This is a genomic window from Brevibacterium linens (genome assembly GCF_003999335.1).
In the GTDB taxonomy this organism is placed as follows: Bacteria; Actinomycetota; Actinomycetes; order Actinomycetales; family Brevibacteriaceae; genus Brevibacterium; species Brevibacterium linens.
In genome coordinates this window covers 3,330,979-3,446,321 of the sequence record NZ_CP026734.1, presented here as the reverse complement: position 1 = coordinate 3,446,321, position 115,343 = coordinate 3,330,979, and the positions used below count along the sequence as shown (strand labels likewise).

Below are 115,343 nucleotides of genomic sequence, written 5' to 3'. Positions count from 1 at the left end.
TGCTGGGGCAACCCCGCCTGATGCATCGGCGGTCGATGCAATGGTGCCGCCGAGAGCGGCCAAGAGCAGGTGAGGGGCGGTGCGGGGTGTGGTCTCAGGCATGATTCGAGTCTATCGTCAGTTCGTGCGGAGAAGCCGTCGTCGGTTCTGCGTCAGTGCCGTTTGCTAATCTCCACGCATGGATCCCGATACCGTGCTCCGCCTGGCCCACGAGCAGGCCATGCAGTACCCGTCTGTCGAGATCGACTATCCCTTCGGTCCTGACAACGCCGTCTACAAGGTACGCGGGAAGATGTTCATGATGGCCTATGAGCTGCGCGGAGTCCCGAGCCTCAACCTCAAGATCGATCCCCTCGACGGTGAGGTGCTGACAGACGCCTATGCGGAGATCTCACCCGGATATCACATGAATAAGAAGCACTGGATCACCGTGGCCGGGGAAGGAGACAGTGCTGGCGGCGACCGGCTCGATGCCGAACTGCTTCACGATCTTGTCCTCGAGTCCTACTGTCTTGTCGTGACCAAGATGTCCAAGCGGGACCGCCCTGTTGACCCGGACGTCTTCGGCGGGCGCGGCGATGACTGAGAACGTACGGGAGGCGGCTGCGATGCAACCGCCATTGCGCCGCCACCAAGACGAAGCGCTCGCGACTCTGCGCGACGGATCCGCTGCCGATGAGCGCCGATCCTGGATCGTCCTGCCTCCCGGTGCGGGAAAGACCCGCGTCGGCATCGACTACGCGACCCACCTGCTCGACCGGAAGCTCGTCGAGCGGGTCGTGGCATTCGGCCCGAATACGGCGATCCAAGGTCAATGGGCCAAGGAATGGAACCGCCTCGGCGAGGGGCGTCCTCCCGCCGGAGGCACACGCGAACTCACCCAGACCTTCACCGCTCTGACCTACCAGTCCCTGGCCGTCTTCGACACGGAACGGGAGACCGTCGACCGTGAGGACGACACTCGCACCACGGACCGCGACCTCGAGGACCGCGTAACCGATTCCCCCGCCTCTGGACCAGGTGGCGACCTGCTCGACTCCCTGGCCACTGGTGGCCGGGCCCTTGTCGATAACCTCGTCTCCGGGGGACGGACGCTGCTCATCCTCGACGAATGCCATCACCTGCTCGAAGTCTGGGGTCGGCTCCTGGCCGACCTGATGGCCCTGCTGCCCGACGTATGGGTGCTCGGACTCACTGCCACCCCACCGGCGACGATGTCGACCCGACACCGGGAACTCGTCGCCGACCTCTTCTCCTCCGTCCGCTACTCCGCGTCCATCCCCGCCCTCGTCAGAGAAGGCGACCTCGTGCCCTTTGCGGACCTCGTCTGGGTCACCGAACCCACCCGGGAGGAACAGGACTGGCTGTCGGCCCAGGCCGAACGGCACACCGAGTTCATCACCGGCATCCTCGACCCCGGCCAGGGCACGATCGGGCTGCTCGAATGGGTGGACCGACGATTCCTCGGCGACCGTGCCGAATCGGTGGACTGGCAGACGATGAGCCGGCAGCGACCCGAACTCTGCGATGCGGCCCTGCGCCTCCACCACGCCGCTCTGCTGCGTCTGCCGCCCGGAGCCCGACTCGGCGAACAGCACCGCCGCGACCCCGACACCGATGACTGGGCCCGGCTCATCGAAGACTGGATGCAACACCTCCTGCTCGTCTCCGACTCCGCGTCCGACCAGGACCTCGCCGAGGAGATTCGCCGTCGGCTGCCCGCGATCGGCTGCCGCTGGACGCGCCACGGAATCGCCGCCGGGCGGTCTCCGACCGATCGGGTCCTGTCCCATTCGGCGTCGAAGCCGCGCGCCTGTGTCGACATCGCCGCAGTTGAAGCGGCGACCCTCGGCGACCACCTGCGGATGCTCGTCCTCTGCGACTTCGAGTCCGCCACCGCGACTTTGGCCGCAGACGTCCGCGCGGTCCTCGACGAACGGTCCGGATCCGCACTCCTGACCCTTGAGAGTCTGGCCGCCGACTCTCAGACGGCACATCTGAACCCGCTGCTCGTCTCCGGGCGCATTGTCGCGGGACCACCGGACGTGCTGCGCGCGCTCATCGACTTCATCGCCGGCGACGACGCCGAACTCGCAGCCCGGCTCAGCGTCACCGATCCCGTCGCCGGTGTCAGCCGCATCGACGGGCGTTGGACGAGCCGCGACTGGGCGCCGTACGTGACCTCGTTCTTCACTTCCGGGTCAGCGCAGGTGCTCGTCGGCACCCGGGCGCTGCTCGGCGAAGGTTGGGATGCACCGGCCGTGACCGGACTCATCGACCTCACCACCGCGACCACCCCGACCGCCGTGACGCAGACCCGCGGCCGGGCGCTGCGCGAAGATCCGAACTGGGCACAGAAGGTCGCACTCAACTGGACCGTTGTGTGCATCAGCCCCGACCACCCGCGCGGAGGACAGGACTGGGGCCGACTCGTGCGCAAGCACGACGGCTTCTTCGGCACCGACTCCAGCGGCGAGATCGTCGACGGCGTCGCCCATATCGACCCCGCGTTCTCGCCGTTCCACCCGCCCAAGGACGATATCGACGCCATCAATGCGCGGATGATCACGCGTGCGCAAGCCCGCACCGAGGTGGCGCAACGGTGGAACGTCGGCGCAGACTACCGCGACGAGGAGCTGCGGACGGTGCGCATCGTCGCCGATCATCCCCGGCCCGAGATTGCACCGACGGAAATCACCTCCGACGGCGCTCGTGCCACGGCTGATGCCGCTGCTGGTGCTGAAGGCATCATCCCGAAGCCGCGGCACCGCGACGGCGACCCCGGAAAGATCCTCCCCGTCACTCTTCGCATGCCGATCTTCATCGTCTGGGCAACGGTGGGTCTCGTCATGGCGGCGACAGCGGTGCTGAGCAGCAGAGCCGCGGCGTGGATCCTCGGCATCATCGCCGTCGGACTGTTGCTGAGCCTGCCCTGCGTCCTCACCATTGCCGGCGGTCGCAGGCACCGCATCTACGGGGTCACCCCGACAGTCGCGCAGATCGCCGGTGCCGTTGCCGAGGCGCTTCATTCCCTCGAGCTGAGCAGTTCAGGAGCCGACGCGGTGCGGATGAGGATCGATGCACGCGGTGACCTGCGGTGTCACCTCGACGCGGATCCCGCCTCGGCGGAGGCCTTCGCTCTCGCGCTCGACGAAGCGGTGTCACCGATCGGTGACCCGCGGTACCTGCTTCCGTGCTGGCAGTTGCCGAGGCGCGCCCATGGGCTGCGTGGCTGGTGGACGCAGCTGAGGTGGGGGACCGGCACCGCCCAGAAGGCCGACCCGATCTGGGTGGGCGTGCCCGCCGTGCTGGGGACGAAGAAGGAACGCGCCGTGGCCTTCGCCGCCGCCTGGGACACCTGGATCGGAGGAGGTGAACCGATCTACACCCGCAGTCCCGGCGGGGCCGGCATCCTTGCAGCCGTGCGCGGAGGCGATCCTTGGTCGATGGCCTCGGTGCTGCGCATGCGCTGGCGCTGAGCCGCGAATTGGCGCGGACCCGCCGGTGCATCGAGAATAGTTGCTATGTCCGCCCTGTCCTCCGCGCTCGCCTACCGGCGTCTGCTCGAATCGAATGCCACCCTGCGCATGCTCCGGGCCGACAACCTCGCCGTCATGGCCGGAACCCTCGACGCCCACCTCGGCAGGCCCGGCACGAGGATGAACACCGAGGATCTGCACGAAAGCATCGATGCCGACCTCGAAGAGCTCCGCGACCACTTCGACCTCTCGCTGCGGACCGCGAAGGCCTACTGTGATGACTGGCGACGCGCGGAGATCCTCGTCCGCCGGCCCGCCACCGGGGCCAGAGGCGAGACCTACGAGCTCTCCGCCGCCGGCTTCGACGCCATCCGCATGCTCGAACAGCTGCGCACACCTCCGCAGACCGCCACCGAATCCCGGTTGGTCAGCCTCGCCCAGTCCGTGCGTCAGCTGGCCATCGACACCGACCCGGACAGCTCCCGTCGACTGGCTGCTCTCCGCGCCGAACGCGACCGCATCGATGCCGAGATCGCCCGCGTCCGTCGCGGCGACCCGCGTTCGGTCGTCCTCGACCGCAGGCGCGCAAACGAACGCGTGGGCGACATCCTCCAACAGGCACAGGGTCTGCCCGCCGACTTCGCCCGCGTGCGTGCCCGCTTCGAAGAGCTCAACCAGGAACTGCGGATCTCGATACTGGCCGCCGAGGACTCCCAATCACAAGTACTGGACGAAGTCTTCCGCGGCGTCGACCTCATCGAGTCCTCTGACGAGGGCCGCACGTTCTCGGCGTTCTCCGCACTCGTCCGTGACCCCGAACAGTCCGCGTCCTTCGACGACGACATCGCGGCCATCCTCGACCGGGACTTCTCCGCCACCCTCTCCCTTGCCACCCGTCGCTCCCTGCGCACCTTGATGCGCCAGATGAAGGACGGCTCCCACGAGGTCTCGGACATCCTCACCGAATTCGCCCGGGGCCTGCGTCGTTACGTCCACTCCCACGAATTCCAACGCGACCGCGTCATGCGCACCCTGCTCCAGGAGGGCCTCGCTGCGGCCGCGCCCGTGTCGCAGGAGCTCAAGCCCTACGATGAGATCGGCATCGACCTCGAACTCTCAAGCGTGTCGCTGGGCAGCGTCGGTGAGGTCATCCTCCACGACCCCGAGGAGTTCGATGCCGGAGCGGAACTCGGCGAGGCCACTGACTCGGAGATCGACTTCGCCGAACTCATCGCCGTCGCTCGCGAATCGGAGATCGACTTCGCCGAGCTCACCGAAAACATCAACTCCTCACTCACCTCCACCCATGAAGCCTCCGTCGCCGAGGTGCTCGAGACCCACCCCGCGACCCAGGGCCTGGCCAGCGTCGTCGGGTTATTGTCCCTGGCCAGCACCTATGGCCACGTCGATGTCGGCAACCGCGAAATCCTCACGTGGACCGGCGTCGACGGCATCGCCCGCACCGCCGCGATCCGCCGCCACTACTTCACCGAAGGCATCACCCTATGAGCCCCACCGACCACGACAACGACACAGCCCCCGCCGAGGTGGAAGCCCGCAATGGTGCCCACCGGACTTCATCGGCAGATGAGCGCACATTCGGCGCCGAGGTGGGAGCCGCCTCGGCGAGGGAATCCACCGATTCTGTCGCCGAGTCGACCACGACATCCGCGGACGGTTTCGACCACAACCCCAGTGGACTGTGGTCCGGAGACACAGGAACGCTGGGAGAGCGCACCCGCCGAGTGCTGCTCGAACTGCTCAAGGGACCATACGTGTCCGGCACCCAGGCCCCGCAGCTGTGGGCCGCGCTCGTCGCCGACGAAGGCCTCGTCCGCTCACGCCTGCATGACCTGTTCCTCGACCTCGTCATCGACCGCGTCGACGAATTCGCGTTCACCCGCAAAATCGTCACCGACGAAATCGACGCCCCCGCCGCAGTGCGCAGCGAACGCCTGACCTTCCTCGACACGGCCATGCTGCTCGTGCTCCGACAGCTGCTGCTGGCCGCGCCGGGGGAGAAGCGCGTCATCGTCGACCGCGAAGAGGTCTACGAGCGCCTCGCGATCTACCGCACCGGCGACGAATCGACGTTCCAGCGCAACCTCAACGGCGCGTGGTCGCGGATGAGCAACCGGCTGCGGGTGCTCCACAAGGCCGGCGAGGACCGCTTCGAGATCTCCCCGATGGTGAAGTTCCTCATCGACGAGGATCGCGTGCGCGAGCTCATCGCCGTCTACGAACGCATCGCCGCAGGTGAGGCCGACACCGGGGAGGATCCCGAAATCGATGCCGGCGCCGAGGCGGGGGTGGAGTCCGATGACGGTTCCGTCGCCGCCACCGAAGCCGATGCAGACACCGTCAGCGAGGAGGACGACGCGTGACCGAGGCACTCTTCCCGCTCGACGCGGCCTTCGTCGCCGATCAGGCGCGCGCCCGCGGAGCGAACCGACCCGACGTCGGCAGCCAGTGGCGGCTGAGCGAGATTCAGATCGCGAACTGGGGCACCTTCGACTCGGATATCCACCGGATCCCCGTCTCCCACAAGGGCCACCTCATCACCGGTCCTTCCGGTTCCGGCAAATCATCGCTGCTCGACGGCATCGCCGCCGTCCTCACCCCGGACAAGTGGCTGCGCTTCAACGTCGCCGCTCAGACCGCGGGTGCCCGCCTCGACCAGCGCAGCCTCGTCAGCTACGTCCGCGGAGCCTGGACCCGGACCGCCGACTCCGAAGAAGACCGCGTCGTCAGCAAGTATCTGCGCCCGCGCGCCACCTGGAGCGGAATCATCCTCCGCTACGACAACGGCAGCGACAGACCTCTGTCCTTGGCCCGGCTCTTCTTCATCAAGGGGTCGGCCACGAAGTCGACCGACCTCTCCGACGCCTGCGTCCTCGAGCGTGCCGACCTCGACCTCTCCGACCTGCAGCACTATGCCCGGTCCGGCCTCGAGACCCGCAAACTCAAGGCCGACCATCCTGATGCCGTCATCACCTCGAACGGATCCCACGGGAAGTTCTATGCACGGATGCGCAAGACCTTCGGCATGGCCGACGAGTCCGCCCTGCAGCTGCTGCACAAGACCCAGTCGGCGAAGAGCCTCGACAGCCTCGACCGGCTCTTCCGGGACCATATGCTCGAAACCCCGGTGACGTTCGACCTCGCAGACACTGCCGTCGCCCAGTTCGGTGACCTCAAGGACGCTCACGACCATGTCGTGCAGCTGCGCAAACAGCGCGACCACCTGCTCCAGCTGCGTGAAGCCGCCTCCCGCTTCGAGACCGCCAATGACATCGCCGCGAAGTCGATCGCTCTGAGCGAAGCCCTGCTGCCGTACCAGAAGCGGCGCGAGCTCGATATCCTGCGTGCCGACCTGTCCGCGCTGACGCGGCAGATCGTCGAACTCGAAGTCACCGCCGACCGCGCGAAACGCGACTGCGATGCCGCCGTCGACGAATACGACTTGGCCAGGCGAGCCACTCTCGAACTCGGCGGTTCCGAGGCCGAACACCTGCAGCAGCGCATCGACACAGCCGAGACCGAACGCCGCGCCATCGCCGAACGCTGGGCGTCACTGGCTCGGCAACTCGAGCAGGCCGGCATCGAGCACGCCCCGACCACGGCCGCCGAGTTCGCCGAACTCCAGGCTCAGATCGCCTCCAGCCTCGACGACGACACGCAGGTCGCCGGGCCCAGCCACGCCGACCATGACCGGTTCTCCCAAGCGAGGGCCAAGGTGCGCGAACTCGAAGGTGAGATCGAATCGCTGCGCCGGTCCGGATCGACTGTGCCGAACAACCTCCTGGCGATCCGCTCCGAACTCGCCGCCGGCACCGGTCTGAGCGAGAAGGCGCTGCCGTTCGCCGCCGAACTCATCGAAGTCGACCCCGACGAGGCCCGGTGGACCGGCGCGATCGAACGAGTGCTGCGCCCCATGGCACTGACCGTCCTCGTCCGGGCGGAGAACCTCTCGGCAGTGCGCACCTGGGTCGACGCCCACCGCATCCGCGGCCGACTCGTCTTCGAGGAGATCCCGCACTCGGTGCCGAGCCCTCGCCCCGTCGGCAGTGAGAAGTCGCTGGTGAACAAGGTGCGTGTCTCCGACACCGGCTTCGGCGACTGGGTCCGGGCCACCCTGTCCGAACGCTTCGACTTCGCCTGCGTCGATTACCCCGACGAACTCGACGACCACCCGCGCGCCGTCACCGTCAAGGGGCAGATCAAGACCTCACGCACCCGCTACGAAAAAGACGACCGGCGGGCCATCGACGATCGCAGCCAATGGGTCCTCGGCGACCGCGAAGCGAAACTCGAAGCCCTCGTCGAATCCCTCAAAGAGGCTCAGTCGGAACTGGCCGCCGCCGAACACGTGGTCGCGGCAGCCGACGCCGAAACCGCCCAGGCCCACCGCCGCCGCGGCATCCTCGCCGGCATTCGCGAACAGTCCTGGCGCGACGTCGACCGCGACGGCGCGGCCGAGAGAGTCACGACTCTCGAACGGCAGCTGGCCGAACTCGAAGACGCCGACGGCGACCTGCAGCAGGCGATCGGTGCCGAACGTGAGGCGAAGGCGGTCAAGGACACGGCCGAGAAAGCGAAGAACGACGCTGACTATGCCCTGCGCCGAGCGAACGAAGATTCGACGGGTCTGCGCTCGAACATCACCCGGATCGAAGACGACGTCAACTCCGGTCGGGTAGCGGAGGTGGAGGGCCACCTCGGCGAACAGCTCGACGAACGCTTCCGCAAGATCCAACGCAGCATCAAGCGGGAGAACCTCGCCGAGGTGGGCCAGCAGGTCTCGCAGGTGCTGCAGGAGGAGAAGGACCGGGCCCAGGCCGAAGCAAGCCGGTCGGGGCAGTCCGTGACGCGGCTGGCCGCCGAGTTCAAGGCCGCATGGCCGTCGGTATCGTCCCAGCTGACAGCCGAAGTCGATGATCGTCGAGCCTATCTGGCGATGCTCGATGAGATCGAAGCGCACGGCCTGCCCGATCATGAGAACCGTTTCCGGGATCTGCTGCAGCAGCGCTCCCGTGACCTCATCGGCGAACTCCTCAACGAGATCCACGCCGCTCCGCGCGAGATCGAGGATCGGGTGGCCCCGATCAATTCGTCCCTGCTGCGCTCGCAGTTCGACGAGGACCGGTACCTGCGGCTCAAGGTCAAGACCCGCCGCTCCGAGACCGTCAACGCCTTCATCGCCGATCTTCGACTCGTCGCCAGCGGCAGCTGGGGCGAGGACGATATGGAGACCGCGGAGAAGAAGTACGACACCCTCGCCGAGGTGATGCGCCGATTCGCCTCCAGCGAGCACGTCGACAAGGTGTGGAAGACCCAATGCCTGGACACCCGTCTGCACGTGAGCTTCCTCGCCGAGGAGATCGACGATCACGGGCGCGCGCACGCCACCTACGATTCGGGTGCTGCGATGTCCGGTGGCCAGCAGCAGAAGCTCGTGATCTTCTGCCTGGCGGCAGCGCTGCGGTATCAGCTGGCCGACCCGGACGAGGCGATCTCGAAATACGGCACGATCATCCTCGACGAGGCCTTCGACAAGGCCGACACCCGCTACACCCGGATGGCTCTCGACATCTTCATCGAGTTCGGGTTCCACATGGTGCTGGCCACCCCGCAGAAGCTGCTGCAGACGATCGAACCGTATGTGGGGGCGGCGACCTCGATCGAGAATCCGAGCCGGCAGAAGACCCTGACCTCGACGATGGTGTGGGACGAGTCCGTGCGCGGGGAGGCTACAGGAACGGAGTCGGGCTCGAATTCGGATTCGGCTGATGGCGCGGGCGAGGAGCCGGTCGGCGCTGGTGGGACAGGTGGTTCCACGGGTGCGGACAGCTCCGAGAGCGTCCGTGTAGCCGGTGAAGTCGAGCTCGATTTCGAGGAGTCGGACGCCCAATGACGATGCTCTCCGTCGCCGAGGCCCGAGCGAAGGCGCGCAAGCGCCTGAGTTCGTCCATGGCCTCGTGGGCGGCGGAGCAGGTCGAGGAGGTGCGAATCGAGGTCGCCCTCAAACCCCCGACGGAGAAGCAGGTGCTCTCCGATCAGGCTGCCGCCGCGAACTGGGCCGGCAGTTGGCGGGCGGTCCGGGAGCGTGCGGGGGCGGCTGCCGCGGGCGCTCCTGCTGAGCTCGAGATCGATTGGGAAGAACGCAGTTGGGTCCGCGTCGGCAGGCAACGTGTTCCGGTCCGACTGCGATTGTTGACCCCTGATGCAGTGGCCGCTTTCGTCGGCGGCGACACTGCTCGAGACTGGCGGAGGCTGCGAGACCGTGCCGTCAGCATCCGGCAGCGACTCGGGTCCGTATCGAACGGCCTCGCGGCGACTCGCGACGCGGACGCGGAGGCCAGCTCGGACGGGGACTCCCTTGCCGCGGCGATACGTTCCCAGTCGAAACGGATCCTCTCCTTGTCCGACGCCGCATTCGTTACTGTCATCGACGTCGTCGACTGGCTGTGCACCCATCCGCTCGGATCGCTGCGACCCAGACAGCTGCCCATCCGCGGGGTGGACTCGAAGTGGTTCGAGACCCACCGCAGCCTCGTCACCGCCCTGCTCGGAGGGATCGGCCACGCCGATGCGGTGACCGTCCTCGACGCCGAACCGCGACTGCGGCTGCGTATCCTCGACGGGGCCCTGATCGGCGCCGTGGATCATGAGGTCACCGTCGATCGCACCTCGGTCAGAGCAGCCGCCGCGTCCCTCGACGATGTGACCGCTCCGATCTCCCGACTCGGTCGACTGCCCGTATCGCCGAGGCTGGTCTTCGTCTTCGAGAACCTCGAATCAGTGCTCGCCATGCCGGATTGGCCGGGTGCCGTGGCCGTACACGGCTCTGGCTATGCCGTCGACGGGGTCGCTCGATTGGACTGGATCGACGGTGCGCGTGTGATCTATTGGGGCGACCTCGACTCCCATGGTTTCGCGATCCTCAACCGCCTGCGCAGCCATCTGCCGGAGGTCGAATCCGTGCTCATGGACGAAGCAACTCTGCTCGCACACCAGGATCTCTGGGTACCGGAACCGAAGCCGAGCACCGGCACTTTCGCGCATCTGACCGGCACCGAGGCACGTGCCCTCGAACGACTACATGCTGAAGGAGGCGTCCGGCTCGAACAGGAACGCATCCCGTGGGATACGGCTCTGAACCGGCTGCGGACCGCGGCCGAGGTGGAGACCTCGGGTCACCTCGGCGCAGGAACAGGTCGTGGCGTGGGAACGGAGCGCCGCTTCGGCGAGGGCCTTGACGACGAACGATAAGCCGCGCGGGGGACTGACCGCCAGTCCTCAACCGCACCTGGACCGACGAGGCGGCCGACCGCACCGAACGCCCGAGCCGGGCCGAACTGCTCCACGTCACCCGTCACCCGCGCTTCATCACCCTCCAGATCGTGATCGCGACCTTCACCCTCTTCGCGGTGACGATCAACACCATCCCGCTCATCATCGAACGCGGTGCCGACTACGGTCTGGCGGCCATCTCCCTCGGCCTCGTCGGCTTCGGTCAGGTGGCCGGCCGATTCAGGTACCCGAGCCTTGAACAGCACTCGTCGACACGGTCGCGGACGGTCGTCCTCTCCGCCTCGGGCCCGTCGGCCTGTGGCTGATCGCCCTGGTTCTCGGCCCGATCTGGCGGCTCATCGGCATCGCCATGCTCGACGGTGGTGTGCGCGGATGTATGACCCTGCTGTCTGCGCAGACGTGAATGCCGCCTCGGCGAGGCCGTTCCCAGACCGATACGGGAGATATTCCCGCATTCGTGGGTGAGGAATCGGACAGCCGCCCTGCTGGACTTCGGGGCTAGACTGAAAGTGCTGTCAAGGCCTCGATCACGGGGCCGCCCCTGCCGGGGCTGTGAATGCACCCCCGGTGCCATGGTTCAACGGAAGGAAGTCAATGCCCACCGTCGCCAGAAACATCGTCGATACCCTTGTCGCCAGCGGAGTCAAGCGCGTCTACGGCATCCCGGGAGATTCGCTCAACGGATTCACCGATGCCCTCCGCGTCAACCCGCAGCTCGAATGGGTCCATGTCCGTCACGAGGAAGCCGCCTCCTTCGCCGCCAGCGGCGAGGCCGCACTGACCGGGGAACTCGCGGTCTGCGCCGGCAGCTGCGGACCCGGCAACCTCCACCTCATCAACGGGCTCTTCGATGCCCAGCGTTCACGGGTTCCCGTGCTGGCCATCGCCGCCCAGATCCCCAGCGACGAGATCGGCTCGAACTATTTCCAGGAGACCCGCCCGACCGAACTGTTCCGCGATTGCAGCGTCTACGTCGAAAACGTCTCCTCGGCCGAGCAGATGCCTCGACTGCTGCGCATCGCCATGCGTGAGGCCATCGAGAAGCGCGGCGTGGCCGTCCTCGTCATCCCCGGCGATATCGGCTTGGCCGACATCGATGCCGCCGCCGAGGTGGTCAAGGCCTACCCGTCGCACATGATCCCCGCAGCCTCCCAGGTCGAAGCCGCGGCCAAGGCGCTCAACAAGAGCAAGAAGACGACGATCCTCGCCGGTGCCGGCACCGAGGGCGCCCACGACGAACTGCTCGCCATCGCCGAAAAGCTTCAGGCCCCGATCGTCCATACGATGCGCGGCAAGGAATTCGTCGAACCCGACAACCCCTACGACGTGGGCATGACCGGTCTGCTCGGATTCTCCTCCGGCTACGCCGCACTCAAGGACTGCGACACCCTGCTCATGCTCGGCACCGACCTGCCCTACCAGCAGTTCTACCCCGAGGACGCCACCGTCATCCAAGTCGATGTGCGCGGATCCCAGATCGGGCGGCGCACGAAGGTCGACATTCCGCTCGTCGGAACGGTCGCCGACACCGTCGAGGCGCTGCTGCCGCAGATCAAAGCCAACCGCAGCAGCACTCATCTCAAGTCCCTGACCAAGCACTACCAGAAGACCCGGAAGGACCTCGACGAACTGGCCACTCCGTCAAAGCGGACGATCCACCCGCAGTATCTGACCCGCCTCCTCGACGAGATGGCCGATGACGACGCGGTTTTCATCCCCGACGTCGGCTCACCCGTGGTGTGGGCGGCCCGGTATCTGAGCATGAACGGCAAGCGCCGCCTCATCGGCTCCTTCAGCCACGGGTCGATGGCCAACGCCCTGTCCCAGAGCGTCGGCGTGCAGTCGGCGTTCGACGACCGTCAGACCATCGCGCTCGCCGGCGACGGCGGACTGTCGATGCTGCTCGGTGAGCTCATCACGCTGACGCAGAACAAACTGCCGGTGAAGACGGTCGTGTACAACAACTCCTCGCTCAACTTCGTCGAGCTCGAGATGAAGGCGGCCGGTTTCGTCACCTTCGGAACGGACCTCGACAATCCCGACTTCTCGACCATCGCCGAGGCGGTCGGGATCAAGGGCTTCCGCGTCGAGAAGTCCAAGGACCTGCCGAAGGTGGTCAAGGAATTCCTCGCCTACCCGGGGCCGGCTGTCCTCGATGTCGTCACCGAACGCCAGGAGCTGTCGATGCCGCCGTCGATCACCGCCGAACAGGCCAAGGGCTTCGCGCTCTACGCGATCCGCACGGTGCTCTCGGGCAAGGGGGACGAACTCATCGACCTCGCACGCACGAACATCCGCCAGCTCTTCTGACGAGCACACGCCGAGAAACGGGTTGAGCGTCGAAACACGGGTGTACACACCCGTTTCTCGGCGCTCAGCCCGTTTCTCGATGAAGATGAGCGCAACTCAGCCCTGCGTGTAAGGCGCCAGGGCCTGGGCGGTGACGAGGGCGGCGGTCATCGCCTCATGCCCCTTGTCCTCGACCGACCCCTCGAGTCCGGCGCGGTCGAGTCCCTGCTGTTCGGTGTCGCAGGTGAGCACGCCGAAGCCGACCGGCTTGCCCGAGTCGATGGCGACCCGATTGAGGCCGTCGGTGGCCGCTTGGCAGACATAGTCGAAGTGCGGAGTGCCGCCGCGGATGACGACGCCGAGGGCGACGACAGCGTCGAAGTGCGGTGCCAGGCGCGCGGCGGCGACGGGCAGTTCGAAGCTGCCGGGCACGCGGATGAGCGTGGCCTCGGCTCCGGCCTCGGCGGCGGCGCGCTGGGCTCCGTCGACGAGTCCGTCCATGATCTGGGTGTGCCAGGAGGCGGCGACGATGGCGACGCGCAGGTCAGCGGCGTCGACGGTGAGTTCTGGTGCTCCGGAATGAGCCATGAGTGTGTCCTTTGTTCGAAGGCTCCGAAGAGCTTGGTTCGTGTTCAGAGTGGGTGCGCGGGTTTCAGCTGGCGACGGCCCCGGCGGCACCTGCACCGTTGCCCACGCCCATGCCGACGGTACCCGCGCCCGTGCCGGCAGTGCCCGTGACCTCCGGCAGCGTGAGCACATGGTGCATGCGTTCGCGCTTCGTGGCCAGGTAGTGCGTGTTCTCCGGCCGCGCCGCGACCTCGAGCGGAACCACAGCTTCGACCGTGATGCCCAGCTCTTCGAGGGCCGAGGTCTTCGCCGGGTTGTTCGTGAGCAGGCGGATGCGAGTCAGCCCGAGCGAGTGCAGGATCGTCGCCGCGGCACGGTAGTCGCGAGCATCGTCGTTGAACCCGAGGTCCCGGTTCGCATCCACGGTGTCCCGCCCCTGATCCTGCAGAGCGTAGGCGCGCAGTTTGTTGCTCAGCCCGATTCCGCGGCCCTCGTGCCCGGTGAGGTAGAGAACCGCACCGCCGTGTTCGGCGATGATGCCGAGCGCCAGGTCGAGCTGTTCACCGCAGTCGCAACGGTGCGAACCGAAGACGTCCCCGGTCAGGCACTCCGAATGCAGCCGCACGAGAGGCGCCGAACCCGCTGCGTCGGAATCCGGGGATCCCGCAAACACGCCGAGGTGGTCATGCCCGTTGATCGTGAACGCGCGGGCCCGCAGGCTGCCGTGCTCCGACGGCAGAGCCACCTCCGCGGTCGCCTCCACCGATCCGGTCCCACCAGGGACACCGGCGATGTGCGCCGAGGCGGCCGCCGGGGAGTCGACCGACGCACCCGTATCACGCAGCTCGAGGTAGGCGATGAGCTGTTCGATCGAGACCATGACGAGGTCGTGGGCGTCGGCGAAGTCACGCACCGCGTCGAAGCGCATCATCGACCCGTCGTCGTGGACCACCTCGGCGATCATTGCCACCGGCTGCGCGCCGGCCAAACGCGCGAACTCGACCCCGGCCTCGGTGTGGCCGGGGCGCTCCCGGACACCGCCGTCCTTCGCGATGAGCGGGAAGACATGGCCGGGCCGCGAGATCGCCGCCGGATCAGGGTGGGCGGCGGCGAGGACCCGACCGGTCTCGGCGCGTTCGGCGGCGCTGATGCCCGTGGTCACCCCGACCGCATCGCAGCTGACCGTGTAGGCCGTGCCCTTCGGGTCCTCGTTGTCGGTGACCATCGGCGGCAGACGCAGGGCGGCGGCTCGGTCGGCGGTCATGGGTGCGCAGATGACGCCCGAGGTGTGCCGGACAAAGAAGCCCATCGCTGTGGGATCGGCGAACTCGGCGGCCATGATGAGGTCACCCTCGTTCTCCCGGTCCTCATCATCGACGACGAGGATGGGCCGGCCGGCGGCGACGGCTGCGATGGCCGCATCGATGGGATCGAGGCGGCTGGCGTGGGCGATGGGATCAGTCATGATCGACTCCTTGCTGGATGGTGGTGCGGAACGACAGGAGGCGTGCGGTGTACTTCGCGAGCACATCGACCTCGACGTTCACGGCCGCGCCCACCGGCAGCTCGCCGAACGTCGTGTGGGTCAGGGTGGCCGGAATGAGGCCGACCTCCACCCACGCCGAGGATGCGCTCGGCTCGGACACGGCCGTCAGCGTCAGGGAGACCCCGTTGAGGGCGATCGACCCCTTGACCGCGGTCAGCGGGGCGAGTTCGGCAGGGAGCCCGATGCGCAGTGTCGACCAGTCGGGACGGTCGATGCGGTCGAGGAGTTCACCGCGTCCGTCGACATGTCCTTGGACGACATGGCCGTCGAAGCGCACCGAGGCGGGCGTGCAGCGTTCGAGGTTGACTCGGTCGCCCGTGCCCAGGGTGCCGAGTCCGGTCAGGCGCAGGGTCTCGCCCATGACCTCGGCGGTGAAGAGGCCGGGGCGCTGTTCGGTGGGCCGCCTCGTCGAGGTCAGGCACACACCGTTGACGGCCAGCGAGCCGCCGAGTTCGAGGTCGGCGACGAGGGGCCCGGCGTCGATGGTGATCGCGGCCGAATCGTTTGTGCGCTCGATGGACTCGACGGTGCCGAGTCCTTCGATGATTCCGGTGAACATGTGACTCCAGATTCCTACGTGTTGGTCGGTGATGGCTGGGGGTCTGCGGCGGCTGCGTGCGTGATCCGCCGGGAGCCGGGTTCGGCTGGCTCCTGATCTGTCGTTGCGAAGTGCAGCAGGAAATCCGGGCCGAGCCGCGAGACCGCCGGAGTCTCCGTATCGTCGGGAACCAGTCGCAGCGCATCGGACAGGGTGCCGATGTCCAAACCGTCGACACTGCTGCGGCCGGGGCCGATGAGCAGCGGAGCCTGATAGCAGAAGACTTCGTCGACGACCCCGGCGGCGAAGAACGCGCCGAGCACCGTTGGTCCTCCTTCGACGAGAAGATGACGCACCCCGGCGGCGTGCAGCTGGTCCAGGGCGTCCCGGACATCATGGGTGCGCAGATGCAGCGTGTTCGGGTTGAGGGCGAGAAACGAGGTGACCGGCAGCTCGGAGGTTCCGAGCACGACGGGCCGCGGCTGATCGTCGAGCGCGATTCCGTCATGACCGCGGGCATTGAGACGCGGATCGTCGGCCACTGCGGTGCCGGTGCCGACGAGGATGGCGTCGACTCGGGCCCGGACCTCGTGAGCGTGTGCGCGCGACCCCGCCGAGGTGATCCATCGGCTGGTTCCGTCATCGGCGGCGACGGCCCCGTCGAGGCTCTGCGCGATCTTCGCCGTGACGAACGGGCGGTCCTCGGCCGTCGACCGGACCCAGCGGGCATTGAGAGCGCGGGAGTCGGCTTCGTACAGTCCCGAACGGACCGTCAGCCCCGCCTCGGCGAGGGTGTGTCCACCGCCCGCGGCAAGGGGGTTCGGGTCGGGGGAGGCGAAGACGACGGAGGGGATTTGAGCGTTGATGATCGCCTCGGTGCAGGGGCCGGTCCGGCCGTGGTGGGCGCAGGGCTCGAGCGTGACGAACAGCGTCGAGGTGGTCAGATCGATGTCGAGGTCGTGGGCGGTGGTGATCGCGTCCACCTCGGCGTGGGGCGTTCCGGCACCTCCGTGGTGACCGGTGACGATCTGGCCGTCGGCTGTCAGGATTGCCGCGCCCACCAGCGGATTCGCTCCGCGAACTCCTTCGCGGGCCGCATTGAGAGCGGCGGCCATCGCCGCGGATTCGAGGTCCGTGAATTCCGCGGCCTCGTCTGGCTGCGTGCCCATGAAAAACCTCCCGAGCCTTCGCCGGGAGGGAGGATATTGCGGGTGCAACCATCAGGGCGTCTCAGTCGCGTGCGACGGTGCGGTCGAATGCACCGAACACAGCGGCCGAGGCCACCATGCTCCTCCCATCCAGACTCTGACTGTCGGTTTCGGAATTTCACCGAATCAACCGCCTGCACGAATGCGAGCGGGTCGCGGACTGTGACCGCCGGTACGGAATTTCACCGTCCCCGGAACATGTGAGGCCAGGTTAGCACGACCGTCACCGAGGCGGCCGTGAGGTCCGACACATGGTGACATTCGGGTGGGGCTGACTTGCCGAAATGCATAACCCGGGTATATAAATAAGTTATGGATGATGTGGATTCGGCCGAACTCGTATCTCGGCTCGTTGTCGTCTCGTCGCGCCTGACCAGAGCGTTTCGACGAGTGATCGGCAACGAGAACTCACTGGCGGCGCTGCGTGCGCTCGCCGTCGTCGAGCAGTATCAACCTGTCCGCGTCGGTCATTTTGCGCAAGGGTATCTCAGTTCTCAGCCTGCGGCGACGAAGCTCCTCGCCAAACTCGAGGAAGCCGGGCTCGTCGTGCGCGAGCCCAGCCCCACGGATGGTCGCGCTTCGCAGTTCTCGCTCACCGATGCCGGTCGGGCGCGGCTGGCGGAGAACCGGGCGATCATGATCGAGCAGATTCAGCCGTACTTCGAGTCGCTGAGCGTCGAGGAGCGGCAGAGCGTCGATCGTGCGCTGGGACTGGTATCGGACTTCCTCAAGGACCGCCACCCGGTCGACGGCGTCGACGAGCAGATCGAGGGCCCGGATTCGGACTCGGACGCGGGCTAGCCGCCGAACACATCGCAGTTTTCAACCACGCTTCCACGCTTCCGGAACTGATTTCGAAGCGAATGCACCACAGGAAAGGGGACGCGACCAGCAGATGAGAGCGTCAGCAGACAACGAAACAACAGGGGACGAAACGCCCGGCGATCCCGGGGCGGGAACGTCGATCCTTCGCCAGCCACGTGCCGTGTGGGCGGTCGCGTTCGCCGCGGTCATCGCCTTCATGGGCATCGGCTTGGTCGATCCGATCCTGCCGGCCATCTCGGCCGAGCTCGACGCCAGCCCTGCCCAATCGATGCTGCTGTTCACCAGCTACCTGTTCATCACCGGCGGAATGATGTTCTTCACGAGCTTCCTGTCTTCGCGCATCGGTGCGAAGACCACGCTGCTCATCGGTCTTGTGCTCATCGTCGCGTTCGCGGCTCTGGCCGGATTCTCCGGTTCCGTCGACCAGATCATCGGGTTCCGTGCCGGTTGGGGTCTGGGCAACGCGCTGTTCATCTCCACAGCGCTGTCGACGATCGTCGGCGCCGCGTCCGGCGGTGCGGAGAAGGCGATCATCCTCTACGAGGCGGCTCTCGGCGTCGGCATCGCCACCGGCCCGCTGCTCGGAGGACTCCTCGGGGGCATCTCCTGGCGCGGACCGTTCTTCGGCACCGCAGTGCTCATGGCCATCGGCTTCATCGCGATCATCGTGCTGCTTCCGGGCGGCATGAGCTCGACCGGGGCTGCGGCGGAGCCGATCAGGCTCAGCGCCACGTTCCGAGCGCTCGCTCGTCCGGGGGTGGCCATCCTCGGCGTCTCCGCTCTGCTGTACAACTTCGGCTTCTTCATTCTGCTGGCCTACAGTCCGTTCCCCGTCGAGGCGGCCGCCGCGAAGCTGGGGATGGAGGACTTCGGTGCCATGGGCCTCGGCTACGTCTTCTTCGGTTGGGGCATCTGCGTGGCGATCACCTCGGTGTTCGGCGCTCCCGTGCTGACCAAGCGGATGGGGCGCCGTCGCAGCCTCATCGTCACCCTCGTCGCGCTCGCTGTGCTGCTGGGTGTCATGTCCTTCCTCGTCGAATCGCTGACCGGGATCGTCGTCTGCATCATCGTGGCCGGCATGCTTCTGGGTGTGCTCAACACGGTGTTCACCGAATCGGCGATGGAGGTCAGCGACCTGCCCCGGCCGGTCGCCTCGGGCACCTATTCGGGTGTGCGCTTCATCGGCGGTGCCGTGGCACCGATCGTTGCCGGAGCGGTGTCGGAATCCATCAGTGCGGGATCTCCGTACCTCTTCGGCGCCGGGGCAGTGCTGCTGTCGGTCGTCGTCATCTCGCTCGGTTGGCAGGCGCTGCGTCGCGTCGACGGGCACATCGACGAGACGCCGGTCGACGAGGCCTATGCACTCACCGGCGGCGACGCCTGAGGTGGCAGCGAATCGCTGATCACGGCGCCCGAGGAGGCAATCCTCGGGCGCCGTTTCCGTGTCCGGACCATGACAAATGGGTGAATCATGAGCTGTGTTGCAGATCTGAAACCGGTTCGACACATGATCGATGGAAAGCCTGGTGCAGAATAGATTTTGCGCTTCCTGAAGATCGGCTGAGAAATCACGGCTCTTCGATGGCGGAACGCGATCAGAATCGTCACCTACAAGCGAAGGTCATCATGTCCTACGACGCGAATGCAGCATACAACTCCGGCACCCCCGGTCAAGGGGCGCCGGGAGCCGGAGTGCCGGCCGGCCAGGGCTATGGGGGGCAGGGCTTCGGTGGAGCGCCACGCGGTGCCGCCAGCCCCGATGACCTCTCGCTGCCGCTCTACGGCGCATCCTTCGGCCAGGCCGTCAAGCGCTTCTTCAAGAACTACGTCAACTTCAAGGGACGCGCCTCGCGCAGCGAGTACTGGTTTGCTGCACTCTTCGTCTTCCTGCTGCTGCTCATCCCGGGGATCTTGTCGGGCATCGGTGCTGCGCAGACGTTGTCGGCTGCCGCCGGCTCGATCGATCCGGCCACCGGGCAGATGAACAGTGTGGCTGCCGGTGGTGGCTCGGTGCTGTCGATGATCGGTGGCACTCTCTCGACACTCATCGGATTGGCGCTCTTCATTCCACAGTTGGCGATCTCGTGGCGCCGTCTCCATGACGCAAATCTCGCTGGACCGTTCTGGTTCCTCGGTCTCATTCCGTTCGTCGGAGGAATCATCTTGATCGTCCTGATGGTCTTGCCGTCCAAGCCCGAGGGGCAGCGCTTCGACGTCTGACTCTCACGGCCTGTGACTCGCTGATGGTCGGCCGGCATTTTCATCAACATCGACACCGATGAGATGATCGGCTGGCCGACCATTCTTGTACGCGATCACTATTTGAGAGTCACCATGTCCTACGACGCGAACGCAGCATACAACTCCGACCCCGACGTGCCCGGCCCAGGAATGTCGGACCCCGGAATGCCTGGCGGACACGGCTACGATGGGCTCGGATATGGCGGAGCGCCTCGCGGTGTTGCCAGTCCTGATGACCTCTCGCTTCCGCTCTACGGCGCGACCTTCGGCCAGGCCGTCAAACGCTTCTTCAAGAACTACGCGAAGTTCTCCGGGCGGGCTTCGCGCAGTGAGTACTGGTTCGCATACCTCTTCACCGCCCTCGTGGGAATCATTCCCATGATTCTGGGGTTTGCCGGGTCGGCGATCGCCGGAATCTCGGCGTCGGGCGACTCATACAATGCCACCCCTCCCGCCGGTGCGACAGCACTCATGGCGACTGCCGGAATCCTGATGCTGGTCGCCTTTTTGGCCACGATCGTTCCGTCCATCGCGGTCTCCTGGCGACGCCTGCACGATGCGAATCTTGCGGGGCCCTTCTACTTTCTCTCGCTGATTCCCTTCGTCGGTGGGATCATCCTCATCGTGCTGATGGTCATGGAATCGAAGCCCGAAGGGCAGCGCTTCGACCGCTGAGCCAGGCACCGGTCTCGGCGCAGATATCTGTGTGAGCATCACGCCCCGCTGCTGACACGTCCTACAGCTGCGCGACCATCACGCCCCGTCAGTGGCATCTTGCACCGTTGCACAGGTGCGAGATGCCGCCGGCGGGGCGTTGTGCTGCCACGAGGACGTATTGCGAGGGCCGACCGATCAGGGTCGGCGGACGGTCCTGATGAATGACGTAACCATGGCGACGAAGACGATTGCCCATACCGCGAGGCTGACCCAGAACCAGTGCTGCCCGATCCACTCGATCGCCGGCACGTGATCCGACCGACCCAGGTAGATGCTCGCCACCGCGTACATGCCCACAGGGAAGACCATGCTCCACAACCCGGCCGCATAGGTCATCGGCACCCGGTGGACGGCATGCCTCCAGATACCCGCGGCGACGAGCGCCGGGACGAGCCACGTGGCGATCGCCCACAGCAGCGCCGAGGATGCTCCGACCAGTACACGTGTCGCCTCGAGCAGGGGAGTCCCGCCGAGATCGAGGATCCGCGAACCCGCCACGATCGCGATCGCCAGTGCGCCCATCGTCACCCAATACGGGGCATCGAGGTCCTCGGGCCCGAACCGATGTCGAAGCACGCGCACAATGATCGCAATCACGCAGACAATGTAGAGCGACAGGCCCACGGCCGACATGACCACCGCTGTGAGCACGAGGAATATGACCAGGCCGGGCGCGGAATCTGAGGTGTTCGGAAGTTCGATCCCCAGGCTCGCGGCGACCACCGCCACTGATTGAGCGGCCACTGCCCACACGAGCCACGTGCCATTCACCCCTGCCGGCACCGGCCGCGTGTGTGACCCGAGGATCGCGGTGAAGGGAATCCCGTACCCGAGCACCAGCCACAGCAGGCCGCCGAGAATGAAGAGGCTGAGCGCAGGCGGAATCATCCCCAGACCGACGAAGCCCGTCCCCAGGATGTTCGTGCCGGCCACCGCGGTGAAGAAACCGAACGCCCGGGAGGGATCATGCAGGTCGGCGCGAACAGCATCGGGATATCGGAGGACCCGCACCACGGTGAGTACGGTGAAGAACACGTACAGGGCGACGGCGAGCCAGAGCAGGCCCACGGACAGCAGATGCCACCCTGCGAGCTCGGCACCGATCGACACGATCCCGGTGGCCATCACCGAGGCGAAGCATCCGGGTGCCAGTGTCGACGGGCTCAGTCCCCACCGTCTGTGCAGTCCGGTGAGGTTGCGATCGACCGTGCTCATTCGCTCCTCATTCTCGTCGCCGTGCGTCGAGGGATATCGACGTGTTCGATACTACGACCCCGCCCTCTGTCATCGCGTTACGGCTCCCGCCTTGCGGAGCCGTGCTGCGATCCCCGCCGAGCAGCCACCCGTGCGGCCGCCCGAGGAGTCCGCTCGAGGGCCTCTGCGCGGATAACCGATGTGCAATTCGCGACATCTGAGCGTTCTCGGCTCACGCTCCCATCATTTTCATGAGAGAATTCATTGGAGTTACCAATGGGTAACTTCGCGTGGAGTCGCCCGCTCCACGCTCCCGCGCGCCGGTAGTGGCGTATTCTGCAGTTACCTGCGCGGTGCAGAGATCTCCGGTACAGACCGGTTCGACAAGGGCACAGACGACTGGGAGCGATGGCTATGGAGAGCACAACGGGCACTCTCGCCGAGGACGCCGACATCGACGCGCCAGCGGTCTCGCTGAGCGGTTGGTCCCTGTCCGGAAAACAGGGCGATGTGTTCACCGATATCGACCTCGAGGTGCCGACCGGCGCCATCGCCGTCGTCCGCGGGCCCGCCGGCAGCGGGAAGACCTCCTTCCTGCTGTCCTTGGCTGCCAGGATGCGGGTCTCGGACGGGGAGGGCCGCCTCGGCGATATCGATATCCGCAAGCAGGCCCGCACCGTGCGCGGGCAGGTTGCGGTCGGACATATCGCCGGGCTGACGGACCTTGAGGACGACTTCACGGTCGCTCAACACGTCGCCGAACGACAGATCATGCTGCAGCCCTGGTATAAGCCGTGGGCGTCGAAATCGACATTGCGCGAGGTCATCGGCCTCATCCGGGACACTTTCACCACGGCCGGTGAGATGATCGACGAACTCCCGCCGGGGACGTTCTCGAAGCAGGACGCCCAGCGCGCGGACTTCCTCATCGACGATGGCGGAGAGGTATTCGTCTCCGAGCTGAGCGAGCTGCAGAAATTCTTCCTCGAATTCGGGCTGGCAAGCCTCAGCCGCCCACCTGTCGTCGTCATCGACAACATCGACTACCTGCGCGAATCCGCCGACCGAGCCCGCGCTTGGGCCGGGATCCTCATCTACCAGCAGCTGCGCAGATCACGGGATCCCGAGGACCTGCTCACGGTCATCGTCTCCTGCGAGGACTCGAGCGAACTCGACATCGCCACCAGGTCGCTCGGCTCCCGCGCGGAGCCGTCGATTGTCGACCTCGAACTGCCGCCCCACCCTCCCGCTCATCGCGGGTCCAAACACTGAACTTCCTGCCCCACGTACACGAATCCGAGGAGATTCCCGAATGTTCTCCCTGCCCTGGTTAGAACTCTCACGATTCAAACGCCACACGATCACGCGCTTGGCGATGATCGTCATCATCGTCATCCCGTCGATCTACGGCGGGCTGTACCTGGCCTCGAACTGGGACCCGGCCGGGCACCTCGACAAGCTGCAGGCAGCGATCGTCAACGAGGACACCGGTGCCGAGAAGCCCGACTCGGACGGAGAGAAGCTCGACGCCGGTCAGGAACTCGTCGACGAGATCACGCCGAAGGGCGAAGGCGGATTCGACTGGGAGGAGACCAGCCAGGAAGAGGCCGACGAGGGGCTGGCCGAAGGGAAGTACTTCGCGGTCCTCGAGATCCCCTCGGACTTCTCCGAGAAGCTCGTGTCGACCGGCGGTGACGATCCGGAGCAAGCAGGGCTGCGGCTGCGCACCGACGACGCCCATAACTTCATCGTCGGGCAGATGGCCGGGACCATCCTCTCCGAGATCAAGGACGGACTGAGTAAGACGACGACCGCCGAGTACGTCAACCAGGTGTATCTCGGATTCAACGATATCCACTCCGAGACGGAGAAGGCTGCAGACGGTGCGGCCGAACTGCACGACGGAGCAGGCCAGCTCCACGACGGCACCGGAGAGCTCGTGGACGGGACGACGAAGCTCGACAAAGGAATCGGAACGCTGCAGACAGGACTCATCGACCTCGACGACGGTGCGGGAGAGCTGAAGAAAGGCAGCGGCGACCTCGCCGACGGAGCCGATACCCTGGCGAAATCCACCACCGAGGCGAAGAACGGCTCGAAGAAACTCGCCGACGGTGCCGGGCAGGTCGCCGACGGCACCTCCGAGCTGCGTGATACCGCCGATGAAGCCACGAAGAAGGCCGAGGACGTCAAACGCAAGGCTGATGACGTCGTCGACGGGGCGCGGCCGAAGCTCGAGCGCGCCGAGGGTGACTTCGACGATGCCCGGACCACCGTGCGCGGGGACATGGACGAGCGGATCAAGCAGCTGCAGGAGGACTATCCGGACGACCCGAACGTGCAGAAACTCGCCGAGGATGCCGACAGCCTCGGCGAGGACCTCGATTCCGCGCACAAGCGCGCCTCGGATGCCAAGGAAGAAGCCAAGAGCCTCGAGGACAAGCTGACCGACGCGGTCGACGGGGTGATGGACAAGATCCGCACGGCCGATAAGAAGATCGGTCAGCTCGACGACGGAGCGCAGAAGGTCGCGACCGGTGCCGACGACCTCCACTCCGGGCTGATCAAGCTCGACGCAGGTGCGGGAAAGCTCGCCAAGGGAGCCGGTGACCTCCATGACGGTGCCGTCCAGCTCAAGGACGGCACGGCGAAGGCTAAGGACGGAGCCGGTGATCTCAAGGACGGTTCGGAACAGCTCGTTGACGGGTCGACCGAACTCGACAAGGGCGCGGACAAACTCGATGACGGCTCCGGCGAACTCGCCGATGGTCTGCAGAAGGGACTCGAGCAGATCCCGACCTATGACAAGAAGGACCGGGAGAACCGTTCGGATGTCGTGGCTGTTCCCGTCGATGCAGACAAGGTCAAGGACAACGCGGTCGACGCCTACGGCGAGGGACTGTCCGCGTTCTTCGTCTCCTTGGCTCTGTGGATCGGCGGAATGATCACCTATATGGTCATCAACGCCATTCCATATCGGGCGCTGTTCTCATCGGCGACTTCGTCGCGCATCGCCTGGGCCGGCTACGTTCCCGGGCTACTCTTCGGTATCGCTCAAGTCGCAGTCCTCTACGCGATCCTCGCATTCACCTTGGACTTCTCGGCCGGAGCGTGGCTGTGGACGCTGCTGTTCTCGATGCTCGCGGCGGCGTGTTTCCACTCCGTGCACCAGTTGTGTGTCGCGGCCTTGGGCGGTGTCGGCAGACTCGTCGCTCTGGTCCTGCTGATGCTGCAGATCGCTTCGGCGGGCGGGACCTATCCGGTGGAGACGGCACCGAAGATCTTCCAGATCATCTCGCCGTTCCTGCCGATGACGCACGCGGTCAGCGGTCTGCGCACACTCGTTGCCGGTGGTGACATGTTCATCGCAGCCCAGGCGGCCGTGGTCCTGCTGCTGATGACCGCGCTCTCCCTGGTCGCCACAACCGTGGTCTGCAGTCGCAAGCGTATGGTCACGCTCACTCAGCTGCACCCGAGCCTGAGCCTGTAGGCCTGGCCGGTTGCAGGGTCGTGCCTTGGGGTGCGGGCTGCAGAGTTGTTGCAGGGCACAGGGCTGCTACGGACGACAGGCCTGATCGCAGCGCGGGCGTGGCAGCGCGAGCGTGGCCCGTTGCGGGTGCCAGACACTGTCGGCGCATTGTTTGGTCGATCCACGGTGTTTTCGCTGGGCGAAACAACGTGGATCGACCAAACAATCCAGCGAAATCCAGTTGGGAGGTGATCAAGCAACCATCGCCGAGGTGTTTGGGGGTCTCCCGGGTGCAGACTGCGCGTGTCAGCAGAGTAAGGAGTGGGTCGCCTCTGGCGTTGCGGGCGTAGGCGGCGGCTCAGTCGTCGAGGTAGCGCAGGTATCGCTGCGGGTCGTGGAGGAAACGGCGCCAGTGATCGACCATGTCGAGGTCCTCCCACGCGGATTCGCGCAAGCCCCACTCGCCAACCTCGAAGATCTTTGCGTTGTCGGCCCGGGCGAGGATGGGGGAGTGGGTGGCCATGACGGTCTGCAGGCCCTTCCGCTGGCGTTCGCGGATGAGCTGCAGAAGAGTCAGCGAGGCCGTGAACGACAGCGCGCTCTCCGGCTCGTCGAGGATCCACAATCCCAGCTCCATGAAACGGCCCGTGAGCATGTCGACGAACATCTCGCCGTGCGATCGCCGGGCATAATGATGGCCGCGCATCGAGCCGACGCCCATGAGATAGGCCATGTTCTCGTGCATCGTTTCGGCGCGAAGGAAGAATCCGCTGCGATTCGTCGTCGCTCCGCGCACGATCTGCAGGTGTTCACTCAGCTCGGGGGGCGCCTCGACGTGATCGCGCACCTCCCAATCTGAGCCGCCGCCGTGCGGGAGGTCAAGAGCCGTGGCGATGGCTTCGATGATGGTCGACTTGCCTGAGCCGTTCTCGCCGACGAAGACGGTCGTCCGATCGAATTCGAAGCCGGACAGTACGTCGCGAACGGCCGGCAGATCACGCAGCCAAGGGCTCAGCTCCGGAGGGGACAGGGCATGCTCGGCCACAGAACGCAGTGGCAGGTCGACGCGGGGATCCATGTCTGGGACGGTATCGCTCGGCTCCGACACGATCGCGGAGCCTCCGCCTGCATGCCGACCCGAGTGCCAGCTCCCACCGGGGCGACTTCCCGCTACCCCAGTGCCAGCCGCACGGCCAGCAGCACGAGCACGACGGCGATGATGACGTCGAGGACCTGCCAGACCCTCGGTCGCCCCAAGTAACGGGAGAGCCCACGGGCGCCGTAGCCGATGACGAGGAACCAACTGATCGAGCCGAGCATAGCCCCGAGAGTGAACGGCCACACTCCGTCGCGGCCCTGCTGGTTGGCGAGGTTGCCGAGCATGACGACGGTGTCGATGTAGACGCCGGGGTTGAGGAACGTCAGCGCCAGAGTGGTGAGGATGATGGACTTGAGGGTCCGCTGGTGGGTATCGGCTTTCAGCCCGGTGGCGTCGCGCGCCGATTTCAGGCTCGTCCATGCGAACCACAGCAGGTAGGCCACGCCCAGCCAGCGCAGGACTTCGAGCGCCCACGGCGCCAACAGCACGATCGCCCCGATCCCCACCGTGCCCGCCGCGATGAGCAGCACGTCGGCGACGATGCAGATGGTGACGACGATGCCGAGGTGCTCGCGCCGGATCCCCTGCCGCAGCAGGAGCGCGTTCTGCGGGCCGACGGCGATGATGAGCGACCAGCCGGTGAGGAGTCCGGTGACGAGATGAGTGAGCACGGGCTCAACATTAGAGAACGACTGATCAGAAGAAAAACAACAGAATATGCATCTGATGCACAATTGCTTCATGAATATCGATCACGTCAAAGCGCTCGCCGCCGCTGTCGACGAAGGCACCGTCGAGGGTGCGGCCTTCGTCCTCGGCATCACTGCCTCGGCGGCGAGTCAGCGCATCCGCACACTCGAGTCCCGCCTCGGGCAGGTGCTCATCCGACGAACGAATCCGATCACCGTCACCGAGGCGGGGCAGGCGATCCTCCGCTACGCCCGGCAGGTCGAGCTGCTCGAATCCGAGGCGCTCGACCGGCTGCACGGCATCGATGCCGACTCCCTCGGGGCGGGCGGATCCGGCGACCGGGGTCGTGAGCCCACGGTGCTCCGGGTGGGGGTGAATGCCGATTCGATGGCGACGTGGTTCCGCCCGATCTTCGCCGAGGCGGCCGGCTGGGACGACGTCGTCCTCCGCATCGAGATGGTCGACCAGGACAAAGCGCTGCCGCTCTTGGCATCGGGGGAGGTGCTCGGCACGATCACCTCGACGTCGATCGGCGGATACGGGACGACGGTCGCCGAGCTCGGGGCGATGCGCTACACCGCCGTGGCCGAACGTTCCCTGTTCGATCGGCATTCCACCGGGACCGAGGCGGATCTGTCCAGGCTGCCGATGGTGAACTTCGGGCAGGACGATGACCTGCAGTTCGAGTTCCTCCGCCGGTGCGGAGTCGATGGGCGGCCGCCGATGTCGGTCGTGCCGGGATCGGCGGAGTTCGTGGCCGCAGTGGAGGCGGGCCTCGGCTGGGGGATGGTGCCGGTCATGCAGTTCGAGGGTCTCGACGCCGACCTTGTCGAGATCGGCACCGAACCGCATATCGACGTCCCGCTGTACTGGCACCACTGGACGTTGGCCTCTGACAAGCTCTCCCGACTGACCGAGGCGCTGCGCCGAGCGGCCGCCGACATGCGGTGAGCGGGCGAGGCCGGATTGCGGTGATTCTATCCTGGGCAGATCAGGAGCTGAGGAGCTTGTCGATCGTCCATTTGACCTGTTCATGTGCGGCGTCGACTGTCATGGTCTCGGGCGAGATGATCGAATGCAGCGCGATGCCGTCGATGGTGGTGAAGAGCGCTGTCGCGGTTGGCTCCACCTCGGCGGGGTCGATGTGCCCCTCCTCGGCGAGCAAGTTCAGCCAGCGATGCAGACTGTCATAGGTGACTCGATGGCCGTGTTCGAGGAGGCGCCGGGACACTGCCCGCTTCTCGGCGCCGAGAGCGTGCAGGTGCATGGAGAACCAGGTTTCGAGCTGCACGTCCCGATGCTCATGAGTCGGCAGGAATTGGGCGCAGCACTCATAGAGACGATCGGCTGGCGCACGGCTCGAATCGGCGATGGAGAAGTCATTGATGACGGTGTCGATGGAGCGCAGCGCGACCGCCTCGTGGAGGTCTGCCTGGGTGGGGAAGTAGTGGCGCAGCGTCGACGGTCCGACCCCTGCTTCCTTGGCCACAGCGCGCACGCTGAGGTTCGCCTCGCCGGGCCCCGACCGTTCCGCCAGTCGGATGGCCGCGGTGATGATGTCGTCTCGCTTCGACAACCGAGCTCCTTGCGTCATTGACATCGGTGCTTTGCTTCAGTGTATAGTACATTGTACTAGTACGGTGTACTAAAGCGTTGAAGCGACGCGGCAGGAACAGTGTGCTGACCCGACCAGAGGACCCCAACGGAAGAAGAGAGAGCCCTCATGATCGACAGTCTGCAGGAATTCGCCGGAAGTTTCCCCGACTGGCTGCAGTGGGCGGGCGTTCTGCTCGTCTCAGCCATTCCCTTCGTCGAGTCGTACTTCGGCTCCGTGATCGGCGTGGCAATCGGCTTGCATCCCGTCGTCGCAATACTGGCGGCCGTCATCGGCAACGTCATTTCAATGCTCGCCTTCGTCTACGGAGCCGGTGCGATCAGGGACAGGGCGACGAAGAACAAAGAGGTCGAGGAGAAGCCGAAGCGTCAGCGGCTCAAGCGCATGTTCGACAGATTCGGCGTGCCGGGAGTCTCGTTGCTGGGCCAGACTCTCCTGCCCTCGCAGATCACCTCATCGGCAATGGTCGGATTCGGTGCGAATCGCAATGTCGTGGCCATCTGGCAGATCATCTCGATCATCCTCTGGGGCATCCTCTTCGGTGTGCTCGCCACCCTGGGCGTCGAATACGCACTGCGCTGAGCCCAAGGCGGTCCTGACCGAGCCCCGTCTCGATGTGCTGACCACATTGTGATGCGGCGCGGGGAGCGGCCCGCGATGTCAGTGCCTCCACCTAGACTGACCCCATGACGGAATCCACCCCGACATCCCCACCCGCTGCCGGCTCTTCCGGCACGCCTGACGACTTCGCGATCGAGGCGCAGCGCATCCTCGCCGAGCTCACCGCGAACCCGACCGCGCGGTTCCGCGATGGCCAGCTCGAGTCCATCCGCGACCTCGTGCAGGGCAAGAAACGCGTCCTCGTCGTCCAGCGCACCGGCTGGGGCAAGTCGGCCGTGTACTTCGTCGCCACCCGTATGCTCCGGGCCTCGGGCACCGGGCCGAGCCTCATCATCTCCCCGCTGCTGGCGCTCATGCGCGACCAGATCTCCGCAGCCGAACGCGCCGGGGTCCGCGCCGCCAGCCTCAACTCATCGAACGTCACCGAATGGGACTCCGTGCTCGAGGACCTCAAAGCCGGCAGCCTCGACGTCCTCCTCGTCTCCCCGGAGCGGCTGAACAATCCGCAGTTCCGCGACGAAGTGCTGCCGCAGCTGCTGGCCTTCCTCGGCCTCATCGTCGTCGACGAAGCCCACTGCATCTCCGATTGGGGCCACGATTTCCGCCCCGACTACCGCCGCATCGGCAGGATCCTGTCCGAACTGCCTCGCGATACCCCGGTGCTCGCGACGACGGCAACCGCAAACTCCCGCGTCGTCGCCGACGTTGCCGAACAGCTCGGCGATGACACCACCGTCGTCCGCGGCGAACTCGCCCGCGATTCCCTGCGTCTCGGAGTCCTCAGCGGGCTCGACGCCAGTGCCCGCATCGCCTGGCTGGCCTCGCACCTGAACGACTTCACCGGGTCCGGCATCGTCTACACGCTCACCGTCTCTGCCGCCGAGGACATCACCCGAATGCTGCGCGAACAAGGCCACGAGGTCCGCGCCTATACGGGCCGGACCGATGCCGAAGAGCGCGCCGAACTCGAACAGCAGCTCAAGGACAACCGCCTCAAGGCACTGGTGGCCACCTCGGCGCTGGGCATGGGATTCGACAAGCCCGACCTCGGATTCGTCATCCACATCGGCGCGCCCTCCTCGGCCGTGGCCTACTACCAGCAGGTCGGTCGCGCCGGCCGCGCCACGGACTCCGCCGACGTGCTCCTGCTGCCGGGCGCGGACGATGAGCAGATCTGGGAGTACTTCGCGACCGCGTCGATGCCGAACCAGGATGACGCGAATGCCGTGCTCGCAGCCCTCGCTGAGGCGGACGGGCCCCTGTCCGTGGCTCGCTTGGAGACCTTGGTCGGAACCAAACGCTCCCGACTCAACCTGCTGCTCAAGACCCTCGAGGTCGAAGACGCCGTGACGAAGGTCAAGGGCGGGTACGTTTCGACCGGGCTGGGGTGGACCTATGACCGGGACCGGTATGAGAAAGTCGCGGCCGTCCGAGCCGAAGAGGCCCAGGCCATGCTCGACTATGAGGCGACCGGGCAGTGCCGGATGGAGTTCCTCATCCGTCAGCTCGACGATCCCGATCCGCAGCCCTGCGGTCGCTGCGACAACTGCGCGGGAGTGTGGTTCTCCGCCGAGATCTCTGACGAACAGCGTCAGGCAGCGGCCGGAAACCTGCACAAGATCGGCCTGCCCATCGAGCCGCGCAGCACCTGGCCCAGCGGGCTGGCCAATATCGGCGTCCCGTTCAAGGGCCGGATCCCGGCCGAGGAACTCGCCGAGGAGGGGCGCGCGATCGCGCGGCTGTCCGACCTCGGGCAGGGGCAGACCCTCCGGGCGTTCCTTGCTCCGGATGCTCCCGACGCCGAGGTGCCCGGTCAGATCGGCAAGTGGTGCCTCGAAGTCCTGGCGCAGTGGGATTGGAAAACTCGGCCCGAGGTGGTCGTATCGATCCCGAGCAATCGCCGTCCCGTGACGGTGCGGTCTCTGGCCGCGAACCTTGCGGCGGCCGGCCGTCTCATCGACGGTGGCGAACTGCTGCAGGTCGGCGACCACGGCACCCCCGACGTCAACAGTGCCTTCCGCGTCAAAGACCTCTACGAGGCGTTCGTTGTTCCTCCGGAAGTCGAGGAGGCAGTGGCCGGGAATTCCGTGCTGCTCGTCGACGACGAGGTCGTCTCGCGGTGGACGATGACGGTGTGTGCACGATTGCTGCGCAAGGCGGGAGCCACCTCGGTGCTGCCGTTCGCGCTCGCTCTGCGGGCCTGAGGTGGCTGGGCGCGACGTCGAAAATCGCTGCGGCGACGACTCCTCAGCTTGCGGCTTGAGGAGATCGCCGCCACAGCGGTGCGACACGATCGGTGTCAGTCACGGTCGGTTCAGCGACGGACGGACTGCGACCGTGCGCAACTGAGCCGGGCCGCCTCGGTAATGGTCACAGATTCTGCTGCAGCTGGAACGTCGCACCCTCCGGGGCGGTGACCGTGACGATGCGACCGTACGGGGAGTCTTCGGGACCGGCGAGCACTGTGCCGCCGAGCTCGGTCACCTTCGCGGCAGAGGCATCGGCGTCTTCGACGTTGAAGTAGGTGCGCCAGTAGGAGTTCTGTGCCCACTGACTGGCATCACAGATTCCGGCCACAGCCTCGTCGCCGTCGCCGTGTGTCGAGTACGGGAAGCCCTTTATCGGGGTGATGTCGAATGAGAAGACCTTGGCATAGAAATCATTGGCCGCCTGATAGTTCGTCGTCATGAGTTCGAACCACACGGGAGTTCCCGGAGTGAGCGGAGTATCGAAGCCGGAGAACTCACCGGGCTGCCACATGCCGATGGGTGATCCCGTCGGATCGACGACGACAGCCATCTGACCGAGCGGGCCGACGGGCATGGGGCCGACGACTTCGGCCGCTCCGGCGCCCAGCGCAGCCTGATAGGTTCCGGCGATGTCGCCAGTGTGCAGGTAGGTCGACCAGGCTGTGGGCATCTCCGGACTAGGGGTGCCGTCCATGTTCATGGCTCGCATGGCGCCGCCGACGTTGCCTCCGTCCTTCGTGATCATGTTGTAGTGGCCGAAGTCCTCACCCATGTCGGTGAATTCCCAGCCGAAGAGCTGAGTGTAGAAGTTCTGGGCGGCCTCGAAGTCCTGGCAGACATAGTCGATCCAGATCGGCTGGCCTTCGCGGGGGTTGGCAGGCATTGCGTCTCCTCGTGTGATGGGTGGAGGTGAGTTGCAGTGAATGATGCCGACGGCAGGGGGATGACCCTACCGCCAAGCGCGCGTGAAATCCGCGAAGCAGTCGGTCAGCGCCGCCTGCAGAAGCGGACCGAAGGTCACGCGCCCGACCCCGAGTTCAGCGAGCTGAGAGAGGTCGAGTTCTTCGGGCACCGCGCCCTTGATCGGGTGCGCGGTGACATTGAGCGGCAGAGTGATCTGCGCGAGGATCGACGTGAGCGTGCCCACATCGGGCAGCCGGACGGGATAGACGGAGTCCGCGCCGGCTTCCGTGCACAGACGAAGGCGGCGGACCACCTCGGCGGTGGGGTCGTCGAAGTCGCCCGGATACTTGAACACATCGGTGCGGGCATTGATGACCACATGGACCCGCTGCGCTTCCGCGGCTTGGCGCAGGCTCCAGATGTATTCGGCGTGCTCTTCGGGACTGCGCATGCTGCCGCGACTGTGGACCGTGTCCTCGATGTTCACACCGACGGCTCCGGCATCGAGGAGACCGGCGATGAGTTCGGGGGCGGGGGTGTCGTACCCGGATTCGAGATCCGCGGTGACAGGAACATCCACCGCCGAGGTGATCCGGGAGATTCCCTCGAGAGCCTGCTCGAGCGTCATCTGCTCACCGTCGCCGTGGCCGAGCGAATCGGCGAGCGGATGGGATCCGATGCTCAGCGCATTGAAACCGACGTCGACCATCGCGCGAGCCGACCAGGCATCCCAGATGGTCGGCAGCACGAGGGGTTCGTCCTGGTGATGTCCCTGCAAGAGGGTGAAAGCGCGTTCGGCGAGAATCGTGTAGTCGACCATGGTCAATACTTTTCCACTGTTGTGCCTCGACACGCCAGGGGTCGGACCGGTTCACCAGAAGGTTTCAGGCGGGCGCAGTGATAGCGTGACCACCATCCGATGTCGCCGTACGGAGGAGCACAGGTGGCCGGTTCGGGCACCATCCGCGTTTCGCCCAAACCCGAGCGGGTGTGGGCACTTCTCGCCGTGCTCGCCGCCATCGCCACGATCCTCATCGAGATTCCCGCAGCTTTGCTGTCCGAAGGCGGCTACTCTTTCGCCCAGCAGCCCATCAGCCACCTGGGAATGACCGGATGCGGGGATTGGGGAGACGCGGAAACCCCGATCGAGGTCTGCTCACCTGCCCATCCCTTCGTCAACGGCGTCTCCATCATCGCCGGATCGATGCTCGCGATCATCGCCTTCATCTGGCACGACTGGATCGCCCCGAGTCGTTGGGGCAGGTGCGGGTCCTTCCTGCTCGCCGCCGGCGGAATGCTGTTGGCCGGAACCGGGATGGTCCCCGCCGATATCGATCCGAGGCTGCACGCCGTCTTCGGAATCGGCGGATCCGCAATCCAGAATCTCGGTCTGCTCTCCGCAGGCATTGCCTTGATCCGGTGGACCGAGAAACGTTGGATCGGTCCCGTCGAATTCGGCGGGCTCACTCTCGGACTGGGCGTTTTCGGTCTCGCCGGAGCACTGTTCCTGGCCGCTCCCGAGACCTGGAACCTGCCCGTCGGCATCGTCGAGAGAGCCGCGTCCTACCCGTTCCTCATCTGGTTCATCCTCGCCGGATGGATGCAGCTGCGCGACGCCTCCAGGCGAAAACGCGATCTCGCCTCCGGACCGTGAAGTCGGCGAGCGAGTGAGCCGGCGCAGCTGCCGCGTGTCTACAGCCTCGGAGTCCGCGGCGGCACCTGCCGGCGCTCACCCGTGGCTTCGAAGGCCGCGGCGATCTCGATGAGTGCGGAATCGTCCCAGCCGCGACCGGCGATCGTCAGTCCCACGGGGATACCGGTGTCGGCCATGGTTCCCATCGGCACCGTCACCGACGGGATGCCGAGGTGACGGGGTACGAGGTTGCCGTTGGCCACCCACGTGCCGTTGCGCCATCCCAGGTCCGCCGACGCTTCGTCGACGTCCATGTCCGCCGGTCCCACATCGGCCATCGCCGGGAAGACCACCGCATCGAGGCCGTGCTCATCCATCCACTCCTCGAGGTCGACCCGGCGGGTCTCCTCGAGCCCGCGCAGACCGGATGCGAGCTCGGGGATCTCCGTGACCGAGGCGTATCGATTCGTGCGCACCTGTTCCGGGTAGGTCGCGATGTCATCGTCGAAGCCGACGTATCGATCGGGAAGCGCACCGGGTGGGTGGGGGAAGATCATGGCTCCGTCCACCTCGGCGAGGGTGGAAAGGTTCGGGTCGCCGTTCGCGGCGAGGAAATCGTCCCACCCCCACGACGAGAGGTCGTTGATCTCCCGATCGAGGTAGTCGGCGGTGACGAACCCGCGCGTCGCGATCGTCGGGGCACCGGGCCGGTCGCCCTCGTAGTTGCTCACGACCGGGAAGTCGGTCTCGACCACCTCGGCGCCTGCGGATTCGAGATCGGCTCGCGCCGCCTGCCAGGCCTCCATCACCGAGGCGCGCGTCTCGACTCGGTCTCCCGTGGGCCCGCCGATCCCGCCGTCCGGGTTCGTGCCGGCGTCGTCATCGGCGTTGATGTACATCCGCGGCACGCCGAGGCGCTTGCCGGCCAACACCGTCTGTGCGGCCGCGAGCGATTCCGGCAGCAGCGCAGCATAGGAGTCAGGACGGACCGCGCTCGCCTTCGGGATCTCCACCCAGGGTTGGACGCGCCAGAAGTCCCCGCGAGTCTGCTCGTCGTCGGCGACGATGACGTCGAGGACCTCGGCCAGGTCGGCCATCGTGCGAGTGTGGGGGACGACGACGTCCATGGTCGGCACGAGCGGCCAGTTCCCGCGCACGCTGATGACCCCGCGCGAGGGGGTGTAGGCGATGAGTGCATTGTGCGATGCCGGTGCACGACCCGAGGACCACGTCTCCTCGCCGAGGCCGAAGGCGGCGAAGCTCGCCGTGGTGGCCGTTCCGGAGCCGTTCGAGGACCCCGAGGCGAAGGCGCTGGTCAGCCAGTCGGCGTTGTACGGGCTTTCGGCGCGGCCGTAGAGTCCGCGCTGCATGCCGCCGTTGGCCATCGGCGGCATGTTCGTCAGACCTAGGCAGATGGCGCCGCCGGCGCGCAGCCGTTCGATCGTGAACGCATCTTTCTGCGCGATGAGGTCGGCGAAGGCCGGCGATCCGGAGGCCACGGTGAGGCCCGCGACCATATAGCTGTCCTTCGCGGTGTACGGAATCCCGTCGAGGGGACCGAGCGTCAGACCGGCTGCGCGCCGTTCGTCGGAGGCGGCCGCCTCGGCGAGGGCCTGCGGATTCTTCACGATCACGGAGTTGAGCTTCGTGTCGGTGTCGGGGCCGTCGAACGCGGCGATCCGGTCCTGGTAGGCCTCGACGAGCTCCACCGAGGTGGTGCGGCCGTCGGCGAGGGCGGCTCGCAGATCGGCGATGGACGCTTCGACTACGTCGAACTTCGACATGATCTTCCTCCGGGCACTTGACGGTGCGCGGCGCACTCGACGGTGCGTGCGCGATGTGGGGGTGTTCCTGCCCAGAGTAGCGCCGATTCGAGACTGATGGGCTGCGGATTTCGTCGTCCGCGGGGTGCTGAACGCCGAGTTCGCGGTGGGTACGATCGAGGTATGACGGTCAACGCGATCATTCTCACCGGCGGTCGTTCGCGACGTTTCGGAGGTGAGCACAAACCCGGCGTCGAGGTGGCAGGACGGTCGACGATCTCCCGAATCCTGGCGAGCATCCGCGGTGCGGCAGCCGACGCCCAGGTGTGGGTGGCCGGACCCGCAGACGGACTCTCGGGTGCGGAGCAGAAAGGCGTCCGCGTGGTCCGGGAAGAACCCGAGTTCGCGGGCCCGTTGGCCGGGATCGCGGCCGCAGCGGACGCGATGCCGACGGAGGCGGCATTCCAGCCCGAGACGGCATTTCAGGCCGAGACGGCCGACGTCACCCTCGTCCTGGCCGGGGACATGCCGATGGTCACGGCGGGCCACCTCGGTGAGCTCATCTCCACGTGTCGGGCCACCGGACGCCCGGCCGTGGGCACCGACGATCGAGGGAGGACGCAGTTCCTCTGCGCGGCCTGGCCGACCGGGCTCCTGCGTGCTCGTCTCACTGAGATCGGCGACCCCACGGATGGCGCGGTGAAGCTGCTGCTCACGGGACTCGAACCGGCTGTGGTCTCCGTCGCCCCGGAGGTGGTGAGCGATTTCGATACGGCAGCCGAGCTCGAAGCGATTCGCGCCCGACTCAGCCCTGACGGGCCTTGAACCGGGGATTCTTCTTGTTGATGACGTAGACGCGGCCGCGGCGGCGGACCACCTGCGAACCGGGCTGGCACTTCAGTGATCGCAGAGAACGGCGAACCTTCATGAGCGTGACTCCTTAGTGAGAATGAGTATCATTAGACTCAATACTATGTTCTCGATCGAAGGGAAGCGAATGCAGGGATCAGCCGAAGGTGATCGGAGACCCATTGTCGACGGAATCGAAGCGATCGCCGTCGTCGGACTCTGCGCGGCCGAGCGCAGGCACTATGCGATGGCTCTGGCCAGAGATCGCGGCTATGTCTTCGTGCCTGCGGAGCAGACGGAACAGGGCATCGAGGCGATCGACCGCCTCGTCGAACTGGTCGGCATGACCTCCGGGGTGCACGGGTTCGTCCTCGAATACGGGGACGATGCGGACTGCGCGGAGATCATCGGAGCGCTGAGCGCCCCCGAAACGCGAGCCGTGCTCACCGACCTCGTCTGCGTGCTCGACCTTGCCTGCCTGCACAGCGATCTCGATTCGGAAGTTCGCGCAGGAGCCCTCGTTGCGCATATCGAGTTCGCCTCGACTCTGGCGCTGCTGGCGCCCGAGCCTTCCGATTCGGATGTGGTCGAGGCAGCGAGCGGGCTGATCGCGCATCTGGCGCCCGAGGCCAGGCGCTTCCTGCTGCGCGACGGCGCGGTGCACGAGCCCGTGTGCTGGCAGTTCGGGCACCGGCCTCCTGCCGCGGGGTGGACGGCGATACTCAACTCGGAGTTTCGGCCCCCGGCCCGATCGGGAGGTGTCCGCGCCTGCCGCTTCGAACAGGTGCGGCCCTTTCACCCGCAGCGCCTGCAGGCGGTTCTGAGTGCGGCGCTCGGCGAAGGCTGCTGGGGTCGCATCGTCCGCTCTGCCGGTTTCGCGAAGCTCGCCTCCCGGCCCTATTTGACCGCGCACTGGGACCAGACGGGCACTCTGCTCACGCTCTCACCGCTGTCCGTCGATCCGCTTCCCGGCGGGGGTGCGGAGCTGCTGGCGCTCGGTCAGGATCTCGCATTCATCGGCTTCGACCTCGACGAGGTGGGGCTGTGCGACGCGCTCGACCGGGCCGTCCTCACCGATGCCGAGCTGCTGGCAGGTCCGATGGCCTGGCTGGAGTTTCACGACGAGTTCCCCGCATGGGACTCCGCGCGTCGAGGCTGAGGCCTCAACAGCTCGGCGCGAATGCCGGCTTGGTGAACCAGCCGCAGCTCGGCCCCTGCGCCAAGCTGATGCGGTTTCACCAGGCTGACAGCCGAGGCGGTGCTCCGGCTGCGCTCAGTCGCCCGCCCGGCAGTCGGCGCACAGGCCGAAGATCTCGAAGACGTGATGCGTGATCTCGAAGCCGTTCGATGCCGCGATCTGGCGCATCCAGTCCTCACTCGGCGGATCGATCTCGACGGCGGTGCCGCAGCGTTCGCAGACGAGATGGTGGTGATGCTCGGTCTGTGCGCAGGCGCGGAAGAGCTGGGTCTCGGCGATGGTGATCGTATCGGCGTCGCCGCTGCGCGCAAGCGCATTGAGCTGCCTGTAGACGGTGGCCAGGCCCACGCTGGCCCCGTCGTCCTCGAGGCGGCGGTGGAGCTGCTTGGCGGAGACGAAGCGGGTCTCGGATTCCAGGGCAGAGCCGATGAGCGCCTTCTGCGCGGTGCTGCGCGTCTTCTTCTGCGGAGCTGCCATGGGTATCCTCCCGGGTCGTGCCTTTCGCACCTATTGTCTCTGTCGAACCTATCGATTCTGTCGTGGTCGCATATGCGTCAGCGTGCATATGCGAGAGAAATAATGAAACACGTTACCATTAACGGGCGGTTCACCCCACCCCGACGACAGACCCAGTACCGAGAACGGGGCTTGCACACACCGCGGAACCCATTCTGTCGAACCACCGAGCACGAACACCGAGGAGGCGCAATGAGCGGACCCCAACGCAGACCGGCGATCCCGGTCATTCTCCTCACCGGCTACCTCGGTGCCGGAAAGACGAGCCTGCTCAACCACCTCCTGCGCCACCCCGACGCCCGCATCGGAGTCATCGTCAACGACTTCGGCGACCTCAACATCGACGCCGGACTCGTCGTCGGCCAGGTCGACGAACCGCTGTCGATCTCGGGCGGCTGCGTGTGCTGTCTGACCGATGATTCCGAGCTCGAGGACGCGCTCGTGGCGATGACGAACCCCCAGCTGCGCCTCGACGCGATCATCGTCGAAGCCAGCGGATTCGCCGAACCCCTGACCCTGGCTCGCATGATCACCCGCATGGGCCACCACCGATTCCACCTCGGCGGGGTCATCGACGTCGTCGACGCCACCATGTACTTCGACACCGTCGACACCTCGAATCTGCCGCCTCTGCGGTTTGCCGCGACGACATTGGTGCTGGTCAACAAGCTCGACCAAGTGCCGGCCGCCGACCGCGACAGCACAGTCGAAGCCGTGCGTGCCCGCGTCCACGCACGCAATCCGCGCGTCATCGTCATCGGCACCCACCACGCTCGCCTCGACCCCACTCTGATCTTCGATCCAGGCGTTGGAGCGCGGGACCCTCGCCGAGGCGGCTCCGACGTCGGCGAGGACCCGGTCCAGCCCGAATTGCCGATTCGGGAACTGCTGCGGCAGGCCTATGCCGAGGCGGCCGCCGACGAGCTCGGCGACGGCGAGGTCGACGAAGGATCCATGCCCCACCGCCATGCCCAGTCGGTGACCGTCAACGGAAGCGGTCCTGTCGATCCGGATGCGGTGATGGATTTCGTCGAAGACCTCCCGCCCGGGGTGTATCGCGTAAAGGGCACCGTGCTCGCGGCTGTGGGGTCCGGCCGACGCAGCTTCGATGTGCAGGCCGTCGGCCCGAACGTCTACGTCGCCGAGGCGGCCCGCCCCGCCCCGAAGGTTCCGTCCTCGAGGGCGGGGGACGGCGATCGGCTGGACGCGGACAGCGTCCTCGTCGTCATCGGTGAGGACTTCGACACCGAGGCGGCCGAGGCCGCTCTGACCGCCGCACTCAACAGCGACGCCGCTGCGGGCCAAGAGGTCACGGCATCAGGCGGTGACCGCTCCGAACGCTTCCTCCACCACGTCCGCCTCCACACCTGACCCCTATTGCTACCCGACGGCGGCCCAGCAACCTCGCGCGAGGTTGCTGGGCCGCCGTCGGGTAGTAAGGGGAAGGGGGTTGTCAGTCGGGGGAGAGGCCGGGGAGTTGGGAGGCGGCGAAGCGGATGTGTTCCTCGGTCAGTGCTGCAGCCTCCTCGGCGCGACCGGCGGTGATGGCGTCCATGATCCCGTGGTGTTGGGCTTGCAGCTTCGCCATCAGCGCCTGCTGGTCGTCGACGCGGCTGAATGAGGAGAAGATCGACTTCCGCAGAGAGGTGCGGATGGCCCCGGTGAGGTCGGAGAACAGCTGATTTCCAGCCGCCTGAGCGATGGCGACGTGGAACGCGGTGTCCGCGTCGTTGAAGGTCTCCAGGCTGATCCCGGGAGTGTCCATCATCGCCAGCTGTGCATTCACCTCTGCCAGTGCGTCCTTATCGGCTCGGGTCGCCGCGAGGATCGCGCTCGAGCGTTCGAGCTGGATGCGCGTCTCCGTCACGTCATCGATGCTGAAGTTCGTGAGCGCCACATGAAGGCGGAGGAACCGGGTGAGTGCAGCTGAGGGCATCGCGGCGATGAACGTGCCAGCGCCGCGGCCGGACCCGCCCGAGGAGCGGACGACGCCGAGGCTGTCGAGCACGCGCAGCGCCTCGCGCACACTGGCGCGACTGACACCGAGCTTCGTCGCCAGGTCGCGTTCGGCAGGGAGAGGATCTCCGACGCCCAGCGAGCCGGTCATGATCTGCTCTTCGACGGCATCGATGACGAGCTCATAGGTGTTCGCCCGGTTCACGGGTTTCCATTCGGGACCGTCGGCCGCCTCGGCGCTGACTGTCTGTTCCGGGCGGACCTCGTTCGTGTCATCGTTCATGGTCGTCTCCACCGCGCCATCATGTCATGCCTCTCTGCGCACTGCTCGTGGGCGTGACCGGAGCCGCTGCCGGATGGACAGTTGACGCAGATCACACCGTCGTCCTATGCTCAGATTAATGGTCTGACCTCATCAAGGCCATACTGAAAATTCTGATCGTTCGAGTTCGGAGCGCGTTCACAGGGGAACGGACCCGATGTGGGCAGGCCCGGCCGATTTGGAGAAGCCATGTACACACCTGAAATCGCACCGGTGGCCGACAGCCTGCTGTGGTCGTCCCTGCTGGCGATCCTGCCGCTGCTGACGATCTTCGTCACCCTCGGCGCACTCAAATGGAAGGCCCATTGGGCCGGACTGACCGCCGTCGGCGTCGCTCTCATCGTCGCGATCGCCGCCTACGGAATGCCCGTCGGACTCGCCGCGCTCTCGGCGACACAGGGGTTCGCCTTCGGACTGTTCCCGATCATGTGGATCGTCATCACCGCGATCTGGCTCTACGAACTCACCGTGCGCTCGGGCCACTTCGAGGACTTGAGGCTGGTCATCAACGTCATCTCCGATGACCCGCGCATCCAGGCCATCATCGTCGCCTTCTGCTTCGGCGGCCTCCTCGAAGCGCTCGCCGGATTCGGTGCCCCGGTGGCGATCACCGGTGTCATGCTCGTCGCCGTCGGCTTCACCGCTATGCGAGCGGCCGTCGTCGTCCTCGTTGCCAACACCGCGCCCGTGGCCTTCGGCGCCATCGCCATCCCGATCATCACCGCCGGCACTCTGACGGGAATCGACTACCAGGACATCGGCGCCATGGTCGGTCACCAGACCCCGTTCCTCGCCGCAGTCGTGCCGCTCTTCCTCGTCCTGCTCGTCGACGGGCGTCGTGGGCTGAAGCAGATCTGGCCGCTTGCCCTCGTCGTGGGCATCGCCTTCGGCCTCGCGCAGTACGTTTCGGCCACATTCCTCTCCGTCGAACTCACCGACATCATCGCCTCCCTCGTCGGCCTCGCCGCCGTCGTCATCATGCTCCGGTTCTGGAAGCCGAAGGGCGGTCAGGACGCACTCGACCGCATGGCCGACGAGCGCGAACACGAAGGCGCCGCCGCCCCTAGCGCCGGCAGCGCTTCTGCAGCTGTGGCCACCGATGTGAAGAAGGAGACCGCACCGCTGACAGGGGCCCGGGTGTTCCTTGCGCTCTTCCCATACCTGCTGGTGATCGTCATCTTCTCCGTGGCCAAGCTCGTGCCTGCGCTGAACAACTGGCTGGCATCCACGGATGTGAAGATTCCGTGGCCCGGACTGAATGGGAACATTCTCGATGCCGCTGGCGAAGTCTCGACGAGCACGATCTACAACTTCCAATGGCTGTCTTCGCCCGGAACTCTGCTGCTCATCTCCGGTATCATCGTCGCGATCGTGTACAAGATGTCGGCGAAAGACGCCGTCGATGTCTTCATCGTCAACGTTGTGAAGATGAAATTCTCGATCCTCACCGTCGGATCGGTTCTCGCGCTGGCCTATGTCATGAACCTCTCGGGCCAGACGATCACCATCGGCACCTGGATTGCCGGCACCGGAGCCTTCTTTGCCTTCCTCTCGCCGATCCTGGGCTGGCTGGGCACTGCTGTCACCGGTTCGGACACCTCGGCGAATGCACTGTTCGCCACTCTGCAGCAGACCGCCGCGCACGAGGCTGGACTCAATCCGCTGCTGCTCGTCGGCGCCAACAGCTCAGGCGGTGTCCTCGGCAAGATGGTCAGCCCGCAGAACCTCACCATCGCAGCCACCGCCGTCGGTCTGCTCGGCAAGGAGTCCTCGATCCTCCGCCGCGTCATCGGCTGGTCGTTGGGCATGCTCGTCGCTATGTGTCTGCTCGTCGGACTCCAGTCGACGGTGCTGTCCTGGATGGTGCCCGGCTCCTGAATCCGCGCGGCGCCGTCTTGCCGATCGGACCACCCGCACCAGCCACCACCCACTTCTCAACCACCGCCTAACCGAAGGAGCGATGAACATGGTCAAGAGGCAGATTCCTCAGCCGGCCGAGATCTTCGAGCTGATGAAGTTCAAGAAGATCGAACTCGACCCGAAGAAACGTCGCCTGGAGAACGCACTGACGATCGAGGACCTGCGCAAGATCGCGAAGCGCCGGACCCCGGCCGCGGCGTTCGACTACACGGACGGCGCCGCCGAGGGCGAGATCTCGATGGAGCGCTCGGTCCAGTCCTTTCGCGATATCGAGTTCCACCCCTCGATCCTCAAGGACGTCACGAACGTCGACACCTCGACCCAGATCATGGGCGGCAGCTCGGCCATGCCCTTCGGCATCGCGCCGACCGGCTTCACCCGACTCATGCAGACCGAGGGTGAGACCGCCGGCGCCGGCGCCGCGGGGGCTGCGGGCATCCCGTTCACGCTCTCGACGCTGGGCACGACGTCGATCGAGGACGTCAAGAAGACCAACCCGCACGGGCGCAATTGGTTCCAGCTCTATGTGATGAAGCAGCGCGACATCTCCTACGGCCTCGTCGAGCGGGCGAAGAACGCCGGGTTCGACACTCTCTTCTTCACCGTCGACGCTCCCGTCGCCGGTGCCCGACTGCGCGATACGCGCAACGGCTTCTCCATTCCGCCGCAGCTGACCCCGCAGACGATCCTCAACGCGATCCCGCGGCCCTGGTGGTGGTGGGACTTCCTGACCACCCCGAAGCTCGAGTTCGCGTCCCTGTCGGAGACCGGCGGCACCGTCGGCGAGCTCCTCGATTCGGCGATGGACCCCTCCATCAACTTCGATGACCTCGCTGAGATCCGCGCCATGTGGCCCGGCAAATTCTCCGTCAAGGGCGTGCAGACGCTCGAGGATGCGAAGAAGCTCGCCGACCTCGGCGTCGATTCGATCGTCCTGTCCAACCACGGCGGACGTCAGCTCGATCGCGCGCCCGTTCCCTTCGAACTCCTCCCCGAGGTGGCTCGTGAGATCGGCAAGGACGTGGAGATCATCATCGACACCGGAATCCGCAACGGCGCCGACATCGTCGCGTCGTTGGCGCTGGGCGCTGACTTCACGCTCATCGGCCGCGCCTACCTCTTCGGCCTCATGGCCGGCGGTCGAGCGGGAGTGGACCGGACGATCGAGATCCTCGGCGAGCAGGTCGAGCGCACCATGCGCCTGCTCCAGGTCGCCGATGTCTCCGAGCTCAACCCGTCCCATGTGACCCAGCTGCGTCAGTTCAACCGCGACGAGCGCGCGGAGATCATCAGCTCCCGACCGGTCAAGGGCTGATTCGCCGAGGCGGCCCCGCGGCTGGCAATCAGATCACCGAGGCGGCCCCGTCCGGAGAGCCCAAAGGGCTCCATTGGCAGAGAACGGGCGGCCGGCAGCGAAAGAAATCTTCGCTGCCGGCCGCCCGTTTCGTGTTCAGGTGCTCGCTTGCCGAATTCGTCCTCGATGCGGTCGAGGACGTTCGTGGCGGAGTAGTAATCGAGGCGGAATGAGTCGAGGCCCATCGGATAGACGGCATCGTTCTTCACCGCCGGTGTGCTCTCGACCAGAGAGTTCTTCGCATACGAGGCGGCGGTCTTCTCGTTCGCGTTGAACAGGAACAGGGATTCGCCGGTGACGGCCTTCGACAGGTTCTCACCGGTGACTTCGACGATATCGGCGCGTTTGCCCATTTCGCCTTGGCCGGCTGTGCCTTCGGGGACCTCGGCGAGTTCGAAGCCGACCTCTTGGAGGAGCTTGCCTTGAGCGGATTCCGGGGTCCAGATGTTCGCGCTGGCCCCGGATCCTCCGCCCTTGGCCTTCTCGTTGAAGATCATGCCGGTGACCGGCTGCTTCGGGGCGTCGATGGCGGATTTGACCTTCTCGGCGCGGGAACCGAACTCGTCGTTGACCTTCTTCGCCTCATCCGCGTGGCCGGTGATCTCACCGAGCTTGGTGGTGACCTCCTGCCAGTCCTTGTCGCCGTAGTCGATGACGACGGTCGGGGCGATGTCGCTGAGCTGATGGTAGATGGCGTTCGCTGAGTCCTGGCCGGTCTTCGAGACCACGATGAGGTCAGGTTCCTCGGCGAGTACGGCCTCAACATCGGGGTCGCCCTGGTAGAGGGCTTTGACGTCCTTCTCCTTCGCGACGTCGCTCCACTGCGTGAAGAAGCCTTGATCGTCGGCAACGGGGGAATTGGGCATGGTGGCCCCGGAGGCGGTGACCGGTGCGTCGACGGCGAGGAGGGTGCCGGTGAGAGTCACCGAGGTGGAGACGATCGATTCGGGAGCTTCGTCGATGGTCACTTCGTGGCCGGCGTCGTCCGTGATCGTCAGGGGCCATTGACCGTCGGCGGCGGTGTCGCCATCGCCGGAGTCGGAAGAGCCGGACCCGCCGCAGGCGCTGAGGCTGAGAGCGGTGGCGAGGGTGACTGCGGCAAATACGCGTGTGCTGCCGGGTTTGACGCGGGACATAGGGGACCTTTCGAGAATGTTCGCTTGAGAAGATGAGCCTAACCTAAGTTAGCCCGTGATACTGCATTCGTGATGAGACTCCGCGAAAGATGCGGTGTGTCGAGCGAGGTGAGTGCTTAGGGTAGGCTCATCTGTGTGAATCTGACGTTGAAGAATCGGGCGGTCGCAGCGGCCGCCTCCGCACTGACTCTTGCCCTGCTCGCCACCGGCTGTGCTGCCGAGGACGACAAAGGCGCCGATGGGGATGCCAGTAACAAGGACGTCGCCGTCGGCGGCAAAGACTTCGGCACTGCTGACGAGGAGACCGCGAAGCTCGGCAGCGATGCCGAGGCCGGGGTCTTCCCGCGAACGGTCACGCATGCCAACGGCACGACCGAGATCGAGAAGAAGCCCGAGCGAGTCGTCGTTCTCGACACCGGAGAGCTCGACGATGTCCTGTCGCTGGGCATCACACCCGTCGGCATGGTGACGACCGAAGGCGCCAGTCCGGTGCCGAGCTACCTCGAAGACCAGGTCGAGGGAGTCGAGACGGTCGGCACGATTCAAGAGCTTGATCTCGAGAAGATCGCCTCGCTCGAACCCGATCTCATCCTCGGCAGTCAGCTTCGCGCCGACAAGCTCTACGACGAGCTCGACTCGATCGCCCCGACGGTGTTCTCCATCCGTCCGGGATTCCCGTGGAAGGAGAACTTCCGCCTCGTCGGTGAGGCGATGGGCATGGAAGACGAGACGACGAAGGAACTCGAGGACTACGCTCGTGAGGCCGGTGACCTCAAGGACTCTGTCGACGGTGATCCGACGATCTCACTCGTGCGCTTCATGCCCGAGCGCCTGCGCCTCTATGCGAATCAGTCGCTCATCGGAGTCATCCTGAGCGACGCGGGTTTCAAGCGCCCGAAGAATCAGGACGTCGATGAACTCGCCGTCGAGATCTCCCCGGAGAACCTCGACCAGGCCGCCGGGGACTATGTCTTCTACACCAGCTACGGCGACCCTGGTGCCACAGGTGAGACGAAGGCGCTCGAGTCGAGCCAGTGGCAGGGGCTCGACGCGGTCAAAGAGGGCAGAGCCATCCGCGTCAACGATGATGTCTGGTTCCTCGGCCTCGGGCCCACCGGAGCAGGTCAGATCCTCGACGATCTGGAGGACCACCTCGGCGATTGAGTCGAATCCTCAGCTCCCCGAAGTCGCTCCTCTAGTCAGTGATCCGTGAGTTGAGCTGATCGATGAACTCATCTGCGGCGGCGAGCTGACGTGCGAGTCTGCTGCGGCGTTCGTGAGCATCATCGAGAAACTGCGCCAGCTCATTCGCTCCATCGGCCCGGGACGGCTCGCTTCCGCGAGCACTCTCCAGTGCCCGGAGCAGGTCACCCATCTGCTCCAGCGAATACCCCAGCGGCTTCATCCTGCGAATCAGCATCAGCTGGTCGTGATCGTCTTCCGTGTAGAGGCGGAAACCTCCCTCCGACCTGCCCGAAGGAGTCAGCAGGCCGATCTGGTCGTAATGGCGAATCGTCCGCAGCGACAGCCCCGTGCGTTCAGCCAGCTCTCCGATGTGCATCATTCCGGTCTCGGCCATCGACACTCTCCTCAATTCACGCCAACCCTTACGTTACGTTAAGGTTGATTCCGGCGCCCGTATGGCGGCGCGGTGCGTTCCCGGATTTCACCTTTCGCGTGAAGCGGGAGCATGCCGAACTCGCGCAGGCGCATCCCTCTTTCAGATGGTGTCACACCTGACGTGCTCCCGGACTTGGAGGCTCAAACATGACGACGACCACGACCACCGCCGACGACCGGAGCCGCTACCTGCCCGACCCCTCGGTGGCGACCGCACTGAAGACTCCGCGCCTACTCGTGCGAGAAGTCCTGGCGGGACTGGTCGTTGCGCTGGCGCTGATCCCTGAGGCGATCTCGTTTTCCATCATCGCCGGCGTCGACCCGAAATTCGGCCTGTTCTCCTCATTCATCATGGCCGTGACCATTGCCTTCGTCGGCGGACGCCCGGCGATGATCACCGCCGCGACCGGTGCGGTCGCGCTCGTCATCGCGCCGGTGGCCCGTGAATACGGAATCGACTACTTCATCGCCACCGTCCTGCTCGCCGGAGTGCTGCAGATCGTGCTCGCCGTGTTCGGTGCCGCGAAGCTGATGCGTTTCATCCCCCGCAGCGTCATGGTCGGATTCGTCAACGCTTTGGCGATCCTCATCTTCTCGGCGCAGCTCCCACAGCTGATCGATGTGCCCTGGATGGTCTACCCGCTCGTCGCAGTCGGTCTGGTCATCATGATCGTCATGCCGAAGATCACCAAGGTCGTCCCCGCTCCGCTGATATCGATCATCATCGTCACCGTCGCAGTCGTGGCCTTCGCGCTCAACGTCCCCACCGTCGGCGATCAGGGGGAGCTGCCCCGCAGTCTGCCGGAGCTGTTCATCCCCGGCGTCCCCCTGACCTGGGAGACGTTGACGATCATCGCCCCCTACTCTCTGGCGATGGCCCTCGTCGGACTCATGGAATCACTGATGACGGCGAAGCTCGTCGACGATGTCACAGACACGCATTCGAACAAGACCCGCGAAGGTTGGGGCCAGGGAGTGGCGAACATCCTTTCAGGGTTCTTCGGCGGCATGGGCGGATGCGCCATGATCGGCCAGACCATGATCAACGTCAAAGCCTCCGGCGCCCGCACCCGCATATCGACCTTCCTCGCCGGGCTGTTCCTGTTGATCCTCGTCGTCGCGCTCGGCGACATCGTGTCCGACATTCCGATGGCGGCCCTCGTCGCCGTGATGATCATGGTCTCGGTCGGCACCTTCGACTGGCACTCAATCAGGCTCGCCACGCTCAAGCGAATGCCCAAGAGCGAAACTGCCGTCATGGTCATCACCGTCGCCGTGGTCGTCGCGACTCACAACCTCGCCATCGGCGTCGTCGTCGGGGTGTTCGTGGCCTCTGTGATGTTCGTCCGTCGCGTTGCCCATCTCATCGACGTTCGCCGTGTGATCCAGGTGCAGGGTGATCAGAAGGTCGCGCGCTATGCAGTCGAAGGGCAGCTGCTGTTCGCCTCCAGCAACGACCTGACGACACTGTTCGAATACGCTGACGATCCGGATCGGGTCGTCATCGATTTCACGAAGTCGCATATCTGGGACGCGTCGACCGTCGCCGCTCTCGACACGATCGAGACGAAATACGAGCAGCACGGGAAATCAGTGGAGTTCGTCGGCATGAACGACTTCACGACTGCGTTCCATGCTCGCCTCACAGGCGGTCTCGGCGGTGGCCACTAGTGGTTTGTCGCCCTCTGTCCTCTGTCCGGCTCTGACAGGCTGCAGGGCCGGCGGGGCTGGGCCTGCGGTCATTGCGTGTTGAAGGCGAGTTCGCACGTCTGCGGTCGGCTGCAAAAAGAATTTCTCTCCCGCCGGAATAAAACGGCCCTCAGCAAAGTTGAGTCTGGTGTACGCAACTTTGATGAGGTCGACTTGACGGTCGAAACCTCGAAGAGAATACTTGAGTCCAGTTGGCTCAATGTGTGCGGTCGAGTGGTTCTGACTCAAGAACCGGAGCCGCCCGATCGCACACATTCGAGTCGCAGGAACTCACGAACAAAGGAGAGAACACTATGGCACGTGCAGTTGGAATCGACCTCGGAACCACGAACTCCGTCGTTGCAGTCCTCGAAGGCGGCGAGCCGAAGGTCATCGCGAACGCCGAAGGCGGTCGCACGACCCCGTCCGTCGTCGCAGTCAATAAGAACGGCGACTCACTCGTCGGCGAGATCGCCAAGCGCCAGGCCGTCACGAACATCAAGAACACCGTTTCTTCGGTCAAGCGCCACATGGGCACCGACTGGTCCACCGAAATCGGCGGCAAGAAGATGACGGCTCCCGAGATCTCGGCCCGCATCCTCCAGAAGCTCAAGCACGACGCCGAGGAGTACCTGCAGGAGAAGGTCACCGACGCGGTGATCACCGTTCCCGCATACTTCAACGATGCTGAGCGCCAGGCCACCAAGGACGCCGGTGAGATCGCCGGCCTCAACGTTTCGCGCATTATCAACGAGCCCACCGCTGCCGCTCTGGCCTACGGCCTCGAGCGCGGCAAGGAAGACGAACTCATCCTCGTCTTCGACCTCGGTGGCGGTACCTTCGACGTGTCCCTGCTAGAGGTTGCCAAGGACGAAGACGACTTCTCCACCATTCAGGTCCGTGCGACCTCGGGTGACAACCGCCTCGGCGGTGACGACTGGGATCAGCGGATCGTCGACTGGCTGGTCGAGCAGGTTAAGAACAACTACGGCGTGGACCTGACCAAGGATGCCACCGCTCTGCAGCGCCTCAAGGAAGCCGCTGAGCAGGCCAAGAAGGAACTGTCCTCGGCTACCAGCACGAACATCTCGCTGCAGTACCTGTCGATGAGTGAGAACGGACCCATCCACCTGGATGAGACCCTCACCCGGGCGAAGTTCGAGGATCTGACCAAGGACCTCCTCGAGCGCACCAAGGCTCCGTTCCACGCTGTGATGAAGGATGCCGGCGTGTCCGTTAAGGACATCGACCACGTCGTCCTCGTCGGCGGATCGACCCGCATGCCCAGCGTGACCCAGGTCGTCACCGAACTCACCGGAGGCAAGGAGCCCAACAAGGGTGTCAACCCCGATGAGGTCGTCGCAATCGGCGCCGCCGTGCAGGCAGGTGTCCTCGTGGGTGAGCGCAAGGACGTTCTGCTCATCGACGTCACCCCGCTCTCGCTCGGACTCGAGACCAAGGGCGGCGTGATGACGAAGCTCATCGAGCGCAACACTCCGATCCCGACCAAGCGTTCGGAGACCTTCACCACCGCAGAGGACAACCAGCCCTCCGTGTCGATCCAGGTCTTCCAGGGTGAGCGGGAGTTCACTCGCGACAACAAGAACCTCGGCACTTTCGAGTTGACCGGTATCGCTCCGGCTCCGCGCGGTGTGCCGCAGATCGAGGTCGCCTTCGACATCGACGCCAACGGCATCGTCCACGTGTCTGCCACCGACAAGGGCACCGGCACCGAGCAGTCGATGACGATCACCGGCGGTTCCGCGCTGCCGAAGGAAGACATCGACCGCATGGTCCGTGAGGCCGAGGAGCACGCAGAAGAGGACAAGAAGCGCCGTGAGGCTGCCGACGTCCGCAACAATGCGGAAAACCTCGCCTACCAGACCGAGAAGCTGCTGACCGACAATGCCGACAAGCTGCCGGAAGAGCTCAAGACCGAGATGCAGGGCGATGTCGACGCCGTCAAGGAAGCCCTCAAAGGTGAAGACGACGACGCCGTGAAGTCCGCCTACGACAAGCTCGTGGAGAACCAGCAGAAGATCGGCGAAGCCATCTACAGCCAGCAGGGCGGTGCCGAAGGCGCCGAAGCTGCCGGTGAAGGTACCGCCGATGCAAGCGCAGACGACGATGTCGTCGACGCCGAAGTTGTCGACGATGAGGATGAGGAGAAGAAGTAATGACTGCCGAGGGCAACGACAAGTCGTCCGAGGAGCCAGGCTTCACCTTCAGCGACAAGCGCCGGGTCGATCCGAACACCGGTGAGGTCCGTCCCGAGGCCGACGCCCAGTCGGCCTCGGCCGGGGCCGGCGAGGAGCCGACCGCGGATCCGAACGCCGAACAGGCAGCCGATGCCAGCGACCTCGGTGTGGACATCCCCGCCGATGCTTCGGGGCTTGAGGACGTCGAACCGGAGGCCGAGCCCGAACCGGGTTCGGACGCGGCGGGCTACCTGGCCGACCTCAAGCGCATCAACGCCGAGTATGCGGCCTACCGGATGCGCGCCGACCGCGAACGAGAGCGTGCGGCCCTCGGCGGCACGATCAAGGCCGTCGAGGCCCTGATCCCCGTGCTCGACGAGGTCAAGCTCGCTCGCGAGAACGGCGATGTCAGCGGGCCTTTCGAGACCCACGTGAACAAGCTCGTCGAATCGCTGAACAAGATCGGCGTCGAACAGTACGGCGAGGTCGGCGACGAGTTCGACCCGAACATCCACGAAGCGCTCATGCAGCAGCCGTCGGATGAGGTCGAGAATCCGACGCTCTTCCTGGTCATGCAGCCGGGCTACCGAATCGGGGAGCGCATCATCCGCGCCGCCCGCGTCGGTGTCCAGCAGCCGGAGGACTGAACGACAACGATCGCCGAGGCGGCCGTCCGCCCCGCACGCCGGTTCACCGACGTACGGGGGCGGGCAACCGCCTCGACGGCGGTCCGGATCTTCGGGGCAGTGCCCCGGGGCTGCGGATTGTGAGAGGACAAGTGAATACCGTGATGACAGGATTGATTGGAAGGAAAGGAGGTGCCAGGTGAATACCGGACCTCAGAATGATTGGTTCGATAAGGACTTCTACAAAACCCTCGGCGTCTCCAAGGATGCTTCCGACGCCGAGATCAAGAAGGCCTATCGCAAGCTCGCGCGCAAGTATCACCCGGACGCCAACCCCGGGGATGAGAACGCCGAAGAGAAGTTCAAGGAGATCGGCCAGGCCCACCAGGTGCTCTCCGACAAGGAATCCCGGGCGCAGTACGATCAGGTCCGTGCCATGGGCGGCGGTGCCCGGTTCAGCGCCGGCTCCGGTGGACCCGGCGGGGCTACGGGCGGCGGATTCGACGACGTGTTCTCCGACCTCTTCGGAGGCGGCGGACGCACCAGGACCCGCATGACCTACGGCGGTGGGGGAGACGTTCCCCCGGACCTGGCGGATCTGCTCGGCGGATTCGGCGGAGGTTTCGGCGGTGGCGGTTACGGCGGCGGATATTCGCCGCCAGTCAAGGGCGGCGACATCAAGTCGAGCACGACGCTGTCGTTCACCGAAGCGAGCAACGGAGCCTCGGTGAAGCTGAACATGCCCGGCGGGAAGCCGCTGACCGTGCGCACCCCGATCGGGGTCAAGGACGGACAGAAGATCCGCCTGGCCGGCAAGGGCAAGACCAGCCCCAACGGCGGCGAGCCCGGCGACGTGATCCTCACCGTGCACGTGAAACCGCACCCGGTCTTCACCCGTGACGGTGACAATCTGCGCATGGACCTGCCCGTCAGCTTCGACGAGGCGGCCCTCGGCGCCGAGGTCAAGGTGCCGACCCTGGGCGGAACGCCCGTCAAGGTCAAGGTCGCACCGGGGACACCCTCGGGACGGACCCTGCGCGTGCGGGGCAAAGGTGTGAAGACGAAGAAAGGCACCGGCGATCTGCTGGCTACGGTCCAGATCGTGGTGCCGCAGAACCTGTCCAAGGAGGCCAAGGCTGCGGTCGAGTCGTTCAGGACTGCGACCGAGGGTGAAGACCCCCGCGCCGGCCTCCTGGACAAGGCCAAAGCCAGTTGAGGTGATGAAACACAATGCACATGCACATTTCGTCGAGTGCGGCGGTGTATGTCATCTCGGTGGCCGCGGCTCTGGCGGGCATGCACCCGCAGACGCTGCGGCAGTATGACCGACTGGGTCTCGTCTCTCCGGAACGCACTGCGGGCCGGGGCCGGCGTTATTCCGGGAAGGACATCGCCAGGCTGCGACTGATCCAGCAGCTGTCGCAGGACGAGGGAGTCAACCTCGTCGGGATCAAGAAGATCATCGACCTGCAGAATCAGGTCGATGCACTCAGGAGCCGCAATGAAGAACTCGAGGACGAAGTTCGGGCACGCAGGTCGGCACAGGAACGCGATGCGCGCGTCTTCGCGGCCGGCACCGTGGGCGGAGACGTCGTCTCGATCTCGCGGGGACGTCGCCCGCAGGGCCGTCCTGAACCGGGAGCCCTGGTGCTGTACAACCGGTACCGGCGCGGCTGAGTCGGCAGTCGCCGGTCAGAGTCGGTGTGATCGGATCTGAGGCGGAGTGCGAACCCATCTGGGTATTCGCGCTCCGCCTCTTCGCATCTGTCCGAGGATTCTGTTTGTTTGCGGCGCAGAAAAGTACAGATGCTGTGCGACACTGACTCTGTGGACGAGAAAGAGAAGGTTCGACAGGTCGCCGACAGCGCTGATTCGGCGGCTCAGGAAGCCGCGGACAGCCGCTGGTTCGAGCGTGTGGCCCGCGCGGGATTCATCGCCAATGGATTGGTCCACGCCATCCTCGGCGCGACGGCAGTGACGATCGGCCTGGGGCAGGGCGGCGGCGAAGCCGACCAGGCCGGAGCGGTCGGACAGATCGCTTCGCAGCCCTTCGGCATGGTGCTCATCATCGTCTGCTTCCTCGGCTGTGCGTTGATGGCTTTGTGGTGCTTGGTCAACGCGTTCTTCGGCTCAGCATCGCTGCGTGGCGCTGGTACTCGGGATCTGCAGGAGAAGCAGGGGAGGAAGCAGTGGATCGACTTCTTCACGATGGTCGGTTCTGCCATTGCCTATGTGGTGGTTGCCGCGACCTTCTCCCAGTTCGTCTTCGGCGGAGGATCCGACTCTGGCAAGGCGAGTTCACAGGCCTCGGCGACCGTGGCGAAGGCTCCGGGCGGACTGTATATCCTCATGGCTGCCGGCGCCGTGATTGCGATCATCGGCATCGTGTTCTGTATCAATGGTCTGCGCCGGAAGTGGAAGGATGAGCTTCGTCGGCCGCGCAGCGCGTTCACCCGCTTCCTCGTCGGTTTCACCGGTGTTGTCGGGTATCTGGGCAAAGGTGCGACTTTGCTGTCGGTGGGCACCCTCATCGTGGTGTCGGCAGCGACCGGCGACCCGGAGGAATTCACGGGAATCGACGGAGCGCTCAAGGGCATGCGCGACCAGCCGTTCGGGCCGTATCTGCTGTTGGCAGTGGGCCTTGGCTTGGTTCTCTACGGCGTATTCCTCGCGCTGCGCTCGAGGTACGACCGCATGGATTGAGCAGTCTTCTGTTGCGCGGCAACTGGCGCAGCGCCCGCAATGTCCCCTGCCGACATCTGCTCGAAACAGAAACTGACACGTGCAGAAACAATCGACTGCGAACATGATTCCTGATCGCACTCGCCGCACGAGTCAGGAAACCACGATGACGCTGTCCGCAAGCAGGACCACACCGCCTCCCGCGACCCGGAACGAAGCGAAGCTCGCCGCCTCGGAGAGCCTCGAGGACTACACCCTGCGCTTTGCCCCCAGGTCCTACTGGAAATGGGCCCCGGGAGTCGTAGCGACGAGCGCATTGGGCGGCATCGCCTACCTCGCCGACTTCTCGACCGACCGTCTCGGCGAACACGTACTGCCCGCGGACGCTCCACGCAGTCGTGGGGACGCCCCATGCGATGGTGCGGGGGCCTCGCGCGTTCCCACGAAAGGCTGAGGGAGCTGATGCATTTCACACCGGCTGACACCGAGAAGCTCCTCCTGTCCGTGGCAGGAATGGTCGCCCGAGATCGTCGGGAACGCGGGATCGCGCTCAACTATCCGGAGACGGTCGCGCTGCTGAGCACATGGGCGATCGAACGTGCCAGGGAAGGTGCGAGCGTCGAGGAGCTCATGACCACCGGGCGCGAGGTCCTCACCCGCGACGACGTGCTCACAGATGTCGCAGACATGCTCGGCGACGTCCAAGTGGAGGCGACCTTCCCCGACGGTCGCAAGCTCGTGACCATCCACAACCCCATCGACTGAAAGATCCGACAGTGACAGGTTTACGTGACCGCGGACCGGGCGCCGTGAGGGTCAGCGCCGGAGAGCGCGAACTCAATGTGCGCGCCGACCCTGCCGAGACGGCGACGCTGACGGTCGAGAACACCGGAGACCGGCCGGTCCAGATCGGCTCGCACATCCATCTTCCCGACACGAACCCGGCGCTCGCCTTCAACCGCAGCCGGGCCGAGGGCTTCCGCCTCGACATTCCCGCCGGCACCTCCCTGCGGTTCGAACCTGGAGCGTCCCGCACCGTGCCGATCGTCGCCCTGGGCGGACGCCGACTCGTGCCCGGAATCGGACTGCCCGACGCTGCGGCGGGTGATCGCTGATGGCACGATTGTCGACCGACCGATATGCCGCGCTCTACGGCCCCAGCCTCGGCGATCAGCTGCGCCTGGGGGACACAGACCTGTGGATCGAGATCGAGGAGGACCGGACCGCAGGCGGCGACGAATCGGTCTTCGGAGGAGGGAAATCGATCCGCGAATCGATGAATCAGGGGACGACGACGACCGCCGAGGGGGCGCCCGACACGGTCATCACGAACGCCGTGGTGCTCGACTGGTGGGGGATCGTCCGGGCCGATGTCGGCATCCGTGAAGGCAGGATCGTCGCGCTCGGACGGGCCGGAAACCCCGACATCGCCGATGGTGTGCATCCCGAGCTGCGGATCGGTCCGTCGACTGACATCATCTCCGGTGAGGGACGCATCCTCACTGCCGGCGGCTTCGACTCCCACGTCCACCTGCTCTCACCGTCCCAGCTGCACGAGGCGCTCGCCACCGGCATCACGACCGTCGCCGGCGGCGGCACCGGGCCCTCCGAGGGCAGCAAGGCCACGACAGTGACACCCGGTCCGTGGCATCTCGGGGCGATGCTCCGCGCCCTCGACGACATCCCGATGAACGTGCTTCTGCTCGGCAAAGGCAATACCGTGTCCGCCGCGGGGCTGGCCGAGCAGGCGCTCGGCGGAGCCGCCGGCTATAAGGTCCACGAAGACTGGGGTGCGACGCCGGCCGCCATCGACGCAGCCCTGACCGCAGCCGACGATCACGGCCTGCAGGTGGCGCTGCACTCGGACTCCCTCAACGAGGCAGGATTCGTCGAATCGACGATCTCCGCGATCGGCGGACGCAGCATCCACGCGTTCCACGTCGAGGGGGCCGGTGGAGGCCACGCCCCCGACATCCTGTCGATCGCGGCTCTGGAGAATATCCTGCCGGGGTCGACGAACCCGACCCTGCCGCACACCGCGAACACGGTCGCCGAGCACCTCGACATGCTCATGGTCTGCCATCACCTCAACCCCGCAGTGCCCGAGGACCTCGCGTTTGCCGAGTCCCGGATTCGGGCCACGACCATTGCGGCGGAGGACCTGCTTCACGACATGGGCGCACTGTCGATCACCTCCTCCGACGCTCAGGCGATGGGCCGCATCGGCGAGGTGATCACCAGGACCTGGCAGGTCGCCCACGTGATGAAGCACAGGATGGGCGACCTCGGTGAGTCCCTGCCCGCGGACAATGAGCGAGCTCGCCGCTACGTCGCCAAATACACGATCAACCCTGCGATCGCCCATGGGGTGGATGCCTACATCGGGTCGATCGAGGCGGGGAAGACGGCCGACCTCGTGCTGTGGGATCCGCGCTTCTTCGGAACCCGCCCGGACCTCGTCATCAAAGGCGGGTCGATCGCCTGGGCGGGACTCGGTGACCCGAACGCCTCCATTCCGACACCGCAGCCTGTCCTCATGCGGCCGACCTTCGGCGCCGACGACGGGGCCCGGCTGTCCGTGTCCTTCACGGCACCGGCCGCCGTCGAATCGGGCCTACGAGACCGGCTCGGTCTCAGCCGTGACCTCAAGCCCGTCGCACCGACCCGAGACATCGGCAAGAAGAACATGCGCTGCAATGATGCGCGCCCGGACATCGACATCGACCCCGACACCTTCGCCATTGCGATCGACGGTCAACCCGTCACCGCTGCGCCGGCGCAGACGCTTCCCCTCGGCCGTCTCTACCAGATGTTCTGATGCTCGTGAACTCCATCGACCTTCCCGCCCGCACCAACGCTTCGGCGACCCTGGCGATGCTGCTCGCGGACTCGCGACTGCCGGCCGGTGCTCATGTGTCCTCGAACGGAGTCGAGGCCGGTCTGCGACGTGGCTTGGACCCCGGCGAGATCGCCGACTACATGCGCGCCCGAATGGCCACGGTCGTGCGCGTCGAAGCGGGTGCGGCCGTGATCGCCAGGCACCTGACAGAACACGGACCGTTATCAGCGGCCGGGATCGTCATCGACCGCCTCGGCGACCTCGAAATCGAATGGGCCGCCCGGACGCCGAGCCCTGCTCTGCGGGACATCGCCATCGCACTCGGTGCCGGACTGGCGAGAATCGGGCAGAGGATCTGGCCGCAGACCGCCGAGGTGCTCCGAACGCGGCCCCTGCCCCGCCCCATCGTGCTCGGCATCATCGCCGCCGGAGCCGGCATCGGGCCCGACGACCTCGTGCGCCTCGTCGCCTACGACGACGCACAGACCGTTGCCGCCGCCGCACTCAAACTCGAACCCACTGACCCCATCCGCGTCACCGAATGGGTGCTCGACGCCTGCGCGGCGATCGAGGGATCCGTGTCCGAACTGTCCCGACTCACCCGCACTGAGGCGCTTCCCGCAGCGGGTGCTCCATTGATCGAGGACTGGGCGGAGGTCCAGTCCGTGTTGCCGAGGAGGCTGTTCCGTGCCTGAATTCCCACCTTCCGAAAGGGCCCTGCGACTCGGGGTTGCCGGTCCTGTCGGAACCGGAAAGAGTTCGCTGATCGCGCTCATCTGCCGAGCGCTGGCCGATGAGATCCGCATCGGCGTCATCACCAACGACATCTACACCGATGAGGACGCTCGGCTCCTCCGTTCAGCCGGGGTGCTCGACCCCGACAGGATCCGGTCAGTCGAAACCGGGGCCTGCCCCCATACTGCGATCCGCGACGATGTGACGGCGAACCTGCAGGCGGTCGAACGGTTGGAAGGCGACTACTTCCCACTCGACCTCGTCCTCGTCGAATCCGGGGGAGACAATCTTACGGCCACGTTCTCGCCGGCGCTCATCGACGCGCAGATCTTCGTCCTCGACGTCGCCGGCGGCGGGGACGTCGCCCGCAAGGGCGGACCCGGAATCGCCCGCGCCGACCTGCTGGTGGTCAACAAGACCGACCTTGCCGAGTACGTCGGCGTCGACGTCGAACTGATGGTCGCTGATGCCACCGAGGCGCGTGAGGGCGGGCCGGTCCTCGCTCTCTCCCGCAGAGACGAGTCCTCCATTGCGCGGCTGCGCCAATGGCTGCTCTCGCTTCTGAGCGATCATCGAGCCGGGGCGCATGAACCGCAGGACCCGGGGCCGATGGCTCCCCACTTCCACGCCGACGAGGACGGAGGATACGTGCACAGTCACGAAAGTGCAGATGACGCGCACGACCATCGACACGAACCGGTATGACGACGATCGCGGTCACCGAGGCGGCGCCGGGCGGACGGCTGAAAGTTCGACTTGCTCCGGGACTGCTGCAACCGAGGCTGGTGACCCGGACGGCAGGATTCGCGCATGTCGCGCTCGTTGCGGGAGGGGCGACCCTCCTCGGCGGTGATTCGGTGTCGATCAGGGTCGAAGTCGGCGCCGGATGCACACTGCGGATCGAAGACATCGGTGGCACGGTCGCCTATCCGTCGACGGGAAGGCTGTCCGAATGGACTGTCGATGCGGTCGTCGGTGACGGGGGCGTCCTGGTGTGGGAGTCGTTTCCCTTCGTCGTCGCCGACCGCGCCCATGTCAGACGCCGCACCACCGTGCGCAGGGGTGCAGATGCGCAGGTGTGCCTGCGCGAGATCCTTGTGCTGGGGCGGACCGGAGAGGCCGGCGGCAGAATCGTCAGCACCACTGATATCCGGGACGTCGATGGAACGCCGTTCTTCGTCGAAGAGCTGTCCCTCGACGGAGGCCACCCACAGCCGGGTGTGCTGGGGCAGTCGCGGGTCCTCGACACGGCGATCATGATCGGCGCCGAACCTGAGGCGGAGGCGACGCCGACCGGTACGCACGAGGGACATGTGTTGGTCCTCGCCAGGCCCGGTGCCGTGGCGAGAGCGATCGGCTCGGCAACCCATGCGGCACACGTCGACGACCGGTGGCGGCGTTGGACGAACAGAGCAGAACGGAGAACAGAGTGACGAGTGAAATGACCCAGACGCAACTGACCCGAACACGCGGTGCGATGCTTCCCCACGTCTTGACGCTGGCAGGCATCGCGATCATCGGAGGTGTGCTGGTGATCGTCTCGCTGCGGGAGACCGCCCCAACTGTGGCGTGGGGCCTTGCGCTGACTGCGGTGCTGCTGGGAGCGCGACATGCCTTCGACGCCGATCACATCGCCGCCATCGACAATGTCACCCGTCGCATGTCGGCGAAGGGAACGCCTGCCGGCACTGTCGGGTTCTGGTTCTCCCTGGGGCACTCGTCTGTCGTCGTGGTCACCGGTGTGCTCGTCGCGTTCGGGGCAGGGCTGGCTCTCGACCTCGTATCGGAGGAAGATTCTGCCGCACGCTTCGGCCTCGGACTCTGGGGACTGTCCTTCGCAACCTTCGTCGTCGCCGTCTTCGGCATGCTCAATCTGATTTCACTCGTGAAACTGCTGCGTGGGACCGACGACGATGCGGCGAAGGGGCCCAAGGGGCCGCTGACATCGGCGTTCGCCCGTGTCCTCGACACTGTAGACCGCCCTCGACATATGTTTCCCATCGGTTTGCTCTTCGGCCTCGGCTTCGACACTGCGGCGACGATCGGCCTGATGATCGCGGCAGGGACGACGGCTGCAGGCTCGTCGCCCACGCTGGCGCTGTCGCTTCCGCTGCTGTTCGCGGTGGGAATGGCCGCGTGCGATACGGCGGACGGCCTGTTCATGTCGAAGCTCTACGGCTGGGCATCGCGGGGCGCCGACCGCTTCCGCGGATACAATATCGTCATCACCGGCTTGTCCGTGCTCGTCGCGGGGCTGGTCGTCGTCGCCGGTGTCGTCGAGGTGGGTGCGGAGACCGGGACGTTCGTCCTGCCCGAGCTCGATACGAGCTACCTGGGAATCGTCGCCACAATCCTGTTCGTCATCATCGCAGCAGCGGCCGCCCTCACGCTCCGGAGGGTGAGGGCCGACCGGCCCGACCGATCCATCGTGGCGAATGTGACCAGCAGAGGCGAGCATGACCAGCAGAGGCGGGGCGTGGCCGGCTGAGACTGGACCTGACCCAACTGAGGCGAGGCGAATCGGGCCCCGGCAGTTGAGGGGAAAAGAGAACAGAAGAAGAGCGCGAACCCGGCTCGGGTTCGCGCTCTTCTCTATGGGGACTGCGGATCAGCGAGTCCTGAGGATCAGGCTGTTCTGAAGATCAGGCTCAGAACTCTGCGGGGTCCTGGGCGACCTTCTTGCGGCGCATGGTCATGACAACTGCGACTCCACCGATGAGGAGGAGGCCGGCGCCGCCGACGAGGCCGGTCAGCTCGGTACCGGTGCGAGGCAGGTCGCCGCCGTTGCCGGCATCTGAGTTGTCGCCATCGTCGTTGCCGTCTTCATCGCCGTCGCCGCCACCGGCGTTCGGGTCGTCCTCGACCGAGAAGTCACCGGTCAGTTCGTCATCGCCGCAGGTGACGGTGACGTCGTAATCGCCGATGTAGGCCGAGGCGTTGGAGGCGCTGGTGCCGTAGACGTTGACGTTGGCCTTGCCTTCGTCATCAGCCTGGACGGTCTTGTCGAAGGCGGTGACGCTCGACTCGCCCTTGGGGTTGACGAGGAAGCGAACGTCTTCACCGGGCTCGCATTTCTCGACGGCGAGGGTGACGCCCTTGTCTTCCTTGACGAAGTCAGCGGGGGTGATCGACTCGGGGGAGACGGTCAGCTTGGCTTCTTCAGCAGGAGCGGTGGGCTCTTCGGTCTCGTCTTCGGTGATGGTGAAGTCCTGAGCCGGGGAGTTGGTCTCGGTCTCCTGGTCGACGCCCCAGACGGAGTAGTCGCCGGCCGGAAGTGCTTCGTCGCCCTCGAACTTCAGGGTTGTTGCGGCGATCTTTCCTTCGGCGTCTGCTGTGACTTCCTGGGTCGCGAACGGCGACGTCGCGTTGCCGCCGACGACGGTGACCTTGCCGTTCGGGGTGAAGCCCTCGCCGGTGACCTCGATGCCGTTCTCGTTGAATTCGCTCTGCGAGATCTTGTCGGTGTTGAGCGAGACCTTCGGGTCGACCTCGGGAGCCTCGGGCTCGTCGGATTCGCCGGCGTTGACTTCGAAGCTCATCTGGAAGGAGATGTTGTTGTCTGCACTGTCGGTGACGACGACGTCGTAGGTGCCGACGAATGCCGGGTCATCCGCGCCGTAGATTTTGTGCGAGAGGGCACCTTCAGCGTTGGTGGTGGAAGTCGTCTCAAGCGCTTCGACGTTCTGACCACTGGTCGGCGTCACAGTGATTGTGTAGTCATGTTCAGCCTCGAGGCCGGCACCGACGATGTCGACACCCTTCTCAGCGTTGCCGAAGTCAGCCTGCGACAGCTTTTCAGTGGAAAGGCTGACCTCCGCCTCGTCCGCTGCCTGAGCTTTTGCAGTGCCAGCCTGAGCCTTAAGAGCGGCAGGTGCCGCGGTGGGCTGGGTATCGGCCGACGGAGCCGAGGCAGGAGCCTCAGGGGCAGCGATGACTGGGGATGCGGCCAGGCCGGTGATGGCGATGGCCACCGCGGGTGCGAGGGCGAGCTTCTTCATGTATTTCCTTCGAAAATTACAGCTGAGTGTGAAGTATTACGAATGTAACGGTAATGCGGCTCTTCGCAGTTAGGGGTGTAATCGGGGTCTGAATCCTCCCGTCTCGAGCAAGCTTCGGGCGATGTAGTGGGTGAGGTTCCGGAACCCCAGCGCCGATCCACGTAGGTGTTCCAGCCTGCCGTTCAATGCTTCCGTCGGACCGTTCGACGTCCCCGGCCGATCGAAATACGCCAACACATCCATAGCCCGCTTCTTCAACGTCCGCCCCAGCCGGCGCAGCTCAACAAGACCAGCAGGCACCCCGGACGAGATGGAGTCGATGATCGACTGCAGCGACTTCTTCCCCGCGGTTCGGTCCGGGTTGCGGTAGGCGGTGATGATGTCTTGGAACACGCTCCAGGTCACCTCCACATCAGCATGATTCTCATCAGCAAAGAGAGCGACGATCCGTTGCTGCTGCCGCTCGGTGAGTAACTGACACCCGGTGTGCAGAGTCCGCCGGGCCTGATACAACGGGTCGCCCTTCTTCCCGCGGTGCCCGGTCGTTTCCTGCTGAACACGCCTGCGGACCTCGTCCAGACTGTCCCCGGCGAGCTTGACGACATGGAAGGGATCCATCACTTCCACCGCGGCCGGCAGCTCTTCGACAGCAGCGGTCTTGAACCCGGTGAACCCATCCATCGCCACGACCTCGATTCCATCGCGGAAGGCCTTCGACTGCCGGGCCAGCCACGATTTGAACACGGCCTTCGATCGTCCCTCAACCATGTCCAGCAATCTCGCTGGTCCTGTCTGATCGCGGATCGGGGTGAGATCGATGATCACGGTCACGTACTTGTCACCCCGTCTGGTGTGCCGCCAGACATGTTCGTCGACGCCGATGACGCTCACGTTATCGAACCGGGAAGGATCGTCGATGAGAGCCCGATGTCCTTCGGCCAGGATCGCGTCATTAGCGGTGTGCCAGGATACAGCGAGCTTGGCCGCGATGACGGAGATCGTGGCGTGATCGACAACGAGTGCTTTCAAAGCCCATGCGAGTCCGGTGCGCGAGATCTTGGCCCTGGCTGGGGCTGCTTGGTCGGTGTCATGGCGCCACACGCGCCCACAGAGTTCGCACTTGTAGCGACGGAGTCGGATGAGCAGGGTGGTGGGACGGTGCCCGAAGGGTTCGTGAGCCAATTTCCGGGTCACAGTATCGCGGGGCCGGCCATGTCCGCCGCATCGGTGGCACCACTCATCGTCAGTGGTTGGGGTGCACAGGAGAACTGTTTCTGAATCGGTGACGTGTTGGCCCGTGCAGTGCAGGCCGAGTGTGTCGAGGTGGCAGAACGTGGTGAGGTCAGGGGTGGAGAACGTAAGGTGGTGCACGTCGAGGTCTTTCGGATGGTTTGTCTAGGAAATTCCATCTTCGAAAGGCCTCGACCTATTTCTGTGTAGCGACGCGCACCGGTTCTACACCCTCAACTGCGAAGAGCCGGTAATGCAACATTCACCACACACATAGTTGTGGTCGTTTTGTTCAGCTCTGAGTTCGGTTCTGGCGCAGAGTTCATTCTCCATTCATCCTGAATCGCCGATTCTTCGCAGACTGCGCGACAGGCAGTGGGGCGGCTCAGCACACGCTGAGCCGCCCCACTGCCTGTTGTTCCAGGCTGACAGTCTGTCCGAATTAGAAGCTCGTCGGAGTCTGTCCGAACTTGTTCTTGCGGCCGGTCAGTGCGATCGCGGCGCCGCCGACGAGGAGGAGCAGGGCTCCCGTCGTCAGCCCGCCGAGGTCGGCGCCGGTGCGAGGCAGCTGGTTGCCGTCGTCTCCACCGCCGTTGCCGGCATCACCGTTGTCTCCGCCGCCGTTGCCGTTGTTGTCTCCTCCGCCTTCGGCGCCTGCGGTGACCTTGAAGGAGTCCGTCATGGTGTCATCGCCGCAGGTGGCAGTCGCGGTGTAGGAGCCGACGTAGGCCGAGGCATCCGACGAGGTGCCGAAGACATTGACCGACGCACGGCCTTCGTTATCGGCTTTGACGGTGTTCTCGTAGGCCGTGACGTTGATGCCCTTCGGGTTGACCTCGAAGTGGACATCTGCGCCCGGTTCGCAGTTCTCGACGGCGAGGGTGACGCCTTTCTTCTCGTTGGCGAAGTCTGCGGCCTCGATCGTCTTCGGTGAGACTGTGAAGGTCGCCTCGGCGGGTGCCTCGGTCTCATCCTCGTCGATGACATTGATGTTGCCGTCGAGAGTCTCCGACTCGGTGCCTTCGCGGTCGATGGTGACGGTGAACGGAACCTTGCCGGCCTCGAGGCTGTCGGGGTTGCCCTCGTACCAGAGGTGGAGCGTGTAGTCGCCATCGGCATCGGCGGTCTCGCTCTTCCCGGTGAGGGAATCGGTGATCGTGTCACCCTTCTTCACGCCGGAGACGGTGACGGTCACGCCCTTGTCCTTGTTCGCGAGATCCTCGGCGGTGATCTCCTTGGGATCGACCTTGAGCGAGGCGTCGATCGGATCGACGGCGTCGTCTTCGGTCACAGTGATCTCGACGGAGTCGGACTCTTCGCCGGACTCGTCGTCGACGAAGGTCAGTGAGTACTTGCCGGCTTCGATTGACTCGGGTGCGATCACGGCGCCCTCGACATTGCCGTCCTCGTCTGCACGAAGTTCATCGGCCTGAGTGGCTGCGGCACGCTGGGCCGAGACGGCTTCGCCCTTGACGCTGACGGTCCCATCCGGAGAGAAGCCGGTTCCGGTGAACTTCAGTCCGTCCTTCTTGAAGTCCTCGAGGGAGATCTCCTTCGAGTCGACCGTGACCGTCGGGTCGATGACCGGGTCTTCGGTGATGGTGAAGTCCTGAGCCGGAGAGTTGGTCTCGGTCTCCTGATCGACGCCCCAGACGGAGTAGTCGCCGGCCGGAAGCGGTTCGTCGCCCTCGAACTTCAGGGTTGTTGCGGCGATCTTTCCTTCGGCGTCTGCTGTGACTTCCTGGGTCGCGAACGGCGACGTCGCGTTGCCGCCGACGACGGTGACCTTGCCGTTCGGGGTGAAGCCCTCGCCGGTGACCTCGATGCCGTTCTCGTTGAATTCGCTCTGCGAGATCTTGTCGGTGTTGAGCGAGACCTTCGGGTCGACCTCGGGAGCCTCGGGGTCTTCGGCCAGCGGGACCACGCTGGTTTCGGTTGCCGGTGCCGTGCCTTCACGCTGTACCTGCACTGCGAAGGACACCGACTCCTGGGTGACTTCCTTGGCTGAGCGCAGCTTCATCGTCGCGGTCGAACCCTGGGCAGTGACAGCCGGGCCGGTCAGTCCGGACTTCGCCGAGACCTTGTCGCCCTTCTCCAGGTCGGTGACCTTGACGGTCACGCCTTCCTCGGCGAGCTCTTCGGCCGTGACCTCACCCGAGGTCACCTGCACCGAGGCGTTGATCGGGTTGGCCTCGTCCTCGGACTTGTCGTCGTCCTTGGCGTCTTTGTCCTCGTCCTTGGGGGCAGGAGCGGGCTTCGGGTCGACCTTCTTCGGAGGCGTCTTTGCCTCGTCCTTCTTATCCGCTTTGTCCTCGGCGGCCTTCTTCTCATCCGCCTTCTTCTTGTCAGCGGCCTTCTTGGCGGCTTCGGCTTTCTCCTTGGCCTTCTTTTCGGCAGCCGCTTTCTCTGCCGCTGCGTTCTTCTCGGCTTCGGCCTTCTCAGCTGCGGCCTTCTTGGCCTCTTCCTTCTTGGCCTTGTCGGCTTCGGCCTTCTTCTGCTCGGCAGTCTGCGTGGTTGCCGACTGAGCGGACGCCGATTCCGCGGCGGCGACCGGGCTCGCGACAAGCCCGGTGAATGCGAGCGCGACTGCCGGCGCGAGGATGATCTTCTTCATGGGTGTGCCTTCAATCTCTGTGGCGAGGGGTGTGATACGGCACTCATCCTAGGTTCTGAGGGTTTTCCAAACTATTTCTGTACGTTTTGTTCAGGTGTAATTGCTGTAACGCTTAGGTGAATTCCTTTTACCGTTTCGTGACCTACTGGTCGGTAAAGGAATGACTGTCGGGGCCGCCTCGGCGAGAGGAATCGTCGCCCGCGCCGACTCAGCGGTTCCGAGCTAGACCGGCCACGCCTCGGCGCGGATCTGCTTGCGCTGTTCGACGGTCGGCACACGGACGGTCAGAGCCGCGGGGGCGACCTCCATCTCGAGGTACGACGACTGACCCAGCGGATCCCCGTCGAGCTGGATATCAACGTCATCACCGGCTTCGATGACGACCTTGCGGCACTTCCGGATGTTCGTGTGCAGCCCGCGTGAGGCCCGACGGCCGGCGATCGATGCGAGCACCCCGACCCATTGGCCGAGGTTCTTGGGGCTGACGATGAGCACATCGAGCATGCCGTCGTCGATGACTGCCTGCGGCAGCAGCTGGATGCCTCCCTGCAGACGGCCGCAATTGCCGCCGAGCACCGAACGGACCCTCGCCGAGACCCGATATTCGTCGTCGAACGTGACCTTGACATGACTGGGTTTGCCGGTGAGTTTCCGTGATCCGGCTTCGACGTAGGCGAGCCAGCCGAGGCGGGCCTTGAGGTCGTCGCTGGTGTCGGCCATGACCGCGGCGTCGAAGCCGAGCCCGGTCATCACGGTGAAGATATGGGTATCGCCGTCCGGATCGGTCTTCGCCGTCCCCACGTCGATTTCGCGATTGCGTCCCCACAGGGCGATCCGCAGCGCCCACTCGGTCTTGTCGAGGACGAGGTCGATATTGCGGGCGAGCAGATTCCCGGTCCCCAACGGCACGATCCCCATCGGGGTCGATGTCCCTGCCAACGCCGAGGCGACAGCGCGGATGGTGCCGTCCCCGCCGGCGGCGATGACGACGTCGACCCCCTCGTCGAGGGCGCGGATCGCGGCACCTTCGCCGGTGTCCTCAGGGGTGGTCTCGAGCACGAGCGGAGGGTTCCATCCCTCGAAACGGCAGATCGCCTCGGCGGTGGAGGCCAGGTTGTGCACATCGGTCTTCGTGGGGTTGACGATGAGCGCGGCACGGTACCGGGCGGCGTCATCGACCACCTCGTCGGAGAGGTTCGCCGGGTGGGCGCGTCTCATCGTGCTGAGCGTGCGTCGCACGCCGGTGCGACGGCCGATGAGGAACGCGGCCGCGAGCACAGCGAGAGCGCCGATGATGATGACCCAGGTCATCAGGGGATCCAACTCGATGATCATGGCCCAAATGTACAGTGCGGAACTCAAATGCGAGCTGAGGGTCGAATATCGAAAACACGCCCGGCCCGTTAAGCTGAGAGGGTGATCGATCTAGCGCTTCTCAGAGACAACCCGGCCCTGTTCAAGGCATCGCAGGAGGCTCGCGGGGCATCCGTCGAGCTCATCGACGAGGTCATCGCCGCCGATTCCGCTCGTCGTGCGGCCATCACCGCGTTCGAAGACGCACGTGCGGATCAGAAGTCCTTCTCCTCCCAGATCGCAAAAGCGCCGAAGGAAGACAAGCCGGCACTCATCGCCGAAGGCAAGGCGAAGTCCGAGACCGTGAAGTCGCTGTCGGCCGAGTCCGAAGAAGCCACGTTCGCCTTCGACCAGCTCGTGTCGAAGGTCCCGAACCTCATCATCGACGGCATCCCTGCCGGCGGCGAAGAGAACTTCGCGACGCTCAAGACCGTGGGCGAGCCCCGCGACTTCACCCCGGACGGCTTCGAACCGCTCGATCACCTCGAGATCGGTGAGAAACTCAAGGCCATCGACACCACCCGCGGCACGAAGGTCTCCGGTTCGCGTTTCCACTACCTCACCGGCTTCGGCGCGAAGCTGGAGATGGCGCTGCTCAACCTCGCGCGCGACGTCGCCGAGGAGGCCGGGTTCAACCCGACCATCACCCCGACCCTCGTCCGCCCCGAGGTCATGCGCGGCACCGGCTTCCTCGGCGAGCACGCCGATGAGGTCTACCGCCTCGAAGCCGACGATCTGTTCCTCGTCGGCACCTCCGAGGTGCCGCTGGCCGGCTACCACATGGACGAAATCATCGACCTGACCGACGGTCCGCTGCGCTACGCGGGCATCTCGTCGTGCTACCGCCGCGAGGCCGGCTCGTATGGCAAGGACACCCGCGGCATCATCCGCGTCCACCAGTTCCAGAAGGTCGAGATGTTCGCCTACGTCGAGGTCGAGAACGCCGAGGCCGAACACGAGCGGATGCTGTCGCTGCAGGAGAAGATGCTCGGCCTGTGCGAGCTGCCGTACCGAGTCATCGACACCGCCGCCGGCGACCTCGGCGATTCCGCCGCCCGCAAGTTCGACTGCGAGGCCTGGGTGCCGACCCAGGGCACCTACCGGGAGCTGACCTCGACGTCGAACTGCACGACCTTCCAGGCACGCCGACTGCACATCCGCGAACGCCACGACGGGGCGACCCGTCCGGTCGCCACCCTCAACGGCACCATGGCCAACACCCGCTGGTTGGTGCCGATCCTCGAAAATCATCAGCAGGCAGACGGTTCGGTCACGGTGCCCGAGGCACTGCGGCCCTACCTCGGCGGGATGACCGCGCAGGGACCGGAGGGACCGCGCTACTGAGGCCGGACCCGGTCACGGGGCACTGACCGTTTCGGGGGACTCAGCGGAACTCGGCTCTTCTCGGTTGGTTTCGGCCGCCTCGGCGCCGGGAAGAACGAAGACAAGAAGATTGACGCATACGTTGGGAGACACCTTGACCCCGCACCTCATCGCACTCGATGTCGACGGCACGATCGTCGGTTACGACGGATCTCTGTCGGAGTCGGTGAGGCAGGTGCTCGATCGGCTCGCCGAGGAGGGCCACCACCTTGTGATCTCCACCGGCCGTGCCCTGCCGGGCGCGCTCGAGGTCGTCCACGCGCTCGACCTCAAGCACGGTTTCGTCGTGTGCTCGAACGGATCCGTCGTCGTCCGCCTCGACCCGGAGCTGCCGCTGGGGTGGGAGCTGCACCATGTCGTGTCCTTCGATCCGAAGGATGCGCTCGAGCAGATGCACGCGGCACTGCCGACGGCGCTGTTCCTCGTCGAGGATCCGGACCTGCACCGGTGGGCGTCCGGAGCGTTCCCGGTCGGTGAGCTCGCCGAGTCCGACACGCTCGACATCGTCGACTTCGACGAGCTGCTGACCAAGCGGGCCACCCGCATCGTCATGCGCGAGGTCAACGGCACCGCCGAGGAGTTCGCGGCCGCAGTGGACTCGCTCGGACTGCATGAGGTCAGCTACTCGGTCGGCTGGAGCAACTGGCTCGACATCGCCCCCGACGGGGTCTCGAAGGCCAGCGGGCTGGAGATCGTGGCCGACGAGCTTGGGATCGAACATGCGCACACCGTGGGCGCCGGAGACGGACTCAACGACCTCGAGATGATCGAATGGGTCGAGCACGGAATCGTCATGGGCCAGTCGAAGGACGAACTCAAGGTGCTCGCGAGCGTGGTCACCGATTCGGTCGCCGACGACGGCCTGGCAGTGGCGTTGGTCGACTACTTCGGCATGGACACTGCACTTCTCGAAGCAGAGGGCACCACGAGCACCCGCCCCTAACTACTACCTGACGGCGGCCCAGCAACCTCGCGCGAGGTAGCTGGGCCGCCGTCACGTAGCAATAAGGACTAGTTGGGGCGGGCGTCCAGGACGGCGTCGAGGTAGCGGGCGACTCCGTCGTCGTCGACTTCGTCGGTGACCGCCGCGGCGATCGCCTTGACCGAACCCAGTGCATTGCCCATCGCGACTCCGTGCCCGGCCCACGACAGCATCTCGATGTCGTTGGGCATGTCCCCGAACGCCATCACCTGCGACCGCCCCACGCCGAGGTGGTCGCACAGGTCCTCAAGCGTCTTCGCCTTCGTGATCCCGAACGGGGCGAGTTCGACGAGCCCGTTGTCCGGCTCGGAGAACGAGGCATGGCAGGTGCCGTCGACGAGCGGATCGATGAGGTCGTGCATCGCCTGCGAATCGCTCGTGGCCAGACGCACCAGCACCTTGACGACGTCTTCGCCGGCGAGTTCGGAGACATCATCGACGATCCGGGCCTCTCGCGGCCGCCCGGTGACGAATTCCCGGTCGATGAAACCGCCGTTGAGGGTCTCGTAGGCGAACCGGGCCTCGGGATGGTCGACGCGGACAGCCGCGATGATCTCCGTCAGCGACTGTGCGTCGATGGTGTGGGCATCGACGATGGACTGAGAGGCGATGTCATAGACGACCGCTCCATTGAGGCACACGACCCGTCCGAGGTCGGGGATCTGCTCGGCGATCGGCGCCAACCACCGCATGGGCCGCCCGGTGACCAGAACGAAGGGGATTCCCGCGTCCTGGCAACGGTGGATCGCATCGATCGTGGCCGTCGAGATCGGCTTCCAGTTCAGCAGCAGAGTCCCGTCGATATCGCTGGCGACAAGGCCGAGGTCGAAGTCGTCGGGCGGCAGGATGTCGGGGCTGATCGGAGGTCTCATGATGCCTCCACCCTAGCGAGAATCTCCCGCGCCCGCCCCAGCAGCTCCTCGGCGTCCGTGATGAATCGAACCGTGGCCTCCGCACTCGAGTCGATCGACCGGCCCGTCGGCCCCTCCGACCGTGCCATCGACGCCGCGAGCACCGCCTCACCGACCTTCGACGAGGCCTTCGTCAGCAGCTCCGGCACGTCGCCGACGACCTGCCGGGTGGGCCCGGGCACCACCTGACCGGTGACGGGACAGCGGGCGTGGAGGGACGCGGTCAGGCCGTCGACGACATCGACGAGTGCGTTGAGCCGGTGGGTGCCGTCGACGATGACGTCGACCGGATCCGCCGCCGAGGCGGTTATGTCCTCGCCGTCGGATGTGTCCGCCGAGGCGGCTGACGAGGTGGTGCTGCCACCGGAGTCCCGTGCTTCGTGGAGGGCCACCGCAGTGGTGTAGTACCGGTCGACGGCGCGGATGAAGCGGTCACGGTTGTGCCGCCACAGACCGGTGCCGAACCGGTCATCGTCCCTGACCGCGGTCGTCGCCTTCTTGCGCAGACCGGAGAAGAAGCGCTTCACAGATAGTTTCCGGTGCCGGGGTCGTCGCGATCCGACTCCTTCTTCTCACCCGGCTGTCCCTCCGCCGGTGTCATTCCGGGAGGAACCATTCCCGGAGGCAGCTGACCGCGACCGGCCATCTGCTGGGCCATGGCCTGTTGAGCCGCGATCGCCGTCTGGATGCCGTGGAAGAGACCCTCTAACCAGCCGACGAGTTGGGCCTGAGCGATCCGCAGCTCCGACGTCGTCGGGGGACCGTCGGCCGAGTCGAAGGGCAGGTCGAGGCGTTCGAGCTCCTCGATGAGATCCTTCGACAGGCCCTCTTCGAGTTCGTCGATGGACCGACGGTGGATCTCGGCGAGACGTTCGCGTCCCTTCTCATCGAGCTCGGTGCCGCGGACCTCGTCGAGCAGCTGCTTGACCATGGTGCCGATGCGCATCACTTTCGCCGGCGACGAGACATCCGCCTGAGACTGTTGCGCCCGCGCCAGACCGGACTGCACACTGTCGGCGTTCGCCGCACCGTCTGTGTTCGCAGCATCCTCGGCGTGCATCTCACCCGCGGAGTTCCGGACGCCGTCGGCGGAGTCGGGAGTCTCACTCATCGGTCATGCACCTTCCTCATCGACGATGAGCAGAACCTTGCCGATGTTCGCCCCATCCTCGAGCGTCTGATGGGCACGGACAACATCGGTCAACGGCATGGCTTCATGGATGATGGGGCGGATGTCTCCTGAGATCACGGCCGGCCACAGCTGCTCGGCCACCTCGGCGACGATGGCGATCTTCTGGTCCTTCGGCCGCGCCCGCAGGGTCGTGGCGGACACGGTCTTGCGCGGCTGCATGAGCCAGCCGAGGTTGATCTCGGTCTTCGTCCCGCCCTGCATACCGATGATGACGAGACGGCCGTCGGTGCTCAGCGCCTTGATATTGCGCTCGAGGTACTTCGCGCCGATGATGTCGAGGATGACATCGGCGCCGGTCGACCCGTCGTCGCGGGTGCAGATCTCACGGACACGATCGACGAAGTCCTCGTCGCGGTAGTTGATGACGGCGTCGGCGCCGAGTTCACGGCAGAATTCGGCCTTCTTCTCGGAGCCGACGGTCACGACGATCTTCACGCCGAGGTGGCGCGCGATCTGGATGGCGGCCGTGCCGATTCCGGACCCGCCGCCGTGGACGAGCAGCCATTCGCCGGCCCGCACCTGCCCGCGGCCGACGATGTTCGACCAGACTGTCGACAGCACCTCGGGCAGGGCGGCCGCCTCGGTGAGGTCGAAGCCGTCGGGAACGGGAAGCAGCTGACCTGCGGGAACGGGCACGTATTCGGCGTAGCCGCCGCCGGAGAGCAGAGCCGCCACCCGGTCGCCGACGGACCAGCCGGTGACATCGGCGCCGAGCCTCTCGATCGTGCCGGAGACCTCGAGTCCGGGAATCTCGGTGGCCCCGGGTGGGGGATCGTAGAATCCGCGTCGCTGCAGCAGGTCGGCTCGATTGACCCCGGCGGCATGGACGCGGACGAGGACCTCATCGGCGGCGATGTCGGGAGTCGGTTCGTCGGTGACCTGCAGGACCTCGGGGTCACCGGGGGAGGAGATCGTGATAGCGCGCATGCGTCCACTCTAGTAGCTGGGCGCGCGAGAGGGCAGGGGCACCGGGGCGCGGGAGCCGTTCGTGCTCATCGCTGCTGCCCGGCGAGTTCTGCGTCGGCGCTGTCGGATTCCGGCGGCTCCTTCGCCGCGCGACGCATCGCCGCGATTCCTTCGATCGAGACGAGGACGCTCGAGCCGATGATGACGATGTCGATGGCCAGAAGCAGCCAGTCCGGGCCTGCCGGGTCGGCGAACGAGACGAGCTGTTCGATCGCCGCCCAGAACGAGAGGACGAAGACGAACGCCAGCGGGATCAGAGCGGGCCAGGGATTGCGGCGCTTGCGGATGAGGACGACGGCGATGATGATCAGCGTGAGCGCGGCCAGCAGCTGATTGGTGGTGCCGAACAGCGGCCAGATGCGCATGCCGCCCTCTCCGCTCATTCCCTGCGAGAAGGTCAGACCACCGCCGAGGACGAGCACCACGAGAGTGGCGGGGACCTTCGGCAGTCGGATTTTCATGTTTCCGCCGATCTCTTGGACGACGTAACGCATCAGCCGGACCACCGAATCGAGCGTGGTCGCGGCGAACAGCACCGCCATCGTCGCCAGGACGGTGGCGCTCAATCCTGCGGGCAGTCCGATCCCGGTCTCGAGGAGCATGCCGCCCCCTTCGACGAACGACTGGACCCCGGCATCGCCGAACTTGCTGTAGACCTCTTCCCAGTCGGCGACTGTGCGGTAGCCGCCGGCGATCGCGAGAATGGCTCCCAGCGCCAGCATTCCCTCTCCGACAGCGCCGAAGTATCCGACGAATCGTGCATCGGTCTCCGTGTTGAGCTGTTTGGAGGTGGTCCCGGACGCGATGACCCCATGGAAACCCGAGATGGCTCCGCAGGCGATCGTGACGAAGAGAAGGGGGAGGATGCTCGGCGTGCCCGCGGGCAGATCGGTGTTGATGGCGGGAGCGACCAGTCCGTGTCCTGTGCCGAAGAGCGCCGAGGTGATGACGGCACCGTAGAGGAGGATGAGGGCGATGAAGAGCTGGACGCCGTTGATGTAGTCGCGAGGCTGCAACAGCACCCAGACCGGCAGGACAGAAGCGATACCGCAGTAGACGAGCAGGACGATGATCCACAGGGCCGTGGGTTCGAGCCCGAGGAAAGAGTCCGGCATCGACACCGGGAACCGGTCGCCGAGGAGGATGAGCGAATAGAGAGCGGCGACACCGACGATGGTGACGGGGATGAGAGGCCACCGCAGCCTGTAGATCGCAACACCGACGAGCAGCGCCACGCCGATGGCACCCCAGGAAGGGATCACTGCAGAGGGCAGGGCCACGAGCAGGTCGGTGATGACCACGGAGAACGCGGCGATGACCATGAACCCGAGAATGAAGATGACCAGGAGGAAGAGCGCAGCTCCGCGTCTGCCGATGTAACGAGCCGACAGCGCCGCAATGGTCTGTCCCCTGTTCCTCGTCGAGGCCCACAGGGAGCCGAGGTCGTGCATTCCCGCGAAGAAGACCGTGCCGATCGTGACCCAGAGGAATGCGGGCAGCCATCCCCAGATCATTGCGATGGCGGGCCCCACGATGGGAGCGGCTCCTGCCACGGAGGTGAAGTGGTGGCCCCAGAGGACGAATCTGTTGGTGGGCACGTAGTCGACGTTGTCGCGCAGCTCATGCGCCGGCGTTGTGAATCGGCTGTCGAGCCGGTAGATCCGTTTCGACAGGAACTTCGAGTAGAACAGGTATCCGAATGCGAAGATCGCGATTCCCAGCAGGAGAAGCAGAACGGGACTCATCGTTGAATTCCTTTCGGAGACTGGGCGACATCAGCGTCCTCGCCCTTCTGCAGGCGAGTTGTGACCCGGTCAGGGGACGGTTCTTAGTAGAATCCTAACAAGCGTTCTCTGTTCTGAAATCCCTCATCGCCGCCGAGGGTAGGCGGTGTCGGCCCGCCGCCCGGTCCCTCAGGCGAAGAGGCGGAACATCGGCGAGTTCTGGTGCACGCGCTCGACCTCGATCGATGAGGCCTCCATCCGCTCGAGCAGATTCGGCAGGTCTTCGGCATAGCCGAGCTGGATACCGACGAACGCCGGTCCGGTCTCCCGGTCGGAGCGTTTGACGTACTCGAACATCGCGATATCGTCCTCGGGCCCGAGCACCTCGTTGAGGAACCGGCGCAGGGCGCCGGGCTCCTGCGGGAAGTCGACGATGAAGTAGTGCTTGAGTCCCTCGTGGACGAGCGAGCGTTCGAGGATCTCCGGGTAGCGGGAGATGTCATTGTTGCCGCCGGAGACCAGGCACACGACGGTCGATCCGGGTTCGATCGTGATCGGTTTGTCCGAATCCGGTCCGCCGATCCCGGCCGAGGCCAGAGCCCCGGAGGGTTCGGCGATGATTCCGTCGACCTGGTACATGTCGAGCATCTCGGTGGCCACTGCGCCCTCGGCGACGGGACGGATGTCGAGGCCGAGTTCGGCGATGACGTCGTAGGTGATGGCGCCGGCGCGACGCACGGCCGTGCCGTCGGCGAAGCGGTCGATGTTCTCCAAGGTCACGGGGTGGCCGGCCTTAAGCGCTGCGATCATCGAGGCGGCCCCGGCGGGTTCGGCGCCGATGATCTTCGTGTTCGGCATCCGTTCGGCCGCATAGGCGGCGATTCCCGCGAGCACGCCGCCGCCTCCGACAGGCACGATGATGTAGTCGGGATCGGTTTCGAGCTGAGCGTGGATCTCAGCGGCCACGGTGCCCTGGCCGGCGATCGTGCGCATGTCGTCGAAGGCCGAGACCAAGAGTGCCTGATTGCGTTCGGCGAACCGGTGGGCCAGCGCCGAGGCGTCATCGTAGGTGGAGCCGGCGATCTCGATCGTCACCTGCTCCCCGCCGAAGTGGCGGACTCGTTCGATCTTCTGCTTCGGCGTCGTCTTCGGAACGAAGATCGTGCCCTGGATGCCCAGTTCCCTGCAGGCGCGGGCGAAGCCCTGGGCATGGTTGCCCGCCGAGGCGCAGACGACACCGCGGGCGCGCTGGTCGGCATCGAGCTGGAGCATGAAGTTGAAGGCGCCGCGGATCTTGTAGGACCTGACCATCTGCAGGTCCTCGCGCTTGAGGTAGACCGTGGAACCGGTCGCGGTCGTCAACCGCTCGCAGATCTGAAGTGGCGACAGGATGACGGAATCGGAAATTCGCAGCGCAGCCGCCTCGACCTCGGCGGCGAGTGTGAGCTTCTGGGGAGTCATGTCTGTTTCAACCACCAGACTATTGTGCGCCCTTTGTCTTGCCATTTGGCAATTCGTATCAATATGAGGTCTGTTGCTCGGTCATTGAGAACCCGCCCCGTGCGCGCCCCGCGCCCACCGGAACCCCGTGATTCGGCTCCCGACTTCGGGGTTTCGGGTGCGCCCTGGACCGCGAATACCCCATATCATGATTGGATGGAGGATGCCCGTAATCCCTTCTAGGAGACGTCATGGCCATCAGCAGTGAGCTCGAACAACTGTTAGCCAGCTGGATACCCCGACAGCCGTGGTTCCCCAAGCTCGCAGCAGATTTCGGGACCGACCCCGACATCACCCCCATGTCGGTGGCCCGTGCGTTCAGTTACACCGCCGAGGAGCTCGGTGGCTTTGCGGGCCTCGTGACCGTCATCTCCGTCGGCGACGGCCCCACCCTGCGTCGCCTCAACATCCCCCTGACCCTGCGCGGTGCCGAGGACATGCACCTGCGCCACGCCCTCATCGGCCGCATCGACGACCTCGCGCTCGGCACCGTCTACGTCTACGACGGCGCAGCCGACCCCGTCTTCGTCAACCTCATGGCCGACGCGATCACAAAGCGCAAGGTCTTCGACGGCGGGCAGCTGTCCACCGAATCCCTGCGCCACAGCCAGGAGAAGACCGAGGCCCGGGACCGTGCGCCGATGCCGTTCCCGGTGACCGCGAACGGGGAAGCCGCCTCGGCGAATGGATCGACGAACACCGCCGCCGAGGCGGTCCCGCCGAAGCCGTCGATCGGTGACCTCACGGTGGGGGCGGAGGACGTCATGCCCGTCGAGATCCGCCCGATCGAGGTCTCGGACTCCGGCCAACACAAATCGACCGTCATCATCCATGACGAATACGAGCCGATGGAGCTCTCGTTCTTCCGCGTCCTCGAGAACGGAATGCCGTCATCGCTGACGATCCCCGTCCTCCTCACCGAGGCGGGTTCGCGCAGCGTGCCCGAGGTCATCGGCTGGGGCTCGGGCCGCTGGTACGACATGTTCGAGGTCCAGGAGATGGAGGCGCCGATGGCGCTGCTCTCCCACGTCGATGTCGATGCCGAACCTGCATGGCGCGAGGCCGTGAACACGGTGTGCGCCGTCGACTCCGGTTCGATCGGGGCCTACAACGCCCACGCAGCGGAGATGGGGCGGCGCATCGGCGAACTCCACACGGACATGGCCGCCGAGTTCGGTGTCGTCGAGGGCGCCGGCGAACCGACGAAGCAGCTGGTGCAGAAGTGGGTCGAACGCATCGACTGGGCGCTGGGTCGGGCGCCCCTGGCCTTGGATTCGCTGGTCCCGGAGCTGCGAGGCCACCGTGCCCGGCTGCAGGGACTCGAGACCATCGGCACCCTGCAGAAGATCCACGGCGAGCTGACGCTCGATCATGTGGTCAGCTCGTCGACCGATGGCTACTCGGTCGTGAAGTTCACGGACTCGACGGACTCGGACCCCAAGCCGGCCGCCTTCGACCTCGTGGCTCTGCTGCGCAGCATCGACTACGCCGCCGGATTCGCTCGTCTGCAGCGCACCGATGCGCTCGACTCCGAGGACGGCTCGTTGGTCGTCAGCGGCTTCGGCAATGATCCGGGAGCGCTTCGCAAGATCTTCGACTCGCCCGAATACCTGTGGGCCTCGCAGGTGCAGAACTCGCTGCTGTCCGGATATTCGAGGGCACGTGGCGACAGCATCGGGCTGAGCGATCCGGTGCTGCGGGCGGCACTGGTCGACCGACTTCTCGTCGAGGTCGTTACCGAGTTGCGCAATCGCCCGAACTGGCTGTCCGTGCCGCTGGCCACGCTCACCCTCGTGCTCAAGGGCAAGCCGTCCCGCACCGAGGAGGCCGCAGAGACTCGTCCCAGCTGGGCCGATTCCGGCGAGACCGAGTCCGAGGCAGCCGAGGGCTCAGCTGCATCCGGCGACGCAGCCGGTGCTGCTGGTGCCGACGGCGGCGTTGCTGGCGGTGCGGCCGGTGCTGCTGACAGTGCTGCCGGCGTTGCTGCCGGTGATGAGGGATCGGACGCGGAGACTGAGTCGAGCGAGTCGTTCGCCGTGGCTCCACCTGCCGACGAGTCGACCGCTGCCGATTCGGAATCTGTCGGCTCGGCACCCCGCGGAACCTCCGGCGCCGTCGCGGCCGCGATCGCCAGCTCGGATACCGATGACTCGGACTCCGAGAACCCGGAAGCTGAGGGCTCCGACTCCGGAGAGTCGGGCTCCGAAGAGCCAGGTACAGCGAGCGGTACTGACGAACCTGTTGCGACAAGCGCAGCGGACGAAGCAGCCACGGCAGAGCCTGAAGCCGGCGTCCCCGAAGCCGGCGTCCCCGAAGCCGATGAAGTCGAAGTCGCCGATACTGCGGAGAACACCGTAGACGCTGTCGCGGATTCCGGCATCGACGATGTCGAGGACTCCACCGTGGTCCCGCCCCAGGACGATGCACCCGAAGCAGCTCCGGCTGACGACGACGAATTCGTCGACGAGGAGGAACCGGAAGCTCCGGTCCGACGAGTCCCGGCCTCCTTTGCGGCGCGCGGCGCCACCTCGGAGGATGCCGACAGCACCGGACACGAATCGCAGCCGGCCAAGCCGAAGGACGCACCGAAGCTCGGTCACACATGGAGCGAGCGTTCGCAGAACTCCGGCAGCGACCGCGGAACATTCGGTGAGCAGGTCTCCGACCGGCCGGACACGAGCCGTGATGATGCCGCGGCTCGGCCGGTCGAATCATCGGACAAGTCCGGCGACGATTCGAAGCCTGCCGGCGGATCCGTCTTCGATGATCTCCTCGGTACCGAACGCAAGCGGAACCGGATGAAGAAGCGCAAGAAGGACTGACCGCCTCCGCGGACCCGTTGCCTCGATGCCGGGCGTAGCCCGAGCCGGTGAAGTCCGTTCGCAGTCCGAGCCGGTGAGGTCCGTGCGCGAAACGGCCAATTGGCAGATGCTGTTGCGGTTGTGAGAAACTATGGTGGCTCGGCCTCGCGTCGAGCAGGCCGGGTTCGCTCCATCTCTGTCACAGGCATGGAAGAACCGAGGGAAGCGTGTCCGAGCGGCCGAAGGAGACGGTCTTGAAAACCGTTGTGCGGCAACCCCGCACCGTGGGTTCGAATCCCACCGCTTCCGCCCAGTGAAGAGCCCCCGAACTCATCGCCAAGAGCGAAGAGTTCGGGGGCTTTCACATTCCCGCCATTCGGCCGCGCCAGCACCCGCGGCTTCGAAATTCATACGCCCTGATCAAGATCACCGCATATGAATTTTGAGGCCGCTCATGCACACCATCCGGCCGATAGTGCGCGCCGGTGCCGCCGCCTCAGTCGCGGACCGGCGCTTCCGGTTCGGGGCCGCTGGAACCAGCGTGTGTCCCAGCGCCGTCGTCGGCCTCCGGCACCTCGGGTTCGGACATCTCGGCATCGGCCTCGGGGTCGTCGAAACTGCGCACCGAACGTTTGAACCCGCGGGTGAGCACGGCCAGGTAGACAATGCCGATCGCCAGCCACACCAGGCCGCCGATGAGTGCGGTCCCGTGCAGGCTCGCCCACAGGATTCCTGTGAGGATCGCACCGATCCCCGGCATGACGACGAAGCTGAACGCCGACTTGAAGTCCTTGACCTGCCTGGTCCGGAACGCATAGTGAGCGATGACCGTGAGGTTGACGAAGGTGAAGGCGATGAGCGCACCGAAGTTGATGAGCGCGGAGATGAGCTCGAGGCTGAACGACATCGCCAGCAGGCACACCGCACCCACGAGCACGATGTTGAACACCGGGGTGTGCGTCTTCGGGTTGATGTATCCGAAAGCCGTGCGCGGCAGCACGCCGTTGCGGCCCATGACGAGCATCATTCGTGACACCGACGCGTGCGAGGCCAGCCCCGAAGCGACGGTCGCGGCGAATGCCGCTGCCACGAAGAACAGCTGGAACACGTGGCCGCCGGTGATCATGCCGATCTCCGGCAGCGGATCGTCGACGATGGTGAACTGCGAATTGTCTGGGAAGAGCAGCTGTGTGAAGTAGCCGGCGACGAGGAAGATGAGGCCGCCCGCGAGAACGGTGAGCATGATCGCCTTCGGCATCAGGCTGACATGCTTGGCTTCATTCGTGTACATCGTCACGGCATCGAAGCCGATGAACGAGAAGCACACGACGGTCGCACCGGTGAGAACCGCGCCGAGGTGGACGCCCTCATGGATGAACGGCTCCGGACTGAACACCACTCCGGCCCCTTCGCCGGCGTTGAGCTGCATGACGGCGAGCACGCAGAACGTGGCGACGAGCACGACTGCGAAGACGAGGAGGACGCCGTTGATGTTCGCCGTTCCCCGCATCGAGGACAGGACGATGCCGGTCGTGACGATCGTATAGACGATGACCCACACCCACGGGGGCGCATCGGGGACCATCGACTCCATATAGAGGCGGATGATGAGGCAGTTGACCATCGGCAGCAGCAGATAGTCCAGCAGGGAGGTCCACCCGACGAGGAAGCCGAGCCCCGGTGACATCGTCTCCCGCGTATAGGTGTAGGCCGACCCCGCGGTCGGGAAGATCCTGACCATCTTGCCGTAGCTGAAGGCCGTGAAGATCATGACGATGAGCGCCACGAGGTACGCCGCCGGAACTGCTCCGTTCGTCTGTTCGGAGACGATTCCGAAGGTGTCGAAGACGACCGTCGGCGTCATATAGCCGAGTCCGAGTCCGACGATGGACCACAGTCCGAGGTTGCGCTTCAGTGAGCCAGAGGCAGCCATATCTATCCTCCCCGATGGGTCTTGCCGCCCACCGGGCCGTCGACGTTGCCATCGATGACCGGCCCGGAAGTGATGTGCGTCATGATCTTAACGCTCAAAGCACTGAAAGCGAAACCTTCGCCGAGGATTCGTCCGAGTATCCGTGCCCAAATGCAACGTTTTCGATGAAAAACGTCAAATCAGCGACGGTATCGGTAGTCCCGACAGGAACCGGCATGTCCGGTGATCGAACGAACTGTCAGTGCCGACGCGAAACAGAGTAGATTGCAGTCAACGGACAATGTGGCCCCCACGAGAGATGTGAGAGAAGTATGGCGATCGAAACGCTCAGTTCCCGGCAGTCGGCGGCATGGAAGGATCGCGTCCTGCCTCCGGTCGAAAAAGTCGCCGAAGGAGTCTGGGCCCTTCCGGTCCCGATCCCGAACAACCCACTTGTCTACACCTATTGCTATGCCATCGCCGACGGAACCGGCGTCGTCCTTATCGACCCGGGCTGGGACGGCAAGGACCAGTACCTGGCGCTCAACTCGGCGCTAAACGACCTCGGCTTCACGGTCGCCGACATCCATGGAATCGCGATCACCCACTATCACCGCGACCACATCGGGCTCGTGCCCGCACTGCTCGCGAAGAACCCCGAGGCCTGGGTCGCGATGCACGGCGAGGACCTGCGTGCAATCAAACGCTTCTACACCAATGCCGTCGACCTCGGTACCGGCATCGATCCCAACCTCAACATCGCCCGTGCCTACGGTGTGCCTGAGGGCCGCTGGGCCGAAGTCGAGAGCCTCCAGGCCGGATCGAGCAAGGGCGGGTCGAAGAAGGGCGGGTCGCAGAGCGACTCGATGGACCTGTACAGACAGGCGATGAGCCAGTTGCCCGAGAACATCCACGTCCTCGACGACGGCACCGAACTCCCGCTCGATGAGGGCCGCGTAACTGCTATGTGGACGCCGGGACACACTTACGGACACTCGGCATTCGTCCGCGACGAGGACAAACTGTTCTTCTCCGGCGACCACGTGCTGCCGACGATCACCCCGAACATCGGCCTCGATTCCGGCGCGATCACGCACAGCCTCGGCGACTACCTGCGCTCGTTGGAAAAGATCGGCCAGCTCGACGAGGACGTTGCGGTGCTGCCGGCCCACGGCTTCCGCTTCACCGGACTCCACGACCGCAAGGTCGAGCTCGTCGAACACCACCACGAGCGCCTCGGCGAGATCCGCGCCCGCATGGAGGCCACCGACGACCACAGCGTCTACTCGATCGCGGCGGGCCTGCATTGGGCCCGCGGCTTCGAGAGTCTGCACAACTTCAACCTCTTCGCCGCCCTTGCCGAAACCGCCGCGCACATGCATTATCTCGGTATCGACATCGGCGTCGGCTCGCTCGTCGGCAGAGACTGAGCCGGACTCGGTCGTCAGAAGAGGGACAGCAAGGAGGAACCAGCATGAGCACCGAATTCGTCCCCGCCGCCGAGGTGCGGCCCGTGACATTCGCCGTCCATGCGAGCGACCATGTCGAACGCGGTCACCGCCGCGGTGAGGAGCTGCGCACGGGAATCGCGTCCGCCCTGGACGCGTATCGGCGCTACTTCTCGCACCTGTCTATCACCGAGGCGGCCGTGGCGTCCGCGGCCGTGTCGAGTTGGCGACAGCTGCAGGATTGGTGGCCGACCGGCGCCGAGGAGGTCGAAGCCGTCGCCGCCGGGGCCTCAATCGCCGTCACCGAGCTCATGGAGATCATCGCCCGCACCGAGATCATGACCCTGGCGGCGGCCGCGCCGACAGAATGCTCGACCGTGAGCCACACCAGCCCGGGGGCATCCGTAGCCGCGCAGAACTGGGATTGGGCGGCGGACTTCTCCACCCTGTGGCACTTCAACGATGTCGGTTCAGTGCCCGGGCAGCACCGGCATGTGGGCATCGCCGAGTTCGGAATGCTCGGCAAGATCGGTCTCAACGAGGCCGGCGTCGGCGTCCTGCTCAACATCCTCAAGCACGCCGGCGACGAGGCCGGGGGAGTGCCCATCCACATGATCCTCGCGCGGGTCCTGGCCGAAGCGGACACCCTCACCGAGGCGCTCGAGATCATCGACTCGGCGCCGACGTCTTCGTCGTCGGTCATCACCGTCATCACCGCCGAAGCGGCCGTCCAGGTGGAGATCGCCGGCGAGCTCAAACGCGAACGGCGGGCGCGGTCGGCCCGCGGGGCCGACGGGGCGACGGGGGCGTCCGGGTTCCTCCTCCACACGAACCATTTCCTGCACCCGGATCTGCTCGACGGTGCGCTCGAGCTGCGCCCCGATTCGACCTCGCAGGAACGGTACCGTCACCTCGCCGAGGCGGTCGTGCGCTTCGAGGCCGAACGTGCGCTGGCGCGCGGCGGAGAGGCCCCGGCAGGCGGTGCCGCCTCGTCCGGTGACGTTGCAGAACCGGCGCCCGTCACGGTCGGAGACCTCACGAAACTGCTGACGACAGGACCGGGCGAAGCACCTGTGTGCTGCACTCCGGCACCCGGTGCCGCCTACGGGAATCGTTCGGCCACACTCGTGAGCGTGCGCATCGATCCCGCTCGCAAGCAGATCGACCTCGCCCCCGGGTCACCGGCCGACGGCCTGCACGGCAACCGCCGCTTCCAACTCTGAACCGGCGGCGGTCGCTCAGTCCTCGTCTGCCCCGTTCGCAGCCCCCGCGGAATCATCGGAACTCTCGGCCGCCTCGGCGGCTTCCTGCTCGCGCATCTCGATGACCGCGTCAAGGGCGGACGCGATCGCATCATCGTTCTCCAGTGCTGCCTGGATGAGCCGCCACGGCACGAGGTCGAGATTCTGATCGCCGATGACGAAGCGGATATACGGCTGCTTGCTGCGCGGATCATCGGCTTCGAGTTCGGCCCCGTAGCGCCACTGGCCGAAGGCGATGCGGCGCACCGTCTCACCGATGAAGCGCATGGCGCCGGCGGTGAAGGGGGTCTCGTCCTCGGCGATCATGTCGTCGGGGCCGTCGTAGCGGACCGCGACCTGCTTGCCCAGGCGTGCGAGGCTCTCTCGGTCGAAGCCCCACGAGCTCGGATCGGCCTGCTCCTGCGTCCAGGCCGCGATGCCCGGTTCGACGGTGCCGATGAAACGGGTGAGGAATTCGACCTCCTCCTCGCTCGAGTTCTCGGCATTGAGCACACCGAGGGAGAGCCCGGTGCACTTGCGGCGCGGTTGGCCGTCCCCGCCGAGGAGCTCCCGTGCCTTCTCCAGCACGGCGGTGAAGACTTCGGCGCTGCGCTGATCGACGGCGGCCAGCACGATGCCCACGAGCGGGATCGGTTCACCGGCGGCCGGGCCGTCGGCGTTGTCGGGGCGGATGAACGGCATCCCGTTGCCCGTCGACTCGTCGTGGTCCCAGACCCCGCCGATCGCCCGCAGATAAGTTTCGCCGAGGTAGCGGATGAGTCCTTCGAAGAAGCGGCGGTGCTCCGGCTTGAGGATCTCTTCGGTGGTCGGGAACTTCGAGAGCACGAAGAGTTCGAGCATCGGCAGAGATTTCGGCCCGAAGTCCTTCGGGAACTTCACGGTCTCCCCGTCCTCCTTCTCGAAGGTTTCGGGGAGGTCGGCGAGGACGAACGCGCCGAGGCGGACGTCCATATTGTTGATGAAAGCAGAGAATTCGCGCTGGAGTTCGTTCACGAGCACCACCTTAGTGCCTCTGGCCGGTTCGTCGAGCGCGTTCAGGCCTCGTGATAGGGGCAGACTCGTTCAGCCATCGCTGTCGGGACAGAAGTCGATGAGGTGCATGAGAACCTCGACGATGAGGCTCGGATCGATGTCGACGTGCTCGTCCATCGCCTTGCCAGCGGCTGCAGACAGAGCGATCCGGTCGAATACGGAGATGATGACGGTGAGGAAGTCGCCGATCGGCTGCTTCGTCGTCGCACCGGCCGCATCGAGGGCCGTGGTCACGAGGGCGGCCAACCGGTCGAGCTGAGTGGTGTTGAGCTCGACATAGCGCGCGTGGAGATGAGGCACCCGCAGGCAGTAGAGTTCGATCTCCTGCTCGGTGATCGTCTCGGCGACGGTCTGCCTCTTCTCATTGAAGACATCGTCGATGAACGTCGTCATCAGCGCCTTGATCTCCGGCACCTCGGCTGTGGTCATGAGCTGCTCGGACCACCGCCGGATCGTGGCGTCGAGGCGATCGAGGTTCTCCGAGGTGCGCATCTCGATGATCGCGAGCACCAGGTCGTCACGGCTGGAGAAATTCGAATAGAACGCTCCACGGGTCAACCCACCGGCTTCGCAGATCTCCTCGATCGAGGCGCCGTCGATGCCGCGCACGGCGAAGACCGAGATGCCGGCCTGAACGAGGGTGGAGCGGGTCTGGCGTCTGCGCGGGCTGAGTTCGTCTGTGTTCATCGTCATTTCGTTGCAGTGGGGTCGGCGATGGCCGAGGATGCAGTCTGCCGCACCGGCGTCGGAGCCGGCCGCAGGGGCGGGGCGGAGGGCGAGTTGACTGAGCATCTCATGAGAATCCTCGGTCGACCTGGGATCCATTTGCATGGAGGGTGGGTATTGCACAACAATACAATACTGTATCCAATACATTTTTGTATCGAGGTTTTCGTGTCAACTTTCCTCTACGCCCTGGGCCGTCGTGCGTATCGGACCCCGTGGCGATTCATCGCTGCGTGGCTGCTGATCTTCGTCCTCGTCGGTGCCGGAGTCGCCGCCTTCTCCAAGGACTTCGACAACGACTTCACGCTCCCGGGCTCGGAGGCGCAGACCGCTCTCGATTCGATGAAGTCGACGTTCCCCGAAGCCGCCGGTGTCTCCGCCTCGGTGATCGTCGTCGCCGATGACGGCGATTCGGTCGAGGACGCGAAGTACAAGGACGCGATCGAAGACGAGATCGACCGCATCGAGGAACTCCCGCACGTCGACACGGTGACCTCCCCGTACTCCGACCTCGTCGAGGGTGCCATCAGCAAGGACGAGACGGCGGCCATGATCTCCGTCCAATACGACGGCACCCAGCAGGACGTCGGCGAGGACGCCGGCGACAACCTCATCGACGCCCTCGATCCGCTGCGCGACGCCCTGCCCGGGGCGCAGGTCGAGGGCGGCGGCGAACTCTTCCAGATCACCGGTGTCGAGATCTCCTGGGTCGAAGGCATCGGCGTCGTCATCGCCTTCATCGTCCTCCTGCTCACCCTCGGCTCCTTCCGCGCCGCGGGGATGCCGCTGATCACCGCGCTCATCGGCGTCGGCATCTCCGTGCTCCTCATCGTCGGGGCCACCGCGTTCGCGACGATCAACTCCTCGTCGATCATGCTCGCGCTCATGCTCGGCCTGGCCGTGGGCATCGACTACGCACTCTTCATCGTCTCCCGCGCCCGCGACCTTCTCGCCGAAGGCCACGACCCCGTCGAGGCGGCCGGGCGCGCCGTCGCGACGGCCGGGTCCGCCGTCGTCTTCGCGGGCATGACCGTGATGATCGCGCTCCTCGGCCTGTCCCTGGCCGGAATCCCGTTCCTCACGATCATGGGAATCGGGGCCTCCGGCTCCGTCGCCGTGGCCGTGATGATCTCTCTGACGATGGTCCCCGCCCTGCTGGGACTCGTGAAATCCAAGATCACTCCGAAGCCGACGAAGCGCTACCGGAAGGCCTACGCCGCGGCCGCTGAGCGGGCGACGACGGGCACGACCGCCTCGGCGCAGGGATCATCGACCGTCACCGAGGCGGGCGACGGCTCCGTATCCACCTCCACGCACGTGACCGACCCCGCAGTGCGGGAGAGGATCGCCGACGAGGCGCGCGCCGAGGGCGGCGACCCGTACCCGCCGACGATCATGAACAAGTTCTTCGCCGGATGGCTCAAGGTCGTCACGAAGATCCCGCTGCTGACGATCGTCGTCATCGTCGGCGGGCTCGCGCTCTTCGCGATCCCCGCCACTCAGCTCCAGCTGTCCCTGCCCACCGCGGGCGACCAGGAGCAGGGCACCCCGGCGCGGGCGACCTACGACCTCATCGACGAACACTTCGGCCCCGGCTACAACGGGCCGCTGGTCATGACCAGCCAGATCGTGACCAGCGACGATCCGCTTGCAGACGTCGAGGAGATCGAGAAGCGCATCGAGAAGGTCGACGGCATCGAACAGGTCATCATGGCCACCCCGAACCGGGACGCGACCGTCGGACTCTTCCAGATCATTCCGACCACCGCCTCCGATGACCCGGCGACGCTGGACACGGTCGATCGGCTGCGGGACCTGAGCACGGAGATCGAGGACGACTACGGCTTCGACACCGCTGTCACCGGTGCCACCGCGATCCAGATCGACGTCTCCGACCAGCTCGGCAAGGCTCTCGTGCCGTTCGGCATCTTCGTCGTCGGCCTGTCCATCATCCTGCTCATGATGGTCTTCCGCTCCGTGGCGGTGCCGATCAAGGCCACCGGCGGGTTCCTCCTGTCCGTCTTCGCCTCCTTCGGCACGGTCGTCCTCGTCTTCCACGACGGACTCTTCGCCGCCCCCTTGGGCATCGACTCGACCGGACCGGTCATCAGCTTCCTGCCGATCATCGTCATGGGCATCCTCTTCGGCCTGGCCATGGACTACGAGGTGTTCCTCGTCTCCGGCATGCGGGAGGCCTACGTCCACGGCGCCTCGGCCAAGGACGCGATCAGAGCCGGCTTCGCCTCCTCCGCCCGAGTCGTCTCGGCCGCGGCGATCATCATGTTCTCCGTCTTCGCGGCCTTCGTGCCCGCCGGTGAACCGATCATCAAATCGATCGCGCTCGCCCTGGCGTCGGGCATCTTCGTCGACGCCTTCCTCGTGCGCATGTCGCTGGTGCCGGCCATCATGCAGCTGCTCGGCGACAGGGCCTGGTGGCTGCCGAAGTGGCTCGATCGGATCCTGCCGCGCCTCGACGTCGAAGGCGAAGGCCTTGCCCACGAGGTGGCCCTGCGCGACTGGCCGGAACCGAACTCCGACTACCGCGTCTACGGTCGCGGCATCGGCGTGTACTCCGGCGACCGCGGCTTCGCCCGCGTCGACATCTCCCTGCTGCCCGGCCAGATCCTCGTCGCCAGTGGTGCCGCCCGTCGGGCTCTCCTGCTGGCCGTGTCCGGTCGTGTCGGACTCACGGCTGGTGAGATGAAGATCGGCCAGCAGGTCCTGCCCGAGCACGCCGGACGGGTCCGTCGCCAGGTTCCCTACCTCGACCTCAGTCGGAGTGAAGCCGACCAGGCGATCAGTCCACGTGACATCTCTCGGATGGCCGCCTCGGCGCCGGATCTGCTCGTCATCGACGGAGCGGAGAAGCTCGCGACAGGAGCACGGGACTCGGCCGGACCGGCTCGGGACCTGCGCGACCTCCTGCCGCAGCTCGCCGCCGACGGCACGACGGTCATCCTCGGCATGCCCGACGCGGATGTGACCGGGATCTTCAGCCCCGAAACGAACTACTTCCACCTCGACCTCGACGAAGCTCGACCCGATGAGCGAGGCGGAACCGACAGCGAATCAGACGGCGAACACACCCACGCCGTCGACAGCACCAACATGGAAAGTGTGCAGTCGTGAGACTCGAACGTGCGAACTCGAAGAAGCCGGTGAACTGGCTCTCCCTCCTCGGCCTGGTCCTCATCCCGATCATCGTGGCGGCCGGATTCATCCTCGCCACGTGGAAGAGCGGCGATCGTCTCGAGACCATCGAAGCCGCCATCGTCAACAACGACGACGGAGCGAAGGTCGACGGCAAGACCGTGCCGATCGGGCGGCAGCTGACCAGCGGTCTGGTCGGTGAGGAGGAGAACAACATCCACTGGGTCATCACCGACGAGGAGGATGCGCAGAACGGGCTGTCCGACGGCAGGTACGCCGCGAAGCTGACGATCCCCGAAGGCTTCTCCCGCGCTGTGACCTCGGTCGACGATGCGAAGTCGGCGACGCAGACGCAGCTCGACGTCGACGTGTCCGGGACCGCTCCCGCGCTGGACACGCAGATCTCCCGATCCATCGCCGAGGTGGCCCGGACGACGTTCAACACGCAGATGACCGAAACTTACCTCGACAACATCTACCTCGGCTTCAACAAGATGGGCGAGCAGATGAAGGACCTCGGCGACGCCGCCGGGGAACTCGACAAGGGTGCCGAAGGGCTCAAGGAAGGCACCGGACAATCCGCCGAGGGTGCCGGTGAGCTGTCTGAGGGCATGCAGCAGCTCAGTGACAACGGCGGCGAGCTCAAGTCCGGAGCCACGGAGCTGTCGAAGGGCGCCGGCGACCTGTCCAAGGGCGCCTCTGAGATGTCCGGGGGCTTGAACGAGCTCGACAAGAAGACCTCGAAGCTGCCCGAGAGCACGCAGAAGCTGGCCGACGGTTCCGGTGAGCTCTCCGACGGTGTCGACGAGTACACGAAGTCCATCGACGAGATCATCAAGGGCTTCGCCGGATCCGGTGACTCCGGTGAGGGCGACCTCGGTGACATCACCAAGGGCGGCAAGGAGCTCGAAAAGGGCGCCGAGGGTGTGTCGAAGGGTGCCTCCGGTCTCTCCGACGGACTGCACCAGTACCGTGACGGACTGAAAGACGGTGCCGACAAGGCCGATCAGCTGGCCGGGACGAAGCCGGACCTCGACGGGCTCGTGGCCGCCGGCATCATGACCGAAGGCGAGGCCGAGCAGGCACGGGCTCAGATGTGCCCGACCGGCACTCCCGACCAGGTCTGCCAGGGCATCGAACAGGCCTATGCGCAGGGGCTGCTGAACGGCACGTCGGGTGGGCTGAACAAGGCCGTCGACGGGCTCGAACAGGAGCAGGACGGGTCATCCCTCCTCGGCGGGTCCGATGAGCTGGCCGACGGCGCATCGGAACTCTCCGACGGGGTGACCAAGTTCGTCAAGGGACTCGAGGACGGCCTCGGTGACCTGACGAAGGGCATGGAGGACATCTCGAAGAACGCTCCGAAGCTGCTCGAGGCCTCGCAGGGTCTGCGCGACGGAGCCGCCGGGGTCGCCGACGGAAACCAGCAGCTCGCCGACGGAATGCCGGCCCTGTCCAAGGGCATCGGCAAGGTCGCCGACGGTTCCTCGGAGCTCTCCGACGGTGCCGGTCAGCTCAGCGATGGGCTGAGCGAATACAGCACCGGCGTCGGCAAATACACCGACGGCGTCTCCGAAGCCGCGACCGGCACCTCAGAGCTGGCCGCCGGCCTCGACGAACTCGATGAGGGCACGGGCAAGTACGCGAAGGGCGTGAGCAAGTTCGCCGACGGCGTCAAGGACGGTGCCGACGAAGTGCCGTCCTACACGGCTCCGGAGCGTGACCGCTTGGCCAAGGTCGCCTCGGCGAATATCGAATCCCCCGACACGGACAGTGTGACGAATGTGCTGGCGGGATCGACGATCGCCCTGCTCATCATGCTTGCCCTGTGGATCGGCGGACTCGTCACCTACACGGTGCTCAAACCGATCCCGGCGTGGGCACTGCTGTCGACGAAGTCTTCGCTGGCCGTGTGGGCGCGCGGACTGCTGCCCGGCCTCGTCGTCGGCGTGCTGCAGGCGCTCGTGCTCTCGTTCCTCGCGGTCACCGTGATGGACATCGACGCGATCCAAGGCTTCGACATCGCAGTGCTCACGTTCGTCTCGGCGATCGTGTTCATGATCCTGAACTTCGCTCTTGTGGCGTGGTTCGGAGGAGTGGGCAGGTTCCTCTCGGTCATCGCCGTGGTGCTGGCCGTGGCCGGGCGGACGATCGGGGCGGTGCCGCAGTTCTTCGACTTCGTGGCGCCGATCCTGCCGCTGACCCCGTCGATGAACGGCTTCGCTGCGATCGCCGCGGGCACCAGCGGGCAGGCTGCCGCATACGGCGGACTGCTGGCCTGGGCGGTCATCGGCATCGTGATGTCGCTGCTGGCCATCGTCCGCGCACGGACCACGAAGCCCGAAGCCGCCCTCGAAATGGCGTAGCCGCGCTTCGTGGCCGCGGCGCCACGTGTCCGACCCGGCGCCACGCATCACGGCGCCTCTGCGAATAGCCCAGTCTGAGTTGAATAGCCCATGTTTGAAACAGGGCTATTCAACTCAGACTGGGCTGTTCGCGTTCGGTGGTCGGTGTCTGGAGCGCGGCGAAGACGTGCCGGGCTTCAGAGGAGGTCGAGGATCGCCTCGGCGGCGGCGTGCGAGTCGTTGAGCGTGGCCGCGTTCGTGCCCGGATTCGCGGCGATCGCCAGCCCCCACTGCTTCGACGACAGCTGGATCGACAGCGCGAATCGGCGCGGGTGGACGTTGCCTTCGACGTCGATCGTGCGATAGGGCCGAGGAGTGAGGGCGAGCCCGTTGAGGAACTTCTCCCGACCGTCGTCCAAGGTCAGGCGGGCCGGGGTGAGCTGGCCGCGCTCAAGCATTCCGTACAGCAGGACATCGGCGGCACGCGAGACGGAGTTCGTCGGTGAGGCGGCATCGATGACGACGCTGCCCGTGATCGCTCCGGCGGCCTGCGCCGAGGTGACCGTGAAGATCTCCGGCCGCGGTCGCTGCGCCTCAGCTGGGGACCCGAGCGCATCCCGGTTTTCTTCGATGCGCATATCGGGGCCGATGAAGGACACGATCCCCGCCTCGGCGAGGGCGATGAGTTCGGCGATCCGCTGCGGGGGAGGACCATCGCAGATGCCGGAGACGAAGCCCTCGAACCAGCCGAGGATCTCCATGTCGATGCTCACGCGGTCGATGTGACCGGCGACGATGAGGTCCTTGAGCAGCAGTCGGGACTGCCACAGCACGGTGAACAGCGCCTTCTCCGGGCTGCCGGTGGGACCGGCCAGGGAGCTGCGTAGGTCGGTGCGCAGGAAGTCGAGCATCCACTCGTGCAGGGACCCGGGCTCACCGGGTTCACGGCTGGTGAAGAGCTCACCTTCGAGCGGGTTGAGCAGGGTGTGCAGGGACATGCGGTCGGCGGGATCGGGCACGAGCACCTCTTCGATCTCCGACCAGGCGAAGGCCTCGCGGGTGACGCGGCCGTGGCGGGAGGCCTCCTCGGTGGTCGTGGCACTGGCCGATCGTGAAACGCTGGTCGAAGTGCCTGTCGCGTCGACTGTCCCTGTCGCGCCGGCTCCGTCCCCGGCACGAGCGGTCGCGGCAGCCCCGGCCTCGGCAACACCGGCATCGCCCGCCTGCTGCGGGTGGGTCTCCTGCCAGGTGCGGCGGGTCAGGTGGCGCGAGACCGCCTCGCCGATGGCCTCGCGCAGCTGGCCGGGATCATCGGTGAACGCTTCGGGGCGGACCTGGGAGAGCGTGTGATAGTAGGCCAGGCGCAGGTCGGCGAGGATGAGCGGCCACAGCTGATCATTGAACCGGGCGCCGGCCTTGCGCTCCCCGTCGAGGTTCTCGAGGCCGGCCAGCAGTGCGATGTTGTCCTTCGTGAAGTACCGCAGCGGCCAATCCCGCCGCGGATGTTCGCGGCAGATCGGTTTGCTGCGATACGGGATTCCGCGTCGTGATCCCAGCGCCAGGCGCGGTTCGTCGCCGCTGGGCACATAGCGCAGCCGACCGCCGGATTCGGGTTCGAAACGGCCTCCGCGTTCATGAGTGAACAGGGTCTGCAAGTCGAAGTAGTTGAGCCCCATGCCGCGGACGATGACCCGCTCACCGGGGGCCACCTCGGTGACGGGGGTTTCCGCGGGCAGGCCCTGCGGCAGGTAGAGCCCGCCGCCCATCTCGGCGAACGCGGCGAGCCGGGCGCGCTCCTCCGGCTGGGCGCTGGGAATGTGACCGACGGCGAGCACGACGGCGCCGGCGACGATCGTCGTGCCGTTCTGGCAGCGCACGAGCTGCTCGGGGACGGTGGCCCGTGACCCTTGCGAAGCCGGATCGGGGAGATCCATGGTGGGCAGGTCGATGACGGATTCGGCCTTCGTCGGGTGCTCGACGATCTCGACGAAGGCCGGTGCGCTCGCGCGGATGCGCTTATACGCATCGCGGAGGTAGCGGCCGTAGAGGCTGCGGCTGGGGAAGGTCGAGTGCAGCGGTTCGGTGCCGCCGTTGTCCAGGTACCACTCGGCCATGGACGGCCCGGCCGGTGCGTCGTCCGGGCCGACGAAGCTGCAGCTGGAGTCGGGGAAGACGGTCTGCTCGGCGATGGTGGTATTCATCAGCAGAGACTCGGGCTGGTCGGTGCGCCACACGATTCCCGCTCCGGGCGGATAAGGGTCGATGAGGTGGATGCTCAGCGCGGTCCCGGTGGTGCCGGCGAAGCGCTTCGCCGCCAGCGCCACGAGCCTCTCGAGAACCGTGAGACCCCGCGGTCCGACACCGATGATCGCGACCGCGGGGACGGGAGACTGTCGGTCCTGACTCACCCCTGCTCGCCGGTTCCGCCGTTGGGTCCGGGGTAGCCGGGGAAGTCGTCACCGGGCTCGTAGCCCTTCGGGTAGCACTTGCCTTCGGCGTTGGGCTCACCCGGTGTCGTCGTTTCGGTGGCGTCCGCCTCGGCGCCGGCCTCATCCGTGGATCCATCCGCGGAATCGGCCGGTTCCTCGGTGGCGGTGTCTTCCGAACCGTTCTCGGTCGAGTCCGCACTGTCTCCCGACTCCTGGGACGTGCTGCCGTCGTTCGTCGGCTGCGGGGTCTCCTCGCCGTCGGATGCACCCTTGACCTCGCCGAGGATCCACTTGTGGAGGACGTCGAAGTCGGGGTTGTAAGTGGGGGTGACGTCGTTGTTGATCTGCACCGAGGTGACATCGCCCTTCTGCATCATGAGGGCGAGTTCGATGAAGGCAGGAATCTCGTTCTGCGGGATCGACGTGGCGATGTTCCGCGTCGCCGAGTTCGCGAGCTTCGGATAGGCCGCGGCGATCTCCTGCGGGTCGACCTGCTCGAGCGTGGTCTTGAGCATCCGCTGCTGACGGCACATGCGGTCGTAGTTGTCGCTGCCTTCGCGGGAGCGGACGTACCAGAGCGCGTCCTTGCCCTTGAGTGTCTGCGGGCCCGGATCGACCCACCCGTAGACCTCGTTCTTCACCCCGGACAGTGACTTTCCGCCGCCCATCGGAATGGGACGTTCGACGTCGATCTGCACTCCGCCGATGGCGTCGACGACGTCTTCGAATCCGGCCATGTCGACCGATGCCCAATAGTCGAGGTTGAGGCCCAAGGAGCCTTCGACGGCCTGCATCGTCGTCCACATGCCCGGTTCGAGCCCGTGCGCATTGCCGATCTGGTCGGGATTCTGCTCACCCCACTGCCACACGGCGTTGATGAGGTCCTCGGACGAGTCGCCGGAGGGTCGGAATCCATCCGGCCAGGCCTTTTCGAGTTCGCTGCCTTCGGGGAAGATCGGGAACGCGAGATTGCGGGGCACGGAGATGAGCGCGGCATGGCCGGTCTTCGTGTCGATGGAGGCCACGAGCATCGTATCGGGACGTGTGCCCTCGCGGTCCTCGCCGTTGTCACGGCCCATGAGGAAGACGTTGATGTAGGGCTTGTCCGCCCAGAGGTCTTCGGCGCTGTGGGCCTTACCGGTGCTGTCGCCGAAGAGGCTGGCCACCGTGTCGGACTGGACGCGGGCGAAGACGGAGCCGACGCCCAGCGGGATGCCGATGATGAGCGCCAGGGAGACGACGAGGACGCCGGCCAGCTTGTTCTGCCAGGGCCGGTATCGGTGTCCGCGGCGCAGCCCGAGGTGGGACACGACCATCACGAGGATCCAGATCACGGCCACGAGCACTGCGGCGATGGCGAGGAAGTTCAGCAGCGAGGGGCTGGCGATGATCGTGGCGATCGCGCGGACGGGGCCCTTGACCAGCAGGTAGACCACCCCGACGAGCAGAGTGAGGACGAAGAGTCCGAACACGATGAGTCCGGCGGGCCGGAAGCGGGTGCGCAGCAGTCCGACTCCGGGCAGGAGGGTGCTCAGCGACGTCCAGCCGACGAGGCTGGGAAACGTCTCGCCGAGGCGGGAGGAATGGCGGCGGACCCGTCCCGGTCCGTGGCCGGTCGGTTTCTCGTCGCGGGATTCGGCTGCGTGTCGTTCACGGGCATCGCGGCGCGTCGTCGGAGCGGAGTCAGTGTCGGTGTCCGTGCGGTCGAATTCCCGGGGATCCCCCGCCGAGGCGGCCGATTCGTCCTGTGCGAATGTGCGTGGGGCATCGTGGACCGAACCATGCGGTGAGCCGGTGGTCGGATCGTCCTGGGTGTTCGAGCTTGCTGCTGCGGCCACCCCGGCCGCTGACGCTCCGCTGGCGGCGGCTGCGCGCAGCATGCGGGCTTCGCGCCGCGTGCGCGGAGCGACCGGGCGCGGAGGCGGAGCATGCGGGGAGCGGGACGATGATCCTGCGTCACGGTTGCTGTCGCCGAGCCGGTTGTCCGACGGATCGCCGGATGAGCGGGAGCTTGTGCGGAACGAATAGTCGGATCGTGGATCGGTTGACCGATCGGAGTTCTGGTCCGCGGGCCGAGGCTGCGACGGCCGAGAATTCTGCTGCGGCGAATTCGACTGCGGCGTCGAGTCGCTCTCACTGGCGGCGGTGTCGCCGCGGAACCTGGGGCGAGAGGAGGCGCGGAGCCGACGACCTGTTGTCTGGGAATCGGGGTCGTTCCCCTGCGGTCCGCGCTTGTCAGGGGGAAACTCTGGCAAGTTGTCTACTCCTCAAAAACTGTTTTCTCGTGCAGTACGGCCCGCTCGCCGTTCTCGTTTCCGGCGCAGGGCACACCGCGGCCATCGGTATTCCGACCGGTGTCGCTGCGAGGATCCGAGACCAGACCGCAAAGCACATCACGCCGATTTTACGCCTGGACATTGATGAATGCTGGAATTCCGGTGTGGGGGAGCGGTGCAGAGGGGGCGTTCGGCCCGGATTCGTGCCCGTCACGGCTGGACACGACTATGACGAAGCCCACTCTCGGAAGCCGCGCTTTGCCCTGGATGGCTCCTTTCCCTTAGGCTGTATCCCGTAGTGCTGGAGGGTCTGTCGCCGGGCATTTCGCCGGAGCGGATCGCCGCATTGCAGATGGAGTCGTGGCTGAGCGGCCGAAAGCGTCACCCTGCTAAGGTGAAGTCCTCCAATAGGGGGACCGTGGGTTCAAATCCCACCGGCTCCGCAGAACGGGAAACCTCCGCGTACCGCTGGAACAAGCGGATCGCGGGGGTTTTCTGATCCCGCCATTTCCACTCATGAGCGGCTTCAAAATGCATGTGTGGTGATCTGGATCAGGGCGCATAAATTTTGAAGCCGCGAGTGCCGAGAACTGTGTTCGTCTCGACTTATGTTCGATGTAGTGAAAGTTCACCTGTTCGGGGTACGGTGATCGGCGTCCGCCCCGCGCCACCGGAGCTCACCAGCAGAGATGCTGCTCCGGCGACTACTGAGGAGAACTCCCATCGCTATGCCCCTGATCCGCAGGGCAGCTCTGTCCGCTGCCGCCGCCGCTCTGGCGCTGACCCTGACCGCCTGCACATCCGGAGACGATGCAGAGGACCCGAACCCCGAGGGCACTGAGACCCAAGGAGCCGGCCAGGAGTCCGGCGAGGCCGCAGGATCGACCGAAGACACCGGATCCGCCGAGGCGGCCGGCCTCGATCCGAATGATCTTCCCGATCCCGTCGCCTCCCAGGAGATCCCCGCGACTGTCGAGGGCGATGACACGGCCACGATGACTGTCGCGCTGTTCCCGCTGAAGCGTCAGGGCGAAACTGTCGTGGCGCAGTTCGCGTTCACCGTGAACTCGGACAAGGCAGACGAGGATGATGACGGCGACGATCTCTATGGCTACCTCGGCGATGCAAGTTGGACTCCGTTCCTCGTCGACTCGCAGAATCTGCGCAAGCACCATGTGCTCAAGTACACCGTCGATCGAGCGCAGACCGGGTATCAGAGTACGACGTTCAAACCCGGCCAGACCCACTACGCATTCGCTGTCTTCGCGGCCCCGCCGCCGGATGTGAACGAGGTCGAGGTCTCCGTCGTCGACGGAATGAACCTCGTCACCGGAGTGACGATCTCGTGAGGTCCGCAGTCTCCGGTCCTGCAGCGGTGATCCTTGCTGCCGGCATTGTCATCGCCGGCCCACCCGCATTCGCGTTCGCAGACTCCGTGACTCCGCAGGACATCGCCGACCGAGATGCCCCGACGCCGGATGACTTCACCGATCCCGACCAGTCGCAGATCGACGAGAGCATCGTCGAACTCGAACCGGGGATCCATGACCTGGAGAAGGGAATCGAAGACGTCGAAACGACGAAGGCCAGCGGCGGCGACACCGTGGTCACGCTCGACACAGACATCCTCTTCGACTTCGACTCGTCCGAACTGAGCGACGCCGCGATGAAGAAGATCAAAGACCTCGTCACGGACCTGCCGACCGACTCCGAGATCACTGTCGGCGGGCATACGGACTCCAATGGCGACGACGACTACAACAAGAAGCTCTCCGAAGACCGCGCGAAGGCCGTCGCCGAGGTGCTCACCTCCGAGAACTCGGACCTCGACGTGACTGCGAAGGGATTCGGCGAGTCCGACCCCGTTGCGTCGAATGAGAAGGGCGGCAAGGACGACCCCGAAGGTCGGGCGAAGAACCGCCGCGTCGAAATCCGCTACGAAGACTGAGCCCGTCCCCAGCCCGACGATCCGTTCCCTGCTGGCTCCACCGTCGGTGACACCCGGGAGCGGCGGCACGAGCGCTGCTGTACCCGCAGATGAGAACTGAGAACCCGCAGACGAGAACGGAGGAACGGTCAAGGAACTGCAGGGCCGATGACTGATCGAACGGTAGTCTGCTGGGTAAGGGCCGTGGTCGACGCCGACACGATCGGCCGCAGAGGAGGAGCGCACAATGACGAACGAACCCGACCGAATCTCTTTCGATGACCTTGTGTCTGCCATCCAAGCGAAGCTCGTGGCCGCCGGCGCTTCGCCTTCGGTGGCCGAAGTGCTCGCGACCAACTGCGCCACCTGCGAACGCGACGGCACTCTCAGCCACGGAGTCTTCCGGGTTGCCGGCTACCTCGATTCGCTGACCCGCGGCTGGGCGGACGGGGCCGCGGAGCCGAACATCGACGTCGTCGGTCCCTCCTATATCCGCATCGACGGACGCAACGGCTTCGCCCAACCCGCACTCGCCGAGGCGCGCCCGACGATCGACGAGGCGCTTGCCGAGTCCGGCGTCGCCGTCATCGCCCTGCGCAGCACTCACCACTTCAGTGCTCTGTGGCCCGACCTCGAGTCCTTTGCCCGCGAGGGTCGGGTGGCGATGGGCATGATCGCCAGCGGCAAGCTCGCCGTCGTTCCCGAAGGGGCCACGCGCCCGGTCTTCAGCACCAACCCGTTCGGCTTCGCCACTCCCGTGGCTGGTGCGGACCCGATCGTATTCGACTTCTCCACGTCGTCGATGTCCCACGGGGACCTGCAGCTGCTGCGGGCCGAGGGCCGAGACGTTCCGGTCGGGACCGGGGTCGACTCGACCGGCGCGGACGCCACGGATCCCAACGCCATCCTCGACGGCGGCGGAATCCGGCCCATCGGCGGGCATAAGGGCGCGCTGCTGTCGTTCATGATCGAGACGCTGGCGGCCGGGCTGACCGGCGGTGCCTTCACCTACGAGATCGACGCCGAAGCCCCCGAAGGCGCCCACACCTTCCGCACCGGTCAGCTCTTCATCGTCATCGACCCCGAGCGCGGCGGCAACGACGCCTACCTGGGCCGAGTCCGCGAATTCGTCGAAATGCTCCGCGACGCGGGCATGGACCGTCAGCCCGGCGATCGTCGCTATGCCAACCGCGCCGAGGCGGCCGACCGAGGAATCCCCGTCACGGACACGATCCGCTCCCTGTTCGAATGACTCACCGGCCGGGCCACCGGAGCCACCGCTGGCTCACCGACCGGGCCACCGCGGGCTCACCGACCCGGCCACCGCGGGCTCACCGGCACCGCCCCTCAGCCGTGCATCCGCCACCACAGCAGCGCCACATGCAGTGCCGTGCGCGACTCCGCATCATCGAGCGAGACGCCGAGGCGGTTCTGCAGCTTCGTCATTCGTGCGTAGAGCGCGGGTCGGGACAGATACCCGGCCCGCGCCATCGCCGAGATGTTCCCGCCGTGGGCGAGGTGGAGCTCGAGGAAGTCGAGCAGACTCTCATCGGCAGGGGAGCGACGGTTCGCATCACTGCTGCTTTCTGCTGCGCTCGGGGAGCGGCCGGCGCCATCGCCGAGCAGGGGGCCGAGCTCGCCCTCGGCGAAGGCCCGCATTCGAGAGTCATCGGCGAAGAGGGAGAGCAAGCCGCGGAGCCGGACGTCGGAGGAGCGGTAGAACGAGCGCTCGCGCACGTCGAGCGTCGCTGCCACCTCGGCGACCTGCGATGCGGAGTCGAGCCCGGCGACCGCACCGCACAGTGATGCGCTGCCGCGCCCGACGCCGACCACCCAGCTGGCCGCATACTCCTCAACCTCGTTCAGAAGACCGGCGAGGAGCTGCTCGGCATCCGAGCCGCCAGACGTCCCCTGTCGACCCGACATCTCTGTTCCGCCCGACCGGCGCGAACGACGTCCGCCCGATCCGGTTCTGCTGCCGGCCGCAGCGAGGACGAACCCGAAGACTCCCGACTGCAGGCTCGTCACCAGACAGGCCGAGCCCACACGCGCCGCGGCGGCGACGACCTCCTGGGTCAGCCCGCGCTCCTGCAGCTGAACGCGCGTCGGATCGGTGTCGGTATCCCGGTCGAGGCGGACGACGACGGGAAGGAACTGCGTCCCGGGCGCCGGAGAGAACCCCAGTGACCGAGCGCGCTCGAGGGCCGCACGGTCGTCGAGACCGTCGGAATCCGAGATCTCCCTGATCAGACCGCTCTGCGCCTGCAGCAGCAGATCCTGTTCGTCCCGATCGGCCATGCGGGTCAGCGTCAGCGCCTCTCCGGCCCGTTCGATGACCTGCTCGAGGGCTGCTCTCGACTCGGCCGGGCGGGGCACGACGAGCCGCCCCCACCGGCGTGCCCGCATCCCGACCGGCGTCTGCCGCCAATCCGCCGCGGCCTCCACCCCGGGCTCGGTGCTCGCCCCGGTGACGAGGCCCGCCCACTTCTGTGCCAGTGTCGCCGACCCTCGCCCCGCATGGGCGAGCACCCGGTGCGCGACGTCCTCGAGGATCACCGGAGTCCCCAGCAGCTCGGCCGTGCGGTCGACGATCGTCTGCGCCCCGGCCCGATACAGGCTCAGCTGGGTGTACGTCTCGTGGATCTCGCGGGCATGTTCGAGCTGGGAGATCTGCTGTGCGAGGAGACGTCGATGGGCAAACTCCGTGATCTTCACGAACTTGACCCGGTGCGGGAGCACCACGACGGGCAGATCCCTCGCCGAGGCGGCCTCCCGCACGATCATGCCCGCCGCCTCGTCGAAGGCCGAGCCCTCGTCGACGAGTTCGATGATCGTGCCCGCCGCTGCCGCCCGCTCGAGCTGGTCGAGGAACTCGGTCACCGCCTCGGGGCGGTGGCGAAAGGCCGTGGCCGTGGTGAGCACGAGCTCCCCACCTTCGAGGAACCGTTCGACATATTCGGAATCGGCGATGTGGACCCAGCGGATCGCCCGATCGAGACGTGCGTCGCCGGCGATCACCGCAGGCTCCGCAGCCCTGATCTCCTCGAATTCGAGCAGACCGGCGATGCTCAGAGACGGCCCACCCGAATCCTTCGCAATATCCACTGACACAGTGTAAAGCCTGAGCAGAATATTCTGACACTCTGACGCTGTTGGGATCGGCGGTGCCGACCGAGGATGGACTCAACCGACGTACCGACGACGCAGAAGGACACCACATGGCAACGCTGACCCATTGGATCAACGGACAGACCGTCACCGCGGACACGGACACCCGCCTCGGCGACATCACGAACCCTGCCACCGGAGTCGTCAGTGGCCAGGTGGCACTGGGCTCGAAGGCGACCGTGGAATCGGCGATCGCCGCGGCCTCGGCCGCCTTCCCCGCCTGGCGCGACACATCCCTGGCCAAGCGGACCGCTGTCCTCTTCAACTTCCGCGAGCTGCTCAATGCGCGCAAGCAGGAGCTGGCCGAGATCATCACCGCCGAACACGGCAAGGTCGTCTCCGACGCCCTCGGCGAGGTCGCCCGCGGTCAGGAGGTCGTCGAATTCGCCTGCGGCATCGCCGGCCACCTGCGCGGCGGTCACACGGAGAACGCTTCGACGAACATCGACGTCCACTCCCTGCGCCAGCCGATCGGCGTCTCCGCGATCATCTCGCCCTTCAACTTCCCGGCCATGGTCCCGATGTGGTTCTTCCCCGTCGCGATCGCGACCGGCAACACCGTCGTGCTCAAGCCCTCCGAGAAGGACCCGACGGCCGCGAACTGGCTCGCCGAGCTGTGGAAGGAAGCGGGCCTGCCCGACGGCGTGTTCAACGTCGTCCACGGCGACAAGGAAGCCGTCGACACGATCCTGGGCAGCCCCGACGTCGCCTCGGTGTCCTTCGTCGGGTCGACCCCGATCGCAAAATACGTCTACGAGAACGGCACGGCCGCCGGCAAACGCGTCCAGGCGCTCGGCGGAGCGAAGAACCACATGCTCGTCCTGCCCGATGCAGACCTCGACCTCGCCGCCGACGCCGCCGTCAACGCCGGCTACGGGGCAGCCGGTGAGCGCTGCATGGCGATCTCCGTGGTCGTCGCCGTCGACTCCATCGCCGATGAGCTCGTGGCGAAGATCGCCGAGCGCACCACGACCCTGCGCGTGGGCGACGGGGCGACCGAGCCGGACATGGGACCGCTCGTCACCGCGGCCCACCGCGATAAGGTCGCCGGCTACATCGATGCCGGCGCGGAGGCGGGGGCAACGGTCGTCCTCGACGGTCGGGAGAACGCCCCGGCCGAGGGGTTCTTCCTCAACCCGACTCTGTTCGACGACGTCACCCCGGACATGTCGATCTATCGCGATGAGATCTTCGGCCCCGTACTCTGCGTCGTCCGCGTCCCCGGCTACGACGAGGGCCTCGACCTCATCAACGCCAACCCGTACGGCAACGGCACCGCGATCTTCACCAACGACGGGGGAGCGGCCCGCCGATACGAGAACGAAGTCGAGGTCGGCATGGTCGGCATCAACGTCCCGATCCCCGTGCCCGTGGGCTACTACTCCTTCGGCGGGTGGAAGAACTCGCTGTTCGGCGACACCCACGCCTACGGCGACGAAGGCGTCCACTTCTTCACCCGCGGAAAAGTCGTGACCTCACGCTGGCTCGACCCCAGCCACGGCGGACTCAACCTCGGGTTCCCGACCAACGACTGAACAGACCACCATGGACGTCCGCCCCGATCACGGGGCGGGCGTTCACGCAACGATGCACCGTCTCGGCGAAGGAGCAGCCATGACCACTACCGCGGATTCCCCGCTCACCGAATCGCACCGCGACGCTGATCGCACCGGCGCCGACAGGATCGGCCCTGACCGTATCGAGACCGGGCGACGTGCCCATGGACTCGACCGGGCGCACGTCTTCCACTCCTGGCAGGCACAGGGACCGTTCGACCCGATGACGGTCATCGACGCTGCAGGCTCCTATGTCTGGGACGGTGAGGGCCGAAAGCTCCTCGACATGTCATCGCAGCTGGTCAACACCAATATCGGCCACCAGCACCCGGCCGTCGTCGCCGCCATCCAGGAACAGGCGGGCTGGCTGTGCACGATCGCGCCGCAGCACGTCAACGATGCCCGCTCCGAGGCGGCCCGACTCATCGCCGAACGCACCCCGGGCGACCTCGACCACGTGTTCTTCACGAACGGGGGAGCCGACGCCAACGAGCACGCGATCCGGATGGCCCGGCTGCACACGGGGCGGTCGAAGGTGCTTTCGGCCTACCGCAGCTACCACGGCGGCACGCAGCTGGCCGTCAACGTCACCGGTGACCCGCGCCGGTTCGCCAACGACTACTCCGCTGAGGGCATCGTTCACTTCATGCCCGCCTACCCGTATCGGTCGTACTTCAACTCGACGTCCGAGGCCGAGGAAACGCAGCGGGCGCTGGCCCACCTCGAAGACATGATCACCCTCGAAGGGCCCGGCAACATCGCCGCACTCATCCTCGAGACCGTGCCGGGCACCGCAGGGATCTACGCCCCGCCGGCCGGCTACCTCGCCGGGGTGCGCGAGCTGACGGCGAAGTACGGGATCGTCTTCATCGCCGATGAAGTGATGGCCGGCTTCGGCCGCACCGGTCGCTGGTTCGCCCTCGACCACTGGGACGTCACCCCAGACCTCATCACCTTCGCCAAAGGTGTGAACTCCGGGTACGTTCCGCTCGGCGGGGTCGCCATCTCGGACGCGATCTTCGAGACCTTCCGCGACCGTGCCTACCCGGGCGGACTGACCTATTCGGGACATCCGCTCGCCTGTGCGGCTGCTGTTGCGACGATCACCGCCATGGAGGACGAAGGCATGATCGCCAACGCGGACCGCCTCGGCGAGGACATCATCGGCCCAAGTCTGCGGGAGATGGCGCAGCGCCACCCTGCGGTCGGGGATGTGCGGGGGATGGGCTGCTTCTGGGCGGTCGAGCTCGTGAAGGACCGGACGACGAAGGAGCCGCTGGCAGCCTACGGCGGCAGCTCGCCGGAGATGAACGAGGTCATCGCAGCGCTCAAGGCCGAAGGCGTGCTGCCGTTCGCGAACTTCAACCGGATCCATGTCGTGCCGCCGCTCAACACCCCGGATGAGGATGTCAGGTTCGGCCTCGCCGCCCTGGATCGGGCACTCGACGTCGCGGATCGGTACGTCACGGAGCAGATTCGCCACGCGTGACCGAAGCGTCGCCTCGGCGGTGTCCTGCCGCGGTTTCCGCAGAAGTGTCGGCCACGGTTTCCGCGGGTGGGTCGGCCACGCTCTCTGCGGATGACAGCGGGAAGCGGGGAGCCGCCTCGGCGAGAGAATGGCTGTGTTCGGGCCCCGTTCGCAATGTGAGTGCTATTGCACTCTCAGCCGGGCGGGGCCCGTTTGCGCACGTCAGAAGTGAACAAAAGGTGAATGAGGTGGAGTCGGGTCGAATTGCGGGTGAAGAACAGTTGAATCTGTGGGTAGACTTCTGCGGGATAGTGATTGCTGGCCGTCAGCTGCATCATCCACGGTCCGAATAGTGTCTACACCCAAGGTCGATTAGTGGAAATCATCTTCGTCGTCGTGCTCGTCATCGCACTGGCGCTGTTCTTCGACTTCACCAATGGCTTTCACGATACGGCCAATGCCATGGCCACCCCGATCGCGACCGGGGCCATCAAACCCAAGACCGCGGTCACGCTCGCTGCGATCCTCAATCTCGTCGGCGCCTTCCTCTCCACCGAGGTGGCCAAGACCATCTCCGGCGGCATCATCAAAGAAGGCGGCGGGGGAGTCCAGATCACTCCCGACTTCATCCTCGCCGGTCTCATCGGCGCCATCATCTGGAACATGGCGACGTGGCGCTTCGGCCTTCCGTCCTCCTCGTCCCATGCACTCTTCGGCGGCCTCATCGGTGCGGCCATCGTCGGTGCCGGACTCAACTCCGTCGACTACGGAGTGTTCCTGTCGAAGGTCGTCATCCCGGCTCTGGCGGCTCCGCTCATCGCCGGCTTCAGCGCCTACCTGTGCACGAAGATCGCCTATGCGATCACTCGTCGCAACGAGGAGGGCAAGACCGCTCGCCGTGCACCGTTCAAATACGGACAGATCTTCTCGTCCTCGCTGGTGGCGCTCGCCCACGGAACGAACGATGCGCAGAAGACGATGGGCGTCATCACCCTCGTCCTCGTCTCTGCGAACCTTCAGGAGCACGGCACCGGTCCGCACATCTGGGTGATCACGGCGTGTGCGCTGGCGATCGCGTTGGGCACCTACGTCGGCGGTTGGCGCATCATCGACACTCTCGGCACGAAGCTGACGACGGTCAAGGCCGCGCAGGGCCTGTCGGCCGAGACGTCGACGGCCGCGGCCATCCTCGCCTCCTCTCACCTCGGCTTCGCACTGTCGACGACGCAGGTTGCCTCCGGCTCGGTGCTCGGTTCGGGATTGGGACGTAAGGGCGCCGATGTCCAGTGGTCGACGGCCGGACGGATCGCCTCCGGTTGGCTGCTGACGATCCCGGCCGCCGCGATCGTCGGCGGACTGGCCGCCGGCATCGCTCATCTGGGCACGATCGGCGTCGTCATCGACACGGCCATCGCCGTCGTCGTGGTGCTGTGGATCTATCTCAGCTCCCGTCAGGTCGAGGAGACGGACATCTCGAACTTCGACACCGTGGGTGAAGCCGTCAACATTCGCGGTCGCAAGCGGAAGCTGCGCAAGGACCGCAACCGCAAACGCGCTCAGGAGAAGCGGGAGGCCCGCTACGAAGCCTGGGCAGAGAAGCAGGCGGCCAAAGAGAAGCGCCGGGCACACCGTCACGCCAAGAAGAACGGGGCGGTTCCCGTCGAGGCGACGACAGGATCGTCGACCGGTTCGGCGTCCGGATCGAGGTCCGGAGCCGATTCGGGGCGTGCATCGAACACCGGAGCCGATTCGAGTCGGGCCGATGCGAGCGATCAGGGAGACGCGAAATGATCGAATGGAGTTCCTTCGCCATCGTGGCTGCCGCGACATGGGTCTCGGCCATCATCGTCATCACGCTGTTCTCCGTTGCCGTGCGCATGCGCGCGACACATCTCGACCGGGTCGACGAGGGCCGCAGCAGCTCAGGGCTGCAGGTCGCCTACTGGACGGTCTTCGGAGTCTGCGGAGCAGTCGTGCTGCTCGGCGTCTATCTCATCGTCCCGGCTCTCCACGGCGCCTGACGACTCGGACGGCGGTCGCTTGCCGTCGGCCAGCACCTGCCGTCGACCGCTGCCTGCCGTCGGCACCCGCTCTGGGTGACCATCACCCACCGGCAGCGTCACGTCCACCCTTCAGTGCGCCATCACCCACCCTTAGCTGCCGTGCCTACACCTGCAACGGTGCGACGTGACGCTGCGACGACGTTCTGCTCCCGCCGGTGCTCAGCGACAGCAACGGTGAGAGATGCCCCGTGGTGAACAGGTGCCTATCTTCGTGCGTTGGGAGCAACGGCGACAGTCGGCACCAACGGTGAGGGGTGCAGGCCTCCCAACTGTCACGGAATACGACGATCCCCCAACCACCTCGGCGGCGGTTGGGGGATCGTCGGTGAACGAGCGGATCAGTCCGTCGGCAGATCAGCCAAGCGACTCAGCCAAACTAGTCAGCCCAGCGCATCAGCCAGACGGCTCAGACTAGCCACACAGTCAAGCAACTCAGCCGAACGACTCAGGCGAGGCCGAGGCGCTCGCGGAGGTTGTCGACCTCGGCGCGGAGCTCGGCCGGAACCGAATCGCCGAGCTCGGCGTACCACTCTTCGATGAGGCCGAGTTCGGTCTCCCACTCCTCGGGCTTGATGGCGAGAGCCTTGCGCAGCTGCTCGTCGGTGAAGTCGAGGCCTTCGGTGTCCAGGCCGCCTTCGACCGGGGTGAGGCCGAGCGGGGATTCCTGAGCATCGGCGGTGCCGGTGACGCGTTCGAAGACCCACTTGAGGACGCGTGAGTTCTCGGAGAATCCGGGCCACAGGAACGAGTTGTCGTCGTCGCGGCGGAACCAGTTGACGTAGAAGATCTTCGGCAGCTGGGCACCCTCGGTATTGCCGATGTTGATCCAGTGCTGCAGGTAGTCACCGACGTTGTAGCCGATGAACGGGCGCATCGCCATCGGGTCGCGGCGGACGACGCCGACGGCACCGGTGGCAGCTGCGGTGGTCTCCGAGGAGAGCACCGAACCCATGAACACGCCGTGCGTCCAGTCCTTGGTCTCGGTCACGAGCGGCATCGTGGTCTTGCGGCGACCGCCGAAGAGGATGGCCGAGATCGGCACACCGTTCGGGTTGGTCCACTCGGGAGCCAAGGTCGGCACGTTCGCGATCGGGGTGCAGAAACGCGAGTTCGGGTGAGCAGCCGGGGTGTCGGACTCAGGCGTCCAATCGTTGCCCCGCCAGTCGGTGAGGTGAGCAGGCGCCTCATCGGTCTTGCCTTCCCACCACACGTCACCGTCGTCGGTCAGAGCGACGTTGGTGAAGATGTTGCCGCCTTCCTCGATGGCGCGCATCGCGGTCGGGTTCGTGGTGTAACCGGTGCCCGGGGCGACTCCGAAGAGTCCGAATTCGGGGTTGACGGCGTAGAGCTGGCCGTCTTCGCCGAAGCGCATCCATGCGATGTCGTCACCGAGGGTCTCGGCCTTCCAGCCGGGGATGGTCGGTTCGATCATGGCGAGGTTGGTCTTGCCGCAGGCCGAGGGGAATGCGGCGGCGACGTACTTGACGACGCCTTCGGGGTTCGTCAGCTTGAGGATGAGCATGTGCTCGGCCAGCCAGCCTTCGTCCCGGGCGATTGCGGAGGCGATGCGCAGCGCGTAGCACTTCTTGCCCAGCAGCGCGTTGCCGCCGTAGCCGGAGCCGAAGGACCAGATGGCGCGATCCTCGGGGAAGTGGGTGATGTACTTGGTGGTGTTGCAGGGCCAGGCGACATCGTCCTGTCCCTCTTCCAGCGGAGCGCCGACGGAGTGGACGCACTCGACGAACTTCGCGTCCTGGGCGTCGATCGCATCGAGGGCGTACTTGCCCGAGCGAGCCATGACGAGCATGGAGAGGACAACGTACGCCGAATCGGTGACCTCGATGCCGAACATCGGCTGGTCCGCTTCGGCGTGGCCCATGACGAAGGGGATGACGTACATGGTGCGTCCGCGCATCGCGCCCTCGAACAGCGGGTTGAGCGTCTCCTTCATCTCCGCGGGAGCGACCCAGTTGTTGAGTGGACCGGCGTCCTTCTCGTCTTCGGAGCAGATGTAGGTCCGGCCCTCGACGCGGGCGACGTCCTCGGGGTCGGAGGCCGCGTAGTAGGAGTCCTTGGTGCCGTTGACACGCTGGATGGTGCCGGCCTCGACGAGCTTCTCGGCGATCTCGTTCTTCTGTGCTTCGGAACCATCGATCCAGACGATGTCGTCCGGGGTGGTCAGGGCGGCGATCCGGCTGACGAACGAGAGCACCGACTTGTTCTCGGTCGGTGCGTTCTTCAGCTGGTCAGCGACGACATCATGGTCGAGGACAGTCATGAGTGGTCTCCTGGTGGGTCGTGTGTGGGGTTTCGTCTGCGGCGGCTGGCGTCCGTCGAGCGGTTGGTACATCTCCACCGTAGGATGGGAGCAGAAGCGAAAAACGGGCGTTTCGGTCACTCGAAGATGTGCATTGGATCACAGTCAGGGGCCGAATGACGCGAAAGACGCAATTCACTGACGTGTTATTTCATTCGATTGACGTATCGTTTCAATCGTGATCGACCGCTGAAATCTGCGATTTCATCCCCTCTCGCCGAGGCGGCTCTGGCCTTGAGTGCGAATGTGGCGAAGCGCACGTGGAGACGATTTGAGCTTCGGTGAGGCGGGTGTGTATAGTTGTTCGAGTTGCAGGGAGAGAGTCCGGGCGACATGCGCCACTAGCTCAACGGATAGAGCATCTGACTACGGATCAGAAGGTTGGGGGTTCGAATCCCTCGTGGCGCACCGAAGGAAAGTCCCTCACCAGGCAGGATAGCTGGTGAGGGACTTTTTCGTATGCCTGGAGTCGGCCGATCTGATGGGCTGATGATCAGAATGTGTGTACAGGATGGCCCGCTTGCCCAGTAGGCAGTAGGGCAGGACCGGGTTGAACATGACTACTGATCCGAAGGTTGGGCTTCTGTTGGGTGTTGAGATGAGGAAAGCCCGTCGTCACCGGGACGAGTTCGGTGAGGTCATCGAGGTGTTCGCCGACCGCCCAGGACCGAAGACGGTGACGGGGGTCGTCGTCGGGTGGGTGCTCTTCACAGCTCTGACATTCATCAACCCCGGGGAGACGCCGCTGCTGGCGATTGCTCCAGGCGTCATCTTCGCGGTGATGTTCGGTTTGATCCTTCTCTATCTCTCGGGTGAGCGGCTCATCGTCTGCGAACGAGGGATCCTTGTCGGCTCCATTGCCCCGGGAATTCGTCCCTACGCCATTCCCTATCGGCAGGTCACGCCCGGCAGCATTGCCGGGGTCGCCGGCGCGAACAGATATCTCAAAGAGGCCGGACTGCAAGGACAGATCGCGCAGTCGACTCTGCGAGCGTCCTGGTGGACGAAGAACGGTCTCCACTTCGTCGCCTGTTCGGCTGATGGTGCCAGGCGCGGGCCCAGGCGTTTCACGCTGGCGCTCGACCCGATTCCACGGTCGATCGACGGCCGCTGGATCTGGTTCGCCGGAACAGGCCGACAGTCCGCGAACTCGGCGATCGAGGTTATCGCACGGGCCGCCTCGGCGGCGGGGTATCCGCAACTGGCTCAGGCTGCGCTCGACCGCGGAGTCGTCGAGCTGACGGGCAACCCCGAGGACGAGCACCGCCAGATGCCCGGCCACCCGCCGGTCCGCCGAGGCGGGGTCAGGTAACAGAGACTCGGGGCATCTGGCGGCGAGAACGGCCTCACGCTGTTCGATCGAGAGGCGCTTGACGGCCTCGCGAAGTGTCACCCCGGAGGCACGGTGAGCAGGCGGGAGGATCCAGTCGAAGACGAGGTCGGGGCGTGTGCGTGCGGTGTCGCGCAGAATCCAGCCGATGGCCTTGCGGATGAAGAATTCCTTCTCCTCGAGCATCGCCTCGGCGAAACGGGAGAACCGGTCGAAGTCGCCGCGGCCCTGTCGCAGCGGAACCAGGTGCGCCAGCAGGGCCGAACGGCGGATCCAGAAGTCCTCCTCGCTCGCCCAGCGCTCGAGAATGGGATCGAAAGCAGCATCCCGTTCGCTCAACGGCCCGATGAGATCCCCGGCCAGGGGGTCGACAAGGGCTCAGGTCTTCGCTTCGCGCAGCAGGTCTTCAATGAAATCCGCATCCCCGGCGCCGAGGCGGTCCTGCGACTGGATGAGCACCATCGTGGCTGCAGCGCGACGTTCGTGGACGGGTGTGTGGTTCCCGGTTGACCCGCCGTCAGTCAGTTCGGTGCTGTCGGCCGAGTCATCTGACGACGTCGGCGCGGCCCAGAGAAGCCGGGCAAGCTCGATGACCTCATCGTGTTCGAGCCCCGTCCCTCGCAGTGCTGCCCGAACGATGGCTCGGGTGTCCGGGACGCTCACCCCGTAATGGAGGAGTTCGCTCTTGAGGTAGGCCTTTTCCTTCTGGGCGCGTTCGCTGCCGCCACGGGCGCGCAGATCTCGGTCGACCGCCTCGGCGAGGGCCTGGACGTTGTACCGGGAATCGGAGGTCATGGAACGAATCATTCCACGGTCGCACCGCACCGCATCGTGCGGACGCGGGCGCTGCAGCTCGCGGTGAATGCGAAACGGCCGGCAGGCGGACTCCGTCGATCGCATTGATCGGGGAGTGCGCCTGCCGGCCGTTCTCTGTTCTCAACCGGAGGCCGCGAGTCTCATGCTGCGCAGTGTCTCCGGAAGTCTTTCGCTATCCGGCACGGACGGGGTTCAGCCCGACCGAAGCCGGCGTCGGGCGCGTGACCTCAGTCCGTTCCCGCGTCGAAGGCGGCGGAAAGGCCTGCGCGGTCGCTGGCCTCGTCGACGTCGACGGTGGAGTTCGCGATCTCCTCGGCGCCGCCGGCCTCCAGTGAGCCCACGAGCTCCGAGGTCGGCCCGGACACGATGCCCATGGCCGCGTACTGCTCGAGACGCGCGCGCGAGTCGGCGATGTCGAGGTTGCGCATGGTCATCTGGCCGATGCGGTCCTCGGGGCCGAAGGCGGCATCGCCCACGCGCTCCATCGACAGCTTCTCCGGGTGGTAGGACAGGTTCGGGCCCTCGGTGTTGACGATCGTGTAGTCGTCGCCGCGGCGCAGGCGCAGGGTGACCTCGCCGGTGATCGCCGAGGCGACCCACCGCTGCATGGACTCACGCAGCATGAGCGACTGCGGGTCGAGCCAGCGTCCCTCATACATCCGGCGACCGAGGCGGCGGCCCTCTTCGTGGTAGAGGGCGATGGTGTCCTCGTTGTGGATGGCGTTGAGCAGACGCTCGTACGTCACGTGCAGCAGGGCCATGCCGGGAGCCTCGTAGATGCCGCGGGACTTCGCCTCGATGATGCGGTTCTCGATCTGGTCGGACACGCCGAGTCCGTGGCGGCCGCCGATCTCGTTGGCCTTGAAGACCAGGGCAACGGGGTCGACGAATTCTTCGCCGTTGATGGCGACGGGGCGGCCGGCCTCGAAGCGGACGGAGACCTCTTCCGATTTGACCTCGACGTCATCGCGCCAGGCGGCGACGCCCATGATCGGCTCGACGATGTCGAGTCCGGCGTCGAGGAACTCGAGGGTCTTCGCCTCGTGTGTGGCGCCCCAGATGTTCGCATCCGTCGAGTAGGCCTTCTCGGCCGAGTCCCGGTAGGGGTAGCCGTGTTCGACGAGCCATTCGCTCATCTCCTGTCGGCCGCCGAGCTCGTCGACGAACTCCGAGTCGAGCCAGGGCTTGTAGATGCGCAGCTTCGGGTTGGCCATGAGGCCGTACCGGTAGAACCGCTCGATGTCGTTGCCCTTGTAGGTCGAGCCGTCGCCCCAGATGTCGACGCCGTCTTCCTTCATGGCGCGGACCAGCATGGTTCCGGTGACGGCGCGGCCCAGCGGGGTGGTGTTGAAATAGGTCTTGCCGCCGGAGCGGACGTTGAACGCACCGCACTGGAGGGCGACGAAGCCCTCTTCGACGAGCAGGCGCTTGGCGTCGACGAAGCGGGCGATTTCGGCACCGTATTCCTTGGCACGCTCGGTCACCGACTCCAGGTCGGGCTCATCGTACTGGCCGATATCGGCCGTGTACGTGCACGGGATGGCACCCTTGTGGCGCATCCACGCGACCGCGCAGGAGGTGTCCAGTCCGCCGGAGAAGGCGATTCCAACGTGCTCACCGACCGGGAGCGAAGACAGTACTTTCGACATGGCACCAGCGTAACGGCATTCCCCGCCGAATGTCGAATTGTTATGCAATGGAATGTATTTTTATGTGCTCAGGGCGGGTGAGGCGGCCCCGCCGATTGCTATCGTGAGCGGGTGACGAATCCTCCCGCACCTCAGTTCACGGTCCGCGCCGAGACGTCCGGTGATGTCGACGCGATCCACGCACTGACCGCGGTCGCTTTCAGTCAGGTCGATGAGGCAGAGCTCGTCGACGCCCTCCGCGCATCCGGCAATGGGCTCGAGGGTCTGTCGTTCGTCGGCGTTCTCGACGAGGAAGTCATCGCCCACGCCATGCTCTCCCGGTGTTTTGTCGGCGACGTTCCCGGGGTCTGCCTTGCGCCGTGTTCTGTGTGGCCCGAGCATCAGCGTACCGGTGTCGGCACCGCCGTCATCGAGGCGCTGCTGGCCGAGGCGGCCCGCAGCGCTGAGGCATTCGCCGTTGTCCTCGGCCATGCCGAGTACTACCCGCGCTTCGGGTTCACCCCGGCCTCGGGCTTCGGCATCACCCTGCACGTCGACGTTCCAGGCGACGCGCTCATGGCGATGCCGTTGGCCGGCGAGGTGCCTGCGGGTGCCTTGGCCTTCGCGCCAGAGTTCGGGGTCTGAGGCAGAGCAGGCGGCGCGACGGTGCTGGCGGCCGCTATCCGTTCTGCTGCCAGCTTGGTACCTCCGCTCGCGGTATCTGCCCACGAAGCTGGCTTCACCCGAAACAGCAGGTCGCAATCGGATATTTGCGCGTGGATATAGGTCAGCATCGGACACTAGCGGCAGAACTTAGGTCAACATCGGACACTTTTCGACGCCAGAAATGTCCGATGCTGACCTACATTTTTCACTGCAGTCCGAGATATCGGCGGATGTCGCGTTCAAGTTGACGGCGATTGGTCGACTTCGTTACTCGCAATACCGTCCAGCCGGCGGCTTTCAGTGCGTTGACTCGGTCGATATCAGCGGCCCACTGTCCCTCTGATGTCCTGTGAAAGTCTCCCTCGTACTCCAATGCGAGTTTCTCCTTCAGGTAGCCGAGGTCGGGATGCAGGGTCCGGTCGATCGTCGGGCAGTAGACGGCGGGGTGGACGGCAGGTTCCGGAAGGCCTCGGGACACGGCCCACAGGCGGAGGTCGGTCTCCATCGGCGAGTCGACATCTTCCCGAATGAGTTCAACAGCGGCCTTGAGCTTCGATCTGGCCCTGAGGTGCCTCGTCTCGGCGACGTGCTCGACCAGAGACGGCAGTGTGAATTGCGGTGGGCTCTTCCAGTCGCCGATCGCCGCGTCTCCGATCTTCACCAGCGACTCCACGGAGCAGACGGAAGCAAACTGACTGAATACCTGCAAAGGACTCAAGGTCGGCAGGCCCAGCCATGAGATCGATCTGAGCATTCTCATTCGGTGCAGAACGACGCCTCTTCTGCGAATGCGCTTATTGGTGTCCGATGTCCCCAGGTGAAGATCGTTTCGTCTGAGTGATCGCGGCAATGGCCATCCATACAAACGCGCGGCAGTCTCTCTGCAGGCTACGACTCCCGGGTGTCTGTGGACGAGTGCCCTGAGCAGTCTCGCCTCATCGAGCCACGCGTCATCTGCCCACGTCGGAACCGGATACTCGGTGGAAGCCGAGTCATCGAAACGGAGCCCCCAAGAAGCCGGGGGAAGCCCGCGCCCGGCCCGGATCTCGTAGTCGGAAGCTCCCCGTGCTCGCGCCTCCGAGACCGAGAGAACTGCCGGATAGTGTGCGTAGATCAGTGGATGTTTCATGCACAGATCGTCTACTTGGACTCAGCGTGTGGGAAGACCTGCCTGAGGCGGCTGTGGGCAACCGTACTGCATCCACAGCCCGTATGCGCCTGAGTCAGGCCATTTGTCCACAACCGGTCGAGGGCGGAGCTGGGGGTGACCTCAGGCGATGTCAGCGCGCCCGGGAGAAGCTTCGGGTGTCCCGGCGACGGCTCGAACGAAACTCTGCACAGGAGTGTGTGTGCGAGTGGACTCAGCGAGACGCGTAGTCACGGCGGCATAGGGTGTGCGCGAAATAGTGGTCACCATCGGACTTCCGGGCTAGAGAATTAGGTCACCATCGGACATTTATCGAGCCAGAAAGTATCCGATGGTGACCTGAATTCGAGCACAGTGTCCGTTTGTGACCACTATTCGGGGAAGCGGCCGCGCCCTGCCCGCGCGAGTTTCAGCTTCGCGCGGTGGGCGCGGATCGCCTCGGCGACGGCGATGGCGTCACCTTCGGGAGCGTCGGACTTCCGATCCGGACGTGCCGTGAACAGGTAGATGAATCCGGCGACAAGCACGACGGCCAGACCGATGAGCACGATCCAGTCGGCGAAGAACGATCCGGAGTCGCCGGGAAGCGAGAGCAGGACCATCGCGAAGATGCCGTAGGCCAAGGCCGCGATGTTGACGACGACGCCCCAGCCTCCCAGCGACCACGGCCCCGCCGGTTTCCACCCGCGCAAACGCTGACGCAGCGCCCCGAGGACGACCATCTGGAAGGCGAGGTAGATGCCGAGGATCGCGAACGAGGTCACGGCGACGAGGATTCCGTCGTTGAACCAGATGAGCACGCAGATCAGAGCGGGTGCGGTGCAGGCGACGATGAGGGCGTTGTGTGGGATCTTCGTTCCGTCGGTGACCTTCGACAGCCACGTGTGCCCGGGCATCATTCCGTCGCGGGCGAAGCTGAAGATCAGTCTCGATGCGGCGGCCTGCAGGCTGAGCACGCACGAGATGAACGCGAGGATCGCAACGAGCAGGAAGATCTTCGCACCGACATCGCCGAGGCTGCCGGCGAGGATCGCGGGAATCGGGTCGGCGACCTCGCCGGCGACGATCTCCTCGAGATTCGGTGCCGCGAGCACATACCCGCCGAAGGAGAACAGCGCAGAGATCGCCCCGACGAAGATCGTCATGAGCATCGCCTTCGGAATGCCGCGGGCCGGATTCGACACCTCCTCGGCAACGTCACCACAAGCCTCGAAACCGTAGAAGAGGAAGAGCCCAGCAACTGCGGCTCCCATGAAGACGGGCAGGTAGCTGCCGTCACCGGCGGTGCCCATGGTGTCGAAGAAGACGGAGAAGCTGTGCTTGCGTTCGAAGATGAGCAGGAACAGGCCGAGCCCGATGACGCCGATGAGTTCGGCGAAGAGGCCGATGCGCGCGATGCGGGCCAACCATTTCGTGCCCGAGAAGTTGATCGCCAAGGCGAGGACGAGGAGTCCAAGGCCGAGGAACAGAGTGGAGTTGCGGCTGAGATCGAGGCCGAAGAGGCTTGCGAGGAACCCAGCCCCGAACTCCGCCACCGAGGTGATCGTGACGATGAGTGCGCAGATGTAGATCCAGGCGGCCATCCACGCATACCGTTTGCTCCACAGCCGCCTCGCCCATGGGTAGATTCCACCGGCGATGGGGAATTGGGAGACGACCTCCCCGAAGACGAGGGCGACGAGCAGCTGCCCGCAGGCAACGATGACGATCCACCAGATCGAGGGCGGACCACCGGTCGACAGTGCGACGGCCAGCAGCGAATAGACGCCGACGAGCGGTGAGAGATAGGTGAAGCCGAGAGCGAAGTTCGCCCACGGGCTCATCGACCGCTCGAACGAGTCACCGTAGCCGAGGACGGCGAGGTGATCGGAATCGGAGAGATGGCCATCGGCACGATTGCCGGCGGAGGTGTGAGCGCCCGCGGGATGGTGGGCCTTCGAGGGGAGATCGGACATGATGCAGTTCCTTCATTCGAATCGTCGTTGATTCCGTACTGTTCGCATCGTATCTCCGATTCTCGCCTGCGGAAGCGTTCTCGTCCGAGCGGCTGATCGCGATTTCCGCCTCACGGCGGAGGTGCCGGGCCACCGCGAGTCATAGCGTGGAATCACAAGCACGGACCACCGTCGAACCGGTGGGCCCGATGCAGGAACGAGGAGGAACCGTGAACACGCAGACGCACAGTCAAACCGGATTCGCCGAGGCGACCGGACCGACCGAGCCATCACCTCAGCCCGCTGTCCCACCCCACCCGCCCGGAACGACGGATTCCATTCCCGGTCCTGTCGCCTCGGCGATGAATGGATCGCACGCCCCCACCGAGGAGGTCGACGCGAAAGGGCGCCCACTCGCCGTCGTGCCTTCCCGGGTCCCGTGGCTCGAGATCGGAGTCTTCGCCGTCATTGCCTTCGGCCTCGCGTGGC

At 65.6% G+C, this 115,343-nt stretch carries 92 protein-coding genes, 3 tRNA genes, 2 pseudogenes and 1 riboswitch (2 of these 98 only partly in view); of the genes and pseudogenes, 58 read left to right on the top strand and 39 right to left on the bottom strand.

Features of this window, described 5'->3' with window-relative positions:
- Positions 1–102: the 5' end (the start) of an asparaginase gene (locus CXR29_RS15560; RefSeq protein ID WP_101555320.1), read on the bottom strand. The gene continues 900 nt to the left of window position 1, outside the view; 102 of the gene's 1,002 nt are visible here — the first part of the coding sequence; the start codon lies at positions 100–102; the stop codon falls past the left edge of the window.
- 76 nt (positions 103–178) lie between these two features.
- Here CXR29_RS15560 and CXR29_RS15555 point away from each other — a divergent pair, with 76 nt between their 5' ends.
- The 8 genes from CXR29_RS15555 to poxB all read left to right on the top strand — a co-directional run bounded on the left by CXR29_RS15555 (position 179) and on the right by poxB (position 13,103).
- The gene (locus tag CXR29_RS15555) at positions 179–586 is read left to right on the top strand and encodes an MmcQ/YjbR family DNA-binding protein (RefSeq protein ID WP_101596057.1); all 408 of its coding nucleotides are present in this window, start codon (positions 179–181) and stop codon (positions 584–586) included.
- Positions 579–3,479: a DEAD/DEAH box helicase gene (locus CXR29_RS15550; protein WP_127365029.1), complete on the top strand. Its 2,901-nt coding sequence runs from the start codon at positions 579–581 to the stop codon at positions 3,477–3,479. Before CXR29_RS15555 ends, CXR29_RS15550 begins: the two co-directional genes overlap by 8 nt.
- A gap of 45 nt (positions 3,480–3,524) precedes the next feature.
- Positions 3,525–4,988: a DUF3375 domain-containing protein gene (locus tag CXR29_RS15545; RefSeq protein WP_127365028.1), complete on the top strand. Its 1,464-nt coding sequence runs from the start codon at positions 3,525–3,527 to the stop codon at positions 4,986–4,988.
- A complete protein-coding gene (locus CXR29_RS15540; RefSeq protein WP_308297808.1) occupies positions 4,985–5,863 on the top strand; it encodes a DUF4194 domain-containing protein in 879 nt (292 codons plus the stop codon). Before CXR29_RS15545 ends, CXR29_RS15540 begins: the two co-directional genes overlap by 4 nt.
- Complete coding sequence (locus CXR29_RS15535) at positions 5,860–9,393, top strand: ATP-binding protein (RefSeq protein WP_127365027.1); 3,534 nt, start codon at positions 5,860–5,862, stop codon at positions 9,391–9,393. The genes CXR29_RS15540 and CXR29_RS15535 overlap by 4 nt, the downstream gene beginning before the upstream one ends.
- A complete protein-coding gene (locus CXR29_RS15530) occupies positions 9,390–10,751 on the top strand; it encodes a Wadjet anti-phage system protein JetD domain-containing protein (protein ID WP_127365026.1) in 1,362 nt (453 codons plus the stop codon). The genes CXR29_RS15535 and CXR29_RS15530 overlap by 4 nt, the downstream gene beginning before the upstream one ends.
- 131 nt (positions 10,752–10,882) lie before the next feature.
- Complete coding sequence (locus CXR29_RS15525) at positions 10,883–11,098, top strand: hypothetical protein (RefSeq protein ID WP_101555313.1); 216 nt, start codon at positions 10,883–10,885, stop codon at positions 11,096–11,098.
- 289 nt (positions 11,099–11,387) lie between these two features.
- The gene (gene poxB, locus CXR29_RS15520) at positions 11,388–13,103 is read left to right on the top strand and encodes a ubiquinone-dependent pyruvate dehydrogenase (RefSeq protein WP_127365025.1); all 1,716 of its coding nucleotides are present in this window, start codon (positions 11,388–11,390) and stop codon (positions 13,101–13,103) included.
- Positions 13,104–13,199: 96 nt separating this feature from the next.
- On the opposite strand, the gene ribH is transcribed toward poxB, so the two are convergent.
- The 4 genes from ribH to ribD form a co-directional block, all read right to left on the bottom strand.
- A complete protein-coding gene (ribH, locus tag CXR29_RS15515; RefSeq protein WP_101555311.1) occupies positions 13,200–13,670 on the bottom strand; it encodes a 6,7-dimethyl-8-ribityllumazine synthase in 471 nt (156 codons plus the stop codon).
- A gap of 64 nt (positions 13,671–13,734) precedes the next feature.
- Entirely contained in the window at positions 13,735–15,114 is a 1,380-nt protein-coding gene (ribA, locus tag CXR29_RS15510) for a GTP cyclohydrolase II (protein WP_206516231.1), read from the bottom strand.
- A complete protein-coding gene (locus CXR29_RS15505) occupies positions 15,107–15,754 on the bottom strand; it encodes a riboflavin synthase (RefSeq protein ID WP_127365024.1) in 648 nt (215 codons plus the stop codon). The genes ribA and CXR29_RS15505 overlap by 8 nt, the downstream gene beginning before the upstream one ends.
- Positions 15,755–15,768: 14 nt before the next feature.
- Positions 15,769–16,902, bottom strand: a complete 1,134-nt coding sequence (gene ribD, locus CXR29_RS15500; protein WP_241241495.1) for a bifunctional diaminohydroxyphosphoribosylaminopyrimidine deaminase/5-amino-6-(5-phosphoribosylamino)uracil reductase RibD — start codon at positions 16,900–16,902, stop codon at positions 15,769–15,771.
- A gap of 113 nt (positions 16,903–17,015) precedes the next feature.
- A riboswitch (FMN riboswitch) is annotated at positions 17,016–17,144 on the bottom strand.
- A 109-nt stretch (positions 17,145–17,253) separates the two neighbouring features.
- Between ribD and CXR29_RS15495 the strand changes: the two genes are divergently transcribed.
- The 4 genes from CXR29_RS15495 (at position 17,254) to CXR29_RS15480 (ending at position 20,682) form a co-directional block, all read left to right on the top strand.
- Positions 17,254–17,742, top strand: a complete 489-nt coding sequence (locus CXR29_RS15495; RefSeq protein WP_101555309.1) for a MarR family winged helix-turn-helix transcriptional regulator — start codon at positions 17,254–17,256, stop codon at positions 17,740–17,742.
- 94 nt (positions 17,743–17,836) lie between these two features.
- Complete coding sequence (locus tag CXR29_RS15490) at positions 17,837–19,150, top strand: MFS transporter (protein ID WP_127365023.1); 1,314 nt, start codon at positions 17,837–17,839, stop codon at positions 19,148–19,150.
- A 197-nt stretch (positions 19,151–19,347) separates the two neighbouring features.
- Complete coding sequence (locus CXR29_RS15485) at positions 19,348–19,986, top strand: DUF805 domain-containing protein (protein WP_025778462.1); 639 nt, start codon at positions 19,348–19,350, stop codon at positions 19,984–19,986.
- Between the two features lie 114 nt (positions 19,987–20,100).
- Positions 20,101–20,682: a DUF805 domain-containing protein gene (locus CXR29_RS15480; RefSeq protein ID WP_164742845.1), complete on the top strand. Its 582-nt coding sequence runs from the start codon at positions 20,101–20,103 to the stop codon at positions 20,680–20,682.
- Positions 20,683–20,859: 177 nt separating this feature from the next.
- On the opposite strand, the gene CXR29_RS15475 is transcribed toward CXR29_RS15480, so the two are convergent.
- A complete protein-coding gene (locus CXR29_RS15475) occupies positions 20,860–21,939 on the bottom strand; it encodes a tellurite resistance/C4-dicarboxylate transporter family protein (protein WP_101596217.1) in 1,080 nt (359 codons plus the stop codon).
- Positions 21,940–22,332: 393 nt separating this feature from the next.
- On the opposite strand from CXR29_RS15475, the gene CXR29_RS15470 reads away from it, so the two are divergent.
- Both CXR29_RS15470 and CXR29_RS15465 read left to right on the top strand, forming a co-directional pair.
- Positions 22,333–23,190, top strand: coding sequence for an ATP-binding cassette domain-containing protein (locus tag CXR29_RS15470; RefSeq protein ID WP_127365022.1), 858 nt, complete (start codon positions 22,333–22,335; stop codon positions 23,188–23,190).
- A 40-nt stretch (positions 23,191–23,230) separates the two neighbouring features.
- Positions 23,231–25,408 (top strand): YhgE/Pip domain-containing protein, encoded by a 2,178-nt coding sequence (locus CXR29_RS15465; RefSeq protein ID WP_101554473.1) that lies wholly within the window; start codon positions 23,231–23,233, stop codon positions 25,406–25,408.
- 337 nt (positions 25,409–25,745) lie between these two features.
- Here CXR29_RS15465 and CXR29_RS15460 read toward each other — a convergent pair whose 3' ends face one another.
- Together CXR29_RS15460 and CXR29_RS15455 are read right to left on the bottom strand one after the other, a co-directional pair.
- On the bottom strand, positions 25,746–26,465 hold the full coding sequence (locus CXR29_RS15460) for an AAA family ATPase (RefSeq protein ID WP_101554571.1): 720 nt from the start codon (positions 26,463–26,465) through the stop codon (positions 25,746–25,748).
- Positions 26,466–26,557: 92 nt separating this feature from the next.
- Complete coding sequence (locus tag CXR29_RS15455) at positions 26,558–27,157, bottom strand: LysE/ArgO family amino acid transporter (protein ID WP_241241494.1); 600 nt, start codon at positions 27,155–27,157, stop codon at positions 26,558–26,560.
- 70 nt (positions 27,158–27,227) lie between these two features.
- On the opposite strand from CXR29_RS15455, the gene CXR29_RS15450 reads away from it, so the two are divergent.
- A complete protein-coding gene (locus CXR29_RS15450) occupies positions 27,228–28,127 on the top strand; it encodes an ArgP/LysG family DNA-binding transcriptional regulator (RefSeq protein WP_127365021.1) in 900 nt (299 codons plus the stop codon).
- A gap of 40 nt (positions 28,128–28,167) precedes the next feature.
- Here CXR29_RS15450 and CXR29_RS15445 read toward each other — a convergent pair whose 3' ends face one another.
- Positions 28,168–28,752 (bottom strand): TetR/AcrR family transcriptional regulator, encoded by a 585-nt coding sequence (locus CXR29_RS15445; RefSeq protein ID WP_101596210.1) that lies wholly within the window; start codon positions 28,750–28,752, stop codon positions 28,168–28,170.
- Positions 28,753–28,899: 147 nt separating this feature from the next.
- Here CXR29_RS15445 and CXR29_RS15440 point away from each other — a divergent pair, with 147 nt between their 5' ends.
- A complete protein-coding gene (locus tag CXR29_RS15440; protein ID WP_101596208.1) occupies positions 28,900–29,373 on the top strand; it encodes a hypothetical protein in 474 nt (157 codons plus the stop codon).
- A 104-nt stretch (positions 29,374–29,477) separates the two neighbouring features.
- Positions 29,478–31,616: a RecQ family ATP-dependent DNA helicase gene (locus tag CXR29_RS15435; protein ID WP_127365020.1), complete on the top strand. Its 2,139-nt coding sequence runs from the start codon at positions 29,478–29,480 to the stop codon at positions 31,614–31,616.
- Between the two features lie 166 nt (positions 31,617–31,782).
- Here the strand turns inward: CXR29_RS15435 and CXR29_RS15430 are convergent, their stop codons facing one another.
- Positions 31,783–32,544: a VOC family protein gene (locus tag CXR29_RS15430; protein WP_101596204.1), complete on the bottom strand. Its 762-nt coding sequence runs from the start codon at positions 32,542–32,544 to the stop codon at positions 31,783–31,785.
- Positions 32,545–32,610: 66 nt separating this feature from the next.
- Positions 32,611–33,384, bottom strand: a complete 774-nt coding sequence (locus CXR29_RS15425; protein WP_101554480.1) for an isocitrate lyase/PEP mutase family protein — start codon at positions 33,382–33,384, stop codon at positions 32,611–32,613.
- A gap of 99 nt (positions 33,385–33,483) precedes the next feature.
- On the opposite strand from CXR29_RS15425, the gene CXR29_RS15420 reads away from it, so the two are divergent.
- Positions 33,484–34,218 (top strand): DUF998 domain-containing protein, encoded by a 735-nt coding sequence (locus CXR29_RS15420; RefSeq protein ID WP_127365019.1) that lies wholly within the window; start codon positions 33,484–33,486, stop codon positions 34,216–34,218.
- Positions 34,219–34,256: 38 nt separating this feature from the next.
- On the opposite strand, the gene CXR29_RS15415 is transcribed toward CXR29_RS15420, so the two are convergent.
- Positions 34,257–35,981 carry an amidase gene (locus CXR29_RS15415; protein WP_127365018.1) on the bottom strand — a complete coding sequence of 575 codons (1,725 nt, stop codon included), beginning with the start codon at positions 35,979–35,981 and terminating at the stop codon, positions 34,257–34,259.
- Positions 35,982–36,143: 162 nt separating this feature from the next.
- On the opposite strand from CXR29_RS15415, the gene CXR29_RS15410 reads away from it, so the two are divergent.
- The gene (locus CXR29_RS15410; protein ID WP_127365017.1) at positions 36,144–36,785 is read left to right on the top strand and encodes an NTP transferase domain-containing protein; all 642 of its coding nucleotides are present in this window, start codon (positions 36,144–36,146) and stop codon (positions 36,783–36,785) included.
- On the opposite strand, the gene ykgO is transcribed toward CXR29_RS15410, so the two are convergent.
- Entirely contained in the window at positions 36,766–36,888 is a 123-nt protein-coding gene (gene ykgO / locus CXR29_RS15405; RefSeq protein ID WP_127365016.1) for a type B 50S ribosomal protein L36, read from the bottom strand. The two genes, CXR29_RS15410 and ykgO, sit on opposite strands and share 20 nt — an antisense overlap.
- 45 nt (positions 36,889–36,933) lie before the next feature.
- Between ykgO and CXR29_RS15400 the strand changes: the two genes are divergently transcribed.
- The gene (locus CXR29_RS15400) at positions 36,934–37,968 is read left to right on the top strand and encodes a GTP-binding protein (RefSeq protein WP_164742844.1); all 1,035 of its coding nucleotides are present in this window, start codon (positions 36,934–36,936) and stop codon (positions 37,966–37,968) included.
- A 114-nt stretch (positions 37,969–38,082) separates the two neighbouring features.
- Here CXR29_RS15400 and CXR29_RS15395 read toward each other — a convergent pair whose 3' ends face one another.
- On the bottom strand, positions 38,083–38,484 hold the full coding sequence (locus CXR29_RS15395; RefSeq protein ID WP_127365014.1) for a Fur family transcriptional regulator: 402 nt from the start codon (positions 38,482–38,484) through the stop codon (positions 38,083–38,085).
- Positions 38,485–38,715: 231 nt separating this feature from the next.
- On the opposite strand from CXR29_RS15395, the gene CXR29_RS15390 reads away from it, so the two are divergent.
- Complete coding sequence (locus tag CXR29_RS15390) at positions 38,716–39,894, top strand: CobW family GTP-binding protein (RefSeq protein WP_127365013.1); 1,179 nt, start codon at positions 38,716–38,718, stop codon at positions 39,892–39,894.
- Positions 39,895–39,976: 82 nt separating this feature from the next.
- Here CXR29_RS15390 and CXR29_RS15385 read toward each other — a convergent pair whose 3' ends face one another.
- A complete protein-coding gene (locus CXR29_RS15385; protein WP_127365012.1) occupies positions 39,977–40,762 on the bottom strand; it encodes a FadR/GntR family transcriptional regulator in 786 nt (261 codons plus the stop codon).
- Positions 40,763–40,990: 228 nt separating this feature from the next.
- On the opposite strand from CXR29_RS15385, the gene CXR29_RS15380 reads away from it, so the two are divergent.
- Together CXR29_RS15380 and CXR29_RS15375 are read left to right on the top strand one after the other, a co-directional pair.
- Positions 40,991–42,679 carry an L-lactate permease gene (locus CXR29_RS15380; RefSeq protein ID WP_127365011.1) on the top strand — a complete coding sequence of 563 codons (1,689 nt, stop codon included), beginning with the start codon at positions 40,991–40,993 and terminating at the stop codon, positions 42,677–42,679.
- Between the two features lie 88 nt (positions 42,680–42,767).
- Positions 42,768–44,036: an alpha-hydroxy acid oxidase gene (locus tag CXR29_RS15375; RefSeq protein WP_101596222.1), complete on the top strand. Its 1,269-nt coding sequence runs from the start codon at positions 42,768–42,770 to the stop codon at positions 44,034–44,036.
- Here the strand turns inward: CXR29_RS15375 and fepB are convergent.
- A complete protein-coding gene (gene fepB, locus CXR29_RS15370) occupies positions 43,979–45,211 on the bottom strand; it encodes a Fe2+-enterobactin ABC transporter substrate-binding protein (protein ID WP_127365010.1) in 1,233 nt (410 codons plus the stop codon). The two genes, CXR29_RS15375 and fepB, sit on opposite strands and share 58 nt — an antisense overlap.
- Positions 45,212–45,346: 135 nt before the next feature.
- Between fepB and CXR29_RS15365 the strand changes: the two genes are divergently transcribed.
- A complete protein-coding gene (locus CXR29_RS15365; protein ID WP_308297947.1) occupies positions 45,347–46,375 on the top strand; it encodes an ABC transporter substrate-binding protein in 1,029 nt (342 codons plus the stop codon).
- 31 nt (positions 46,376–46,406) lie between these two features.
- Here CXR29_RS15365 and CXR29_RS15360 read toward each other — a convergent pair whose 3' ends face one another.
- Positions 46,407–46,790, bottom strand: coding sequence for a MerR family transcriptional regulator (locus tag CXR29_RS15360; RefSeq protein ID WP_101554501.1), 384 nt, complete (start codon positions 46,788–46,790; stop codon positions 46,407–46,409).
- Between the two features lie 188 nt (positions 46,791–46,978).
- Between CXR29_RS15360 and CXR29_RS15355 the strand changes: the two genes are divergently transcribed.
- From CXR29_RS15355 to CXR29_RS15290, 14 genes and pseudogenes are all read left to right on the top strand, one after another.
- Positions 46,979–48,502, top strand: a complete 1,524-nt coding sequence (locus CXR29_RS15355) for a SulP family inorganic anion transporter (RefSeq protein ID WP_127365009.1) — start codon at positions 46,979–46,981, stop codon at positions 48,500–48,502.
- Positions 48,503–48,834: 332 nt separating this feature from the next.
- Positions 48,835–50,697 (top strand): molecular chaperone DnaK, encoded by a 1,863-nt coding sequence (dnaK, locus tag CXR29_RS15350; RefSeq protein WP_101594909.1) that lies wholly within the window; start codon positions 48,835–48,837, stop codon positions 50,695–50,697.
- Positions 50,697–51,365: a nucleotide exchange factor GrpE gene (locus CXR29_RS15345; RefSeq protein WP_127365008.1), complete on the top strand. Its 669-nt coding sequence runs from the start codon at positions 50,697–50,699 to the stop codon at positions 51,363–51,365. The genes dnaK and CXR29_RS15345 overlap by 1 nt, the downstream gene beginning before the upstream one ends.
- 178 nt (positions 51,366–51,543) lie before the next feature.
- The gene (locus CXR29_RS15340; protein ID WP_127365007.1) at positions 51,544–52,560 is read left to right on the top strand and encodes a DnaJ C-terminal domain-containing protein; all 1,017 of its coding nucleotides are present in this window, start codon (positions 51,544–51,546) and stop codon (positions 52,558–52,560) included.
- A 20-nt stretch (positions 52,561–52,580) separates the two neighbouring features.
- Positions 52,581–53,021, top strand: coding sequence for a heat shock protein transcriptional repressor HspR (locus tag CXR29_RS15335; protein ID WP_164742896.1), 441 nt, complete (start codon positions 52,581–52,583; stop codon positions 53,019–53,021).
- A 150-nt stretch (positions 53,022–53,171) separates the two neighbouring features.
- The gene (locus tag CXR29_RS15330; protein ID WP_127365005.1) at positions 53,172–54,047 is read left to right on the top strand and encodes a DUF1206 domain-containing protein; all 876 of its coding nucleotides are present in this window, start codon (positions 53,172–53,174) and stop codon (positions 54,045–54,047) included.
- Between the two features lie 145 nt (positions 54,048–54,192).
- Positions 54,193–54,375, top strand: a pseudogene (locus CXR29_RS15325) (hypothetical protein); the annotation flags it as partial.
- Positions 54,376–54,488: 113 nt separating this feature from the next.
- On the top strand, positions 54,489–54,791 hold the full coding sequence (locus CXR29_RS15320) for an urease subunit gamma (protein WP_101554507.1): 303 nt from the start codon (positions 54,489–54,491) through the stop codon (positions 54,789–54,791).
- Between the two features lie 11 nt (positions 54,792–54,802).
- Positions 54,803–55,141: an urease subunit beta gene (gene ureB, locus CXR29_RS15315; protein ID WP_101554508.1), complete on the top strand. Its 339-nt coding sequence runs from the start codon at positions 54,803–54,805 to the stop codon at positions 55,139–55,141.
- Positions 55,141–56,844, top strand: a complete 1,704-nt coding sequence (locus tag CXR29_RS15310) for an urease subunit alpha (protein ID WP_127365004.1) — start codon at positions 55,141–55,143, stop codon at positions 56,842–56,844. The genes ureB and CXR29_RS15310 overlap by 1 nt, the downstream gene beginning before the upstream one ends.
- Positions 56,844–57,560: an urease accessory protein UreF gene (locus CXR29_RS15305; protein WP_127365003.1), complete on the top strand. Its 717-nt coding sequence runs from the start codon at positions 56,844–56,846 to the stop codon at positions 57,558–57,560. The genes CXR29_RS15310 and CXR29_RS15305 overlap by 1 nt, the downstream gene beginning before the upstream one ends.
- Positions 57,553–58,305, top strand: a complete 753-nt coding sequence (gene ureG / locus CXR29_RS15300) for an urease accessory protein UreG (protein ID WP_101554511.1) — start codon at positions 57,553–57,555, stop codon at positions 58,303–58,305. The genes CXR29_RS15305 and ureG overlap by 8 nt, the downstream gene beginning before the upstream one ends.
- Positions 58,302–59,033, top strand: a complete 732-nt coding sequence (locus CXR29_RS15295; RefSeq protein WP_127365002.1) for an urease accessory protein UreD — start codon at positions 58,302–58,304, stop codon at positions 59,031–59,033. The genes ureG and CXR29_RS15295 overlap by 4 nt, the downstream gene beginning before the upstream one ends.
- Positions 59,034–59,041: 8 nt before the next feature.
- A complete protein-coding gene (locus CXR29_RS15290; protein ID WP_101554513.1) occupies positions 59,042–60,088 on the top strand; it encodes a HoxN/HupN/NixA family nickel/cobalt transporter in 1,047 nt (348 codons plus the stop codon).
- A gap of 160 nt (positions 60,089–60,248) precedes the next feature.
- Here CXR29_RS15290 and CXR29_RS17505 read toward each other — a convergent pair whose 3' ends face one another.
- The 4 genes from CXR29_RS17505 to CXR29_RS15270 all read right to left on the bottom strand — a co-directional run bounded on the left by CXR29_RS17505 (position 60,249) and on the right by CXR29_RS15270 (position 66,777).
- Positions 60,249–61,598 carry an LPXTG cell wall anchor domain-containing protein gene (locus CXR29_RS17505; protein WP_206516230.1) on the bottom strand — a complete coding sequence of 450 codons (1,350 nt, stop codon included), beginning with the start codon at positions 61,596–61,598 and terminating at the stop codon, positions 60,249–60,251.
- Between the two features lie 69 nt (positions 61,599–61,667).
- Positions 61,668–62,969, bottom strand: coding sequence for an ISL3 family transposase (locus CXR29_RS15280; protein WP_009881950.1), 1,302 nt, complete (start codon positions 62,967–62,969; stop codon positions 61,668–61,670).
- 301 nt (positions 62,970–63,270) lie between these two features.
- On the bottom strand, positions 63,271–65,442 hold the full coding sequence (locus tag CXR29_RS17500; RefSeq protein WP_206516229.1) for a hypothetical protein: 2,172 nt from the start codon (positions 65,440–65,442) through the stop codon (positions 63,271–63,273).
- 222 nt (positions 65,443–65,664) lie between these two features.
- On the bottom strand, positions 65,665–66,777 hold the full coding sequence (locus CXR29_RS15270) for a diacylglycerol/lipid kinase family protein (RefSeq protein WP_241241493.1): 1,113 nt from the start codon (positions 66,775–66,777) through the stop codon (positions 65,665–65,667).
- An 81-nt stretch (positions 66,778–66,858) separates the two neighbouring features.
- Between CXR29_RS15270 and serS the strand changes: the two genes are divergently transcribed.
- Both serS and CXR29_RS15260 read left to right on the top strand, forming a co-directional pair.
- The gene (gene serS / locus CXR29_RS15265; protein WP_127365001.1) at positions 66,859–68,139 is read left to right on the top strand and encodes a serine--tRNA ligase; all 1,281 of its coding nucleotides are present in this window, start codon (positions 66,859–66,861) and stop codon (positions 68,137–68,139) included.
- A gap of 109 nt (positions 68,140–68,248) precedes the next feature.
- Entirely contained in the window at positions 68,249–69,121 is an 873-nt protein-coding gene (locus CXR29_RS15260) for an HAD family hydrolase (RefSeq protein WP_241241492.1), read from the top strand.
- Positions 69,122–69,189: 68 nt separating this feature from the next.
- On the opposite strand, the gene CXR29_RS15255 is transcribed toward CXR29_RS15260, so the two are convergent.
- From CXR29_RS15255 to ilvA, 6 genes are all read right to left on the bottom strand, one after another.
- Positions 69,190–70,032: an HAD family hydrolase gene (locus tag CXR29_RS15255; RefSeq protein WP_241241491.1), complete on the bottom strand. Its 843-nt coding sequence runs from the start codon at positions 70,030–70,032 to the stop codon at positions 69,190–69,192.
- Positions 70,029–70,598: a hypothetical protein gene (locus CXR29_RS15250; protein WP_127365000.1), complete on the bottom strand. Its 570-nt coding sequence runs from the start codon at positions 70,596–70,598 to the stop codon at positions 70,029–70,031. Before CXR29_RS15250 ends, CXR29_RS15255 begins: the two co-directional genes overlap by 4 nt.
- Positions 70,595–71,182, bottom strand: a complete 588-nt coding sequence (locus CXR29_RS15245) for a proteasome activator (protein ID WP_277601924.1) — start codon at positions 71,180–71,182, stop codon at positions 70,595–70,597. The genes CXR29_RS15250 and CXR29_RS15245 overlap by 4 nt, the downstream gene beginning before the upstream one ends.
- Before the next feature lie 3 nt (positions 71,183–71,185).
- Positions 71,186–72,190, bottom strand: coding sequence for an NAD(P)H-quinone oxidoreductase (locus tag CXR29_RS15240; protein ID WP_101594935.1), 1,005 nt, complete (start codon positions 72,188–72,190; stop codon positions 71,186–71,188).
- 65 nt (positions 72,191–72,255) lie between these two features.
- Positions 72,256–73,974, bottom strand: a complete 1,719-nt coding sequence (locus CXR29_RS15235; protein WP_101594936.1) for a carbon starvation CstA family protein — start codon at positions 73,972–73,974, stop codon at positions 72,256–72,258.
- Positions 73,975–74,142: 168 nt separating this feature from the next.
- A complete protein-coding gene (gene ilvA, locus CXR29_RS15230; RefSeq protein WP_164742895.1) occupies positions 74,143–75,414 on the bottom strand; it encodes a threonine ammonia-lyase IlvA in 1,272 nt (423 codons plus the stop codon).
- A gap of 230 nt (positions 75,415–75,644) precedes the next feature.
- On the opposite strand from ilvA, the gene CXR29_RS15225 reads away from it, so the two are divergent.
- Positions 75,645–78,275: a maltokinase N-terminal cap-like domain-containing protein gene (locus CXR29_RS15225; protein ID WP_127364998.1), complete on the top strand. Its 2,631-nt coding sequence runs from the start codon at positions 75,645–75,647 to the stop codon at positions 78,273–78,275.
- A gap of 200 nt (positions 78,276–78,475) precedes the next feature.
- Positions 78,476–78,563: transfer RNA gene (locus CXR29_RS15220), tRNA-Ser, on the top strand.
- Between the two features lie 187 nt (positions 78,564–78,750).
- Here CXR29_RS15220 and CXR29_RS15215 read toward each other — a convergent pair.
- Positions 78,751–80,187 (bottom strand): APC family permease, encoded by a 1,437-nt coding sequence (locus tag CXR29_RS15215; protein WP_127364997.1) that lies wholly within the window; start codon positions 80,185–80,187, stop codon positions 78,751–78,753.
- Between the two features lie 311 nt (positions 80,188–80,498).
- Between CXR29_RS15215 and CXR29_RS15210 the strand changes: the two genes are divergently transcribed.
- Both CXR29_RS15210 and CXR29_RS15205 read left to right on the top strand, forming a co-directional pair.
- Entirely contained in the window at positions 80,499–81,596 is a 1,098-nt protein-coding gene (locus CXR29_RS15210; RefSeq protein WP_127364996.1) for an MBL fold metallo-hydrolase, read from the top strand.
- 44 nt (positions 81,597–81,640) lie between these two features.
- The gene (locus CXR29_RS15205) at positions 81,641–82,837 is read left to right on the top strand and encodes a C45 family autoproteolytic acyltransferase/hydrolase (RefSeq protein WP_127364995.1); all 1,197 of its coding nucleotides are present in this window, start codon (positions 81,641–81,643) and stop codon (positions 82,835–82,837) included.
- 15 nt (positions 82,838–82,852) lie between these two features.
- On the opposite strand, the gene CXR29_RS15200 is transcribed toward CXR29_RS15205, so the two are convergent.
- Both CXR29_RS15200 and CXR29_RS15195 read right to left on the bottom strand, forming a co-directional pair.
- Positions 82,853–83,869, bottom strand: a complete 1,017-nt coding sequence (locus CXR29_RS15200) for a hypothetical protein (protein ID WP_127364994.1) — start codon at positions 83,867–83,869, stop codon at positions 82,853–82,855.
- A gap of 69 nt (positions 83,870–83,938) precedes the next feature.
- Positions 83,939–84,700: a TetR/AcrR family transcriptional regulator gene (locus CXR29_RS15195; protein ID WP_240812127.1), complete on the bottom strand. Its 762-nt coding sequence runs from the start codon at positions 84,698–84,700 to the stop codon at positions 83,939–83,941.
- A 102-nt stretch (positions 84,701–84,802) separates the two neighbouring features.
- On the opposite strand from CXR29_RS15195, the gene CXR29_RS15190 reads away from it, so the two are divergent.
- Together CXR29_RS15190 and CXR29_RS15185 are read left to right on the top strand one after the other, a co-directional pair.
- Complete coding sequence (locus CXR29_RS15190; protein WP_127364993.1) at positions 84,803–87,763, top strand: MMPL family transporter; 2,961 nt, start codon at positions 84,803–84,805, stop codon at positions 87,761–87,763.
- Complete coding sequence (locus CXR29_RS15185) at positions 87,760–90,150, top strand: YhgE/Pip domain-containing protein (RefSeq protein WP_127364992.1); 2,391 nt, start codon at positions 87,760–87,762, stop codon at positions 90,148–90,150. Before CXR29_RS15190 ends, CXR29_RS15185 begins: the two co-directional genes overlap by 4 nt.
- A 176-nt stretch (positions 90,151–90,326) precedes the next feature.
- On the opposite strand, the gene CXR29_RS15180 is transcribed toward CXR29_RS15185, so the two are convergent.
- Together CXR29_RS15180 and CXR29_RS15175 are read right to left on the bottom strand one after the other, a co-directional pair.
- On the bottom strand, positions 90,327–92,537 hold the full coding sequence (locus CXR29_RS15180; RefSeq protein ID WP_127364991.1) for an FAD/NAD(P)-binding protein: 2,211 nt from the start codon (positions 92,535–92,537) through the stop codon (positions 90,327–90,329).
- Positions 92,534–94,438: an LCP family protein gene (locus CXR29_RS15175; RefSeq protein WP_127364990.1), complete on the bottom strand. Its 1,905-nt coding sequence runs from the start codon at positions 94,436–94,438 to the stop codon at positions 92,534–92,536. The genes CXR29_RS15180 and CXR29_RS15175 overlap by 4 nt, the downstream gene beginning before the upstream one ends.
- A gap of 750 nt (positions 94,439–95,188) precedes the next feature.
- Here CXR29_RS15175 and CXR29_RS15170 point away from each other — a divergent pair.
- From CXR29_RS15170 to CXR29_RS15155, 4 genes are all read left to right on the top strand, one after another.
- A tRNA-Ser gene (locus CXR29_RS15170) sits at positions 95,189–95,277 on the top strand.
- 285 nt (positions 95,278–95,562) lie between these two features.
- Positions 95,563–96,183: a hypothetical protein gene (locus CXR29_RS15165; protein WP_101554528.1), complete on the top strand. Its 621-nt coding sequence runs from the start codon at positions 95,563–95,565 to the stop codon at positions 96,181–96,183.
- A complete protein-coding gene (locus CXR29_RS15160; protein ID WP_101554529.1) occupies positions 96,180–96,782 on the top strand; it encodes an OmpA family protein in 603 nt (200 codons plus the stop codon). The genes CXR29_RS15165 and CXR29_RS15160 overlap by 4 nt, the downstream gene beginning before the upstream one ends.
- A gap of 226 nt (positions 96,783–97,008) precedes the next feature.
- Positions 97,009–98,013 carry an Ldh family oxidoreductase gene (locus CXR29_RS15155; protein ID WP_127364989.1) on the top strand — a complete coding sequence of 335 codons (1,005 nt, stop codon included), beginning with the start codon at positions 97,009–97,011 and terminating at the stop codon, positions 98,011–98,013.
- Between the two features lie 95 nt (positions 98,014–98,108).
- Here the strand turns inward: CXR29_RS15155 and CXR29_RS15150 are convergent, their stop codons facing one another.
- Positions 98,109–99,866: a PucR family transcriptional regulator gene (locus CXR29_RS15150; RefSeq protein WP_127364988.1), complete on the bottom strand. Its 1,758-nt coding sequence runs from the start codon at positions 99,864–99,866 to the stop codon at positions 98,109–98,111.
- 113 nt (positions 99,867–99,979) lie between these two features.
- Between CXR29_RS15150 and CXR29_RS15145 the strand changes: the two genes are divergently transcribed.
- The 4 genes from CXR29_RS15145 to CXR29_RS15130 all read left to right on the top strand — a co-directional run bounded on the left by CXR29_RS15145 (position 99,980) and on the right by CXR29_RS15130 (position 104,974).
- Positions 99,980–101,464 (top strand): CoA-acylating methylmalonate-semialdehyde dehydrogenase, encoded by a 1,485-nt coding sequence (locus CXR29_RS15145; RefSeq protein WP_127364987.1) that lies wholly within the window; start codon positions 99,980–99,982, stop codon positions 101,462–101,464.
- A 79-nt stretch (positions 101,465–101,543) separates the two neighbouring features.
- Positions 101,544–102,974 (top strand): aspartate aminotransferase family protein, encoded by a 1,431-nt coding sequence (locus tag CXR29_RS15140; protein ID WP_127364986.1) that lies wholly within the window; start codon positions 101,544–101,546, stop codon positions 102,972–102,974.
- Positions 102,975–103,328: 354 nt separating this feature from the next.
- Positions 103,329–104,744 carry an inorganic phosphate transporter gene (locus CXR29_RS15135; RefSeq protein ID WP_101554534.1) on the top strand — a complete coding sequence of 472 codons (1,416 nt, stop codon included), beginning with the start codon at positions 103,329–103,331 and terminating at the stop codon, positions 104,742–104,744.
- Positions 104,741–104,974: a hypothetical protein gene (locus tag CXR29_RS15130; RefSeq protein ID WP_101554535.1), complete on the top strand. Its 234-nt coding sequence runs from the start codon at positions 104,741–104,743 to the stop codon at positions 104,972–104,974. The genes CXR29_RS15135 and CXR29_RS15130 overlap by 4 nt, the downstream gene beginning before the upstream one ends.
- Before the next feature lie 487 nt (positions 104,975–105,461).
- On the opposite strand, the gene CXR29_RS15125 is transcribed toward CXR29_RS15130, so the two are convergent.
- The gene (locus tag CXR29_RS15125) at positions 105,462–107,294 is read right to left on the bottom strand and encodes a phosphoenolpyruvate carboxykinase (GTP) (protein ID WP_127364985.1); all 1,833 of its coding nucleotides are present in this window, start codon (positions 107,292–107,294) and stop codon (positions 105,462–105,464) included.
- 374 nt (positions 107,295–107,668) lie between these two features.
- Between CXR29_RS15125 and CXR29_RS15120 the strand changes: the two genes are divergently transcribed.
- Together CXR29_RS15120 and CXR29_RS17760 are read left to right on the top strand one after the other, a co-directional pair.
- Positions 107,669–107,741 (top strand) — tRNA-Arg (locus tag CXR29_RS15120).
- A 190-nt stretch (positions 107,742–107,931) separates the two neighbouring features.
- Complete coding sequence (locus CXR29_RS17760) at positions 107,932–108,645, top strand: hypothetical protein (RefSeq protein ID WP_241241695.1); 714 nt, start codon at positions 107,932–107,934, stop codon at positions 108,643–108,645.
- Between the two features lie 63 nt (positions 108,646–108,708).
- On the opposite strand, the pseudogene CXR29_RS17755 reads toward CXR29_RS17760, so the two are convergent.
- The 3 genes and pseudogenes from CXR29_RS17755 to argG all read right to left on the bottom strand — a co-directional run.
- A pseudogene (locus CXR29_RS17755) lies at positions 108,709–109,029 on the bottom strand (DNA alkylation repair protein); the annotation flags it as partial.
- Between the two features lie 12 nt (positions 109,030–109,041).
- The gene (locus CXR29_RS17750) at positions 109,042–109,458 is read right to left on the bottom strand and encodes a DNA alkylation repair protein (protein ID WP_240812124.1); all 417 of its coding nucleotides are present in this window, start codon (positions 109,456–109,458) and stop codon (positions 109,042–109,044) included.
- A 248-nt stretch (positions 109,459–109,706) separates the two neighbouring features.
- A complete protein-coding gene (argG, locus tag CXR29_RS15110) occupies positions 109,707–111,128 on the bottom strand; it encodes an argininosuccinate synthase (RefSeq protein WP_101554538.1) in 1,422 nt (473 codons plus the stop codon).
- Positions 111,129–111,239: 111 nt separating this feature from the next.
- Between argG and CXR29_RS15105 the strand changes: the two genes are divergently transcribed.
- A complete protein-coding gene (locus CXR29_RS15105) occupies positions 111,240–111,752 on the top strand; it encodes a GNAT family N-acetyltransferase (protein ID WP_127364984.1) in 513 nt (170 codons plus the stop codon).
- A gap of 226 nt (positions 111,753–111,978) precedes the next feature.
- On the opposite strand, the gene CXR29_RS17745 is transcribed toward CXR29_RS15105, so the two are convergent.
- Positions 111,979–112,434, bottom strand: a complete 456-nt coding sequence (locus CXR29_RS17745; protein WP_241241490.1) for a hypothetical protein — start codon at positions 112,432–112,434, stop codon at positions 111,979–111,981.
- Positions 112,435–113,291: 857 nt separating this feature from the next.
- Positions 113,292–114,875, bottom strand: coding sequence for an APC family permease (locus CXR29_RS15095; RefSeq protein WP_101554540.1), 1,584 nt, complete (start codon positions 114,873–114,875; stop codon positions 113,292–113,294).
- A 209-nt stretch (positions 114,876–115,084) separates the two neighbouring features.
- Between CXR29_RS15095 and CXR29_RS15090 the strand changes: the two genes are divergently transcribed.
- Positions 115,085–115,343, top strand: the start of a protein-coding gene (locus CXR29_RS15090; RefSeq protein ID WP_241241489.1) for a CPBP family intramembrane glutamic endopeptidase. Its footprint extends 908 nt past the window's final position; the window shows 259 of its 1,167 coding nt (coding positions 1–259); the start codon lies at positions 115,085–115,087; its stop codon lies beyond the right edge, outside the window.

Excerpts from the sequence above, each read along its gene's own strand:
- CXR29_RS15425 (WP_101554480.1), bottom strand. The coding sequence starts at position 33,384 with ATGGTCGACTACACGATTCTCGCCGAACGCGCTTTCACCCTCTTGCAG.
- fepB (WP_127365010.1), bottom strand. The coding sequence starts at position 45,211 with ATGTCCCGCGTCAAACCCGGCAGCACACGCGTATTTGCCGCAGTCACC.
- CXR29_RS15470 (WP_127365022.1), top strand. The coding sequence starts at position 22,333 with ATGGAGAGCACAACGGGCACTCTCGCCGAGGACGCCGACATCGACGCG.
- CXR29_RS17750 (WP_240812124.1), bottom strand. The coding sequence starts at position 109,458 with ATGACCTCCGATTCCCGGTACAACGTCCAGGCCCTCGCCGAGGCGGTC.
- CXR29_RS15435 (WP_127365020.1), top strand. The coding sequence starts at position 29,478 with ATGACGGAATCCACCCCGACATCCCCACCCGCTGCCGGCTCTTCCGGC.
- CXR29_RS15355 (WP_127365009.1), top strand. The coding sequence starts at position 46,979 with ATGACGACGACCACGACCACCGCCGACGACCGGAGCCGCTACCTGCCC.
- CXR29_RS17760 (WP_241241695.1), top strand. The coding sequence starts at position 107,932 with ATGAGGAAAGCCCGTCGTCACCGGGACGAGTTCGGTGAGGTCATCGAG.
- CXR29_RS15145 (WP_127364987.1), top strand. The coding sequence starts at position 99,980 with ATGGCAACGCTGACCCATTGGATCAACGGACAGACCGTCACCGCGGAC.
- CXR29_RS15420 (WP_127365019.1), top strand. The coding sequence starts at position 33,484 with ATGTCGCCGTACGGAGGAGCACAGGTGGCCGGTTCGGGCACCATCCGC.
- CXR29_RS15495 (WP_101555309.1), top strand. The coding sequence starts at position 17,254 with ATGGATGATGTGGATTCGGCCGAACTCGTATCTCGGCTCGTTGTCGTC.
- CXR29_RS15290 (WP_101554513.1), top strand. The coding sequence starts at position 59,042 with ATGACCCAGACGCAACTGACCCGAACACGCGGTGCGATGCTTCCCCAC.
- CXR29_RS15475 (WP_101596217.1), bottom strand. The coding sequence starts at position 21,939 with ATGAGCACGGTCGATCGCAACCTCACCGGACTGCACAGACGGTGGGGA.
- CXR29_RS15375 (WP_101596222.1), top strand. The coding sequence starts at position 42,768 with ATGGTCAAGAGGCAGATTCCTCAGCCGGCCGAGATCTTCGAGCTGATG.
- CXR29_RS15240 (WP_101594935.1), bottom strand. The coding sequence starts at position 72,190 with ATGCGCGCTATCACGATCTCCTCCCCCGGTGACCCCGAGGTCCTGCAG.
- CXR29_RS15550 (WP_127365029.1), top strand. The coding sequence starts at position 579 with ATGACTGAGAACGTACGGGAGGCGGCTGCGATGCAACCGCCATTGCGC.
- CXR29_RS15505 (WP_127365024.1), bottom strand. The coding sequence starts at position 15,754 with ATGTTCACCGGAATCATCGAAGGACTCGGCACCGTCGAGTCCATCGAG.
- CXR29_RS15310 (WP_127365004.1), top strand. The coding sequence starts at position 55,141 with ATGGCACGATTGTCGACCGACCGATATGCCGCGCTCTACGGCCCCAGC.
- CXR29_RS15530 (WP_127365026.1), top strand. The coding sequence starts at position 9,390 with ATGACGATGCTCTCCGTCGCCGAGGCCCGAGCGAAGGCGCGCAAGCGC.
- CXR29_RS15255 (WP_241241491.1), bottom strand. The coding sequence starts at position 70,032 with ATGAGACCTCCGATCAGCCCCGACATCCTGCCGCCCGACGACTTCGAC.
- CXR29_RS15415 (WP_127365018.1), bottom strand. The coding sequence starts at position 35,981 with ATGTCGAAGTTCGACGTAGTCGAAGCGTCCATCGCCGATCTGCGAGCC.
- CXR29_RS15545 (WP_127365028.1), top strand. The coding sequence starts at position 3,525 with ATGTCCGCCCTGTCCTCCGCGCTCGCCTACCGGCGTCTGCTCGAATCG.
- CXR29_RS15335 (WP_164742896.1), top strand. The coding sequence starts at position 52,581 with ATGCACATTTCGTCGAGTGCGGCGGTGTATGTCATCTCGGTGGCCGCG.
- CXR29_RS15210 (WP_127364996.1), top strand. The coding sequence starts at position 80,499 with ATGGCGATCGAAACGCTCAGTTCCCGGCAGTCGGCGGCATGGAAGGAT.
- CXR29_RS15165 (WP_101554528.1), top strand. The coding sequence starts at position 95,563 with ATGCCCCTGATCCGCAGGGCAGCTCTGTCCGCTGCCGCCGCCGCTCTG.
- CXR29_RS15390 (WP_127365013.1), top strand. The coding sequence starts at position 38,716 with ATGAGCGGACCCCAACGCAGACCGGCGATCCCGGTCATTCTCCTCACC.
- CXR29_RS15440 (WP_101596208.1), top strand. The coding sequence starts at position 28,900 with ATGATCGACAGTCTGCAGGAATTCGCCGGAAGTTTCCCCGACTGGCTG.
- CXR29_RS15410 (WP_127365017.1), top strand. The coding sequence starts at position 36,144 with ATGACGGTCAACGCGATCATTCTCACCGGCGGTCGTTCGCGACGTTTC.
- CXR29_RS15140 (WP_127364986.1), top strand. The coding sequence starts at position 101,544 with ATGACCACTACCGCGGATTCCCCGCTCACCGAATCGCACCGCGACGCT.
- CXR29_RS15400 (WP_164742844.1), top strand. The coding sequence starts at position 36,934 with ATGTTCTCGATCGAAGGGAAGCGAATGCAGGGATCAGCCGAAGGTGAT.
- argG (WP_101554538.1), bottom strand. The coding sequence starts at position 111,128 with ATGTCGAAAGTACTGTCTTCGCTCCCGGTCGGTGAGCACGTTGGAATC.
- CXR29_RS15195 (WP_240812127.1), bottom strand. The coding sequence starts at position 84,700 with ATGCTCAGTCAACTCGCCCTCCGCCCCGCCCCTGCGGCCGGCTCCGAC.
- CXR29_RS15215 (WP_127364997.1), bottom strand. The coding sequence starts at position 80,187 with ATGGCTGCCTCTGGCTCACTGAAGCGCAACCTCGGACTGTGGTCCATC.
- CXR29_RS15205 (WP_127364995.1), top strand. The coding sequence starts at position 81,641 with ATGAGCACCGAATTCGTCCCCGCCGCCGAGGTGCGGCCCGTGACATTC.
- CXR29_RS15460 (WP_101554571.1), bottom strand. The coding sequence starts at position 26,465 with ATGGATCCCCGCGTCGACCTGCCACTGCGTTCTGTGGCCGAGCATGCC.
- CXR29_RS15360 (WP_101554501.1), bottom strand. The coding sequence starts at position 46,790 with ATGGCCGAGACCGGAATGATGCACATCGGAGAGCTGGCTGAACGCACG.
- CXR29_RS15480 (WP_164742845.1), top strand. The coding sequence starts at position 20,101 with ATGTCCTACGACGCGAACGCAGCATACAACTCCGACCCCGACGTGCCC.
- CXR29_RS17500 (WP_206516229.1), bottom strand. The coding sequence starts at position 65,442 with ATGAAGAAGATCATCCTCGCGCCGGCAGTCGCGCTCGCATTCACCGGG.
- CXR29_RS15385 (WP_127365012.1), bottom strand. The coding sequence starts at position 40,762 with ATGAACGATGACACGAACGAGGTCCGCCCGGAACAGACAGTCAGCGCC.
- CXR29_RS15270 (WP_241241493.1), bottom strand. The coding sequence starts at position 66,777 with ATGATCATCGAGTTGGATCCCCTGATGACCTGGGTCATCATCATCGGC.
- ykgO (WP_127365016.1), bottom strand. The coding sequence starts at position 36,888 with ATGAAGGTTCGCCGTTCTCTGCGATCACTGAAGTGCCAGCCCGGTTCG.
- CXR29_RS17505 (WP_206516230.1), bottom strand. The coding sequence starts at position 61,598 with ATGAAGAAGCTCGCCCTCGCACCCGCGGTGGCCATCGCCATCACCGGC.
- CXR29_RS15395 (WP_127365014.1), bottom strand. The coding sequence starts at position 38,484 with ATGGCAGCTCCGCAGAAGAAGACGCGCAGCACCGCGCAGAAGGCGCTC.
- CXR29_RS15555 (WP_101596057.1), top strand. The coding sequence starts at position 179 with ATGGATCCCGATACCGTGCTCCGCCTGGCCCACGAGCAGGCCATGCAG.
- CXR29_RS15485 (WP_025778462.1), top strand. The coding sequence starts at position 19,348 with ATGGCGGAACGCGATCAGAATCGTCACCTACAAGCGAAGGTCATCATG.
- CXR29_RS15225 (WP_127364998.1), top strand. The coding sequence starts at position 75,645 with ATGGCCATCAGCAGTGAGCTCGAACAACTGTTAGCCAGCTGGATACCC.
- CXR29_RS15540 (WP_308297808.1), top strand. The coding sequence starts at position 4,985 with ATGAGCCCCACCGACCACGACAACGACACAGCCCCCGCCGAGGTGGAA.
- ribA (WP_206516231.1), bottom strand. The coding sequence starts at position 15,114 with ATGACTGATCCCATCGCCCACGCCAGCCGCCTCGATCCCATCGATGCG.
- CXR29_RS15245 (WP_277601924.1), bottom strand. The coding sequence starts at position 71,182 with ATGAGTGAGACTCCCGACTCCGCCGACGGCGTCCGGAACTCCGCGGGT.
- CXR29_RS15295 (WP_127365002.1), top strand. The coding sequence starts at position 58,302 with ATGACGACGATCGCGGTCACCGAGGCGGCGCCGGGCGGACGGCTGAAA.
- CXR29_RS15430 (WP_101596204.1), bottom strand. The coding sequence starts at position 32,544 with ATGCCTGCCAACCCCCGCGAAGGCCAGCCGATCTGGATCGACTATGTC.
- CXR29_RS15465 (WP_101554473.1), top strand. The coding sequence starts at position 23,231 with ATGTTCTCCCTGCCCTGGTTAGAACTCTCACGATTCAAACGCCACACG.
- CXR29_RS15345 (WP_127365008.1), top strand. The coding sequence starts at position 50,697 with ATGACTGCCGAGGGCAACGACAAGTCGTCCGAGGAGCCAGGCTTCACC.
- CXR29_RS15155 (WP_127364989.1), top strand. The coding sequence starts at position 97,009 with ATGACGAACGAACCCGACCGAATCTCTTTCGATGACCTTGTGTCTGCC.
- CXR29_RS15130 (WP_101554535.1), top strand. The coding sequence starts at position 104,741 with ATGATCGAATGGAGTTCCTTCGCCATCGTGGCTGCCGCGACATGGGTC.
- CXR29_RS15490 (WP_127365023.1), top strand. The coding sequence starts at position 17,837 with ATGAGAGCGTCAGCAGACAACGAAACAACAGGGGACGAAACGCCCGGC.
- CXR29_RS15125 (WP_127364985.1), bottom strand. The coding sequence starts at position 107,294 with ATGACTGTCCTCGACCATGATGTCGTCGCTGACCAGCTGAAGAACGCA.
- ribD (WP_241241495.1), bottom strand. The coding sequence starts at position 16,902 with ATGGGCACGCAGCCAGACGAGGCCGCGGAATTCACGGACCTCGAATCC.
- dnaK (WP_101594909.1), top strand. The coding sequence starts at position 48,835 with ATGGCACGTGCAGTTGGAATCGACCTCGGAACCACGAACTCCGTCGTT.
- CXR29_RS15380 (WP_127365011.1), top strand. The coding sequence starts at position 40,991 with ATGTACACACCTGAAATCGCACCGGTGGCCGACAGCCTGCTGTGGTCG.
- CXR29_RS15305 (WP_127365003.1), top strand. The coding sequence starts at position 56,844 with ATGCTCGTGAACTCCATCGACCTTCCCGCCCGCACCAACGCTTCGGCG.
- poxB (WP_127365025.1), top strand. The coding sequence starts at position 11,388 with ATGCCCACCGTCGCCAGAAACATCGTCGATACCCTTGTCGCCAGCGGA.
- CXR29_RS15235 (WP_101594936.1), bottom strand. The coding sequence starts at position 73,974 with ATGAGTCCCGTTCTGCTTCTCCTGCTGGGAATCGCGATCTTCGCATTC.
- CXR29_RS15095 (WP_101554540.1), bottom strand. The coding sequence starts at position 114,875 with ATGTCCGATCTCCCCTCGAAGGCCCACCATCCCGCGGGCGCTCACACC.
- CXR29_RS15320 (WP_101554507.1), top strand. The coding sequence starts at position 54,489 with ATGCATTTCACACCGGCTGACACCGAGAAGCTCCTCCTGTCCGTGGCA.
- CXR29_RS15450 (WP_127365021.1), top strand. The coding sequence starts at position 27,228 with ATGAATATCGATCACGTCAAAGCGCTCGCCGCCGCTGTCGACGAAGGC.
- CXR29_RS15175 (WP_127364990.1), bottom strand. The coding sequence starts at position 94,438 with ATGCTGCGCGCAGCCGCCGCCAGCGGAGCGTCAGCGGCCGGGGTGGCC.
- ilvA (WP_164742895.1), bottom strand. The coding sequence starts at position 75,414 with ATGACTCCCCAGAAGCTCACACTCGCCGCCGAGGTCGAGGCGGCTGCG.
- ribH (WP_101555311.1), bottom strand. The coding sequence starts at position 13,670 with ATGGCTCATTCCGGAGCACCAGAACTCACCGTCGACGCCGCTGACCTG.